Raw genomic sequence first — 112,194 nt, 5'->3', positions numbered from 1 at the left:
ATAGCTTCGATAGGCTTTTGGAAGATAGTGATTTTATCCGGCAATACCAGACCGTAATGGGTATCCCGTTCGGTCAGCGGGACGCCTTCGTATAAACCCAGCAGTTCATTGCGCTTGGAGCCGTGTCTTTGCCGGAGCGATGGATAGTCTTCCACGGCGATCTCGATGTTTTCCAGGAGATCCAGGAACTCATCCGGCAGATTATCCAGGGCGCGTGATACCAACCCGGAAAAGGTCTTTGCGTCCATGGCTAGTTATTTTTGTAGTTCTCGCCCAGCATAGTGCGGATCTCGATAATTTTGCGCTCAAGTTCCGCAATGCGTTTTTCTATATGTTGGCGTTTGTGAATCGCCTCGGTGGTGAAAACTTTACCGATGAGCTGTTTCTGAGCGATCAGCTTTTTTCGCTCCGCAAGGAATTCTGCCTCTTGTTTTCTGTACATTATCTTGTAGTCTTCAAGATCAGACATGACTTTCCTCGCTTCGGGACGGATTATACACCAACAAGGGAACCGGGATACGATGTTTTTCGGCCCATTATTTTTTCTTTTTGGGCGGCGCATGAGCGATAGCAACAGATTTCTGCGCCCACCTGGACAAGTCCTCGGAATTTTCGAAAACGTCGTCCGGAACCCTGAAATAAGGCATCGGCTTATACTGGCTGCTGCCGCGTGAGAGGTAATCTTCCCGGTTCGAATCGTCGGCTTTCAGGTACAACACATCATTGGAAATCAAGCCGAACATCTCTTCGTCATGGAACACGCCGAACCCGCCGAACATGCTCCTGCCGGTCACCGGACCCAAGGAGGTTAGTTTCTCCAGGACATGCTCAAGGAAAGCCTTTATCGCGGGCATGGCCTTACCCTTCCTTTTCTACATCAGTGGGGCAAGTTCCCGGGGTGGGGCTGACTTCAATCTCGGCAGGCCGCCGGAGGGAGGCGATGACCGCCGCCCCGAGGATCCCAGCGATAATCAGGAGAGAAGCGACAGTTGGCACTTCGAAAACGCTGGAAAGAATCATCTTGACGCCCAGGAAGACGAGTATCGCCGAAAGCCCATAATGAAGATAATGCAACTTCTTGGCAAAGCCGGAAAGGGCAAAATAGATGGACCGGAGACCCATGATGGCGAACATATTCGATGTGTAGACGATGAACGGGTCCTGGGTGATCGCCAGCACCGCAGGAATGGAATCCACGGCAAAGATGACATCCGTAAGGTTCACTACCATAAAAACCATGAACAACGGCGTCGCCAGGCGCCGCCCGTTTTCAATGGTGAAGAATTTGCTGCCGTGGTAGTTGGCGGTCATCGGCAGGAACCGCCTTACCAGTTTGAGCACCGGATTACCTTCGGGGTGGGGGTTTTCCTCTGATTGCATCCCCATCCTGATACCGGTGAAGATCAGGAAAGCGCCGAAGACGTAGATGATCCACTCGAGGGCTTGAAACAGGGCTATGCCGCCCAGGATGAAAGCCGCCCTGAGGACGATGGCGGTCAGGATGCCCCAAAAAAGGACGCGGTGCTGGTGGGCGCTGGGGACGCAGAAATAGGTGAACAGCATCAGGAAAACGAACAGATTGTCGACCGATAACGACTCTTCGACAACATAGCCGCTGAAAAAGTTTATGGCATGTGTCGAGCCCTCGAACAGCCACACGCCCAAACCGAAAATCACCGCCAGTCCGACCCACACCCCGGTCCAGACAAGAGATTCTTTCATGCCTATGGCGTGGGGTTTGCGGTGGAAGACCAGCAGGTCCAGCAGCAGCATGGCGACCAGGAATATGTTGAATACGACCCAGGGCAAAACACTCTCGACCATGCGTTTCCTTCCAGGCTGGATAGATAACTATACCTTGTTTTCCGGCAGAGTATAACCGAGCCCCTGTGCCATGTAAAACCCGGGGATTCAATATGATAAACTGAAAATCAAAGGACTACGGAGGAATTTATGGCGGAAAAGGAATCGTTGGTCGGGCGGTCCCTGGAGTTGGCAAAACTGATCGGCTATCAGGACGGAGCGGTCGTCAGCCGGACCGTGGCAGAAAGACCGGCCGGGACTATCACTGTTTTCGCCTTTGATGCCGGGCATGGCCTATCGGAGCATTCGGCGTCGTTTGATGCCTTTGTCTATGCCATCGACGGTGAAGCCGAGATAAGCATTTCGGGACAGAAGAACCGGGTGATCGAAGGTCAGATGATCATCATGCCGGCGAACGAGCCACACTCCGTTCGAGCGGTGACCCCGTTCAAGATGCTCCTGGTGATGATTCGGGCGTGACATCCAGAGCGGTAACTTCGATCGCTGGCAGGGTGATGAAGAAGGTCGAGCCAGAGCCGGGTTTGCTCTCTGCTCTGACCTCACCGCCGTGGGCCTCTACCATTTGCTTCACGATGGCCAGCCCTAATCCGGCGCCGTTACCCTCGGTTCGCGCCCTCGAATCCTCGATGCGGTAAAACCGGTCGAAGATGTGCTCGAGCTTATCCGGCTCAATGCCCTCACCGGTATCGGCCACTGAAGCTGTAACGGCGGGTCTGCCGTTAAGAACGGTTTCGGAAAGGCTGACCTTGACCTGACCACCCTCGAGCGTGTGCCGTATGGCATTCGAAAGCAGATTGGCTAGAACTTGTTCCATCCTTACCCAATCAGCCGAAACCGCGGGGAGCCCATCCCTACCTTCGAACTTGAGTTCAATCCCTTTAACTTCAGCCATAGGGCGAAATTGATCCAGTTTCCACTGGATCAGGTCAGCCCAATCTATCGTCGATTTTTCCAGCTTGAGCTTACCGGCTTCAGCCAGCGAAAGATCGCGGAGATCGCTGATCAGGCGTGTGAGCACCACTGTTTCGCTTTTTACCGTCTTCAATTGTCGCTCGTCCCTGGGCAACACCCCGTCGATCATGGCATCGATGGTGCCGTTGATGATGGTCAGCGGAGTCCGCAGTTCATGAGCGACATCGGCCAGCAACCTTTTTCGGGCTTGTTCGCTTTTTTCAAGCGACCCGGCCATTATATTGAACGATTCGGCCAGTTCCCCCGTTTCATCCCCGGATTTAACTTTTACCCTGTACCCCAGGTTGCCCGCGGCGATTGCGTTGGCGCCGGCGCTCAACGCCCTGAGCGGCCGGATAAAATTGTAGGTCAGAGCCGCCGCCAGCGCCACGGCGATTATCACGCCGATACCGCCGGAAAGCCACAACCAGCGGTTAGTTTGACTTAGAAAATTCTGCTCCGCGTCGAGCACTCCGCCCGCCTGTCCCAGGTAGAAAAACTGTCCCACCAGCTGGCCGTTGCCGCCAGGTTGTCCCGGGTTGGGAAAGCTCGGCGAGATTTCCACTTCATGGCCGCCGGTCAACTCGGCTTGGGTTACCGTCTGACCGATAGCCAGTCCCGCCGAATCACCAACAATTACGTTGTTGACATCGGCCACGATCAGGCGGTCGCCTTCAAAAGCCAGCATCTGCGGCAGGACATCCGCCAGACCCGACCAGCCGCCGCGGATATATACCAATCCTAAGATTCGAGCGACGGTGTCCTCGAAGGCCGGATTAGCCTGGATATAGGTGTGGAATTCCCGGTGGGTATTCTCATTGGTCAGGTACGCCATTATCGAAACGGCGATCAGAGCAACCAGGACCAGAGCGCCGCCGATTTTCCATACCAGGCTTTTCACCCGGGCAGCTCCAATTTGTAACCGCCGCCGTAAATCGTATGAATATAAGACGGTTTGTCCACATCGGGTTCAATCTTGCGTCTCAGGTTTTTTATATGGCTGTCGATCGTCCGTTCATATCCTTCGTAGGCATCCCCCTGCAGCCGGTCAAGGAGTTCGGCGCGGGAAAAAACCTTTCCGGGGTGTGCGGCTAGCAGTTTTAACATCTCGAACTCGGTCGTGGTCAGTTCGATCACACGGTCCCTGATGGTGACCTGCCGGCGCTCTGCGTCCACCGTGATCTCCCCGCAGCGGACCAGTGGGACTGAGGGTTTTAACCCGCTACGCCGTAGTATCGCCTTCACCCTTGCCACCAATTCCCGTCCTTCGAAGGGTTTGGTCAGGTAATCGTCCGCGCCGAGTTCCAGTCCGACGATCTTGTCAGTCAGCTCGTCCCGGGCGGTAAGCATGATGATCGGTACTTCCGATTCTTTCCTGATGATCCGGCATACGTCGTTACCTGAAAGCTTCGGCAGCATCAGGTCAAGTACGATGAGATCCGGCTTTTCCTGGCGGAAAGCCTTGATTGCTGACTCTCCGTCGTAAGCGGGAATAACCCGGAAGCCCTCACGCTCCAGGTAAGCGCAAACGATTTCGACGATTTTTTGCTCGTCATCTACTACCAGGATTTTTTTCGTCACATCCATAATATATCCCCGTTCCTTTGGCAGGCGCAATCCGGGATCCACCTCTACAATCGCCGCGGGCGGCCAGCGGGATCATGGCTCAAGTAGTTGAAAAAGGGATCTCTCGCCTTTTGCGTGTCCATCATACCAATCGAATATGGAGAGAATGTGAATACAATCTGTTGATAATAAGCAACGGCCATTCACATTGCGGCGCGCGTGACCTTGGTCACTTACACCGGCTTTTAAGAAGTATACAATGGCGGTGTTTCGGATCGATTCAACAAGGAGGATCCCGTGTATAAGATCAAGAGTTGTCCCCGCTGTCACGTCGGCGATCTCTACGGCGACAGCGACGAATACGGCGCCTATGAGCAATGTTTTCAGTGCGGTTGGGTGAACTATCCCGGCCGGCATCTGAGCCAGGCGGAGGCCATCGCCGAAAAAGAACCGGTCGTCATACCCGGCAAGATCGATCGCCGGCGCCGCGTCCTGTCCAAATAGCCCGAATTCAATCGAAGCTTCAAGCCCCCTCTACCAGGGGGCTTTGCTTTGCCTGGGATTCCATCGAGTATTGCGCGTCTCCGATAGCCCCGGCTCGATATTTCCCGGATAAACTTAAATGATGGAATTTTGAGAGGTACTGAATCTCGCGTTATACTTTAATCGAGGTGAACAAACTATGAAAGTGACCGTTTACACCACCCAGACCTGACCGCACTGTCACACCGTGAAAGGGTTCCTTTCACAGCGCGGTGTCCCATTTGAAGAGGTTGACGTCTCCCGTGATGCCGCAGCCGCCCAGGAATTGGCGCGGCGGACCGGCAGAATGGCCGTCCCGGTAACTGACATCGACGGCAATCTCGTGGTTGGTTTCGATCCCCAGCAGCTCGAATACTATCTGTCTCAGGCAAAGAGCGCACAGGCGCCATCATTCGGCGCCTCGGTGGCCGATGCTGCCAAATACAGCGCCGCTCACGGACCCGGGGTTCTTTCAGGGGCATATGTCGGCGCAGTAAAGCCCGGGATGCCGGCAGCGCAGGCGGGTCTCAAACCGGGCGATGTCATTACCCGGATCGACTCTACGACAGTGAACAACGCCTCGGACCTCGGTCTGGCTTTGTCCCGCCTGGAAAAGGGCGCCCGGATCCGTATTAGTTTCATCAGGGAAGGACAGCCGCGCCAGGCCGAAGGATTGTTATAACTTGATCTGTTTAAGGGTGCCGTTTGGCCACTGAGGTAGTGATCCGGACAGAAAGGCTCCGGCTCACCAGATTGAGCCAGGTCGATGCGATGGCCCTGTTCTCCTACCGGTCTCTCCCGGAAGTTTACGCCTGGCAGTCATTCCGTCCTTCCAGTGTCGCCGATGCCGAAACCTTCATCTCGAAAACCGCCCAAAAACCTGATCAACCGGGTACCTGGTACCAGCTTGGCATTTTCCGCAACGGCGACCCCGCCCTTATTGGCGATATTGGTATCCATTTCGGCGAAGCCAGCAGCCAGGTTGCGCTGGGCTACACGCTTGATCCGGCGTTTCAAGGCAAGGGATACGTTTTTGAGGCAGTCTCGGCGGTTATAACTTATCTTTTCCGTGACCTCGGCAAGACCCGGATCACCATTGATGTCCACCCGGGAAATTCACGCTCCCGCAAATTAGCCGCCAGGCTGGGTATGGTCCAGACCGGAAGTCGCGAAGCGCCTATCGAGGATACCGGGAGCGATGATGAAAGCGTTTTTTACGCCCTGGATGTCGAGAATTGGCCGTTTTCCAATACGCCTAAGCCATCGACGTCTAACTTCGGGAAATAGGCTTTTTGCGGCGCTTATGCAGTAAGTGGTTAATGGCTAATAGCGGGTGCCTTGAAATCATCCTCGGTCCGGCGAACCGCATCGCGTCCCGGATCCTCCGGCGCATCTCCGGCTTGTAACAGTGCACCTCGCATACTGAGCACACCGTTTTGCCTTCGCCAAAAGGGCATCTGTCAAGCCTTTCCATGGCGTACTCGGTCAATTCACGGCACCCGTCGCACAAGCCCCCGGGCCCATGGTTTTCACGGCAGTACATACTGATCATCGTGCGCACCGTCCCGGCTTCGTTCCGTAAACGGGGACGTCCCTTGAAATCGGCTTTCAACGATCACCTCGCTCCAGACATCTTACCGCAAATCCGGTTCGGGTAGGAACAAAAGAAGCCGGACCGAGTTATGTCAACCCGGTCCGGCTTCGATGTCATTTCGCGGGGAATAAACCGGTCTAGGAGATGGATTCCATGATTTTCTTGCGATATTTATCAGTCTTGTTGCCCACCAGGTCGCTGAATTTTTCAGCCCGCTCTTTTACGGCGTCGGAAAAGTCCTCAGCCCGGTCAATTATTTCTTTGCGGGTCTTTTTTCCTGATTGTGGAGCATAGAGCATCCCCACCCCGGCTCCGATCGCCGCCCCGGCGATGATCCCGATCGCTAAACCCTTGGCCAAACCTTTTTCCATTTACTCCTCCTTTTATTCCTTATAACGGATCAGGACTCTGCAGGTTACCCGTATTTCGCCATCATATCCCGGCGGTAGTCGTCTGCGCCTTCTTTGACCGCCTTACAAAAAGCTTCATCGCGCTCTTTGATGTCGGCAACAAAGCTATCAGCCTGGGCTTTCAGATCTTCTACCCGCTTCCGGACATCCTTCCTCGTTTCGCGGCCGGACTGGGGCGCCAGCAATAATGCCGCGCCGGCACCGATCGCTGCCCCGGCAAGCACGCCGGCAGCGATTCCCTTAACCGTTTTTGTCTCCATATCTCAATCTCCCTCTATTATTGGCGGCTTTTTCAGGTTTGTGCTTCGCCGTGGCCGTCTCCCCCTATGGGATGTGCCACCCCTGCCACCTTGTCCCTGATAGAATGGCTCAGGGATTCGGCCCGGACTTTCATGTCATCCGCCCGCTTGCGGAGCATTTCTCTTGTTTCAACCCCGCTCCTGGGCGCGTATAATAACCCCAGGCTGATCCCGATCGCCGCGCCCGCCAGTAACCCTGCCATTAGACCCCTGTTAGTGTTTTCTTCCATTCCGGACCTCCCCTGTCACTTATCCCCCGGGCCGCTCCGTTGGCGTCATTTTGTTATCACCATAATAAAGCTCCATAAATGATGTTGAAATCCGTAAAACTACTCAATTTTTCATACCGGAGTACCTAACTCACGGAAATTGTTGAATTTGGGGAACCGTCGTTGAATAAGTACCCGGCGGACGGATAATAAGTATGATTACGTATAGCAGATGGGAGCCTGACAAACGATAATATATGCCGTCGGGTCGTTAGCGACGTTCTGTTTGACTCCGCGACACGATGATTTTGGATCAAATTGTTGATAAGGAAGAAGGAGGAACGTTCCCTATGGATCTGTTAAGAAAAGCTGATCTGTTGACCCTGCTTCAGAAACCGGAAGGCCCGGTGGTCTCCATTTACATGCCGACCCATCGGGTTGCCGATATGGAAGGTGATCCGCTGCTCCTGCGTCACTTATTGGACGACGCCGAAACAAAATTGACTCAATTGGGATTGAAAACCGCTGAATCCCGTAACCTGCTTTCGCCCGCCAGGGAGTTGCTCCGCGATGCGTTATTCTGGCAGCACCAGGAAGAAGGACTCGCCCTTTTCATTTCCCGGGATTCGTTTTCCCATTTCAACCTGCCCTTCGAGGTCGCCGAGACCGTGGTGGCGTCCGGCGAGTATTTCATCAAACCCCTTTTGCCACTGGTAATTAACGACGGTGTCTATTACCTGCTGGCGCTGAGTTCGAACCGGGTGGTCTTTTTCAGGTGCCTCGCGGCTAACTGTCGGGAAATCATACCGGTCGGGATGCCTCGCAGCCTTGAAGAAGCAATGCGGTTAGACGAACCTGAAAAACAACTACAGCAGCACACCCTGGGGGGCGGTCCGACCATGTTTCACGGACAGGGGACCCCAAAGGATATAGAGCAGGAACGCCATTTGAGATTTTTACAGCAGGTCAGCCGCAGTCTCGAAACAGTTTTAGCCGGTGAAAAAGCGCCCATGGTGGTCGCTGGAGTCGAAAGTCTTCGTTCGATGTTTCGTGCTGTTTCCAGTTACGGAAACATCCTCGCCGAGGGAATAGAGGGTAATCCGGATAAGGTGAATCCTGATACCCTTCAAAAGAGCGCCTGGAAGGTCGTCCGCCCCTATTTTATGCAGGAACAATCCAGGAGGCTTGCCCAGTACGTCGAAGCCACCGGTCAGGGGCCTTCGATCAATGACCTGGTCCAGGTTGTACCGGCGGCTGTCGATGGGCGTGTCTATTCGTTGTTTATCGCTGAGGGCCTGGAACGCTGGGGGACCTTCGACGAAGCCGGACACTGTGTCAATCTGACGCAGGTTCCCGGTGACGGCGCTTATGACCTGGTAGAGTTCCTGGTAAAGCGAACATTGGCTACCGGCGGAAATGTCTATTCTCTCAAACCGGAAGAAGTTCCCGGCGACACCGGCATTGCCGCAGTACTCCGCTATTAGATTTTTCTCCTGTTTGTGGTATTATTGCCCCAACAACTTAATATAATTTTTACTGGGGGAGCCGAAAGGCTGAGAGTCCCTGATCTTGATCGGGACGACCCTTGGAACCTGGTCTCGGTAATGCGAGCGTAGGGAAGTAGACAGATTCCGGAAGCGCATTGCCTTCCGGAATTTTTTTAAGCGAGGAGTTTTCAAAAATGCCCGATATGGAAATGCCTGAAATCGGTAAGATTTCCCCGGAAATCTTCAGGGAGATCATCTTCCCCCGCCTTGGCGCCAAAAGTGATAAGGTCCTGGTCGGTCCGCAGCATGGCGTCGATGTCGGCATCGCCGAAATAGGCGGCCAGGCAGTGTCTTTCACCACGGATCCGGTGTTCATCGTTCCCCAATACGGTTTTGAACGGGCCGCCTGGTTCGCCATCCACATCATCGCCTCTGATTCGGTCACTTCCGGTCTCAAACCGAAATTTCTCTCGATCGACCTTAATCTGCCCATGGACATGACCAAAGAGCAGTTGTCCGCTATGTGGTCGGTCATGCATCGCGAGTGCGAGAACATGGGTATAAACGTGATCACCGGGCATACCGCCCGGTATGAGGGCTGCAGTTATCCAATGGTTGGCGGCGCGACCATGATCGGGATTGGCGGGTTGGATGAGTATGTGTCGCCGCGTTTCGCCAGGGAAGGCGACAAGATCATCATCACCAAGGGTCCCGCCATCGAAGCCTGCGGCATCTTCGCCGCGGTGTTTCCCGGTCTGATCACAAAAAAATTCGGTGATGACTTTGCGAGCCGCGCCGGAGGTCTTTTCTATCAGATGTCGGTGGTCGATGATGCGCTGGCTGCCGTTTCGATTGGTGTTAGAGATAACGGTGTCAGTTCTATGCACGATGCCACCGAGTGCGGCATCTGGGGCGGACTGTTCGAGGTCGCCCAGGCAGCCGGGCTGGGCGTGCGGATCATCAAAGATGACATCGTCGTCGCCGACGGCGTGCCTGAAATTTGCCGCCTGTTCGGTATCGACGACCCGTACGCCGCCATATCCGAAGGCACTCTGATCGTCACCTGCCGCCCTCACAGGGCTTGCGATGTTATTCAGGCTTTAAGCGCCAAAAATATCCCGTCGTCGATCGTCGGGGAATTGACCGCCCCGGAAAAAGGCATGGTTCTCGTCGATCAGGGACGGGAGTCCGCCCTGTTACATCCCGTCGTCGATCCCTTCTGGAAGGCTTTTTCAAAAGCCATGCAAGGAGAATAGGCGGGAAAACATTCGATGAGACCAACCCTGCCCCAAACCGATATTTATGCTGTTCTCTCGGATGCCTGCTCGCAAGGCCGGGGCAACGTTGAGACCGCCCGGCAGTTACTAGAGGCCGGGATCAAGATCATCCAGTACCGGGAGAAGGATTTCCCGATGCGGCGCAAATACCAGGAGTGCCTTGCCCTAAGACAGCTGTGCCGGGAATACAGGGCTTGCTTCATCGTGAACGACGATGCCGGACTGGCCGTAGCCTGCGATGCCGATGGGCTTCACCTCGGTCAGGACGATCTCCCCCCCGAAGCCGCCCGCCGGGTCATCGGCCAAGACATGATTATCGGTCTGTCAGTCACTACACCCCAAGAAATCGATAAAGCGTTGATAATCCCCGAGGTCGATTATCTGGGCGTCGGACCGGTCTTTCCGACATCCACCAAGCTCAATGCCGCCGATCCTGGCGGTATTGAGCTTGTCGAATATGCCCTTAAACGCATCGGACTTCCTGTTGTTGCCATCGGCGGCATCACCAGGGAGAATATAGGATCGTTGGCAGACCTTGGATGCAAATGTTTTGCCGTGATCTCAGACCTTGTCGGCGCGCCCCGGATTGCTCAGCGCGTACTGGAAATTAGAACTTCCTGTCATAAATATATTCCTTCAAAAACGACACGAAACGCTTGACAACTCAGCAGTACGCGCGTGCTATAATACTTTCGTAGTTTTGTCTTTCTGAGCCCTCGATGAATCGGGGCGAAGAATCTCAATGCCAAATGTTGCATGGAGAAATTCCCTTCTGCGCGAATCGTTGCAATAGGCTGCCTCGCAGATTTTCCAAATCTCAACGTAAAAAGCGATTTGTTTCCTTTGATTTATCAAAAAACGCAATTTCAAATCGGGATGCAGCCCCCCAAGCCTGATGACACCGCCGCAAGGCATCGGGTACAATTACCGTCGTGGCTGAAAACCTTACCCCCCTCCGCTCCCAGTACCTGCGCATCAAGCAGCGTTATCCTGATGTCATCGTTTTTTTTCGCCTCGGCGACTTCTACGAGACTTTCGACACCGATGCCGAAGTCACCGCCCGTGAACTGGAGATAGTCCTCACCGCGCGGGAGATGGGCAAAGGCATGAAGGTGCCCATGGCCGGCATCCCCTACCACGCCGTCGACAACTACCTCGCCCGCCTCATCAACCGCGGCCATAAAGTCGCCATCTGTGAGCAGACCACCCGTCCCGGCGACACCAAGGGACTAATGGAGCGAGAGGTGGTACGGCTGGTCACTCCCGGCACGGTCGTCGAACCCGGACTCCTCGACCTCAAAACCAATAACTACCTTGCGGCCGTATTTCCGGGTGATGGCCAATTCGGACTGGCTTACGTCGATATTTCAACCGGGCAATTCGCCGCCACCCAGATGCCCGCGGACCGGATTCAAAGCGAAATCGAACGGCTCGCCCCCGCCGAGATCATCGTTCCCAGGGGATCGGGTTTCACATCTTCATATCCTGCGCCGGTCTCCGAACTAGATGCTTACAAGTTTGAAGTCGGTGCCGCCGCAGATTTGCTCAAAGATCATTTTGGCGTCGCCACGCTTGAAGGTTATGGTATTGGGCGCTGGCCGCCGGCAATTTCAGCCGCCGGAGCCGTCGTTGCTTATTTGAAAGACACCAACAAGGATGCCTCTTCCGGATTGAGCCATCTTTCGGCTTACTCTGTAGCCGACTATATGGCGCTCGACGAAAATACCGTGAACAACCTGGAGATCTTCAAGAATGCCACCACCGGCGCCGTTGCAGGATCGCTGCTCGGGGTGCTTGACGCCACCAGAACGCCGATGGGCGCCAGGTTACTCCGCCGCTGGCTCGGCCAGCCCCTGCTGGACTCGAAACAAATCGTCCAGCGGCACCAGATCGTCGAAGCGATTCTGAGCAATAACGCCGCCCGGGAAGAAATCTCCCGGTGGTTGAAGCCGGTTGCCGACATAGAGCGGCTGGCTAACCGGATTCGCAACTTTGCCGCCTTGCCCAGGGAATTGATAGCCTTGAAACGCAGCCTGGAAGCCGTCCCTGAATTGGCTCGGGCGCTCCATGGGCATGCGCTCGAAGGTTTGAAATGCGAACTGAGGGAAAACCCCGAGATCATCGCCCTGATCGAGAAATCGATCGAACCCGAACCGGCCTCAGCCCCCGGCGAGGGAGGCGTCATCCGGGAGGGTTTTTCCGCCGATCTTGACCGGATCAAAGGCCTGACGACCAACACCAAAAGTTATATCGCTAAGCTCGAGACGGAGGAAAGAGCCGCCACCGGCATCAAGAACCTGAAAGTCGGCTACAACCAGGTTTTCGGCTACTATCTCGAAGTGTCCCAGGCAAACCTGGCACAGGTACCTGATCGCTTCATCCGCAAACAAACGCTGGCCAACGCCGAGCGGTACGTCACCCCGGAACTGAAGGAATATGAGGCGCAGATCCTGAGTTCCAAGGAGCGCCTCGCTGAAATTGAGACCAGCCTTTACCGTCAGGTTCTCGGCCAGATCGGGCAATCGGCTGAGGCCATCCTCGCCCTTGCCGATGCCGTGGCGCGGCTGGACGTATTCGCGGCATTTGCCGCATCGGCGGCCGCCAATTCATACGTCAAACCGGAGGTCAAAGACATCGGACCTCTGGTTATCGCCGCCGGCCGTCATCCGGTGGTCGAATTATGCGTCGGTCCGGGCAATTTTATAAGCAATGATCTGGCGCTCGACAGTTCGGATAGCCAGCTGATCATTCTCACCGGGCCTAACATGGCGGGCAAGTCGACCTACCTGAAGCAAACCGCGATCATCGTGCTCATGGCTCAGGTTGGCTCGTTCGTACCGGCCGCCAGGGCTGAGATCGGTATTTGCGACCGGATCTTCACCCGTATCGGCGCCCGGGAGGACCTGGCCTCAGGGCAGTCCACCTTCATGGTCGAAATGGTTGAAACGGCAGCGATCCTGTCGAGCGCAACGAGCCGGAGCCTTTTGATCCTCGACGAGATCGGGCGCGGCACCTCGACCTATGACGGACTGGCGATCGCGCGTGCCGTGGTCGAGTACATCCATGACCGTATCGGCGCCAGGACATTGTTCGCCACCCATTATCATGAACTTGTTGAATTGGCTGAAAAATTGCCGCGCGTCCGCAATTTCAATGTGGCTGTCGCCGAAGATAGAGGCAATGTCGTTTTTCTTCACCGGATTCAAACCGGCGGCGTCGATCGGAGCTACGGGATTCACGTGGCTAAGCTTGCCGGCCTTCCGAAGTCGATCATCAACAGGGCTAACCGGATCCTGCTCGAACTGGAAACGGCTGGAATAACCTCGCCGCCCGGAAAGGTTACCAGGATCGAAGAAACGCCCCAGCTCTCTTTTCTTGGCCGCCCCCCGAAAGTCGTCGATGAGATCAAAAAACTTGATCCTGACACCCTGACTCCTCGGGAAGCCCTCGACCGGCTCTATGAAATCAAGCGCCTGGCGGATCAGAGTTGATCCCTTTGAGCGTCGTCGCCTCTCGTGTGATAATAACCTGATATGTCAAACAGAAAAAAGGCTCCCTTCAGAAGAACAAAAATCGTCGCTACCATCGGCCCCGCCACGGGCACGCCGGAGGTCATCGCCGACCTGATCAAGGCTGGCATGAACATAGCCCGGTTGAATCTGTCCCATGGTACGCTCGATGACCACGCCGAGTATATCGCCAGAGTGCGTTCCGAGAGTGACAGAGCGGGCATACCGGTCGCCATCCTGATCGACATCCCGGGACCAAAATACCGTTCCGGCCCTCTCTCCAACCCGGTCGTGCAATTAAGGAAAGGCGAACCGATCACCCTGACCACCAAACAAGTTGTTGGAAATAGCTCCTTGGTCTCCGTGAACCTGCCGACCTTCCCCGATGACGTGAAACCCGGCGACATCATCCTTGTTGACGATGGTTCTCTCCAATTGAAGTGCGATACGGTCAAGGACACCGATGTCGGTTGCACCGTACTCGTTGGCGGACCGCTGACCGCGGGCCGCGGCATCGCCGTGCCCGGCAAGACATCGAGCATGCCCTTTATGACCGGCCAGCTTCAGGCTTATATCGAATTTGCCGTCAGCCAAAAACCGGATTTCATCGCCTTGTCGTTCGTCAGCAGAGCCGAAGACTTGATTCAGGTACGCGATCTTATCAAAAAGAAAAACGCCGACCTCCCGCTCGTTGCCAAGATCGAGCGGGGCACCGCCGTCAAAGTCTTCGATGCCATCCTGGCTGAATCCGATGCCGTCATGGTCGCCCGAGGCGACCTGGGGGTCGACATCCCGCTCGAGCGGCTTCCGCTCGTCCAAAAAGAGATCATTCACAAATCCAACCGCGCCGGCAAACCGGTGATAACAGCAACTCAGATGCTGGAATCGATGATCAATTCGCCCCGCCCCACCCGGGCGGAGGTCAGCGATGTCTCCAACGCCATCTTCGACGGCACCGACGCGGTCATGCTTTCGGCGGAGACCTCCATCGGCAAATACCCGGTCCAGGCGGTATCGATGATGGCGGCGGTAGCCGTCGAGACTGAAAAAGACTTACCTTATGACCAATGGATCGCTGAACGGGATTCCTGGCTTTCGAACCAGACCGAGGAACTCATCTCATACAATGCCTGCCTGACCGCCAGACGGCTGGAATCCGCCGCCATCGTCGCCTTCACCTCTTCAGGCTCTACCGCCGGCCGTGTTTCCAAGTACCGCCCCAGCACCCCGATCCTGGCCATATCCCCCAACATCGATACTTGCCGGCGGCTTATCCTCAACTGGGGGGTTCAGGCACAGCAGATTTCCACCCCGGAAACGGTTGACGATCTGTTTTCGACCGCGGTCGATATCTGCAAGAAGATCAACCTGGCTGAAACCGGGCAAAACATCATCGTCACCGGCGGCATTCCGCTCGGCAAAGCCGGGACCACCAACCTGCTCAAGGTCCAGGAGATCGATTAGACGTTTCTTATAGTATGACTGCTTTTATTGAGGTTCGAGACCTGAAAAAAGACTACCACCTCGGGGATGAATTCGTTCATGCCCTGGCGGGTGTCAGCATCGACATTCCGAAGGGTGAATTCGCCGCTTTCGTCGGGCCGTCGGGTTCAGGCAAAAGCACCCTCCTCCACCTGATAGGCGGCCTGGACACGCCGTCGGCGGGCAGCATCACCGTGGACGGGCATGATCTGAGCCGGGCCACCGATAAAGAACTTGCCGCCTACCGTAATCGAAACATCGGTTTCGTCTTCCAGGCCTTTCATCTCCATCCGACATACACCGCCCTGGAGAACGTGGCTATCCCTCTCCTGTTCGCCGGAACCGAGAAGAATGAAAGATTGTCCCGTGCCCGGAAAGCCCTGGACGCCGTGGGCATGAGCCACCGGGCGGACCACCGCCCGAACCAGCTTTCCGGCGGGGAGCGCCAGCGGGTTTCCATCGCCAGGGCGTTGGTTACCAACCCCAGCATCATTGTCGCCGACGAGCCGACCGGCAACCTTGATTCGGTCAACGGCGTCCGTATCATGGAACTCCTGGGAAATTTGAACCGGGAACAGGGCATCACCCTGATTGTAGCCACCCACGACGGCGAATTGGCAAAACGCGCCCGGAGGATCGTCACCCTCCGGGACGGCTTGATTATCGGAGACACCCGTGCGGTTTAGTGAAATCTTGTCGATGGCGTTTTCCAACCTCTGGCGGCGAAAGCTCCGGACAGTGCTGACCATTGCCGCGGTGGTTATCGGCGCCACTCTTATTGCCCTGATGGCCTCCCTCGGCGACGGCCTTAAGGGCTTTATCGTCGGCCAGTTCGGCCAAACCTTCCCCGAGGACGCAGTCATCGTTTCCTCCGGCCGGGACATTAATGTTTTCCGGGGTAACGGCGGGCCTCAGGAGATCACCAGTGTCAATACGGTGGTTCAGCCTTTCACCGCGGAGGACATCTCCAAAATAAAGTCGATCCCCGGCGTCGAACGGGTCGATTACCTGGTGAGCGTCCAGGCCCGTTACGTTCAGCCTGAAGACAGCGCCAGGATGTATACCGTCGACGTCAGCGGCGCCCCGGCCTATGAAGCCGCCATCCGGCCGCTGTTTCTCGGTTCGACGATATCGGACGGCGATACCGGGAAATGCCTCATCTCCTATGACTACCTCACGGCTTTTGGATGGAGTGTGGATCAATCGGTCATCGGCAGAAAGGTCATCGTGTCCGTCGGCAAACAACTGGCCTACAACACCGACACCCGGGATTTCACCTTCACCATCCAGGGCGTCATCGACAAAAAGGTTTCATCGGCGCAACTGCTGATAACCCAAACCGATGCCATTGAAATGGCGCGGTACTACCAGGACAACCCCCTGCGCTACTCGGAGCAGCAGCCCGGATTCACCGTCCAGGTCAAGGCTGAGAACGCCTCCCGGGTAGGCACGATAGCCGCGGCGGTGAAGTCGCTGGGCTTCAATGCCCTGACCGCCGATGACATCCTGGCCGAAATCAACCGGGTGTTCAGCGTCATTCAGGTCGGGCTGTCGGCGTTCGGGATTATCGCCCTGGTCGTCGCCGCCATCGGTATCATCAATACACTGCTCATGGCGATCCATGAACGCACCCGGGAGATCGGCGTGATGAAAGCCGTCGGCGCCACCCGCTCCAATATCCGCGCCCTGTTTACCACCGAAGGAGCCGCCCTGGGTTTCCTCGGCGGTGGCATCGGGGTTATTTTGGCCCTGGTTCTGGGACAACTTTTGAACGTCATCGGCGCCCAAACCTTTTTATCGAACTTTCCCGGGTTCAAACTATCGGTTTTCAGCTTTTGGCTCGTGCCGGGAGTCATCGCCCTCACCACCGCAATTTCCTTGCTGGCCGGCCTGTATCCCGCCAGTCGCGCCGCCCGGCTCGACCCTGTCGAAGCCCTGCGGTACGAATGATATTTCCCTGTAAAATCATCAAAAAAATGATTGCCTAGCAGCTATCGGCGTTATATAATCTGACACTACCTAGTTAGAACCGGAGGACCCCAAAATGCGTTTATCCTGCTTACAAGAGAACCTTTCCAAGGGCTTGGCGATAGTCGGACGCGCCGCGGCGTCTCGCTCGACCCTGCCGATTACCAATAACGTTCTCCTTTCCACCGATGAAGGAAGGTTGAAACTGTCGGCCACCAACCTGGAAATGGCCGTGTCCTGCTGGATCGGCGCCAAGGTAGAGGAAGAGGGCGCCACCACCGTTCCCGCCAAGCTCCTTACCGACTTCGTCGCCACCCTGCCCAATGACAAGATCGAGATCGCCCTTTCCGCCAAAAAGATAATGACCCTCAAGTGCCGCCGCTTTGAGGCGCGCATGACCGGCGTTGACGCCAAGGATTTCCCGCCGATCCCCAAGGTTGAGGGCGGGGTCTCGGTCAAAATTGATGTCAACGAGTTTAAAAAAGGCATCGCCCGCGTCGTTTTTGCCGCCGCCACTGATGAGAGCCGGCCGGTTTTAACGGGTATCAATGCCGAGTTTGACGGCGGAGTCCTGACCCTTGCCGCCGCCGATGGCTTCAGGCTGGCCGTTTACAAGATGGCCCTGGCTGAACCGGCCTCGCAGAAAGTCAAGGCGATCATCCCCTCCAAGACCCTGTCCGAGGTTTCACGGCTTATAACCGACGGCGAAGAAACCATCGGCATCACCGTTGATTCGCAGAAGAGCCAGATCCTTTTCCGACTCAAGAACATCGAGTTGGTGTCTCAACTGCTCCAGGGATCTTTCCCGCAGTACAACCAGATAATTCCCCAGTCCCACACCACCCGATCCGTTATCGAAGTCGCGCAGTTCCTGATGGCTGCCAAGACCGCCCAGATTTTCGCCCGTGATGGCGGCGGCATAGTTCGCCTGATCATGACACCGGGTGGAGGCAAGGCGCCCGGCCGGTTGTCGATCACCGCCCGTAGCGAAGAGATCGGCGATGACCAGGCGGAACTGGACGCGGCGGTTTCGGGTGAAGAATCAAAGATAGCCTTCAATGGCAAATACCTGCTGGACGTCCTGAGCGTACTCTCGGAAGACCAGGTCGCCCTCGAGGTCACCGGACCCTCATCCCCCGGTGTACTGAGGCCGGTTGGAACTGACAACTACGTCCATGTTGTGATGCCGATGTTCGTGCAATGGTGAGGGAAGACGTAGGCAATTTGCCGCGTAGTTCAACCCGATCCGGGTAAACCCAAACCTCGGTCTTTATGGCCTCGAGCGCCAAGCGTTTTTGATCAAAGGTTAAGCGTGCTAGATTGGCTGACACCAACTGGCACGCTTCTGTTATTCTGGCTTGAGAATCCAGCAGGCTCATAATCTGCAAACGCTGTTTTCTTATTTCCTCTAGGTGTCGCTGCGCTGCATCTTGACGCGTTTTTAAGGTTCTCGTTTCCTGAAGGATAAACATCTCGTTGACCTCTCCCAAGGCATATAGCCTCACCAAACGCTTCTCTTGTTCCGCTAAAGACGCTGATTCTTTTTTGAGCTTGCTCTCGGTCTCATCCAAGTGCGGAAGGGATTGGTTGTGGCTCCTACGCATCTCCGACAGTATCAGATCGGGGTTTTGTAGAATGTCGCCCACGGTTTGCCATATCCTCGCTTCAAGTTCTGGAGCCTTGACGTAACCTTGTGAACACGTGTGCCCGTAACGTTCCCAATTGTTGCGGCAGTAATAATAGGCGTATTTCTGTTTAAGAACTGATCCAGTAAGTCTGTGACCGCAAACCCCGCAATGGATATACCCTGATAGGAGATTTTTTCGGGGCTCCGAAAATACCCGTCGCTTCGTACCTCCAAGTGCAGCCTGAGCAGCCTGAAACTTGTCATCCGTGATAATGGCGGGTGTAACACCTGGCATTTCGATCCACTGACTCCGGGGCGTCTCTCTAACGTGGGATTTACCATCTTTATCAACAACGCGCTGCGTGCGGCCATAAAAAGATTGTCCAGCATAAACAGAATTAGTCACTATGCGCCTGATAGTTAATGGATGCCACCGACCCCCGGAAAAGGCCTGAATGCCGTCGCCATTCAGCTTCTTAGCCATCCCGTGAATTGAATATCCCTGTGTTGTCCAATCAAATAGCTGCCTAACCGTCGAGGCTTGCGCCTCGTTGATCCTCCGGGTTTTAGTTATGACGTCGTAGTCGTAGCCAAAAATGCCCTTCCCTGTTCCTTGCGGCATTCTGCCTTCCGAGGCGCGTGCTTTTTTGCCGCGTACCGTGCGCTCGATGATTTTCCGTCGTTCTTCACCCGCTCGCCATGAGTCGAGATACATCATCACACCGGAAAACGGGCCTTCGCGGGACGATATGGAAGCGTCTACCCATTCAACTTTAACCCCTTGATCTTGGAAACGCTGTAGTACCTCGAAAACCCGCCATTCGTCACCCGGCTGATCTGGTCGGTAAAGCCGGTCGAGGGTAAAAAAAATGATACCGGTTATCGAGCGGCTTCGCGCCAATTCTAGGGCTTTTTTCAGGCCTGGACGGTGTAAGTCCTTGCCCGAATGGTCTTCCGTGATGATGTAGCCTTCAGGCACGTTCCAGCCTAGTTCTTGAGCCTTCAACATCGCCTTTTGCACTTGAGTTCCAAGTGACGTTCCGCCAGTGGCTTGATCTTCGGTGCTTACCCTGGCGTAGATCGCTCCCGTGTTCATTTTGTGCCCCCTTACGTTGAAAATCCCATATCGAAGGGTATCACACGCTCAAAGTTGACCTCCAGCATTTACAATAGGGCATATTGTAAAGGTTCAAACGCTAGTTAGGGTTTGATATTTCATAGCTGTTTGCCTCCGATGATGATTCCCGCAGAAGTTTTACTCGTTTGGAAAATTACTCGGCGACAATCCCATGAAACGGAGAGATACCGCTTGGGATAGCTCCAAACCGGCTTCAAGAGCAATCCACCCTTGGGAATGATGGAGCGGTTGAGGAAGTGGGTTTTGTCATCGAGTAGTGTATATGGCAGGCTCGAGATTGGTAGGCATAGAATCCGGCAGGGAATGGCTGGAAATGGCGCATTCGCCACCAGGAGGGCTCTCGCCTACTATCTATTGAAGGGGGGCGTTTTGTTCCCGAACCATTTTCCGCATACAGTAGAGGTTTGACCTGAAGTTTCCACCCAGCCAACAGCCGCCCATAGGATGCCAGTGTAAGCCGGTAGGCAATGCGGTCGGTCAGCCATCCTTGGGCCTTGGCCGCCTCATCCAACTCCTGAACCATGATGATCAAGCCAATGTAAAAGGCGCACCAGTCGCCAAGACTCCGCTGTTGCTGGAAAACTATCATTTCAAATCGCCCTTTAATATATATAGGAATTTTTGCCCTCGCATAGCGAGCATCGCGCGCGCGCGACTTCCAGATAGGTGGTAATTTTATTAAGTTGATAACCTTTAACACCTGTCGCTAATGTCGCACTCAAAGCAACAAAAGCAACATGCGACATTAGCGACGGTAGACTAGGTTTAAGCGACATTAGCGACATACATTTTCAAAAGAGGTGTGTATTTTTTTATTTTGTATATATATAAAAGGCCGATTTATTGGTCGCAGGGCTTGAGGCCACATGGTGACGTTAAGGAATGTTACTGTCATATCATAAACTCATCAGTTGTTGGCGGCGGAACGGTTGGGTTGTTGTCGGTTTCGGTGAAAAGGTCGGGCACTTCTTCAGATGGCGGCATTGCCCCTTGCTCAAAGAAACTTTCAGGCAGGCCGTGGAGCCGCATGGCCTTGCTGGAGACGCGAGTATTGAGGTCTTGATAGCCGTATGACTCAAGAACCTGTACGAGCCTACTGGCAGAGATCGCGCGTTTGAGCTTGTTGGAAAGATGGGCCAGAAGCTGTGATTGGACGAAGTAGCGGTATCCATTACGAACGATATACCCATGAGCAAGGTCTTTCTTCGCCGTGGCAACCTGGGCGCGCTCAAACCATTCACGCACCCAAAAGACAATGAAATCATCTTCTGAGGTCTGCGACGGTGCCGGGATGATCTTGCATGTGGTAACCAAGCGATTGATAAGCGACTTGAAGTCTTTTGGCAAAATTGGATTAAGGTTCAGCACGTTGCGTATTTTGCGGCCAAAATCAGACTCCCGATCAAGCTCACGGGCCGTAAAGGAGACATCGGTCTTGTATCGGCCGTCCAAAGTTTCCACATGGAACCGGTAAGTCGGGTCGGCGGTGTCGATTTTGATCGGGTTGCTGAAGATGACCGAGCGGTGGCCCTTGACTAATCCGAGTCCAAGAAGCTCGGCTGAACACTCGCTGACGGCCTTCATCACTTCCTCGCCGGTTCCCATGGTCAGCACGGCGTTTGACCACTTGGCAAACAGGCTCAAGGTGACACGCCGGAGGCAGAGTTCCCGTACCAGTTTGGACGCTTCAACGGGGTCGGTGCCATTGGCATTTTTGAGAACGCCGTCGATGACCCATTGCTCCACTTTCCCGGCTACTGCCCTGGAGACGGTATCCGGGGTCACGGAGTTATTGCTGACATATAGTTCGAGTTGTGTCTCGTATAAACGTCTTAGGTCATCGTCATAGAAGTCGCCGGGCGTCAGCTCAAGTTCACGTAACCATTCAGGCTCAGTGAATATGGCGGCGATAATGGCGGCTTCGGCCTTCTCGTCATGCGTAGGCGCATGGTCGGAAAGAGGTTTGCGTGGAGCCATATTCCTGTCCTACTTCCTTAAGCCCGACAGTTACCCTCAACGTTTTCACTGTTGGGCTTAATACTAATCCACTTCTATTGTTGCTTTTCACGCCTTGTTCATGGTGCTCCACCATGGTCGTCCTTGTTCTCTTCCATACCATCATTTGGATTTGTTAATTCAAAGGGCTCTTTCGCTAGCTGTTTTTGTAATAACAACCGCCAAAGTTTCGACCAAGCCTGTTCTTGGCTTGAACAAGCTGTAGACTCCTCGATTAGGCATTTAATCGGCGGAATCACCTTGGCTACCCCGGTTATTGCCACTTCGACCATCTGCAATTAAAGGCTCGATGGTGATCACACCGTTAGTCACGACCCTTACCTTATCCCCGGCTCGAATATGGTGATACCGCAACCAATCTTTTGGGAGACAGATTATAAGACTGCCTTGACCTAGATTAATCACGGTTCGCTTTGTTTCACTAGGCATTTCAGATTTGCTCCCGTTAACGATTCCGTTATAGGATAGCAACTAGCCTACAGGGGAAAAATGGACAAATCGGCCAAACTGGGCCAAATCGGCGGTTTGTTTGTGGACGAAAACGTGTTGAGCGAAAGAACCTATGGCGTGCAAGAAGCCTCAATAATACTGGGATTCGACAGGGAAGGTCGGACTGTCAGGCGACACATCAATTCCGGTCTAATTAAAGCCACTAAGATTGGCACACACGGTAAATGGCATATTCTTGAATCCGAAATAATACGGGTCAAGGCTGGCAAACCAAACCAAAAACCTCTTGTAGTTCCTTCTGACCTTGATAACAATTCATCGCAATCTCAGGTTAAGCCCAATGGTGCATATCAAAAAGAGCATATTGCAAGCCTTCAAGAACTCGCTAGAAAAACCTGGGATAGCGCTAACCTTATCGGCGACATCGATGATCCCACGCATTTGGAAGTCAAAGAGAATGCTTACTTTAAGGCGCTTACATATCTGATCTCTGATTCAAGATGGCCAATGCTAGCTGGTCACTTAGGAGCACAAGCCAGGCGGCTTGAATTGACACGGGATAGCCTTTTTCTGCCTTCCCAAGATGGCAAAGGCTCCGCATCTCTCGAAACACGCATGGAGAGAGTGAATATGGCATATCCACTCATCGTTTCTGGAGGCTTAGAGGTTATCGCATTTTATGGTGACGAAAATGCTTGGCCTAAATTCGGTTTGAACTCAAAATGTCAATGGTGCCCTCAACAGACTATCCACCCTTCACCTTAAACCGGTTCAAATCAACCGCCATCAATCCGGCCATTCGGGACACTTTACTGTCCATGGTACACTCCATTCCTAACCATTCCATTTTAATGACGGTCGTGTCCGCATCCGCCTCAATTGCTGTCCGCAACCCGTCGACCATGTGAACAAGTACCAAGGACAGACACACACCAATTTTTACCGATTATCATCGTCTTCCTGCCATTGAGATACTATTGACAGACGGAATGAGCGGTCTTTAACATCGAAGGCAACAGATGAATGGAGGATCGACATGAAATTACCTACAATCAATATCACGGGCTGTGGCAGGAAAGCTTGTTCACAAATTGAGGCGCTTCTCGACTCGGGCTGCAGCTTAACTATGGTGAGCAAAGAGCGCGCCAGCCAAATGGGAGCCATCCTGTTGGATGAATCAACACAGATCGTAGGTGTGACAGGGCATACTTTTCCCGCCGAACTCGGAGTGGTTGCGTTAACCGTCGGCGGCCAGACCAAGCTCACGTTGGTAGGAATAGCAGATAAAAAGAATATGGCGGGGCACGAAGCCATCGTTGGAAGCGACATTATGCGGGACAATTGCTGCGTCATATCATTTTCGGATGATCTTGGTGGGGCTATTGGAGTGTCGTGCAAGTGTTGAACTGATTGGCTCAAATAGTATATTGTTGGATAGACACCTTGACATCCAACGCAGTCGGCCATATAGTTGTTGACTAACTAGCTGGTATCCGAGCCCATTGAGAGGGTTCTTGTGTAACTGGCTGAGCCCGGCGTCAATAGACTGAAGGAATTAGTTTCTATTGTTAGACCGAAACGACGTCATAGAGAGCAAACCTCTCAACCGCAGCCTTAGCGCCGCCAAGGCTGCCAAGCAGGACGAGTTCTACACTCAGTACGTCGACATCCAGAAAGAAGTTGAAGCCTACCTAGAATTCGACCCGGACACCTTCCGCGGCAAGGTTGTCTATTGCAATTGTGACGACCCCTTCGAGAGCAATTTCTTCAAGTACTTCGCCGCCAATTTCAACAAGCTCGGCCTTAAGAAACTCATCACCACCAGCTATGACGGCTCCCCCATCGCGGGGCAGGGCACGTTGTTCCCGGAATACAACGAAGGCAACGGCAAGCGCCAAAAGCCGAAGGCACTAGCATTCATTATTGAGCACGTGAAGGACGAAGACGGTGACGGCGCCGCGAATGTTACCGATGTTGAACTCTTCCTAAAACACAACAAGGCCGCCCGCAGCGCCCTCAAAGGTAACCCGGATAAATACCCCGGCGGCGACTTCCGCAGCGCCGAGTGCATCGCATTCCTCAAAGAAGCCGATATCGTCGTGACCAACCCGCCTTTCTCGCTGTTTCGCGAATACGTCACGCAACTCGTGGAACACGGTAAGAAGTTTTTAATCCTCGGCGATCAGAACGCGATCACCTACAGAGAGATTTTTCAACTCATTAAGGAGAACAAGCTGTGGCTCGGAGTTGACAACGGCGGGACGAAATGGTTTCAAGTCCCCGACGACTACGACATCCAGACCGAATCCCGCAAAAAGATTGCGAACGGAGTCAAGTACTTCAGCATGGGACGCATCATGTGGTTCACGAACCTAGACCATGGACGCCGGCACCAAGTGCTACCCCTCATGACCATGGCCGAGAATCTGAAGTTCAGTCGGAACATGAAAGACAAGGGGCGTTACGATCGCTACGACAACTTCGATGCGATCGAAGTTCCAACGTATAAGGAAATCCCCAGTGACTACGACGGCATGATGGGCGTCCCGATTACTTTCCTCGATAAGTATAACCCCGACCAATTCGAGATCATGGGGAGCTTCAACGCCGGGACGCATGGGGCTGAACTGGGCGCGACAATGACCGAGATCGTCACAAAAGGTAAGACAATGAACTGGAATGGCCCAGTCATATCGAAGACGCCGCTCTACAAGCGCATTGTCATCCGCCACCGCCGCCCAGCAAAGGGGAAGAAAGAGTGAAAACCACCCTCCGAACCAACCTAACTGTCGCCGACATCTGCGCCGGGTTCGTCTACAACCAACTCGAAGGCAAGGGCTTGTTTGGCTTGGGCGGGAAGCTCACCATTCAGCCGGAGTACCAGCGGAATTACATCTACGCCGAGGGCGGGGGAAAGAAAGAACAGGCGGTCATTGAATCACTGCTCCAGGGGTATCCGCTGGGATTGATTTATTTCAACACCGTCGCGGCGGACAAGTTCGAGGTTCTCGACGGCCAGCAACGCATTACCAGCATCGGGCGTTTCGTTACCGACAAGTTTGCAATCATGGATAACGGGAACCCTAAGAACTTTGGCGGGATGGCCCCGGAGCAACGGGAAAAAATTCTTCGCTCGATGCTGCTGATTTATGAGTGCGAGGGCTCTGAGCCCGAGATTAAGCAGTGGTTCGAGACAATCAACATCGCCGGTGTACCGCTCAACGAGCAGGAAAAGTTGAACGCCATCTTTTCCGGGCCCTTCGTTACCAAGGCCAGGGAAGAGTTCAGCAACGGCCAGAACGCGAACATCCAGAAGTGGAGCGCCTACATCAAGGGCAGCATCAATCGTCAGGATTTTCTTGAGCGAGCATTGGAGTGGGTGAGTAAGGGAGAAATCGCCGCCTACATGAGTCGGCATCGCTACGACAAGAACATCAACGGGTTGAAGACCTATTTCAACAGCGTGATCGATTGGGTTTCAACGGTTTTCACAGACGTAAAGAAAGAGATGCAGGGTTTGGAGTGGGGCAAGCTCTACGAGCAATATCACTCCCAGTCGTATGATCCGGCGCAAGTTTCCGCCGAGGTCAAGCGACTCTATGGCGACCCGTACATCAAGAACCGTCGCGGCGTCTTCGCATATATTCTCGGCGGCTCGCAAAATACGACGCTCCTGGATGTGCGAGTGTTCGATGATGCCACCAAGCAATCAGTCTATGAGAAGCAAACGAGCGCGGCACAAGCGAAGGGCGAGTCCAACTGTCCGCTCTGCGCGATGGGAAACAACGCGAACAAGATCAGAATCTATAAGCTTAACGAAATGGACGCTGACCACGTTTCCGCATGGAGTAAGGGCGGCGGCAGTTCGTCTGAGAATTGCCAGATGCTCTGCATTACCCACAATCAGGCCAAAGGTAATCGATAGCATGGGCGTACCGCTGTCCGCCAAAGACCGGCAAGATTGCCCTTAGGGTCATCAACCACTACGGGGATGAGGTGTTAAAGGTGTTTACGATTAGCTAAGTGAGTCTATCAATGAACGAATCTAATGCTGTTCGCCACTCCCGAAAAACCGCGTACGCTTATATCATGCAATTATTCAAGGTGGTCAACTGGGACAAAGATTTATCCAAAGATAACAATGTGGCTGACGTCTTGGATATTAAATTGTCCGAGTTACTTGCCTTAAAAAATGGCGAAATTGATCCAAGTGCCCGATTAGTATTGAAGGTGAAAGAGTTTTTCAATCACAAATCGGACGGAGACGACCAGATTGAGATATATCTGGTGAAGCCGTTTATCTGAGTTTGCGAGATCATCAAAAGAATGACGTATTTAGGCGATTCCTTAGAAATTATATGCCCTTTCACCCGTGAAAATGCGTCCAATGTGAGGTTGACTTATGCCAGATGTAACAACGGATTCTGCTTCATACGTTTTAACCCATGTTAAGGACTTTATAGTTCCTGTACTCAAGATATTAGACTTACTTGGAGGTGTGGCCGAATTAGGGGAAATAGAAAACAAATTCTATGAGAAATTCCATGCCAATCTCGACCCATCAAAAGAATGGTTGAAAATAACCCCTAATCATCACAAAGAGTTGTGGCGTGACTATTGTGGGACTCGGGTTGCTTATCGTTTCCTTCGTCCTTTAGGCTATATAACAACCATACCCGGGGGAATTTATGGCTCAATATATCAACTAACCCCGAAAGGACGAGAGTTGTTGAAGGAATGATGATAATCGTCAAACCATTGCTTTTCTTGAGAGTTTCATCAAATGACTAACTTCTCGCAGTGGGACCCAAGTGAAAATCGTGGGAGACGGCGAGGTTATGTACCTCGCAGGCTAACACCGGCGCAAGAGAAGGCAAACGATGAGTTTAGTACCCAGTTACTGCTTGGATGCCTTGGCCTCATCGCCGCGATTTGGGGGTTAGTGCAAATCATCACCTGGATTGCCAAAATCGAATGGCCATGGATGAGTGTATGAATTCATCGCTGCCGTCGGTTTAATAGATTTTGCTGTTCAAGTTTTCCGTTAATCAACGAGTTGCTTCGCTCTCATCCCCTTCGAGTAGCCAAGCGGCTTTAACCTTCAAAGCCTTTGCTAAAGCTAGTAACTCATAATCCGAAACTGACCTTTGCCCTCTTTCGATCTTCGAGATCATGGTTTGATTAAGGTCTAACCCTTGGATTTGAAGCCGGGCGACAAGGTCTTCCTGGGTGACAGGTGGCTTAGCAGCTAAGCGAGCCTCACGTACCCTCTTTCCCACTAGATTGCCCTCTTTCATCGTATGAAATCATAAGGCAAAGAGTCTTGACAGTTATTCGATTATCGAATATAGTCATATTCGTTTTTGGAATTTTCCCACCGGAGGATTACGTGAACAGACCCCTGAGATTGCTTTTAGCCTTGGTGTTAATCAGTCTTCTAGCTGTCGGCGTTTTCGGATGCAGCCAAAACGTTGTTCAAGACCCGGATACGCGCGTCGTGGTACTTGACCAAAACTGGGCAATCAGCAAAGTTAACGCCTACCTAAACGGATTAGCATCTAGCCCAAACGCAATCCGATACCTTGCCGACCTTAGTTCGCAAACTTGGGTGGAAGCTATATATCTTGAATCCGCTGTTGGTCAAGATGTGCTGGGACACCCGTATAGCGGCTGGCAGGTCTACTTTAGGCCCACCGGCGGCCCCCCTATTTCAAGGACATATTGGGGGAATCTCAATTGGGCTGTCGCCAGAGACGGTTTTGTAAGCGAAGGCTCCAACGACGCCCTAAGAGTCAAGGCGGATTTGTTAGAGTTGAAATAGGCGCTTGACAAATGGCACGTTTGTTCATTGTTATCAACCGATGAAACTGTTCTTGCGGTACTACTCTTTAATCAAATAACCGCCTGGAGTTCCTCAGGAAGTGGGCAACCTTCGGGCAAGTATTCCATCCTGATCCCTCGTAGAATGGATTTTTCGGTTTTGGTGAGTTGCTCCCAGATGATCCGTCTGGCATTCTCCACCCCATCAGCGTATTTTTGGGCTATATGAAACAGGGTTAGGAATTCCGATCTTGACACCGTATCTAAGTAAAGGCAGCTATAATTCCACCACTTAAGCCCTTCGGAAGCGATATTCTTGATCCTTTCGAGATCAATATCGGTGACTGCTATGCCCAAGTCTTGGCACTGGCCAAAGGCTTGTTGATGGGCTTGCAGCCTTTTATAAAACGATTCTTTGCGAAGGCGACCTCTTTCTATTCTGGATCGATTAAATTCGGTGATCCCTACGCCAAAGACAAGGCCACCTAGGCCAAAAATCGCTGCGATAATGGTATCAGACATCTAGGCAGCAACCACAGTAATGATCATGGGTTCTTGGAAAACGAATGTATAAGACTCTTTTGGATTCAAACCATAGTAATTGTCTCCGAGATCCCTTCCATCACTTTGTGCTGTATTTGTGATGTTCACCGGGACGGTTGACTCACTTGTGGCTCTGATTGTTCCATCTGAATCAAGGTCAGCATTGACAGCAAGAAAACCTTGAGCCGCGGACACGATTATCTCTGCAACCGTTGACCCATGGGGACTGTGTACCCGCCTACCATCCCGATTATCAAAACAATAAAAGCTAACCCACAGCACGGCCAGGATCGCCAATATAGCCGGTAATACAGTTAGCCTAGGGAAGGTCGTAGGGGGAGTAACCACAATACAAACCATAAACAGCGCCTCCTCAGTCGTGTAACTTATTATACACCCTGCTTTAGCCATTAAATCGGTGTTCGATGCGATTGGGAAACAACAACTCGTATTCTATGGTCATAGATTCAATCACTATTCGCGGCAAAGGGTGGCAAATTAAAGAAAGTCATCTGACAGCTTAACGACGGATTTATTTTCATTTGTTAAGTCAAACCCATTGACTCTTGTGTAACGTCGATGTTACAATCATCACGTTGATTGAAGTTACATTGTAACAGAGGCCTGAAATGGATGCGAAATTGATTGGAAGCCGATTGAAAGCTGCTAGAGAAAGCCTGGGATTCACTCAAGAACATGTGGCTAAGTTTCTTGGGATAAAAAGGGAAGTCATATCTTACATCGAAACTGGAGCGCGCCCAATTAGTACCGTTACATTAAGTAAAATTGCTGATCTATATGGCTACCGAGCGTCCCATTTCGTTCAAGAAGCTCCCCTTGCTCCAGAACCCCAAGTTTCAATGGCCTTTAGAGTCAGTGATTTGAGCGATTGTGATATTTCAATAATTGCCCAGGTCAACAAAATCGCGATGAATTTGGACAAACTATCTGCAATGTTGGAAGACAACCATTGTGTCTGAAACCTTAGCGCGACAATTAGCAATCGAAACTAGGCTGAAGCTAGGCCTGCAATCAATCGAATATCTCGACGTATTAAGATCGATTGAAGCTTTCAATATCTGCTGTATAAAACGTCCACTTGAGAGCTCTATTTCAGGGGCTACCGTAAAGACACAGAGGGTTAGGTGCATATTCGTAAATTCCTCGAAAACTCTTGGGCACCAACACTTCACCATCGCCCATGAGTTATTCCATTGCCTCTGCGATACTGAGTTAGTGAACCGCCTTTGTAAAACCGAGCAACTGTCTAATCCAGCCCAAAACGAGGAGTTGGCAGATCTCTTCGCAAAGCATCTATTAATGCCCGAAGATGGTATCCTCTATCAATTGATGCAACTTGGCATCAAGGATAAGCCGCTCACCCTATCGAATATAGTAAATCTGGAGCAATTCTTCGGAGTAAGCCGGCGCTCAATGTGTCGGCGGCTCGAAGGCATGAAGCTTATTTCTCGTGATGAGACTAACAACTTTTGTTTGGACGTCATAAGCGGTGTTCTGAGGTTAGGTAAGCCCGTTGATTTATACAAGCCTACGAATGATAAAGTTCTGATCTCGGATTATGCCGCGAAAGCCCAACAGGCATTTGACTGCAATCTGATAACAGCATCCAAATACGAGGAAATTTTAGCTGATGCAGACCTACTCGATATAATCAACCAGGAAGATACTCTTGACGTTGTTGATTGAGGCACCATTGGTGCTCGACACCGATCTACTATCGAGTTTCGCTTGGGTAAACCGGGCTGACATTTTATGTGCAATGTTCTCAAAAAATATGGTTGTTCCCGAAGAAGTTCTGGTTGAATTACAGAGGATTCAGCACATCTTCGAGAAAATTCAAAAGTGCGTGTCTGATGGTCACATGGGAACAGTTGAATTTATTACAGGTTCTCCCGAAGCAACGGAATATTTCTTGTTAGTAGATTCGGGAATTTACGGGAGTGGAGAAGCGGCCTGTATGGCTTACTTAAAGCACCATCCGGGAACCATGGGAAGTAATAATCTCGCGGACGTATTCAACTACTGTCAGCAAAATACTAGGCGACTTATCACCACCTGTGATATCCTCCTCGAAGCTTGTAGGATTTCTTTCATTACTCGAGCTACTGCCAATTCGATTTGGGAAGGAATGATAAGGAAAAGACGCAGATTGCCGTCATCCACCTTTGATGGATATCTGGCGCTAAAGGGCATCGTCCTTTGAGCGCTCAAATGTGACTTGGCGAGCTTGACTGTCTCCGGGATGGCTACTATGCTGGCCTTAGCGTTCGCTGAAATGGGATTGAATCTCCCTCGTAACTCCACGCACATCCCGATGTTCGTTCAATGGTGACTAAATCCTTAACACTTTTGGCATAGTCGGCGTACACAGGCTGGTTAACGTCAGGCATCGGGTCGCCACTTTCTAAGTCGGCGTCCGGATTTTCGAGGAAATCCGCATAATCGATTTTGGCATCGTAAAAGCACATCATCTTGAAACTGCCCGGCTGGGCGATTATTTTCACTCTCATTGCCTGAAGCCATCGGCGCCTATCCTCAATGGTGGTGGCTTCAAACAACTTTTCTAACACTAGGCTATTTTTCTGCTCTGAACTAAGTGCTATTTGAGCCGATGCGCCAATCCGTTTCCGCGTCTCAACCAAGCCTTTAAGTTGTTGTTCGTCCTCAGCTAGTCTCTCTTTAAGCTTGCTCACAGCTTCAAGAACATACTCACTAGTAACCTGTTCGTGCGTGAGCAATCCATAAAGGTTCTTTTCTTTCTGGGGATAAGCTTTGAGTTTTACCCTCAACTCTTTAATTTGTTTATCCAGAATCGGCAAAAGGTTTGTTGAATCATCTTCTGTGGTATTGATTCCGTCCATTTTCAATGGTTCGGTGGCGACACTAATCAACCTATACCAAACATTCTCCTCTATCTCATCGGCCTTGATATAACCGGCGTCGCAAATCTTTGCCCTTGTTGCTGTCGGCTTGGACCCGCGACACTGATAATAACGATATTTTCCCGATAACATAGTCCCGCCGATAGTTGAGCCACATTTCGGGCAACGCATGAAACCCGTTAGCAAATACGCGGCGTTTTGTTTAAGTGGTCTGACTTCATGCCTATTTTTGATTGCTTCCTGTGCCTTATTGAACATCTCTTGGGTGATGATGGGCGGGGTGACATCGGGGAGAAGCACCCAGTTTTCTTTGGGTTGAGCAATGACCTTATTCTTGCCAACTCGCTTTGTCTGGCCATAATAAGTTAATCCGGCATAGGTCGAATTAAGTGCAATCCTTCTAACTGTCAATGGGAACCAAAGAGAACCTGATTTAGTCGGTATCTCATCCTTGTTCAGTGATAGGGCAATACTGTTAACACTCTTTCCGGCGATAACATCGGCAAAGATTCGCAGCACCGTTTTTGCCTCATGCTCAATGATCGTCCGGCGTCCGGTGTCCTTGTTCCACTGGTAGCCATAAACGCCGATGCCCGTTCCTTGTGGTAATTTCCCGGCTTTAACGTGCGCCATCTTGCCGCGCATTGTGCGCTCTTTAATTCGCTCGGCTTCAAGGTTCGAGGCATACCCTTTGACGTAGCTAATCAGTTTTCCCAATTCGCTACTCTCAATGGTTTCGGTAACGGCCTCAAGTTTAATCCCCAGCCTGGTGAAGTCCTCACCCAGGATGACGCCGTGGGTCGGATTCCTTGTCATTCGGTCAAGGCAATAAATGACAATAACATCAAAATCGTGGGATCTTGCTTTACCTTGGAGGTCTCGAAGTTTAGGACGGTCAAGAGTTAAACCTGAGTAAGCCTCAATAAACCGATGGGTGACGTTGTAGCCTTTCCTCTGGCAATACTCCTCACAAGCCGCTTGTTGGGTCTGCAGGCTTGTTCCTTCCCTCTCTTGGTCATCGGTGCTCACCCGACAGTAAATAGCTGCCTTCAAGGTTGGGGGCATTGGCGACTCCTTCAAAATCGGATCTCGGAACTTTACATCGGTTTTAGCGATAAGACAAGAATTATTTGTTGCCAATATCTGATTTACCATCGTTCCCTCCAGCTTGATTTTCCTTTCGGACAGCCGACCGCAGGGGCGCACGCGGACAAGCAGGCGGTCAAGGCCGCGACGCGGCTGCGAAGCAGCTTACCTTGACGGGCTGCGCGCGTGTGCTAGGCTGTCCGGCCCGAAAGGAAAACAAGGTCGGACTTTCGGACTCGCATAGACGCTGGATGTCTCCCTTGAGACTACCGTCGAACCGGCGCGATCTGGCGGAGCCGGGGCGCAGGTTTTCCGAGCACCGGGAGCCACCGCGCCGGGGACGTAGAATCGAGGCGACAGGTCTGCGGGTTAAGCGGTCGAAAACCGATGCCCGTCTTATGGGCTTGTCAATAGCCGCAAATCGGAACATTACGATTGTAAAGGACGTTTTTACGTTCAAATCGAACCCAAAAAAGTCTTTTGCGCCAAAACAGGTAATAAGTTGAACCCCCGCTTACGATTGGCGTATAGTGTAATACAGGGAGGAATTTGTCATGTCAAAAGGTCGCAACACAACCCCGGTGACTGTCAGAGTACCGGATGATTTTCTGGAGAAGTTTAAGACCGAAGCAGCCCGGCGGGGTAAGCCTTATACTAGCCTTATCCGGGAACTGATGTACAAGGGGATTGGTGTCTCTTTGCCGGTAGTAAAAGTTCCGGTAGCACCTGAAAATATACTCCCCAGCCCTATTAACAGAGGGTCAAACACCTTGAAACTAAAACGCAAAAATAAAAGGCGATAATCGTAAAGAGAGGTTGCATGGACAGAGAAATTGCCGCTCTAGTATGTATTGTAGCTTTGACAATCATATCAATCGTCCTCTATCTTCTTTCGGGACTTTGGAAAAGATTCTATCAGGTGTATTCGAGAATCGAGTCAGAAAATGAAAGGAAAGAAGTAAGGAAAGTTGCTGGATCCATGTCCTTAGTGCTTCTGCTATTCGCAATTACCTTTTGGATAGCAGGGGTATATTTCCCGAACACAATACAAGAATTTATGCTTTTGATGGTGTTCATATTCATAGTCCTGGGGTCGTTATGGTCAATTGGAAAATTTACGTTTAGCAAAATTTGGAAGAAAACAAGTACATCTTCACAATTCAAAGGGAAGCTGGACGCGAAGCCTACGTTTTACTTATTAGGACTATCGCTGTTTATCTATACGATAACGTTCGGACTATTTGCGATTTTCGTGATATCGCAGACTATGTTAGACGTTCACATCTCACCGGATGTTATTAAAGACTACACTGATTATGTATCCGGTAAATTCTTGTTGTTGGGTTGTATTATATTATTCCTAAGTGGAATGCTCTCTTATGGTTATGCCTTGGTCGAAGATGAGGGGACTAAACTGAAAAACCCAATTGAACCTAAAACGGACTTGAAGTAGCGAAATGCCATATTTATTAACAGGCCTCATATATCCGGACAGTAGTAGTTTTATAGATGAGGAAGGCTGTATAAAGGACATCGCAGATATAAGACTTGAGAGTATCGGAGTAACTCTTACTAAAGTGACGTTAGAAAGCTCGAATTCTGAAACTGGAGTTCGAGGCATGAATGCGCGGTTCGTATTCTCCTCAAAGGATGGGGAAATCGATGAAACAGATGCGCAAGCGTTTGCTGATGCTCTAATGGTTACACTTGCGGTTCTTTACGATTTAACATTGGAAGAACCCCCGATACCGGTCCGGATTCATAGTGAACAAATCACATCTGATGGTATTTTACGCACACGCAACATTGATGATTATGAAACGAATAATCTCATTCGATATCATGCGGCAATCGGAATTCCCAATATTGCCCTATATAAGGCATTGCAAATAATGCCTGTTTTTTATAAAAATCAATCAATTATGAATTCGGCCAGCTTTTACAGAGAAAGTATTCACAAGATATGGCTTTGCGAAGAAGATATCGCGGAAATTATACTTGATAATGAAATACCAACTTCAATAGTGGAAAAGGCAAATATTGAAACGGCGTACCAAAACGCCTTCAAAGCTATTGAGGCGATTATTGGTGAACCTCCCTCAAATATTGATCGGTTGAGGGATAAAATGGTTGCTCAAGGCATAGATCCCGATGAAGTAATTGGGGGAAGTCACCTCGGGTCAGCCGAAGAAACGATAATCAAAAAAGTTCTTAGAATGCAAAGAACTAGAGATAAAAAAGCCGCTCATGGGAAAACCGATCACTCAAGAGATATAGATTATGTCGAATTGAATGACAAACAAAAACTCGCGAAACGTATCATTCTCCACACTGTCTCACATTTGTCCCAGTGATATTCAAATGGGCATTATCGCAACCGAATCATTTCCGTTGGGCCACTCGTACGTCCTTTCAATCTGACATCCCGATGTTTGTCCAGTGGTGATTAGCTTTAGATCAACGTAACCCTTAATATCTACTGAGTGGCTGGACGCCTTCACTTTCAAATCCAAATAAGTGAAGGCGTCCTTCTTATCCTGGGTCGAGCAGTTATCCAGGTCAGCAATAACTTTCGAGCATAATTCTTTCAGGAAGTTTTCAAGATCAACCGTCTTGGAAACGTGCTCTTTCATTTCATTAAGGCTTGAGAGCCGCTTTTCATCAGCCTCACGTTCTCGCTTCATCTGATTCATTTCATACAAAATTACGTCAGGTGAAGCATCCTCCATGCGGAGAGCATTCATCAATCGACGTTCTTGTCCCACATATCCTTTGAGCCTACGGGATATATCCCGAATGTCATTTTCGAGATCGCCCGAATCTAACGCTTTAGTATCTATTTCATTTTGTTTTCGGAGTTCAGTAGAAGTTGAGAAATGGTCTTTATTTCGTTTAGAAAAGCTAAATTGCGGAGTTTCAACCTAACATCTAATTCAATGCCTTTCCTGTTCAGCACCGCGATTTATTAACAGTATAAATCAGCATAAAGTACAATATGGATTAGTCCTTTAGTACGATGACACATTTCGATATAAAGGCATATATTTACTTAATCACCAAAATAAAGTATGGAGGAGAAAAAATGTCGCAATTCCATTCAACAGTCAGCAGAAGAGATTTTATGAAGGGGTTAGGTATAGCCGGGATAGGAGTTGGAGCGGCTGCCGCGATAAGTCCCAAATTCCACGACATTGATGAGCTTATGTCAACATCTGCCAAACACAATCTACCGTGGTATGTCAAAGAAGTCGACAACCCTACTGTTGAAATCGATTGGACGATTTTGGACTATTCAAAACCTTTTACTGCTTACAAATCTCCAACTGAAATTTCTGCTAAAATCTCGGCTTCCAGGGCACAACGAAGGAAAGATGGCATTCTTCAAAATATGGATCGCTCATCTCAACGACTGCTGGCAATCAGCGATTCATTGAGAGACCGTGATTTAGGAAGTTCGTATGATTGGCGTGGGTGGGATGTGGATAAATCAGGGCATTCCCCCACAGCAATTGGTGTGCCAAAGTTTGAGGGAACACCGGAAGAAAATTACCGTACTCTTGCTTCAGCCAGCCATTATTTTGGATCACCGCATCTGGGCGTCGTTCAAATTGATGCCAATATAAAAAAATTAATGGGTGATTCAATTAAAACCTATGCGGATATTGACCAAGCTACAAGTGACAGAACCACTCTCCCAAACAAGTGCAAATGGCTAATTACTCAAATGGTGGTCCAAAACCACCAAGCGGACAAGTTTGCCGGCGGTGTTGATGAATCCGGACCGAACAAGGGGTATCCTGGCACGGCACATCACGCAGCAGGGTTTATGGCATATTTTGACGGTGCCATCCTTCAACATCGCCTCCAAACATATATCAAAGCTCTGGGTTATCAAGCCTTAAGTGCGGGTCCGCTAAATGTTCCTGCGGGAATTTTAGCAGGGATGACAGAGGAGTCGCGAGCCACAATGGGCATATCTCCCGAGTATGGCTTAGGACTTCGCAAAATGAACACCCTTATCACTGACATGCCTTTGGCGGTCACGAAACCAATTGATGCCGGGTTAATGCGTTTCTGCCAAACATGTAAAATTTGTTCGGAAGCGTGTCCGAGTAGTGCTCAATCAATGGAAACCGAGCCTTTTTGGGAACCTGTCTGTGGTAACCGAGAGGGTTCAAAGAAATGGCATATAAATTGGAAGAATTGCATTGATTTTGGAGCCCCTCAGGATTGTGGTCTTTGTCACACGAACTGCCCAGCTAACGCCATAAATAGCGCGGCAGCTTCAATTCATAAGACCGTAGGCGCTGTCATGTCCACAACCTCTGTATTCAATGGCTTCTTCGCAAGTATGGATAGATTGTTCGGGTATGAACGACCGTTGAGTGAAGATACCTGGTGGAATCGAGATCTGACCACTTACAAACGTGATGTTATTCTTGGTGTTTCAACTCAATAATGTGCTAGTTAAATAACTCGATTCCAGCTACAATAGGGTGGCCAAAAGCCACCCTATTTTTTAGCAAATAACATTAATTGGTGATGATAATGAACTTAGTATTAGCGAGGAATTGCACAAATTCATGCGCTTATTGTTTTGAAACTGCCGAGAGACAAGGGAAATTTAGTGACTTCATCTCCATGGAAAATGTATCAAAATTCACAAATTGGGCCCGTTCATCAAATCTGGAATATTTATCTTTACTCGGTGGAGAACCATTTTTACATCCCGAACTTAACCTCATTGTAAAAACACTTAGGCAAACTTGTCCGACTACCAATTTGAGAATACTTACCGGTGGGGTCTTTAATAAGAAATTACTTGACAATTTACTGCCTGAAGATTTCGGACTTGTATTCAATGTAAACGAACCACGGGATTACAAAAATCCAAAACATTTTTCTAAAGTCATTAATAATATCCAACATGCAATAAAAATGGGGTTCCGAGTTGTTCTAGGCTTTAACGTCTGGAGGACTGATTTCGACCCCCAATTCATGCCAGAGTTAGCCAACAGTCTTGCACGAACGAATTTCCGGTGGACCGTAGCGAATCCACAAATCGATTTTCCTAGCAAAGTCGTCAACCCTTCGCAATACGCTGAATTGAGCAATGCTTGTTTTACCATGCTTCAGGAGGCGTCCCGGCTGAATCTTGATGCAATGTTAGATTGCCCGGTCCCATTATGCTTTTTCAATGAATCACAACTTGCATGGGTGAGGCAATATCATCCGGGTACATCAACACGTATTGGAACGTGTGGTCCTGTTTTGGACGTGACACCAGAATTGGAAGTCCTTAGGTGTTTTGCCTTTTCTAGGATTAAAAGAGTGAACTTGTTGAATTTTAACAATCAAGAGGGAATACTAAATTGGTATCACAAGCGTGTAGACACTCAAATGCTAAAACAGGGAACCTTTGAAAAGTGTAATAAATGCGATCATTTTAGGACAGGCCGATGCTATGGTGGTTGCCTGGCTTGGCATGATATTGCATTCAATCACGATTCTATACCTTCTGCATCAGATCTCGCCTTAAAGATGCAAAAAGCTATCGCAGACCAGGATTACACACTTGTTCTGACTCTGTATCGTGAGGCAGATATCTGGGCCAGAACGGCTGTCCCGACCTATATTGCTGCTGAAGCCGCAAACAAACTTGGTCAATGGAAAGACGCTTTTCGCTTTGCCGCCTTAGCCCAGGATATGACTGAAGATTCCAGTCCTGAACTTAAACACTTTGTGAAAGAGTTGATGCTCAATATTCCGTAGATCATCAAGAATTCTAGCGCACCTACACGAAAAAGCCGAGTGAATTTTCGGTACCCAATTCGTAGATCGGGAAAGTCTTGCCATCGTCTCTTGCCCGTTTACAGTCAAGATCTGTGTGGGACCTTGACTTTGGCTTATTATGGGGGTGTGACAGGCTGCGAGAGGCAAAGGGTCTAAATCCACTCTGGGGACCACAACCGCGGATGCAGGAACGTCAATTGTTGAGCTCTATAACAACTACTGTGCCGGGTACCCCCGGTTCTGGTAGGACCGGTACGGTCTATGCCAGAGCAAGGTTCGGCGGGGATGTAAAAACCCTTTGGGTATAACAAGAGTTGTCACCCAGAAGTATTTACACGCCTTGAATAGACGCTATACAGGCCAATATCTCTCTTTTCTTCGCTTCAGCTTCAATATAAAGGGCATCGAGTCCGTCATAAACAGCCAAAATTTCCTTCGAAAATATCGGCGAGTCTCCATCCTCGCCGTGCCCGTGATCGGAATTTTTAGGCAGTAATGTCGATTTTGCTTCCCAGAGTTTATGGGCGATATTGGTCCATAAGGTCAGAGCTTGTTGCAGGTTCTCGAGTGAATCGCTCAATAGCTTTCCCCAATCGAAATTTTTCCGCCAATTCTATCAGCCGCCGGATAAATTCTTCAATGGTAAAGCATTGACGTACCCTTGATTTCAACACGCGGACAAACACCAACATACGGATGTTGCTTCGATTAAAAATTATAGACTTGAGGCTAATCGCGTGATACTATAAAGCCCAATAAGGAGGCGCCATGAGAGAGAATATATTCAGCCGGGTGACACAGTCCATAGCATACGTGGCTGTCGGCGGGGCTCTGGTGGTTACTTCGGACCAGACCTACGGGGGCTTGGCGCTTCTCGTGGGGCTGATTTTCATTCTTATCGGGTTCCTGGTAGCCATTTCGACAGCTTTTGACTATATTCCCCGCTGGATTATCGGCGTGGAGACAGTTACGTCGGTCGCGCTTTATCTCGCGGTAGTCGCCGCACTGATCAAAGTCGGCATCGTCGAAACTGTGAGCGACAACAAGGCTCTCATTGTCGTCATGTTCGTCTTCATCATCATGATCCCCGCCATCCAGGCCATCCGCATTTTACGAAACCCCAGATAGGAATCAAATACATTAACCCACAAACTGGCGGGCACTCCCCGCCAGTTTTTTGTTTTTTACCCGCACGGCATTCATTTGGTGCTCGCCCGGATTCGTTGTATAACTGAAATGCGTATCCAAAGTGGGAGGAGTGAGCGATGGAAAAGAACGAAGTCAAGGGCAAGATGATGCAGGCAAAAGGTAAAGTCCATGAAACCGCAGGTAAAGTCATCGGAAGCAAACCGCTGGAATTTGAGGGCAAGGGCGAACAGGTAGTCGGCAAAGCCCAGGAGACGATGGGAAAAATCCAGGGTTCGATGGCCAAAGCCGAAAAAAAGGCGGGAAAAACCGTCGCTAAGGCGCAGAAGACCGTCGCCACAACCCAGAAGAAGCTGGGAGCGGCCGCCAAGAAGATGACTTAGACTGCGGCAGGCAGCCCCTACGATCTCCTTCGGAGAGGGTCATTGTTGACACGGGCAAAGCCGCGTCGTAGGATTTTGGCGTTTATATCCTGCCGGGACGAGCCTGAATCAAACCTCTCAGCGGAGGAATCGTTGAACGAACCCGTAAACAAAGCGGTCATCGTTGCCGCGGGCTATGGCACCAGGTTTCTGCCCATCACTAAGAGCGTCCCCAAGGAGATGCTGCCCCTGCTCTCCAGGCCGCTCATCCAATATATCGTTGATGAAGCAGTTGCCTCAGGTATCAGCGATGTCGTTTTCGTGATTTCTCAAGGCAAGGAAACCGTCGTTGACTACTTTCGCCCCTCGCCGAAACTTGAAAGTTTTCTGGTAAAGAAAGGCGATGCCGCCGGACTTCACGAGTTGCGTTCCATTCCTTCCATGGCAAGATTCAGCCATGTTTATCAATCCGAGCCGTTGGGTTTAGGCCACGCTATCGCATCTGCCAGTGAGGCGATCTGTAATGAACCGTTCGCTGCCATCCTGCCCGACGACATTATTGATTCCGACGTCCCGGTCCTCCGCCAGATGCTCGATGTTTATCAACAATACCCGGGAAACCTGCTCCTGGTCGAGGAGTGCCGGCCGGAAGAAACGAACCGTTATGGTATCATCGACGCGGAGATCGTTGACGAGGGCGTCTATCGGGTTAGAAACCTGGTCGAAAAACCAAGCCCTGAAGAAGCCCCCTCCAATTTAGCTATCATCGGCAGATACATCCTGATGCCGGAGATCTTCAAGGCTATCTCGATGACCAAACCCGGTAAAGGCGGGGAGATCCAGCTAACCGATGCCATTCGGCGCCTTGCCGCTAGTCAGCCGGTTTATGCCTGTAAATTTCGAGGCACCAGATTCGATGCCGGGACTCCCGAAGGCTGGTTGAAGGCCAACATAGCCTGGGCTGAAAAGGAGAACGCCGGCAACTGATTGATTTGCCGGCGAATTCCTCAGACACAAGTCCAGGTCACCTACTCTAAAGCGCCGCCCCTCGAAACTAACTGTGCGACTTGCCGGGATCGGTTTCAACTCTACCGATTAAAACAGAGAAATGACTGCCAGGGTCATTGCCGTTAAACCCAGCAGCAGGTGAACCCAAAACAATTTAGCAGTGATGAAGCCCTTAAGAGGGTTGTGAGCCGTTTTCAGAGTAAAACCGCAGATACCCGCCGCCAGGATGAAAATAAAAGCCCAGGTCGCCATGTCAATTCCCTCCTGAAAAATTTGTTCAATTTTGCCATTGCGATGAGAAGATGTCTGTAAAATACTTTACACTCAGCGTTTGTCGGCTTGTTGTAAGATAATGTCGGTACTGATGGGAGGTAAACATGGCATACCTGAATTGTATGGCTGATATGTGGCTTTTCAATTCTCTGAATGAAGCGGAAAAAGATGATATCCGGAAACTCTTCCGGCGTCCGGAATACCTCAAGGACGAATGCCTGTTTAACGAGGGCGAACCGGCCAACTCGGTATTCATCGTTGCCAAGGGCCGGATCAAGTTGTTCAAGACTTCCGAGTTTGGCAAGGAGATTGTCCTCGGATACCTGACGGCCAACCAGTTGTTCGGAGAGGAAGTTCTTTTTGATGATTCCCTGAGGAGTTTTGCCGCCGTTGCTGCTGAGGATACCCGGTTGTGTGCCTGCTACAAAAGCGACTTCGAGGGATTGCTGGCGACGAACAGCCAGTTATCCCTGAAGGTGATTAAAACGATGGGCGACAAACTCAGGCGGATAACCGAGCAGCTGGCTGATGTCGCTATTTACGATACCCGGATCAGCCTGAGCCGGACGCTAGCCAGGCTGGCGACCGAACATGGACAGGAAACGCTGGACGGAATGAAACTGAATTTCAGGTTAACCCATGATGATCTTGGCGCCCTGGTTGGAGCTTCCCGGGTCATGATTACCAATGTCATGAGATCGCTCAAGCTCGCCGGCATCGTTAAAGACGATATCGATCACAGGCTGGTTATAAGCAAGTGGTTCTTGAAAGAGCCGTTGGCTGAGGATCCATTTTCACCGGTCGGCAGCCCGGCGAACTGTGAATGCTTCCAACGGTGAATGCGACCAGGCTTCAATCGGAAGTTTGATAGAACAGGCGACATCCCGGGTATCGTTTGTTTGGTGGAGCGAAGGTATCAAAAGGTAGAACGTTTATTGCTACCTTCGCATTATCCTAACGTCATTGGGCTACGTTCAAATACTCAATAAATCCGAGCGGTAACCCCCGTCCCTACCCGCCGTTGTCTCCTTCAAGGAGCCACGAGGTCTTTACCTTTAATGCTTTTGAAAACGCAACCACTTCGAAATCAGAAACCGGCCGTTGACCACTTTCGATTCTGGAGATCATCGCCTGGTCTATGTTAAGCCCTTGAGTCTGTAAACGGGCAACTAAATCCTCTTGGGTTACGGGAGGTCGGGCTGACAGCCGGGCTTGCCGTATCCTGGCACCGATCAAGTTTCTATTTTCCACGGCAAATATCTTAGGGCAAAGAGCTTGACAAATTATGTGTGGTACACATAAGATATGTGCCAACAACATACTACCCATACTAGAGAACCACGAGAACCTCGAAAAGAAGTGGCACCAGATGAACCTAGACGTCCGCCTGCAAGAATTGAATAAACGCTTCACCAAACTTTCGGCTGGTGAAACTTTGCTCGTTCGCCTAACAGCTAGAGCCGTAGTGAACGGAACTGCCAAATGTACCCCTGTTCTACCACCGGCTGAGGAGCTGAAAGGCTTACTGCCTTTGATGACCGGCGCTGAAAAGGAACTCTATCGTGCAGTTCTGGATGTGCTCCAAACATCCCTTACCAGCGACACCTCGGTCCCGCGCAGGAAATCTGGATATTCCCTTCGCAGTCGAAGTATTCATCCGCCGGTTAAGGATGAGCAAGGCAGTGTCCTGGCCAATAACCCATCTGAATTCGCACGAAAGCATGGCTTAAAGTACAGCGGGATGCTGAATGGGATAGATGCCTTAACCGCGGCAAGGGACTTGTCCGGGGATGATCTCCCCTACCATTTCGAGGTTATCAAATACGACAAAGACGGCATCATCATCAGAAAGACCGCCGGTCACGGCTACCGTACTTACTCCGATGAGGTCGATGAGTGGCGTAGGATAGAAGGATTGCCGCCGATAAAGCGACCGAAACAAAAGATTCAAAGTGTGTTTGAGTAACTGGCAAAGGAGGTGTATCAGAGCAGATTACGAATCGCGTCTCCCCTTTAGTCAGCAACAGTAGAAGAGTTATCGAATATGAGATAAGGAGTTTTCAAATGGACATTGAGCATAATTTGCATCTAGCTAAAATGATTGAATACCTCCATCACAACACCTCACCACAGGATAGGGTGATACTTAGAAACATGAGCGCCGTCATCGATGGCCGGATCACCCGCACGGCTCAACTAGAAGGAAAGACATTAATTCCATCCAGCTCATCCCGCCAACACCCGCCTCCGGTAGATATGTTTGGTGTTGTCCTCGGCGCCTCGATAGAAGAGTTCTGCTGGAACCATAACCCGGAGATCCGTTACACCGGCAGGCGGACAGCTATTGATGCTTTAACCAGTTGTGTTGCACCAAACGGCGAAGAGTATTCCTTTCACTATGAAGTGGACCGGTACACAAAGCACGGAGTGTACGTTAGAAGGGTTGCCGGGGTTGGCTTCAAGACCTCCGCCCAAGAAACCGACGAACTCCGCCGGTGCGCTGGCTTCCCACCCTTCAAACGGCGCATCCGTAAGGCGAAGTGATCTCTGCGTCTTAGGGAGGAGGAAATGACCTCTTCCTATTTAATAAAACACGAGGAGGAAATATGGCTCGTATTAAACGGTGGCTTTACCCGGTGCTTTCAATAGTTCTCATTCTTGCGGTGGCGTCCTGTAGTGCTCAGGTCACGCCGCCGATTACTACGACCGATCCACCGGAACCAATCCCGGCGGCGCCATCCAATCTGGTGGTGAAGATTATCGACGAAAACAAGATCAATATCCGTTGGTCTGATAACTCGGTAAATGAGCAGGGTTTCCGGTTGGAACGATCCACCGATCTCAATTTCACCAAGGACGTGACCGTAACAAATCTGACCTCCAATTTCACAGACCTGACCGAACCGGCATTTAACTTAGTAGCCGCCGACCTAGATCATCCAGTTACTACCTATTACTATCGAGTTTACGCTGTAGGAAAGAGCGGAGAATCACTGCCTTCAAACATCGCCACCGACTGGCAGATTTTTTATTCTTTTAAGGGGACGCAGTTCATATACGCCCGGCTTGTTTCGCTGGCTACCTCCCCATCCGCCATGAACTACGTTTCCACCTATTGGAATGGCCTCAACTGGTACGACATTTCCGGCAACTCTCAGCAAGGCAGGGTGAATATTGGGTGGCAATACAGGTTCGTGTGCGTCCCCTGGCAGGAAGCTGACTGGACGGTTTACCCTGACGGCCGCTTGCTTCCCGGCGCCAATGGGCTTCGTCTAGAAGCGGAAATCGCCAAACTGAACCGGGGTGAAACCCTGCCTTACCAGTGGCAAGGCGCCAAGTAGGGATAGCTCTTGGGACTGTCGTTATTTCAATCAAAAATTGACGGATTAGCGACTCTGTGTATGAAATAGCTTGTGTCCGATTCTTATCAGCGAGGTGGGAAGTCCTTGAAGAAAATCCTTTTTGTCTGCTACGCCAATATGTGCCGCAGCCCAATGGCCGAGGCGCTGTACAAAGCCAACATGGGCAGCCGGCAGGACGAAGTACAGTCGTGCGGTACCGGTGCCGAGGACGGCTGCCCAGCCAGCCCCGGGTCGGTCAAGGCGATCGCTAGATACAAGAGCAATTCTGGCCGTCCGCTTAGTCTGAGAAATCACAAGTCTCAAGCTTTAAATCACCGGTTGCTGGAATGGGCTGACCTAGTGCTTACGACAGATATCGGCAGGTCTCATACTATAAAACGCTCTGCCCCAGAGGAGGCCTATAAGGTGTTCACCATCGGCGAATTCGTCGGTTCCGGCGACCAGGTGCCGGATCCGATTGGCGGCACCGATGCAGATTACCAGCGGTGCGCCAAGCAATTGGATGATATGACTAAACTGATTGCCAGTCGGTTGAATGACATCGAAAAGGGGCGGCTCACCACGGAGGTGGCTAGTGTTTGAGTGTATTCCTAAAGTTGAACTAGCAGACTCTGTCCTCACAATGCTCGAACTCGACCGTGCCACCCTCGATTTTGAATTTACGCGGCTTAACCAATCAAACGAAGTGCTGGCAAACACTATCCTGGCGTTTGAAGATAATGTCTTTCAAGCAGCGGCTCCCGATCTGGAATCGGAGTTTCCGGAGTTTCACCAAAAACTGTCCCGAGAGTTGCACTTCAGCTTTTTGGCGCTCCTGTCAATGATCGACCGCTCTTTGAAACAGCAATCGGAGGAATCGATCTGATATGGATAATAATGATGAGGCCAAACTGAGTTGTGGTGAATTCGTAAGCGAATGGGGAGACCGGTGGTTCCAGCTCGGGGACCTATTATTCGACGTTCTGCGTAGGGACAAAAGCCCCTCCGAGAATAAGATACCTTTTTCAGCGAGTAACGCCGCCACTTACGAACTCCTCCGTGAATGGCTCACTAGTCACGAAGAGCGATTTCTTGATCTTTGGCAATGGTTTTACAAAGAGAAGCTTACGGCCCTCGAGCCAGACAGCGATTACCTCAGAGAATATTGGCAGAATCCGTTTGCGATGTTCTATCGGCCCTCCGCCCTCCCTGAATTACTCACCGCGTTCGACCTCCAGACTTCAGTGGATGATTGGACCCCGGATGAGAATAAATGCTGGGAAGTGGCGATGGTGGTTTTACAGCTAGCCCCAATTGTCGCGTCGTTCTACAAGTGGGCTGACGAAGAAATCGCCGCCTTATTACGCAGCGAACTAACATAGAGAGGATACCCCTTGGACCATTTTAAACCCAACCGTCCCAGTGGCTTGGATGAAGCTACGGAGGCAGCCAAACATCTTGGTGAAGGGCTTAAGATTCTGGCGAGGATGATCGCGCGGGAAATTGCCATTGAATTAAAGACGACCTGCTACTCTGTCCCCAACCAAGATCAAAACACTCCGAGCCAGTCAACACCGGAGAAATTGACGCTTTCAGTGCCTGAAGTAGCCGAGCGTTTAGGAATTAGCAAAGGAAAAGCTTACGAACTGGTCTATACCAAACAAATCCCGAGTATAAGATTTGGTCGGAGATGGTTGATCCCCAGAATCAGATTTGAAGCTATGCTTGGGGGGGAAACTTCTTTCCTAAACAAATCAGCCACGCCCTAAAAAAGGCGGGCGCCGTCTTCAGCCCGAAATCGTTTCAGACCGAGCCCTTAGGTATTGCAGGACCTCGCTAGCAATCTTCTCATGCCATTCTTCCTCAGCGGCAATCTGCCTGAATTTTGGTTTCAGTCCCTCCGGCAAGAGTTTGACGCATTCCATATGCAACCGATGCGCGAGTTTTTCTTTATCGACCTGTTCCTCGAACATCCTCACCAAATTCCCATCGTCAGGGAAGGGTTCGAAGTTCCATTCAGCTTTACCACCCAGGGATTCGATAGCTTCAGAGACAACCCCGGCATGTTTCACTGAAGCAGAGGATAAATACAACGCCTTATCCCTGATGTCTCGGTCCTTGAACACCCCCGAAATCCGGGGGAAGTGAATAATGATGGAGTACTCAAGGGTAAGGACCTGGTTGAGAAGGTCGATTACCGGAGAATAATCGGTTTTGGCAGGTTGTTTATTCACGTTTTATTGTCCTTCTGAATTCTCGGTTGGGAGGAATCAACGCAAATCTAATTGAACTTAAACCCTTTCTCAACAACAAGCTTGAGACACGTATCAACGACCTCTGAGTCGAAGAAGGTTCCTTTCTTCTGCAGAAGTTCATTTAATGCCGCGCTTACACCTAAGCCTGGCCTGTAAGGTCGATGAGATGACATGGCTTCAAAAACATCGGCGACGGCCAGGATTTTGGCTTCCATGAGCATGGATTCACCGGGTATCTTGTCAGGATAACCAGAGTTGTTCAATCGTTCGTGATGTTGCCGAACGATTTGGGCGATTGGCCAGGGGAAATCGACTTCCTTGAGAATGTCATAACCGGTTTCCGAATGGGTTCGAACGAGACCCATCTCAAACTCATTCAGACGCCCAGGCTTGCTGAGGATGCTCGCCGGCACCGCCACTTTACCAATGTCATGGACTAACCCGGCTACCTCGATACCCTCTACCCGGTCGGGATCTAAGCCCATCTCCTGGGCAATAGCCCGCGCCATTTGGGCGACGCGTTTTTGATGCCCGGCGGTGTACTGATCGATCTCCTCGCTGATCTTCGAAATAGTGAGGATTGTTTGCTTGAACGTTCTCTGCAACCTGCCGATGCTGGCTTTTAACTCCATCTCCGCCTGCCTGCGGACCAACACCCCTGATAACACATTAGCTGCGGTAATCAGGAACTTCTTCCCCTCAGAATCTCTTCGTCGCCCTTTTTTAAGATAGGTATTGATCACACCCAATGTCCGGCCGCCAGAGACAAGCGGCAGGCAGGTGTGACCGTGATCACTAATTCCGGGGTAGGTAATACTGTGGCGCTCATCGAGCGTAGTCGAATACTGAATCGATTGAGTTAGGGCTGCCTGCCCACATAAGCAAGTGCCAAAACCCACCCTGGCGCACGACTGTTTTACAGGTTCCTCTAACCCGACTTGAACCTTCATCACCAGCGTTTCACGGTCGTCCTCCACCAGGAAGATACACCCTTTCTTTTCCAATCCGATCTGAGGGGCGGCTAGAATAATGTTGAGAGCTTTCTTAAGAATGTCGTCCAAGGAGATGTCCTTTAGAGACAACCGCAGGATTTCGGAAATCGCGTGTTGCAGCTTTTGTTCCTTGGTGAGGCGTTTGGCGGTGAGTTTTTGGGCAGTGATGTCTTCCGCTGTGTGTAGAAAGATTGGATGTCCGTCTTCGGTAAATTGGCCAGTCGGATAGACCGCTGTTTTTATCCAGTGCCTTCTTGCTGGGTCGAAGAGCTCGCGTTCGACTGACTCAAGTCCTCCCATCGCAACCGCCTCTTCAAGGGGGCAGCCATGAAATGGATGGTTGAGCCCGTGAACCAGCTTGGGACAATAAGCCCCGATAACGTCAGGCAGGTCAAGATTCATGGCTTGATAAAATGCCTTGTTGGCGCCGACGATGTGGTGGGTGCTGTCTATCAAAAGGGCATAAGCAGGCATGGCATCAAGAATCGCTTGGGCGTCCATTTTTGTCGTTCGGTTTGAGCATCGATCGCCAGAAAGAAGGCACCCGGAACAACCTCGCTTGGCGCTATTTTCAACGACATTTTCGGAGGACATCCGCTTAGAAAGGGATTCAACGGTCTCGGTTGGAATAACAACTGAATTCACTTTGACCTGTCCTCTATCATAATTTCTCGAACTTCGATCCTGGATGCATGAGCATGGATAGTTTTCAGATCGTTCTCGGTGAAAAGCCTCCAGCCCCGATTATCCTTGTACGCACGTGATAGAACCGGCTGCCGAAGCCATCTGAAAAGAGTCGTTCGGCTGATTCCGGTTTGGGCGCAGACTTCTTCCGTTCGATAATATTTTTGACCGTTGATCTCAACCGGCATCCTAGTAGTCTCCTGCTTCTGTATAGTCCTGATTGACATCGAATGGAACTGATTGATTCTATTATGGTCTTGAGAGGTATTCGGAACAATCACCCATTCAGGCTATGCGGGGAATAACCATAGTACTTTAAATAAGCAATAGTACTATGTGAAGAGCAATGAGATTGATGTTTGGATTAAAAGTTACTCAGGTCCGACAACCCATCAGGTCGGATTGGCATTGTAGATCATTGCTTAAGAGCAAAGGGGCCATCGGCCCGTTTGCGGATTTTAGGCTAGTTGTTTCCTATCGATCCATCTAAAGATGCGCAATATGATCGAGGGTTTGCCGTTTCTTGTCCTCAGCTTCTTTATATAAGGCATCCAATCCATCGTAAACTGCCAACATCTCTGGTGTGAAAAACGAAACCCCAGGCGGAATATCCTGCGCGTTCTCATGAGTTTTTGGTAACAACTGATTCTTCGCTTCCCAGAGTTTGTGCGCGATGTTTGACCACAAGAGAAGTTCATGCTGAAGATCGTCTAAAGATTGAACCGTACCAGTACTCCTCTGTGTGTGACCTTAGAATAAGCCGAAACGTTGGCTGCGTAATCTGGCTATCTAAGAGCACACATAATTCGCGATCCAGAGTCCCAACGAACAATTCCTCGATCTATTGACAAGATTATTAGACTAGGTTAAGGTACTAGGACTATTATACTAGTACTTAGTACCATTTGTCTCGTGAGGACAGATATGATCGATAAACCAATTCAAATTCTTCTCGGTGAAGAGGATGCCACATCGACCATCAGGACACTGGGGTCTGTCGGCCTGAAAACGTTCCATGAATCGATCAAGAATCCCCAGCAATTCCACCGAGCTTTATCTGAAAACCATTGGGATGTGATTATCGTTGACCATCCATTCCCCGGAATGTCTGCAAGCGATATCGTGGCGATCCGTAATAGGCTCTCGCCTGCAACTCCCCTGATATTTATCCTCGAGAGCTCAAGTGTGGAAAAGGTGCCACCGTCGATAATGGCGAACGGAGATGATTATTTCACCAAGGATAACCTAGCCAGGCTGCCGGGAGCAGTACAGAGGGCCATTGCGGATTCGGTGATCAGGCGCAAACATTGGGAGACCGACGGTAAGTTCAACGATCAGCTCCGGCTTAACCAGGTTATACTGGATGCTTTCCCCCACCCGATCATGCTTATCAAGCCGAATACTTTTGAAATTGTCGCAGCGAATGAGGCTGCTTCAAAGAATGGAGCCGCGCCTGGGACTCACTGCTATCGCGTCTGGGAGGGTCAGCAAACACCCTGTTCTTGGTGTATGTCCCAGCGCCTTTGGGAGACCGGCCAACCACAACACTGCGAAGTTGAATGGAATGGCCGCTGGTGGGAAGCACATTGGATCCTTGCCGACCACAGCCACTACATGCATTTCATCTATGACATCACAGAACGCAAGCGGAGCGAGTTGCAGATAAATCATCTCAATTCAATGCTTGAACTCGGACGAGATGCCAATGAAATTATCGTTACCGAAACCGATGAAAAAATGCTTCTCGCTAAGATCTGTAAACGTATCGGAGCGAGTAATCAAAATCTCATGGCATGGATAGGCCGTATCGATGAAAATGGTAAAGCCGAACCTGTGGCCTGGTCAGGCGAGAATCTGGATTTCAACAAATGTATCGGCGGAAAATGCGCTCTTAAGGATTCAACTCCCGAACATCATTGCGCTTTCGATCTGTTTGCGTCATCGATATCTTTGCCACTAAAGATCGAAGACACCGTTATCGGTGTGCTCAATATCTGTGCAAAGGCGAAAGATGGGTTTCAGGGAGATGACCGGCGATTAATGCAGGAACTCGCCTTCGATCTGTCTCTGGGCATGGAAAAGATCCGAAAACGCGAAGAACTCCGGAAACAGAAAGAGTATGTCGAAACGCTGGTTGACAACCTGCCGATTGGTTTGGCTATTAATACCATCAGTGATGGCAAGACTTTGTTTATGAATGACAAGTTCGAGAGTATCTACGGCTGGAGTCGTTTAGATCTAACCGATGTCGAAACCTTCTTTGACAAAGTGTACCCCAACCCTACGTATCGGACTGAAATTAAACAACGAGTACTTGCCGACATTGCAACCGGCGATGCCCAGCGAATGCATTGGGAAGACCTCGGAATTGTCACGAGTTCCGGCGAACGGCGCTTTATTTCTGCTGCAAACATTCCTTTATTCGATCAAAACTTGATGATCTCAACGGTCCAGGACACTACTGCTCGTAAAAAAGCCGAAGAGGAGACTTGGTTACGGGCTCACGTGCTAGATACCGTATCTGACTCAGTTTTTCTTTCGGAACCGGGAGGAACGATCCTGTTTCTTAATGAAAAAGCCTGGGAGACGCGTGGATACTCCCGAGACGAACTTCTGGGTAAGAACATCAAAATCCTTCGCCCCCCCGAAGATGCCGGCGACTGGGATCGAAGGCGTGCCGAGGTGATCGAACATGGGGAACAAACTTACGAGTCGATACATCAGCGTAAGGATGGTTCTGTTTTTCCAATAGAAGTCCATGCCCGTTCACTCAATTATGATGGGAAGACACTCATTCTTTCGGTTGTCAGGGATACGACAAATCGTAAGCAGCAGGAAATCGAAAAACAACAGTTGAGCGATAAAGCCGAGATGTCGAGCCGCCTTGCAGCCGTGGGTGAAATGGCTGCCGGGATCGCACATGAAATCAACAACCCTCTGACAGGAGTCATCGGATTCTCCGAGCTTCTTCTCGGAGAGAAAAACCTCCCCGATAATATTCGGGAAAACATTGCGATCATCAATGAGGGCAGTCAGCGAGTAAAAGATATCGTGAGCCGGATGCTCACCTTTGCTCGACAGGCAAAGCCCCAAAAAAGCGCGGTTGATATTACAGAGCTTATACAGAATACGCTCGAACTTCGAAGTTACGTCCTTCGAACAGCCAATATAGAGGTCATCAAAGAATATGAACCCGATTTGCCGTGGGTCGTGGTCGATCCTGGCCAGCTTCAGCAAGTGTTTTTAAACCTCATCGTGAATGCTGAATATGCCATGAAAAAAGCCCATGATCGCGGCCGACTGGTAATTAAAACTGAAAACCACTCGAATCACATCCGCATATCATTCCGCGATGATGGACCAGGCATGTCACAAGAGGTTATGGCCAAGCTTTTCCAACCCTTCTTTACGACCAAAGAAACAGGCGAAGGTACAGGGCTTGGGTTATCCTTATCGTTTGGCATCATTAAAGAGCACGGAGGACAGATAACAGCCGAGAGTATTCCCGGTCACGGCGCAACATTCAATATCGAGCTTCCTTTAAGCCAGCTTATTTCCGAGCCCGTCTTTGAGCCAACGACTCAAAATATTATTCTAACAATGAAGAAGACGATTAGGGTACTGGTCGTTGATGATGAGCCATATGTCAGGACATTGATTAAGTCAATCCTTAAAAGTGATGTTTTCTTGGTTGATGAATGTGATCGGCCAAACAAGGTACTCGAAGCACTTGAAAATAACGAGTACGATGTCATCATGCTTGATATCCGGATGCCTGAGATGAGCGGAATAGAACTGTTAGAGAGGATTTCTCTAAAATGGCCAGATCGAGCGAATCATGTGATCGTCATTACGGGCGATGCTTCGGATTTGATCACGAAGAATTTCCTGGAATCAAGAGAAATCCCATATGTCACCAAGCCCTTTACTCGAAAAACCATCGAAGAGGCGGTTGAAATAGCAATATCCCGAAATACCGGTGCCAAATTCTCCGAGGTTGTTTGAAAATGGCAGAAACGATCAATAAGACCAAGATCCTCGTAGTAGAAGACGAATTTAATATTTCTGATGTTTGTAAAAACTCCCTGATAAAGGAGGGTTACGATGTCACGGTGTCGGCTGATGGGCTTTCAGCGAAACGATTGATCTCGGCAACGGAATATGATCTTATTGTCCTTGATCTGAACATACCGAAAATTTCGGGCATCGAACTATATCATTGGCTTGAGGGCGAGCATCCGGAATTAACGAGGCGAGTGTTATTTATGACGGGTCTTATCCCAGTCGGTGGGGTCGCTGCTTTCCTGGCTCATACTGGACGGTTGTGCTTGCAAAAACCCTTTACGCCCAAAGAGTTGAGAGATAAAGTGAAACAGGTGTTGGAGCCTCTCGGGAAACTTTGATTCTTTCTGCAAAACCGATCGCGAGATTTGCCAAGCCAAGGGACGGATTATTTTTCCTGGCCAAGTCACAAATTAACAGAAGGTGTGAGTTAAGCCCATCACAAACTGACTCACTTATATTCATTCAAGGTCATCTAGCTCAACTATTGTAACCTGTAGGGGTTGTGTTGTTCGGGGAGAGCGAATTACCCCCCTACAAGCTGGGGAGCATCGGGAGGAAATGAACAAGCCACCCACCTTTGCGAACCATACCGCCAGCTTGCTGGCGGTATTCTCAATTTTCACTACATCCAAAGCAGACAATTGGCCTATCCATTCATCCATCTATCTATCTATTCAAACTGTTCAATTTTATCTATGAGCACATTGCCGATGACGGTAAATCCCGGACACCTTGCTCTGTCGGATTGAAAGATGACATGAAACTCGGCTAAACTGACCCTAACTCGGCACCGGTGTCCTCAATAGATCGCGTCCCGGGGGGTGACGGTGGTTAATTTGGACCGAAATGGTGACCGATTTCACCAAAGTCCGCACAATCTCTAAAGTACCATGGACATTATAATTTCCAATCAGATTGACAACCTAATAGGGAGAGGAGTATCTCTGCTCAATGGGTTCGAGGCAGAACTACGAGGACTCAACGCACCTGGCGCGACTGTCGCGAGGGACCTCATCGGTGAAGCGGCTGGCCAAATTGCTGCGGAACTCTTCGGGACTCGCAAAGCTAAAAGTTATGGCAAAAAGGCTACCAGAACTTGGCTAGAGGGGAAGAAGAGAGGATGCGATAAAAGCTGTGACGGCCAATTATTATCAGCAATATATTCCTTGGTTTCAGGATACTTGCCGCCTAGTATCAGGCATTTCAATTAGCGCATCCAATCTTGTTTTTCCTGGGCGCTATGCGCCATTACTTCGCAGGGTGAAGAGAGCAGAGGCATTCAAGAAGCTGGATACTCGAATCCGCCATGTGATCACCGTACTCGAAGAGCTTCGCACTCATGATCTGGTACTTAATGCTTCGTTACCGAAGCAAATTGCGTCTCCTAAAGAGACCAAGTTTGATCCTGCGCAAGCCCTGCATAAGCTGGAAGATATCCTAAGGAAATTCATTGAGCGTGAGTTGTCCAAGACTGGAGCTGATTGGTGGATGGCGAAAATCCCTTCCGAGATCCGGTCGAGGGCGGAATCACGCAGACAAAAGCAAGAAGCAGTATGGCCTTGGCATCCCGTTTCCTCCACTAATGTGATGGACTACTTGGACTTTTCAGACTATCGTAAAATCATTCTGGAACCGACCAATTGGACGCAGGTCTTTGCAGGCTTCTTCCGGGCTCCGTCCTTCATAGACTCACGCTTGGGGGAATTGGAGCCAATCAGAAATGACGTAGCGCACTCAAGGCCTTCGTCCCCCATGGCCTGCGATAAGATTCGACTTTACGGTGAGGAGTTAGAAAGGTGCACTAACCGTACAGGATAGGGAGTCCGATATGGCATACAACATCACAAGGACAAAGCTTCGTGAATATACGGACAGCACGGAATTCGAGCATCTGTGCTGCGCATTGCTTGTCGCTGACTACAAGCGAATTATTCCGCTGGGAGGTTCAGGTGATCAGGGGCGTGATGCCGTGATGCCACAGGCTTTCCCAAGCATATACCAAAGTACCGAGACGGGAACAATCTTCCAGTTCTCGCTTCAGAAAAGCTGGCGGAAGAAACTCGATTCAGAACTAAAAAAAGTCTTTGAGAATGGTTTCAAACCCTTGGCATTCGTGTTCGTCACAAATCAAGAAATTAGCACGGGCGCGAAAACAAAATGCCAGGAAGATATTGCGGCAACTTTCGGCGTGAAGCCGGAAATACTTGATCTATCCTGGCTACAGGCACGTTTAGAGAACCCCGAGTACTTACATGTGAGAAGACAATATCTCTCCTTAGATGATAGTACGCTGCCTGCATTTATCACGCTCGCAGATTACGCCGCTCGACGCATTGATCGCCTACGGGCGCCCGACCTGCCTGTTTTCCTCGGAAGGGACGTTGAAAACAGCCGTTTCAAAGAGTTCACCGAATCCAAAAAAAGAGTTCTGGTTTTGAGTGCTCCGCCTGGAGTCGGGAAGACAAAATTCATGCTCGAAGGTGCAAAGTCGATACAGTTTGAAGGAGATGTCAAGTTTCTCAGGCAGGAAGTCGATTCAATAGAGAAGCACCTAAATGAGCTCGACCCGTCGAGACCCTTGCTCCTCTTCATTGACGACGCGCAGGAGCTGAAGGACTTGCGGCAGCTTCTTGCGTTGATTCTTTCTCCGGAACTCGGAGAAAAGCTGCATGTGGTTATGGCCACCCATCCATGTGTAAAAGGCCGTATTGTTGGTGAATTCGATAGCCGGGCGATAGAGTATAGCGAAATCGAACTGACCCCATTGCCAAATCCAGCCATTGACCAGTTGATTCAACTACCGCAGATGGGAATCAAGGACGAAGGGCAGAGGGGAGCGATCATCAAGATCGCCGAAGGCAATCCGTTGGTTGCTTGTGTGGCGGCATCGTTACTTAGGGAAACCGGCACTTTGGCCGGGCTAACCAGGGATCAAGTCATAATGGCACATTTCATGAGATCGCTGCAGAGTTCGCTTCCAGCCAAGTCTACGGATGACAAAGCCAGACTGATTCTGGCTATTATCAGCGCCACAAAAGGTATCGAGTATGGTAACTTTAGAGAACTTCTTGCCGGTATTGTTTGCGTTACCGCTGAAGCACTTGACGTTCTCATAGACCAATTAGTGGCCGGCGGACTGCTTATGCGCGGCTGGCGAGGACTTAGGGTTACTCCTGAACTGCTGGCTGAGACTCTGGTTTTAGACTCGTTCTTTGCGGCTAATCACTCGTTTGATTTCAGGGAAAAGGTGTTGGCTCCTTTCTTTGCGCAGAAGGGCAGCAAGATATTCAGGAGTCTAGCTGAAGCCGAAATGTCCGGCTCTTCGGACGCAACAAATATCATTGATGGCTTTATGGCTGACGCACGGGAGTTTGTCAAGACTGCAAACAATGCTTCGAGGCAAGCCATACTAGACTGGCTGAAGGGCTTCGCCTTCTTCCGTCCCGAGGACGCGCTCTTGGTTCTTCGTGCGATGTTGGAGGCTCCTGTTCCGGATCCTGCGGTTATCAAGTCTCCTCTATGGGGAACCATGACAATCACCCATGTCGATGTTTGGCGCTCGGCATGTAGCATACTCGCGGACACAGGATGGCATTGTGAAGCCTGCCTTCGTGAGACAATGACGCTGTTATACTTGATCGGTGCCCAGCAAGACCATTCGCGAAGCAACAGTTTTCCTTTGGAAGATGCCATTCGTGTTTTGAACGAACAAGTAATACCTTTTGAACCTGGCAAGCCGCTTCGCATTCAAGAGATTGCACAACAGGAAATAGAAAGCTGGCTATCAGGCGCGACGAGTGAAAAGCAACTTGAGGTCATAATCTCGGCGCTACTAACGCTGCTTTCCCTAGCATGGACATCCACTAACGCGTCACCTACCGACTCAAGGTCGTTCACTGTACGGAACGGGTTCATAAAACTGACGGACCCAATCCAAAAGATACGGGAAGGCGCTTTAAATTGCGTCGTAGCTACTTATGAAAGGTGCGGACCAGCCCAGAGGATAAGCCTAATCCAAGGGCTTTCTGATCACTTAATGCCTCGCGTTCCCTCGGGAATACCGGACGAACTACGCTCTTCAATCGCCGACGATTTATTCAATATCATTTCTGCTCTTAAATGTCGCTCGCAAGCCGACTCCGCTGCCGAAAAATATGCGTTGTGGAAAGCCCTGGAATTTACTGGGCGACTTAAGGATGAGCGGCTTGAGAAACTGCAAAGAGAACTCTTCAGTGACGAGGTGGATGAGTATGCTCATCTTGTTGAATGGCCGGGACATATCAGAGGCGATGACAACGATTGGAAAACGGCTGGAGCCAGGCATGGCGCTTACTGGGAGGCCCGCGCAAGGGCTATTACTGTTGAGAATTTGGACGCTGAGTTAGTTCGGTACGACAGACATATTCGGGAGGCTGGCCTTTGTGGTGACCAGGTATCTTCTGCTATACAAACGAATATTGGAATACTGGCAAGATCTGTAGCCATCGAAAGCCGCGATATTTTGCTCGCCTTAATCAAGGAGATTTCGGGGAAATATCCCAATCTACAACGCTTTGCAGGTGCATTCTTAGGGGAACTCCTAGCAGTGGACCAAGCAAATGCCAAGATGATCATGAAAGAATGGATCAAGTGTGGGAATATAGCCTTACGTGCCGAAGCTTGCAGGGCGATGCTTTGGATTCAGCCAGGTCAGTTTACCGCCGCTGAAATTGAACTCCTTACATACTTGACATCCCTCAATGACCCAACGGTAGATCGTTTGGTCGTCGGTTGGTTTGGGAGCATCCTAAAAAAAGTAGACGATTGTGATCCGAAGGCGGCAGTTGAAATCGTACGCCTTGTGTCTACACGAAAAGACAAATATGCATTAAATATGATTGCCGAGTCACTGCGACCAGGTGGCTCAATTAGTCAGATTACAGCGAAGGACCTATTGGATATCGCTTTAAGCTATGTAGAACACGATAGCCATGAGTTGGATTTTGATATAGAACATGTGCTGATGCGCCTCTTCCTCCTAAACCCGGACGCTTGGTTGGCTTTTTGGGAGGCACGCATTAAAAGGCAACTTACGAGAAAAGAGGGAGATAGTTACTTGGCTGTTCCATTCCACTTGTCGGCCGAGGCGGACTACGTTGTGTCAAGCCCACACAAACTCCGAGTACTGGGTACTCTTCTTGAATGGTCATCACGAAATGATTTTGCCTATCAGCATACAGGAACAACTCTGCTGAAGCTTTACTCAGACAAGAACCCAAATGTCGTCCAAGACATCTTGGAAGAATGGATTGCATCGGGGGAACAAGGCAAGCTGCATGCAGTAGCGAGGGCACTTAGAGAGATGGGGTATAGTGACTTCTTTCTAATGATGGCCAACAAACTGCTCAACGTGACAGATGATAAAGCGATAGAGGCCTGCCTAGTCAGTACGGTCGCTTCCTTTGAAGTAGTTTGTGGTTCATTTGTGCCGCTTTATGAGAAACGTAAAGCTGATTTCGCAGCTTGGTTGGCAAACCCTCAGGCATCCCTGCAAGCTAAGGCATTCGCCAGGAAACAAATCTCATACTTGTCAAGGCAGATTGAGTTACACGCTAAGGAAGATGCCTGGGACGACTAATAAACGCTAACGACCTGTTTCCGTGTATCGAGGGCGCAAACGCTGTAAGCTGCGCTGAACCCGCACTCTATTCCTCATGTGTTCTTGAATACTCGACCATTCGCTTGTAAATCCCCGCGAATGTATTTTCGCCGGAACTTACGTTTGTTCTTTTAACATCGGGGAGTGGTGGCTTAAAATCCTGCGGCGCAGTAGAACACCAAATATACGAGAGAACAGTCAGATCATAGTTTTTCAGAAGTTTACCTTTTTGTCGGTCTGGATCAGGCAGCCGGCTTACAATATCAAACAGAAAACCAGCCCAAGTACCTTTAATATCAATTTTCGTTTCAACTACCTTAGACGGAACCATGTATTCCCAGAAGCCTTGCACCAATGATTCATCTATCTTCCAGCTCCTGGGATTAGAAGTATTCCATGGTAATAGATCTCTCCAGTCTGGTGGAGGACCGCCGCTTACGACCAAAGGTAGACCACCTGCCATAGCGGCATCTTGAAGAAATGCCTGAAGCTCCGCGAGGACTCCCATCAGGATTGATTTAGCACGTTTATGGTAAGTCCTTCTAAGTTCTTTGGAAATGTAGGGATGCAATTCTTCAACAAGGGATGCCAACTCAATCAAGCAATTAGAGCCAATGTCCTTACCTATTATTGGGAACCCCGCTAATAATGCTCTCCAACTGGGTGGAATAGTGTCCCATTTTTGCCCGATTTCAACATATCGGTTAAGAAAAAGAGAGAGCCGTGGGTTCCCTCGCTGTATTGCTAAATCTTGTGCACCGAGGATAATGTGGACTCTCTCCGCGACAAAACCTGCTTTTACCAATTCTGCAGCATTGACTCTTTTGACATCCGAAACCTTATCACGCGCTTGTTGAATTCTGGGTGAAGCCGGAAATCCAGGATAGCCCTCCTTCTTCCAATGTCTCTGTGTTCTTTCAGATACACCTGTTTTCTCGGTTATCTGTTCCTGGGTGAAACCTTGCTTCATCAATTTGATAACTTCTTCAACTGTCTCAAGCTTGATTGTCATCTGCTTTCCTTATTTTGCCATTATTTGCCGGAATATTTGCCGGTTATGCCTGGCGATATGACCTTCAATAGTGTATCATAATCGTGCAATGATTAACCAATGCGGCAATAGTTCCAAATAACTTGTGGCAATAACATCAAGGAGGATGGTTAACTTGAATCCGACAGGAGCGATAAGTCTAGTACTCACATTGATCATCTTGTCCCTACCATTGATTGAGACTGAAGAGCAAATAAGCGACATCAAACTGCAGCCCTATCAATATGAGCAGACCATGATTCGTGAAGCCCAGATCCGGAAATTCGTATTCCCATGGTTTACGGAAGTCACCCAAAGCCAATACCTTGTCAGGAACGCCGATCTCGAAAAAGGAACGTTCGTGCTGAACTTCAATTTTGATAACGGGAGCGAGGCGAGAACCATCACAAAGAGGGAGGATATACTCGCTGGCGAAAGCAGGGTTGTGACAGTCGACTCTCCGTTGCGCGGGAATTCGACAGTAACGCTCCGAGTCATCCCACCAAATATGGCGATTCCAGAAACAGTGATACTGAAGAAACAGATAAGTGCCTGGCAGTTTTTAGGTCGGTCTGCATGGGACCTTATATTTAGTAGAAGATAATAGGCCAAGTGCTTCGGGCAATCCCACATAGCCGGATATGGGAGTGACTCAAGTTTTTCAGGCTAGATACAATGCAGCCCTTCACATTAGTCAGGATTGTCGAATGGTCGAAACCCAATTGGTCAGGCGATTTCTCCAGTGCTATACTGGGCAAAATTCCGGCATCACTCTAGGCCAAAAGACAATAGATCATTCGAGAACCTTGAAGGTGAACCATGCCAGCGTCTGAGATGGTTAACTCCCACTTAATCACCTTCGCGGCAGGTGTTCGCGAGAAGTTCGCTTCACCGCTAGGTGGTCAGCCTGAAGATCAGCTCAAGAATCCCGTCGAGAATCTAATCAGGTCCCTCGCGTTTGTTTTGGGTCATGAGCTGAACGTCGTTACTGAGGCAACTGCTGTAGACATCGGGCGACCGGATATGGCCGTTGCCGTGGGTGGAGCCCTGACTGGTCATATCGAACTTAAAAAGCCTGGAACCGGTGTTGACCCCACGCGTTTTACCGGTCATAACGCGCAGCAATGGGGCAAGTTCAAAGAACTACCTAACCTTATCTACACTGATGGAAATGCCTGGGCGCTCTATCGGAACGGACAACGAATTGGGGAAATGGTTGATATCGGTGATATTGACCAACGGGGATCTCGTGGCTTACGCCTTGAAACAACTCCAGCATTTTTTACCGTCATACGAGAATTCTTAAGCTGGGAGCCAATTACTCCAGCGTCACCGTGTGCCTTGGCCGAACAACTTGCACCACTTTGTCGTCTTTTGCGTGATGACGTTCTTCAAGCGGTTACAAATACTGAATCAGCCTTGGCCCAACTCGCTTATGAATGGCGTACTACTCTGTTCCCAGATGCCACAGATGAAGCCTTCGCCGATGCTTACGCCCAAACACTGACATACGCGCTGCTTCTTGCGCGTTTCGACGGTGCGAGTGACCTACGGCCGGCAAGGGCAGCGGAGACTTTGAGTCATAAACACAAGCTGCTTGGACATGTTCTCACCTTGTTAGCAGACCCACAAACAAGACTTGAAATAGGTACGGGTGTCGATATTCTGGTAAGAGTCATTGAAGCCGTGGATCCAACTAGGCTAATAGCGCGTGACCCTGACCCATGGCTGTATTTTTATGAGGACTTTCTAGCGGCCTACGATCCCAAAATGCGAGAGGAGCGCGGTGTCTATTATACCCCGGTGCAAGTCGTACACTGCCAAGTGCGGCTGGTCGAGCAGTTGTTGATCCAACGTTTTGGCAAGCCAATGACATATGCCGATGATGATGTCGTCTTGCTTGACCCTGCTGCTGGTACAGGAACTTACCCTCTAGCGGCTATCACCGAAGCGTTAGAACGAGTGCTAAACCGGTATGGTGTCGGAGCAGTACCCCCACGGGCCACCAAGCTGGCGAAAAACGTACATGCTTTTGAGTTGTTGGTCGGACCATACGCCGTCGCCCATCTCCGTGTGACGCAGAAGCTGCAGGAAGCCGGTGCCACGCTTCCCGCAGACGGAGTCCACGTGTACCTTACAGATACCCTGGAATCGCCCGATGTGGCTCCCCCGGGACGTTTGCCACTGGCCCTGCGCCCTCTTGTAGACGAACACCGGCGAGCAGCGAAAGTAAAAAAAGAGACACGCGTGCTCGTTTGTATAGGCAATCCTCCCTATGAACGCCAGGCTTTCGATGCCAGCGAAGGTACAGATGACCCATTGGCAAGACGAGAACGTTTATTGGGAGATTTCATTAATCTGGCTGTGGGTCGAACGAGGTTCAGTCATATCGCGAGCCTATACAATACCTACGTTTATTTTTGGCGTTGGGCACTTTGGAAAGTCTTTGAATCTCCAGAATGCCCCGGCAATGGTATTGTGTCGTATATCACCGCATCTAGTTATCTAAACGGTCCCGGATTCATAGGAATGAGAGAGGTTATGCGCCGAGTTTTCGATGAACTCTGGATTATCGATCTTGAAGGTGGAAGCCTGGGAGCGCGCAGAACTGAAAACGTCTTTGCCATCCAAACGCCGGTAGCCATCGCCATAGGTGTGCGGTACGGCATCCCCAATCCTGAGACACCTGCGGCTGTGCACTATGCGAAAATCACGGGCAGCCGGGACGAGAAGCTTGCCGAACTTGATTCAATATCTTCTTTCAACGACCTTAACTGGCAGGAGTGTTCCAATGAATGGACAGCTCCACTTATTCCAACAGGGCGAAGCCCCTTTTCTACCTGGCCATTACTGATCGACCTTTTCCCATGGCAACAACCGGGCGTCAAAGTGGGGCGGACATGGCCTATTGCAGTTACGCGCGATGTAGCCGAAGAGCGGTGGCATAGCTTAGCATCTAGTCCCCCGTCCGCCCGTGGAGAATTATTTGCCGATAGAAGATTTGGAAGGGGTACTACAACCAGACCGTCATCAGGTATGTATCCTCCCCCAGCCTCTCCTCAGCCCATCTTGGAAGTTACAACGCGCAGCCCAATGCCTCCAATCGTGCGCTATGCCCATCGGTCTTTCGAGAGGAAATGGCTCCTCGCCGATGGCAGATTGTTTCGGACGCCTAGCCAGCCCCTTTGGGTTTCCCATTCTGAAAAGCAAATATACCTAGTCAGCTTACTGACTGGGGTACTGGGTACCGGGCCTGCAACGGTAGTTGCCGCCCAAGTACCTGACCTGCACCATTTCCGTGGGTCATTTGGAGGCAAAGATGTTATCCCTCTTTGGCGCGATTCAGCAGGCACAGAGGCTAACGTAACTAACGGACTACTTGCGCATCTCGCGCAGGTGTACGGAGCACCTGTATCCCCTGAAGAACTCTTTGCTTATTGTCATGCCACTTTGGCAGGGCCGAGTTACACGGGCAGCTTTGCTGAAGAACTTGCAACTTCATCACCAAGGATACCGATAACTGCGGACGCCAATCTATTCCGCCGGGGTGTAGAACTCGGAGGTCGGTTAATTTGGCTACAGACGTACGGAGAGCGTTTCGTGCCTACCGGTCAGCGATCTAGCACCATACCAGCAGGACGGGCACGTGCGGTGCACCCGGTACCTGTGATCGCCGAAGGTTATCCTCGTGATTTCCATTGGGATGAAGTCGGCGAAACACTCCATGTTGGGGAAGGCTCCTTCACACCGGTTTCAAAAAAGGTCTGGGAATTTGAAGTGTCCGGTTTGCGTCCGGTTAAGTCTTGGCTTGGTTATCGTATGTTCGAGCCTGCTGGTAGAACATCATCGCCACTGGATAAGATACGTCCTTGTGAATGGCCAGCAGAGTTTACTGAGGAACTGTTGGAACTGCTCTGGGTGTTAGAGCATACGGTCAATATGTCGTCGGACTTGGCTGAATTTTTAGAAGCTGTGATTCAAGGTGGCGTCTTTTTGGCCGCGGATCTGCCGCAACCAAATGCATCCCAACGTGAAGCACCAGAAATACCAAACACCAGAGTCCAAGTGCGTAGCACACAAATGCCGCTTGTTGAGGGTTAGACCTGACCAAACAACAAAACGTCATTTTGTGCCAATCGCAGTAGAGGACACGGGGTGAATTCAAGCGAACTGCAAGTATCGACATCACAATAATTCCGCCTTCGGCAAGTTTAATCTACACAATTCATTTTTTCTTGACCGCGCCGGTGACCGCCGGCATCAGGATGATCATCGCCAGGATGAACCCACACCGCCCCGCCGATACTGGCAACGGCGCTGAAATCGCCGCTTATGGTGGCGATGAGGAACATTCCCACTGCCAGCAGCGACAGGCCGGTGTAGATGATCACGGCGACGGTCGCGGTGTTCTTCATGCCGCACCTCGATTCGAGGGTGAGGTTCGTCGTATCGCCGGCGTAAAGCCCCGCATTCTCAGCGTGTTCAGCGTCACCGACAGCGAGCTGGTGGCCATTAGGAGCGCCGCCAGTTCCGGCGACACCATCTGGTGGGTGAAAGGATACAGGATGCCCATGCCCAGCGGTATGGCAAGGGTGTTGTACCCGAAGGCCCAAAACAGGTTCTGCTTTATCAACCCGAGCGTCGCTCTCCCCACCTGGACCGCGGCGACGACGTCGAGCGGGTCATCCTTGACCAAAATGACGCTTCCCGTCTCCTTGGCGACATCGGTACCGGATCCTATGGCGATGCCGACGTCGGCCTGGGCCAGGGCGGGTGCGTCGTTGATGCCGTCGCCGACCATGGCCACCTTGAGGCCCTGCGACTGCAGCTTCTTGACTTCAAATGCCTTGTCCTGCGGCAGCACCTCGGCCAGGACTCTGTCGATGCCTGCCTGCCTGGCGATGGCTTCCGCGGTGCGGCGGTTATCGCCGGTGATCATCAGCACCTGGAGTCCCATCCGCTTGAGTTCTGCGACGGCCTGTGCCGATGTCTCCTTCATCGTATCGGCCACGGCGATGATGCCGGTCAGTTTGCCATCGACCGCGACGAATACCGCGGTTTTGCCTTCGTTTTCGAGTCTTTCGGCCTCTTTGGCGAGGCTTTCGACGGCGATGTTGTTTTCGATCATGAGTTTGCGATTGCCCAGGAGGATGCTTCGATCGCCAAACCGAGCCGAAATGCCGTGTCCCGGCACCGAGTCGAACTCTTCGGCGTCTTCGGGTTCATTACCCGTGGCTCTGTATGCCCTGACGATGGCTTCGCCCAGCGGGTATCGAGCATCTTGACCGTGGCATGGGGGTAATGACGAAAATCCGTTCAGGTAGTCGCATGGTTTCAGCTTGGATCGAACCTTACGTTACTAACCAAGTTAGAGTTACTTTCGACGAATCTCAGATGGCGCCGGCGCCGGGACAGGCGGCGGTATTTTATAAAGGTGATGTCGTGCCCCTGAATGAAACCTAACGGCGCGGGTGCCTCGCCTAGGGACTGCTTGCCATCTTCCTACCATCGGGGTTTTCGGTGAGATAGTCGAGGCAGATGGCCGGCAGTCTGCATGGCCGCGGCTTTGCTCATAGCAGGCTGTGACTTTACATTTGGCTGGATCGGGGCCTTGGTCGTCTGGGCGTCTTCGTTTCAATCCGGAAAATCTAAAACCCAGTTCATCGAAATGGTCGCTGCACTGCCATTCCCAGACTTTCTCATACGTTATATCGAAAACCCAACGATCGCCTCCAGGTACCGCCCGCTGGTAGTCGTGTTGCCGAGCCATCCATCGCGGCTCCTCGCCGGGATCAACGATATGCTCGTGCCGATCGAACTTCCAAACAACGTTGCCTTCCCAGAAGTGGACGGCGGCACTACCATTATTCTCTGCCACCGGAACGTCAACAATCCGTCCATTTCCAGCAAACAGTTGTTAGATGACGTGATTATCGAAGTGAACTGGAAAGGTGACCGAGAGCGTTGTTCGCGGTCGCGCCATGTAGATACGGATCAGCGCATCCTGAAGTTTCATTCGTGTAGGTCGAAAACTTCCAGGCGGATACCCAGACTTTCGGCCACCTTCCGGGCATCATTCTCTACCCGGATGCGGATGAGTGCCTAACTGTAAAGTAATTCCATCTGCCGCCTCTCGATCACACAATCACCACGTTCAAAGACGGATTGTGCAATGCCTCCTCCCAATGAGACGAACTACCAGCCGGAAAGAGTGGATTGCTGAGCAATAGAGAGCTTCCTTATTGTTCAACTGGGCTTACTCCAAAGCTAAAGCGGTATGTCCATCATTTCATCGTGGGCGGGGAAAGCGTCGTAAATATAGGTTCATTTTGTAGCTGAACAAACGCAAAGATTGTTACATGATAGGTGCTGGTTTTGTACCGCCAGCACCTTACCAACTGAATAGGCGATAATCCTTGACCTGAACGCTTGCCCCTCTTTGAAAGGGGGGTCAAGTATTGAGAACGACCCTATCTTATCCTGACGATCAAAACAATCCGCCAACGTCCTATGACCGGCTAACCGGCGATTGGCTTCTATACTACGCAGTTGCCAAGCGGTTCATGTGGAAAATACCGACGCAAGATAGGCCGGACGTAAGGCACAGCATAATGATGGAACTGGCCGACGCTCAAAACCGCAAGGGCGGTTTGCCCTTGCCCGAAGCGGCCATGTACCGGATTGCTTCTTTCGAGGTGGCCGACTACTGGCGCAAAAAGAAGCGTAGCCCTAACCTGCTAAGTCTCGACGGCGATGAGGACGCCGACAATGATACCGGCTTGTCGTCCGTTTTGCCCGACGACTCGGCGCTCGACCTCGATGCCTGGATAGACGCCCGTACTTTCCTGCTAAGTTGTCCTAAGCGGCTAATCCAGATTGCCTTCAAGCGGGTGAACGGCGTAACTTTGGACGGCGCGGAACGCAAGTATCTTTGCCACTTCCGTAAGCGTGAACAAGTTTCCTTCTGTGGGTAACGTTTTGACCCCTTCTAGCGGTTGTATAAGTGGGAGCATTCATTAGGCCAGCGAACGGCGGCTAATGGGTGTCTTACTACTATGCGAAGCCGGTGGAATTGCCCAATCACTGGATAGCTAAAAGGGGGGAAAGACATTGGGATTGTGGAGGCTGAACGGGCTAAGTCTATAAGTTGATACCTATCTAATGTGTCCAACAAAAAGGCGGCGAAGCATCCGGGGAATCCGGGAGCTCGCCGCCTTTTTTGTTTGGATGATAGCCTAAGAAGGTCAATAATACTGGCTCTTGATTTGCGAAAGCTCGGTTTTGAGCCTGATATTTTCGTTCTTCAATCCTTGATTTTCTGATTCTTTTTCGGCCAGTTGGCGGCGCAGATCATCGATTTCATTGAGCAGTTGGGAATAGGTCTTGCCTCGTGAACGCCTTAATGACTCCAGCCTTTCGTATGCCCTTGAAGTAAGGCAGTAACCTTCTTTGCTTGCCCACATTTTTTCGATAAGGCGCTGATGTTCGAGGCGGCATAACCTAACAGCGGCAGCTCCCGCTGTATATCCAAACTGGTTCACAAGGTCGCCGAGCGTGGCGGTTTCTTTGCTCGCGATGAACTCTAGTATCTCAAGTTTGGAGGCGACGGTTGGGTAACGGCCCATTTCGTTCTCCAATAATGATTACATCCAGATGTAACTCCATGTGTACCATCCGGGAATCTCGTTTGGCAATAGTATGTCGAATTGCCTCTCGTAAACGTCATGGCTGGTTACCTAGTGAACATTCGCAGAGAATGTTGGATTGATCGTGCGGGAGCAGCTTAACCAGTGATCTTGCCCCAGCGCATTCACTTTGCTCGGTCCTGAATAACCAGTGCATCATGGGATTTAACATCGACGACTCTAAACGACCTTGACCTCCGATTTGTTTATTGGTAATATAAGTATGTTGATTCAAATCATCAACTATTAAAGTTGGGAGATAAAAATGAAACTTAGCACTCGAGCCCGTTACGGTACCCGCGCCATGCTCGACCTAGCACAGCATTACGGCGACGAGGTCGTGCCTATAAAAGACATCGCCCGGCGGCAGCAGATTTCTCTACCATACTTAGAGCACTTGGTAGGTCCACTTGTTGATGCCCATCTCGTTCAATCCGTCCGCGGTTCCCGTGGCGGGCTTAAACTAGCCAAATCGCCAGACAACATCCGGTTAAACGAAGTCGTTTGCCTGCTGGAAGGTCCTATTGAGCCGGTGGATTGCATCCAGAGCCCTGATAACCGTTCCCAATTCTGTGCCACTAGGGATATCTGGGGCGATATGGGGCGAGCTATGACGTCGGTGTTGGAGAAAACCACCTTGGCCGATCTTGTGAGCCGTCAACAGGCCAAAGTGTCTCCTGATTCCGATATGTACTATATCTAGTCGGAGCCAAAAAGAATTAGACGAGAAGGAGACACTAATTTGAGCGCTCACAAATTGGAAACTATAGTTGTCCATGCCGGCCAGGAGACGCCGGATCCAGCCACCGGCGCCCGGGCTGTACCCATTTATCAGACCACATCGTATGTCTTCAAGGATTCCGACCACGCCGCAAACCTCTTTGCACTGAAAGAGTTTGGCAACATCTATACGCGAATCATGAACCCCACCACCGACGTCTTCGAACGACGTATCGCCGCTATCGAAGGGGGCGTCGGGGCATTGGCGGTAGCTTCCGGCCAAGCGGCGGAGACGCTAGCACTCCTAAACATCACCCGCCCCGGCAATGAGATCGTGTCGTTAAACAATCTATACGGCGGCACCTACGAACTGTTCCATTACACCTTCCCCAAGCTGGGGCGAGAGGTCAAATTCGTGCCATCCGGCAACCTCGACGCCTTGAAAAGTGCAATCACCACTAAAACCCGCGCCATTTACGCGGAAACCATTGGCAACCCCAAACTGGATGTCCCGGATTTCCAGGCCATAGCCAAAATCGCCCATGAAGCGGGCGTTCCATTCGTCGTCGATAATACCGTAGGGGTCGGCATCGTCCGCCCGATTGACTTCGGTGCCGATATCGTTGTTGCCTCGGCTACCAAATATATCGGCGGCCACGGCACCAGTATCGGCGGCGTTATTGTCGATGCCGGTAAGTTCACCTGGGGCAATGGTAAATTCCCAGAGTTCACCGAGCCCGATCCTACTTACCACGGTCTCAAGTTCTGGGACGTTTTCGGCAACTTCCCAGGTATGGGTAACGTGGCCTTCATCATCAAAGCCCGTGTTCAGCTACTTCGCGATCTCGGCGCTTCACTTTCACCTTTCAACGCCTTCCAATTGTTGCAGGGACTTGAAACCCTGGCCCTACGACAGGAACGTCATTCCGAGAACGCCCTCAAAGTCGCCCAACACCTGGCGAGACACCCGGCAGTGGCTTGGGTAAACTACCCCGGCCTCCCCGATAATCCGAATTACCCAACCGCTCACAAATATCTCGGGAATAAATTTGGTGGGCTAGTAGGTTTCGGCATTAAGGGCGGGCTTGAGGCTGGTCGGAAATTCATCAATTCAGTGAAACTCTTTTCCCACCTGGCCAATATCGGAGACTCCAAGAGCTTGGTCATACATCCGGCATCAACCACTCACGCGCAACTGACATCCCAAGAACAAGCCGCGACCGGAGTCTCCCCAGACTACATTCGTCTTTCAATTGGCATCGAACATATCGATGATATTCTCGAAGATATCGACCAAGCCCTCCGGCAAGCAACGGCTTAACGAGATACCAATGACTGATTCGACAACCTCGGAACTCGGTCTCGTCCGAACTGAATACTTCACCATCGACCGACTCGTGCTTGAGTCGGGTGAGGTGATCGCACCGGTGATGCTGGCATATGAAACCTATGGCCGCCTCAATGCTGAGCGATCCAACGCAGTGTTAATCTGCCATGCCTTAACCGGCGACGCCCATGTAGCCGGGATAAACGCTGCCACCGGGAAAGACGGTTGGTGGGACAGCATGGTCGGGCCGGGTAAAGCCTTCGATACCGACGAGCTTTTTGTCGTCTGCTCCAACGTCCTGGGCGGCTGCCAGGGCTCAACAGGCCCATTATCCCCCAACCCGGCTACTGGTGAACCCTATGGCTTGGATTTCCCTATCATCACCATCGGCGACATGGTCTCCGCCCAGGCCAGACTCATCGAGTATCTGGGTATCGAAAAATTGCTCGGTGTGGCCGGCGGTAGCATGGGCGGCATGCAAGCCCTGGCCTGGGCGGCGAAATTTCCGCACAAGATCAACTCAATCATCGCCATCGCCACGACGGCCAAACACTCGCCACAACAACAGCGATACGAAAGCCAGAACTTCATCAAGCCCGCCCAGCCTCCGTTATCGAAAACCAGAATGTTGCCCTCGCCGGGCAATCCGCGGGGGATCATGTGAGCAAGGTGCGGCCCGATGATTTGACCTACTGAATGACTAATGCGGTTTCTTTAAGCACCACAGGGCTTTGTATTTGGATTGCCGCGGCCTTACCGGCCGGTGTTTTTGGAGACTAAGCCTTTTGTGGGTTAGCCCAGGCGCTGTCGCCGGCGCCGCGCCCGGCCTTGGTCAGGCGGTAGAACCGCCGCGGCTGCCCGGGCGGGAAGTTGTCTTGGAAAGCCGATGGTTCGGTTTGACCGGTGAGCTCGACCCAGCCGAGCCTTGTCAGCATCGAAAAGTAAACAATTTTCGACTTTACGCTCAGTTTCTGCCTTACCGATCAGAGCGCCGATACCAGAAGCTGGCTGACAGGGTGGCCGGGCATCGCGCTGATTGTCTTTATATTCTGGTTTTTCATCGACGTTACCTATTGCGAGCAGACAATGCCTGATCGAAATTAAAGGGGGTTGAATAAACGGCAGGGCAGGGGTTACGGGCCGCTTCTATAAAGTGCGCCAGCATCAAGAGCGATTGGCTTTACCCTGCCAATCAATCACGTGAGATAAGAAGACAGGGAATATCAACAAACGAATGGTAGCGGCAGGCGATGGTTTTATAAGGAAGGTGTAAGTAGTATTCCTCGAAAAGCGCTTCGATCTTGTCTGGCGAGATGGGCTTGCCTTCTTTCCGGGCGATTTTCTCTGCCTGCCGTGTTGCCCGGTCCATGGCAATCTCTGAGATGAGGGCGAGTTTGTACTCCTGGAAGAGCTCCGATTGCGGCGCACCGACATCGGGATCGATCGCCGGTGAGCCATAAGGCGCTCGACCAGCCAAATATTCCCGAATGAACCAACCGCAACCGAACGGCCGGAGGAAGCCGCCCTTCTTAGGCTTTAATGGAATGCCCATCGCCCTTCCACAAATCATCGTACCAGCGGCGGTGTTCTTCACCGGCGACTTTGCGGTATTTGGCGGTGGTGTTGAAGCTCTGATGACCAAGGTGTTCCTGGAGCATTCTTAGGCCATCGCCGGAGTCGTTGTGTCTCATCGCGCGAATGGCGAAGGCATCCCTCAGTTTATGGGGCGACACGTAATGCACCTTGCCAGATTCATTATTTATGATCCGCGGCAACCCGGCTTTTTCTCCAAGTGTTTTAATGATCTGCCAGGCTCGATGCCTGTTGATTCCAAAAAGGAGTCGCTTGCCGTTACGGTTAATCGGACCTCCACGCGAGATGAATTCCTTTAGGAGGGCGATCAGATCATCATCCAATGGGAGAATTCGCTGCTTCCGATGTTCCTTGAGTTCCTTCACTGCGGCCTCGACCTTATCGCCGCATTTAGGGCAGAAGACCGAGGTCAAACCAAGAGAAGTACCGCACTTGGGGCATTTGAGCTTGACGCGGGATTTCAGATGTTTGATGGTGACGGTGCCAGCATCGAGATCAATGTCGCCGACCGCGATCCCCAATGCCTCAGAAACACGGCAACCGAGGTGGAACAACATCGTCACCAGAAGCATGTCGCGGAGGTTATCAGCGGTCGCGGCCAGGCGGTCGATCTCTTCTAACTCAAGGTAGGCTTTCATATTCTTTACTTTGCTCGCCATTTAGGGCAGGTGCATTCAGATTAAGATTTGCTTCCCTCAATGCTTTTTGCTGTTTCCGGTGGGCATCGGCGATAATCGAAGCAAGTATCCGCAGACCTGACAACAGCAAGTCTTCCTCGACCTGGTCTTCCGGATCTATTAGCTTGCGCTTTCGCATGTAACGAGAGTACCATACCTTTCGTCCCCCGTCACCGCAGAATGTTAAGTATGCGTAAATATTGACAGCCGCACTAAACAGCAATAAAATACATGTATGACGTTTGCAATATAATCATCAATCGTAGAAAAGGGGAATATTTTTCCATGCCGAAGAAATATAGCGCGGAAGACAGGGCGAGGTGGCTCAAACTAATTGAAGAGGGGAAAACTGAATCCAAAATCGTAAATGATACCAAGGCTGATCCTCGCACGGTCAGGGACGGTATCATCCAAGCGCGACGGGAACGGGACTTGCGAGAGGCAAATGTGAGCCTGATCCGAGATGCCCTTAAAAGGCATCAGGAACAACTACTTGCTGAACTCACTGAAACTGCCCGTTCCGTTGAGGTCCCGGCGGTTGAACTGGCGGTTGTCTCCTGGTACGAGCGCGAGCCACTGTCGGTCTTCCTCGATGAAGAGCGCCTGAAAGAAAAGTTCCTCGCCGGGAGATTTCCAAAAGCCGCCCTCAACAAGCCGTCTCCGATCAAGCAGCACCTGGGCCAAATCAAGCTTACGCGCTTTCTTTCCAAGTGGCAGAAAGAGTATCAAGCCCATTTGTTGGCTCGAATCGACCTCCAACTGAAGACGCTTGAACTCATCAGGAATAAGACGGGTTTACCGGTGGTCTCGGAAACTAAAGGTATTCATCCGCCGTTCGTTTTCAGTCACACCGCCTGCGCTGAACTCTATAAGTACGCGCTTCGACGACGTTTCTCAGGGGAACCTGGGAAAACGGATGCTGAGTTGAAAAATGGGATGGTTGTCGATCGGGAGCGGCACCTGGTCACCCTGTTTGGCAAACAACTGGCTGAGGTAGATGCCGAAGGCGAGGATAAGTGCAGGTCCGGTCTTCTTGCAGCATACGAAGAACTCACCAAAACGGTTGAACTTAAAGAAGTAGAAACAACGTATAAGAGCCTTGGGGAATGGGTAACGCCAATCAGAGAATTAATCAGCGAATATTCAGCAATAGGCATGCTACCGGGGACTTGCTCAATTTGTGAGCGGATCGGGACATAGGCGAAAGGTTAGGGAGGACAAAAGATATGAAGGCGGTACTTTATTGTCGGGTTTCGTCCGAAGCACAGGACACCGTGCTTTCCTTATCAGCGCAGCTTCGGGCTTTGAGAGAGTATGCCGAGAAAAACGGCCATGTGGTAGTTCGTGAATTCATTGATGAGGCCGAAAGCGGACGCTCAACCGACCGCCCGGCCTTTATGGAAATGATCTCGCTATCAAGGCTTAAACCGCCCCCGTTTCAAGCGATTTTAGTATGGAAGCTCAATCGCTTCGCCCGAAGCCGCAGCGATTCGGTGACCTTCAAGATGCTCCTGAAGAAGCAAGGCATCTCGGTGATATCAATCAGCGAGCCGGTGGATGATTCACCGACCGGACACCTCTTGGAGGGTGTCATCGAATCTATCGACGAATTCTACAGCCTGAACATGGGGCAGGACATCAAGCGTGGCCAGATGGAAAATGCCAAGCGCGGCTTCTTCAACGGCTCCCGGCCTCCTTATGGTTACAAGGTCATCAAGGTGAAGGACGGCGAAAAGCTCAGGAACAAACTCGAACCCATGCCGGATGATTCGGTTCCGATCCAGGTTGTTAAGCTCCAATTTGAAATGGCGTTGAAAGACCAGTGTTGCAAGGCCATTGCCTGTAAACTTAATGCGGACGGTCTTCGTACTCTTAAAGGTGAGTACTGGGGCCGGTCTACAGTCTACCAGGTGCTCACTAACGAAGCCTATGCCGGAGTTCTTGTGTGGGGCTCGGTCCGGCTGAAAAACGCTTGGCCTGCTGTCATTCCGCATGAGGATTTCTACCTTGTGCAGAAGAAGGTGGGGAATAAAAGCCCGGCCGTCGCGCACCCTCGGACGGTTACAAGCCAGTACCTCCTCTCCAGCTTTCTATTCTGTTCTTGCGGGCACTCGATGACTGGCCACAGCGCCAAATCCGGGGAATATGCTTACTATCAATGTATGCGGAACTACAAGCAAGGCAAGGAAGCGTGCTGCGCTCGTAGCCTTCCCAAGGAAAAACTTGAGAGGCTTGTGACTCAAAACCTAAAATCCACGATCCTGAACGAACAGAACTTGGAAGAACTCGTAAAGCTGGTGAATGAAGATCTGCGATCAGGTCATACCGCTTTATACGAGCGGCTATCCAACATCGATTCGGAACTGGAGGAAGTGAATACCAGGCTGCTCAAATTGTACGAGGCTCTTGAAACCGGGCTGTTAACGCTTCATGATCTAGCGCCCCGAATCAGGGAGTTACGGAACAAGCAAGATGAACTCAGTAAAGTGAAGGTACAGCTTGATGCAGACGCGGTCGTCGACAAGATGGATCAACTCAACCTTGAGGCAATCAAAACTCATGCAAGGGATTTGAGGGCTTTGCTTGAAGATGCCGATGTGGTAAGGCGGAAGGCGTTCATTAAGACATTCGTGAAAAGGGTCACTGTTGAGGGCAACACCGTGAAGGTGGAATATAGGCTGCCCATTCCGGGCGGTGATGGTGAAACAGTTCTACCTATTGATAGTTTTGGTGGAGCTGAGGGGATTCGAACCCCTGACCCTTGCGATGCGAACGCAATGCTCTCCCAGCTGAGCTACAGCCCCATGCAGCCGCCCATTATAACACACCACGGCGCGGCGTATTAACTGGACTATGTTAACGGGCAATTAAAAGGGCGACCCGGCACCGGGTCGCCCTGGATCTTCCCCAAAACCGATTATAGCTTGGGTTCTTTACCGGGATGAAGGGTGCGCCATTTCGCCAGCAGGGCTTCGCGTGATTCCACGTGGGCCTCGTCGGGTACGCAGCAGTCTACGGGGCAAATTTCAGCGCATTGCTTGGTGGCAAAGGAACCGACGCACTCGGTGCACTTGGTGGGATCGATGACATAGATGTTTTCGCCCTCGGTGATGGCGGCGTTAGGGCATTCGGGCTCGCAGGCGCCGCAGCTGATGCATTCGTCGGTGATCTTAAAAGCCATGTAACGTCTGTCCTCTCAAAATGGTTTCCTTATTATACCTGATAATGCCTGATACGGTAAACCTGATCCACCGCTAAACCTTGGCCAGAACCGCCCTGGCGACGAACGGGGGAACCAGGTCGGAAAAGTCCCCGCCCAGCCGCGCCACTTCCTTCAGCATGCTCGACGACAGGAACTGGTATTCCGGGCTGGCCAGCAGGCACACCAGCTCGATCTCCGGCGCCAGCTTCCGGTTGATCATCGCCATATCGAATTCGAACTCGAAATCGTTGTTGACCCTGAGGCCCCTGACGACGGTGGTGACACCCTCTTTACGGGCAAACTCCACCATGAGCCCGGAAAAAGCCTTGACCTCGACATCGGGCAAATCCCTGACCGCCTCCCGGCCCAGTTCCACCCTTTCGCCGGTGGTGAACATCAGCTTCTTCTCGGGCGTGTCGTAGACGCCGACGATGACCTTATCGAACAGTTTCGACGTTCGCCGGATGATATCTATATGGCCGTAGGTGAACGGATCGAACGAGCCGGGGTATAAAGCTACCTTCATACTGAAATCTCCTTGCGATAGATGGTTATGATGCTGTCGCCGTGGCGCCGTTCCTTTATCATTTTCAATTGGCCGTAGCTTTCGTCGAGGGGCACCCGCGGCGAATGGGTGATGACCAGCCATGTTTCCGGTCCGACGAGGGCTGTCGAAGCTAGTTTGCCCAGAAATTCCCCGATATCCTCCCGGCGGTACGGCGGGTCCATGAGGATGATGTCGTACTCTTTGTCCAACATCGAAAGCGACCGTTCGACGGGCAAGCAGTTCACCCGGGCCCGGCCGGACAGGCCGCATTTTTCCAGGTTGTCCCTGATGATGTCGCAGCAGACCCGTTCCTGTTCGACGAAGTCGGCATGCCCGGCCCCCCTGGAAAGCGCCTCGATGCCCAGCGACCCTGACCCGGAAAACAAATCGAGGACCTCGTCCCAGTTTTCGGTGAGCGAGGCCAGTATCGAGAAAATGGCGCCGCGCACCAGTTCCGTAGCCGGACGTGTGGCTTTGCGGTCCGGGACTTTTATCGGCCGGCCCTTGCATTCCCCGGCGATGACCCTCAAATAACCCATGCCGACATTCTGAATGAAGAAGCGTACGGCGTCAAACTCCAATCGTGAAATCACGTTGACGCAGGCGACTTAAGGCCACTAAAATAGCGTGATGAAAAGCGCGACCGATACCTATCTTCTGCTCTGGGGCGGGCCGCTTTCGCCCTCTCCGGCGAAACGGGTGCTCTACTGGGCCCTGAACGTCGACGGCACCCTCTGCGGGGTGATCGTGCCGCAAGCCGTTTGGTCGCAGGTCGAGAAAGCGCTCGAGATGCCGGGGGGCCTTTCCGCGTCCTACCTTTCGGTCGCGGTAACCGGCCTGTCCACGCCCCGGCCGGAGCTTCGCCTGGTCACCCTCGACGGCGACACCCTTTACGATTTCTGTTACCTTAAAAACGCCGTTTACCGGCTGAAACGTTCGCCGCAGAAGCTCAAGGTTGACCCGGGTTCTTTGATAAACCACATCGGCCTGGCGGACACCCCGCCCCTGGCCGTCCTCCGCCGGTTCGGCCCCCAGCTGGACAAGGGCGCCTTCCACACCTTCCTGCCGGATAAGTCCCGGGTAGAGCTGTATTACCTTATCGAAGAAGATGAAACTCCCCCCGCCAAGCTCGGCGTCCAGGTCATGTGGGGCATCAAAGGCTTCGGCCTGCCGGTTATCGCCAAAGGCTCCGCTCACCGCCCCGGCGACGCCGAAAAAGCCATCCTCGACCGCACCGCGGTGAGACCCCTGCCCTTCTGGCTGCGACAGTTCGGCTGGCTGTTCAAGCGCGGCCGCCGCCGCTCCCGCTGACCTCCTCCGGCCTCCCCGCAAATTCGTTGAACGTGGGTTCAATCCCCGTTTGCCCGCACTTGACAAAAGTGATATATTATCGCGGTTTTGTTAGCAAGAGGAAATAAGAAGGAGGAGTAATGCCTGGTATCTTCTGGATCGTACCCGTCATCGCCCTGGTAACCGTGCTGTTCATTGTCTACCTGGCCCGCTATGTCCTGGCCAAGGACACCGGAACCCCCAAGATGAGAGAAGTTGGGGACATGATTTTCGAGGGCGCGTGGGCGTTCCTCAACCGCCAGTACCGCACCATCGGTATCCTGTCGGTCTTCGTCGCCATCTTCGTCGGCATCGTCGTCGGCCTGCTCTCCGGCGACACCACCCCCGGTGATGTCGGCCAGGCCGGCATCATGTGGCGCACCGGCCTCGCCTTCCTGGTCGGCGCCCTGTGCTCCGGCGTTTCCGGATTTGCCGGCATGTACATCGCCGTCAAATCCAACGTCCGCTGCGCCGCGGCCGCCCAGCGTTCCTGGCGTGAAGCCATCGACGTCGCCATGCGCGGCGGCGCCGTGTCCGGCTTCCTGATCACCACCCTGTCCCTCATCGGCGTTACCGCCATGTTCTTCGCCTTCGGCGGCAATGACCGCCCTGAAATCGCCCCCCATTTGATTGTCGGCTTCGGCTTCGGCGCCTCTTTTGTCGCCCTGTTCGCCCAGCTCGGCGGCGGTATCTACACCAAAGCCGCTGACATGGGCGCCGACCTCGTCGGCAAGGTTGAAGCCGGCATTCCCGAAGATGACGCCCGCAACGCCGCCGTCATCGCCGACCTCGTCGGCGACAACGTCGGTGACTGCGCCGGCCGCGGCGCCGACCTCTTTGAGTCCACCGCCGCCGAAAACATCGGCGCCATGATCCTGGGCGCCACCGTCTACGCCGTGACCCACGACGTCGTCTGGATCGTCTTCCCGCTGGTCGTCCGCGCCTTCGGCCTGGTCGCCAGCATGATCGGCCTGCTCATCGTCAAAGCCAAGGAAGAAGAAGACCCCATGGCCGCCCTCAACCGCGGCTACTGGATGTCCATCATCCTGTCCGCCGTCGGCATGATCGTCACCGTGTCGGTCATGCTGGGTAACGCCTGGCTGGCTGCCGCCGGCCTCGTCGGCATCGCCGCCTCGGTCGCCATCCTCTACATCACCCAGTACTACACCGATACCAAGTACAAGCCGGTTAAAGACCTGGCCCAGGCCTCCCGCACCGGTTCCGCCACCAACATCGTCGGCGGCATCGGCATCGGCTTCGAGACCGCCTTCCCCACCACCATCGTCATCGCCGTCTCGCTCCTGGTCGCCTACGCCTTCGGCAAGGCCTCCGGAGTTGAGGGCGCAGGCGCCTTCGGCACCGCCGTGGCCACCATGGGCATGCTGATGACCTGCCCCTACGTCCTGGCCATGGACACCTTCGGCCCCATCACCGATAACGCCAACGGCATCAACGAGATGGCCGGCGCCGGACCCCAGGTCCGCAAGATCACCGACCGCCTTGACGCCGTCGGCAACACCACCAAAGCCCTGACCAAGGGTTACGCCCTGGTCTCCGCCGGCCTCGCCGCCTTCCTCCTGTTCCAGGCTTACATGGACCAGGTCGCCTTCCTGCGCGGCGAACCCTTCACCGCCATCAACATCGCCCGCCCCGAGGTCTTCATCGGCGCCATGCTCGCCGTCATGCTGGTCTTCCTCTTCAGCGCCTGGGCTATCCAAGCGGTAGGATCCACCGCGCAGAAGATCATCGAGGAAGTCCGCCGCCAGTTCCGCGAGAATCCCAAGATCATGACCTGGGAAGCCAAGCCGGATTACGCCCGCGCCGTCGATATCACCGCCCGCGCCGGCCTCCGCGAAATGATCAAGCCCGGCCTACTCCCCGTCCTCGCCCCCCTGGCCCTGGGTGTCGGCTTCAGACTGATCCCCACCTATGACGCCGCCCAGGCCATCGGCGCTATGCTGATGGTCGGCACCATCGGCGGCATCATGATGGCCGCCTTCATGAACAACGCCGGCGGCGCCTGGGACAACGCCAAGAAATACATCGAAGACGGGCAGCTCAAGGATGACAAGGGGGTCGTCCAGGGCAAGCGCACCTTCGCCCACGCCGCCGCTGTTGTCGGCGATACCGTCGGCGATCCCCTGAAGGACACCGCCGGACCTTCCCTGCACGTCCTGATCAAGCTCCTGTCCACCATCACCCTGGTCCTCGTCCCCCTGTTCATCTAACCCTCTCACGAGGATTTCGAAAGCGAGCGGCTCCAAAGAGCCGCTCGCTTTTTTGTCCGTACACGATTTTCAATAGTTACCGAAACAACACGATTGAAATTGGCGAAACTCACGATTGAGTTGTTTGGCGCGGACAATTCGATCAATTCATTCAAATCAAACAATACCTAGTTCACAGTTAACAGTTTACAGTCGACAGTTTACAGTTGTCAGTTATCAGTACGCCCGGAGGTGACTTGGAAACCGCGGCGAGCCTGGCGGCAAGTTCTTTGGTCAGCGGCAGGTCTACGGCGACCCGCCTGGTGGCGTTCTCCAGAGCTTCCAGATCATCCAGATGGATGCCGTACTTGATCCGCACCAGCCGTGCCAAGCGCGCCTGGAGGCGGAGGGCAACGTGGGTGGTGGCGCCGGTGGAGTTGACCATCACGGTCTGAAAAACAGCCAGCAGTATCTCCCGGTCAAGGCGGCCGTAATCCGTCTCTTCCTTTAATATCCTGCGCTGGGCTTCGATGATGCGGGGCGAACGGAGGCCATGGTGGCGGGCGTTCAGGTTGCCTTTCGGCGCGCCACGGCCACGTTTCGCGACCTCACCCCGACCCTCTCCGTAAACGGAGAGGGAGTGATAAGGAAGAGCGGTTTCTGGCGTTTCGGGTTGCGGGCTGGGAATACCTTCTAAACCATTTGTTTGTACATTTGTTCTATTTTCAGTCATGCCGGTATTATAGCACGGCTGTTCACAGGGATGTCAAGCGTTTGGTGTCGTTTTTGGTGGGAATTACGAAATATATTTACGGCAATCATTCATCGAGTTAAGCGCAGACGTCCAGATTCCACGCCATCCACCGCCCACAGACCGATAGCGGATGCTTTAATTGCAAATACCCAATGATCATTGATTGATCCTGGTATACTATTATTGGTAGTGGTCGCCAGATACAAGATGAACAGTACCACTGGAACTTATCGATTGAATGGTACAAAGGAATTATGAAGAGAGAATATTATTCCGACTCCATTTCGAACTTTCGGATGTCATCTCCTGAAACGATTTTGGGAATATTAACTAAAAATAGTCAATACGATGTTGGTTTGCAACAACGTGATTCTTGGCTTGAAGAAGTTTGCATATTGCAAACGATACTAGGGCATATTGATGGAGAAATATTGTTTGAATATTCCATTCCCCGTATGGGAAAGCGGATAGATGTCGTAATTCTAATTAAACATGTAATTTTTGTTCTGGAATTCAAAGTTGGTGAGATAGAATTCAAATCAAAAGACATAGATCAGGTTTATGATTACGCTCTTGATTTAAAAAACTTCCACGAGCCGAGCCACGATCAATTTATTGTTCCAATCCTGATAGCAACTAAAGCCAAAGTTTCGTCTCCGTGTAGTCCAATACCCCCAGCGTATGACAAAATTTTTTCCCCGATTAACAGCGATCTAAAGTCACTCGAAGGGATCATGAAACAGATACTTGATCTGAGCACGGGGAAATTGATCGATCCTAAAGTTTGGAAAGAAGGAAGATACTGTCCCACACCGACAATTATCGAGGCTGCTTTAGCTCTGTATAACGGGCATTCAGTGGAAGATATTTCTCGAAGTGATGCGAATGCAATTAACCTTTCAACAACCTCCGATAAAATAACAAAAATAATTCAAATATCCAAGGAAAAACATCAAAAGTCGATATGCTTTGTTACTGGTGTGCCGGGAGCAGGCAAAACATTGGTTGGCCTGAACATTGCCAATAAACATTCCGACGAATCCAATGATCTTTACAGCGTTTTCCTTTCTGGAAATGGACCACTCGTTCAGGTTTTACGAGAAGCTATAACCAGAGATAAAGTCAGGCAGGAGAAGGAACGTGGACTGAAAATCACCAAAGGCGCTGTAATGCGAACGGTTAAAGTGAGAATCCAGAACGTTCATAATTTCCGAGACGACTGTCTACTCAGACCTGGGCCTCCGGTTGAACATGTAGCAATATTCGATGAAGCCCAACGAGCCTGGGACTTAGATCAAACTCAAAAATTTATGAAACAAAAAAAGGGCCACCCTAATTTTAAGAAATCCGAACCTGAATTCCTGATTTCCTGTCTTGATCGTCACAGTGATTGGGCTGTTGTCATTTGCCTTGTGGGCGGTGGGCAAGAAATCAATACTGGAGAAGCTGGGATCGGTGAGTGGGTTGACTCATTGGATAGATCATTTCCGGATTGGAAGATTTATATTTCCTCCAAACTAACAGATAGCGAATATTGCACCGAAAGGGAGTTGTCCAAAATCAAATTCCGTGACAATGTTCAGTACGATGATGATTTACATCTTTCAGTATCAATGCGTTCATTCAGAGCAGAAAATGTTTCTTTCTTGATTAAAAAATTGTTGGACCTTAAACCGGATGAAAGTCGGGAAGCATTGGCCAAAGTCATTAAGAATTACCCTATCGTAATAACTCGGGACCTTTCGATCGCCAAGAATTGGCTACGTACCCATGCCAGGGGATCGGAACGTTACGGGATTGTAGTGTCTTCCCAGGCTGAAAGACTCAAACCGTACGCAATAGATATCAAATCGCCGATGGATCCAGTTCATTGGTTTCTTGAAGGGAAAGAGGACGTTCGTTCATCGTATTACCTCGAAGATGTTGCAACTGAATTTCACGTTCAAGGGTTGGAACTTGATTGGGTCTGCGTAACTTGGGATGCTGATTTTAGGTATTCAAAGACTTGTTGGGAACACCGATCATTTATTGGTTCTCGTTGGTATCACATAAAGATGTCAAAACGTATGAATTACCTCAAAAACGCATATCGAGTCCTATTAACCCGCGCTCGTCAGGGTATGGTCGTGGTCGTGCCCAAAGGAGAAATCGCAGACCCCACACGCCAGCCTGATTTTTATGATCCGACATACCAATATTTGAAAGACATTGGGTTCCAGACGATTTAAGATTCCAATGGGCAATTCTCGCTGCCTACTTATCACAATAAATAGACTCCACATATCACGAGCCGATTGACTCTCCCTGGGATTTTGGTACACATTCCTTGACTTAATAGATACTATCTATTACACTTAGTATCTAAGTGACTGTCGGATGTATACCAAATATGAGTAACATTATTGGCGAATTGAAATCGCAGCCAAAGGGCTTCAAGGTTTTTATCCCCCACCCCTTCCCCCCTCTGAGCGGTTTTGATCTTGGCCCCCTGGTGGCGCGAAAGAACGAAGAGGCTAGCCGCCTCATTGGCAAGCTGGATTATGCCACCAAATCCCTGCCGGATATGGATTACTTCCTATTGATGTACCTGCGCAAGGACGCCGCCTCATCATCGCAGATCGAGGGAACGCAGGCCACCATGGAAGACGCCATCGAGGCTGAGGTCCAGATGAGTTCCAAAATCCCGCCTGATGTCGACGACATCCAGCACTATATTAAAGCGCTGCATTACGGCATCAAGCGCGTTGCCGAAGACAAGTTCCCGCTTGCGCTCCGGTTCATTAGCGAACTGCACCGCGAGCTTGTTCACCAGGCGCGGGTTTCCGGGTACGTCATTCCGGGCGAGTTCAGAACCGAACAGGTCTGGCTCGGCAGCAGACATATCGAGGAAGCCCGTTTTGTACCGCCGCCGGTAGCCGATATGCAACGCGCCCTCGGCGATCTCGAGGGTTTCATCAATGCTGATGATGCTATCCCTGTTTTGATAAAGGCAGGCATCATCCATTCCCAGTTCGAGACCATCCATCCGTTCAAGGACGGCAATGGCAGAACCGGAAGAATGCTGATCAACTTCTACCTGCTGGAAAAAGGCTACCTGGACAGGCCGGTGTTATTCCTTTCATCCTTTTTCAAAAGGCACCGCGCGCTTTACTACGATAAACTCGAGGCCTACCATAACGGCCGGATTGACGAATGGATCGGCTTCTTCCTGGATGGGGTCATCGATATCGCCGGGGAATCCATAGAAACCATCACCAGGATCTCCGCGCTTAGCAACCACGATATGGGGCTGATCCTGGCCGGGGACAAGCGGGCTATCGAGAGTTCGAAGAAGGTACTGGTGAACCTTTACGCCCAGCCGATCGTCAATGTGACCAAGGTTCAAGAATGGGCAGGTTTTTTTACACGGAGGGGGGCGTCCCGTCTCATCGAGCGCTTTATCGAAATGGGCATCCTGCAACCCAAAGCGGGTTCAGAGAAATACGGGCGCTTGTACGAGTACAAAGCCTACATGGATATATTCAATCCCAGGGAATAACGACCCGCCGTTCCGGCGAGTGCCCCATCCGTAATTGATCACTAACGATGCCCGCCCAAAGGTCCCAAGCCCAGATTTTGCCGGGACCATCTCAAACGAACAGCAATATCCCGTTCATCCTTCGACAAGCTCAGGACGAACGGGATACGAGAAAAAGGCGCATACCCTCGGTTCGCGGCGGTTTCTTTATGTTAAGCTATGTGGTAAATATATTTTTTGAAAATGGTACCAAAAACGACACGAGACGCTTGACAGCTTAGGAGTACTCCTGTGCTATAATTCTCGGTATGAATCAGAACACAGGTACTACTAAAGCCTCCCCACAACAGAATACGGCCCAGCCCGAAATCCGAAATGCCGAAATTCGAAACGAGAAACCCGAAACTCCCGCGGCCGGGCGACACGAAGGCAGCCAGCCGGGAAACCAGAAAGCCCGCATCCACGGGTTCTACTCCAAGTATGCCGCCACTCCCCGGCAGGAGGTGATGGAAGAGGCGGCACAGCTCGAAGGTCTTGACGCCGAGATCGTTCTTTTGCGTTCCAAGATCGAGCTATTGGAAGAACTCGATCCCGAAAACATCAAGCTATTCTCGGAAGTAATCGGCAAATTGTCCCTCATAATGGTCCGCCGCAAATACACAGGACAAAACGCTGTCTTTGAAAAGGCTAAAAAGATCATCAGCATCCTTGGCGGGGCGGCTGGGGTTGCCGGCGGCGTGGCGGAGATCATTAAGGAATGACGGCGACGTCCGTCCATGGATTTCCTTCGTCAAGCTCAGGACAGGCTTAGCTCACCACGAACGGACATCACTAGGATTTAGAAATTAGATATTAGGATTTGGTCTTTATGTCTTTTGCACCCGATACCATCGCCTCCCTCCGCCCCTACCAGCATGAAATCTACCGCGCCGTCACCGATTCCATCGTGAACGATCGCGGCCTCACCTTTTCCGTCGAGATCGCCCGCCAGGGCGGCAAGAATGAGCTTTCGGCCTGGATCGAGACCTGGGCGCTGGTGCATAACGTCGAACAGCCGCTCAATATCGTGAAGTGCGCCCCCACCTTCGAGCCGCAGGCAATGATCTCCCTCCGGCGGTTATGCGCCAGCTTGGACTCCATCGGCTTCGGAGGCGATTACGTCATCGAGGCCGGTCACATCGTCCGGCTCGGCCAGGCGCGGGTGATCTTCCTGTCCGGGAGCGAGAACGCCAACGTGGTGGGAAATACCGCACACCTTCTTCTCGAAATCGATGAAGCCCAGGACGTATCGATAGAGAAGTTCGACCGCGATTTTCGCCCGATGGCCGCCACCCGTAACGCCACGACAGTGCTCTACGGGACTCCATGGCGCGAAGGCAATCTGCTCGACACGGTCAAATCACACAACCTGGAATTGGAGAAAGCCGACGGCATCAAAAGACATTTTCACTTCGATTGGCAGGAGGTCGCTCTCTATAACGATGATTACCGACTTTATGTCGAGGGCGAACGCGCCCGCCTGGGCGAGAACCACCCCACCTTCAGGACTCAGTATCAATTGCTCGAGGTCGGCAAAAGCGGCGGCTTCTTCTCCGACGATCACCTCATGAAAATGACCGGCGATTTTCCGCGTGAGCGGACCGCCCAGCCGCGAGCGGTTTATGTGGCGGGGCTGGATTTCGGCGGCGAAGGCAACACCGCCAGCGACTCGACAGTGCTGACTATTGGCGAGATCGTTGAGGGCGGGTCTGAGACCCGCCCCTACACTAACTCAGGACTAATCCGCGTCGTCCGGCACTACTCCTGGACCGGCCTCCCATTCACCATTCTCCTGCCAAAGATCGTCGACATCGCCAGGGCCTGGGGATTACGCCGTATCGCCGCCGATGCCACCGGCCTGGGCGCGCCCCTGTGCGCCACGCTGAAAACATCTTTGGGCCACCGAGTCGTTCCAGTCGTTTTTACCACCCACTCCAAGAGCGAGCTTGGCTATGAACTATTGGCTGCCGCGGGCACCGGGCGCCTGCAACTCTACTCCCGCGACGCCTCTCCCGAATGCGAGGAATGTTGGAAGGAACTTGAAACCGCATCCGCTGACTACAAAACAAACCAAAGCCTGAACTTCTACTGCAACCCCTCCCTCTCCCACGACGACTATTTGATGTCGCTGGCGCTGGTGATCAAAGCCGCCTCCAAATACGAACCCCGGACGGCGGTGGGACGGGTTGGGTAAAAATCGGTGTACTATCCGATGAAGATTGCCACGGGCCCTGATGAATCGCGGGCCCTCGCAAAGACAAAAGAATTCAGGGCTGTAATCGGGGATTTTAAGGAACTATTTCCCCAACAAACAGTAGCATTACGGATATGCCAGGACCGGGCTTTCGTTTATTCTTATATCATCCGGGCGATGGAGGTTGAATATGTGGATGGTGTTGTTGGCGTGCGCGGTCAGCGCCGTCGCCTGGACCGCGTCTCTGAAAACCGAGCGCCTCATCCGGGTCAGGGAAGAGCAATATCAGCCCTCCGACCTGGAACAATTCGACCGGCTGTCCTAGCCCTTAACGACCGAGATCGTCTTGAGCGGCGCCCCGTTCGGATCCCTGATGGTCAGGGTGCAGGCGTTGCCGTCGATAGATACGTCGGCAAAGCCGTACGATCCGTTTTCATACCATACGCTCGCCGGCGAGGTGTAGCTCCTCGGCTCATCCGGCGCCCCGCCGAAGGCGCCGCAGACGGCGTAGGTCACCCCGGCATGCCGCAGCAATTCAAGCTGGTGGGCGTGCCCGGAAAACACCAGGTCGACGTTGAACTCCTCAAACAACGGCCCGAGCCTCGATATCGTTTCCTGGTTGTCGTACCACGGCCAGCCTTCGGAGACAGAACCGGAGGCGTAGAAGAAGCCGTGGCACAACACGATCTTCCAGTCGCCGGCCGGGATGCTCTCAAGCTGGGCTCTCAGCCAGGCTTCCTGGGCGACGGTGATGCTCTCGGCGCTCCACTCGATGTCAAGACACAGGAAATGGACATTGCCCGCGTCAACGCGGTACCACAGCGGTGACCCGGACTGCAGATCCATCCCCGGCGGGTAACAGTAGTCCTGGAAATTACCAAACCCAGCGAACAGGGTGTCATGGTTGCCGGGGAGGTAGCGGGTGGGGATAGTGGCGCTCGCCGAGGCCATCGAATCGAAAGCCTCCTGCCACTGGCCGCGGGTAAAGCCGTATTCGACGAGGTCCCCCAGGGCAAAGAACATGCCGTAGCCGTTGGCCGGGTCGGCGATCTGGGCGAGCATGGCGTCGCTGGCCTGCCGCGAGGCGTCGGCAGCCCCGAAATGGGCATCGCTGCCCACGGCGAAACGGATTTTACCGCCGGCCGGCAGGCTGTTGAAATAAGCCGGGGCGCCGCCGTTAACCCGGTACTCATAGCGGCTGTCCGGAACGAGGTCCCGCAGCATGAAGACGTGGCTGGTCGAAGCGGCGGATTCTTGCGATCGCGCCAGCGCACCGCCGGCAAGGCCCCATTCGAGGGTATTTTTGGTGGGGGACCTGGTGTTGAAACATACCGCCAGGTTGGGGATGCCGGAGGAACCCGAACCGTCGGCGATAAGCAGTTGGGGCGGGGTGTCCCCGATGCCGGCGGCAAAGACATCGCCCGTGTAAACGAACGCCGCGGAAGGCACGACCATGGAGAAGAGCGAAAGAATCGAGACGAAGACCGTCAGCAGGGTAGGAAAGCGGGGGTTATGCCTCGACCTTTTCCACAAGTACAAACCGGAGAGCACCAGCATAACCAGCCCGAGCACGCCTGCTCCGATAAAATACTGGTGGAATTCCCCATTAACGCGGAACAGCCCGAGGGTGCCATGCTGGCTGAAAGCCCAGGCCAGAAATACGAATACGGCTATTGCGCCGGCCAGGGGCGCGATAAAGAATTTAGATTTTCTCATCGACCCATTTTAAAGACAACCACCGTTTATAGCAACGGGGCAAGCGCCTTTTTAGACGGGCAAGGAGAAGGAAAACGTGCTGCCTTTGCCAAGCGCGCTTTCGACCCTTACCCTGCCGCCGTGCGCTTCCACCAGCTGCTTGACGATGGCCAACCCAAGGCCGGAACCGCCGGTGGCGCGGGCGCGGGAGCGATCAACGCGGTAGAAACGGTCGAAAATATGCGGCAAGTCTTCCGCCGATATGCCGATGCCCGTGTCGGCCACCGAAATAACGGCACCGCTGTCGTTCCTCTCGACTTTGACCACAACCCTGCCGCCTGAGGATGAGTAGTGGAGCGCGTTGGCCAGGAGGTTCCTGAGCACCTGCTCGATGCGGTCGGAATCGACGTCAGCCTCAACCGGTCTCAGGGCCTCAACAGCCAGTTCGATGCTTTTCGAATCAAACTGGGTCCTCATCGCCTCAACAACCCTCGCAGCCAGCGCCGAAACATCGGTCTCCTGACGGTGGATCTTGAGCTGGCCGCTTTCAGCCAGGGTGATGGTCCGCAGGTCTTCGACCAGCCGCCCCAGGTTTACCGTTTCCTGGTGGAGGGATTCGAGGTTGGCGGGGCTGGTCTCCAGGACGCCGTCCTGCATCGCCTCGATGTTGGCGCGCAGCACCGAAAGGGGCGTCCGCAGCTCATGGGCTACGTCGGCCACCATGTTCTGCCGCAACTCCTGGTCCCGGCGAAGGGTATGGGTCATGGAGTTAAATGATTCGCCGAGTTCGACCAGCTCACTCGAGCCCTTGAGCCGGACTTTCTGCGACAGGTCGCCGCCGGCGACTTTCTTGGCGGCCGCGGCTACCTTGCCCACCGGGGCGACGATATTGCGGGTAAACAAGCCGCCGAGGACAATGGCCAGGAGAACACCCAGCAGGCCGGCCATCCACAGTGTCCGGCCAAAATCCGAAAGGAAATTCACGGTGATCTGCTGGCCCCAAAGATTGCCGTTGCCCATCATGCCGCCGGGGCCGCCGGGACCGTTGCCCATCATACCCTGCATGGTGATAACAAAGTCGTGGAAACTGCCGGAGGTGGCGTTATAGGCCAGTATAGCGACCAGTCCCATGCCGAGGACCGACGAAAGTAGAAAGCCAAGGATCAATCTCACCGAAAGCCGGTTGAAAAATCTATTGATTGCCATGATCGGGCTCCTGAAATTTGTAGCCTACTCCGTGAACGGTGGTGATGGAGCATGGGCTCTCGATATTCGCTTCGCCGAGTTTGCGGCGCAGGTTCTTGACGTGAACGTCGATGGTGCGCTCGTAGCCCTCGTAATTTTCACCCAGCAGGTCGAGCAGCTTGCTTCGTGAAAGGACCAGCCCGGCGTTCCGGACCAGCGCCGTCAGGATCTTGAACTCGGTGGCGGTGAGGGGGATGGGCTGGCCGTGACAGGTAGCCTCGAATCTATCCTCATCGACGACAATGCCCCCAGCTTCGATCCGGGCTGAGGCCGCGGCGGAGGGGCTGGGTTTCGCCCGGCGCAGGATGACCTTTACCCGGGCGACGAGCTCCCGGGGGCTGAAGGGCTTGGTGACGTAATCGTCGGCACCGATCTCCAGGCCGATGAGCTTGTCCGCGTCTTCCTGCCGGGCGGTAAGCATGATGATGGGCACGTCGGAAGCGCGGCGGATGGTCCGGCAGACTTCGAGGCCGTCAATCTCCGGCAGCATCAGGTCGAGGATGATAAGGTCGGGCTTATCCCGTTTGAAAACTTCCACGGACGTTTTGCCATCGCCGGCGGTAACCACCTCGTAGCCGTCGCGTTCAAGGTATGCCCGGACGGTGCTGACAATCTTGGGTTCATCGTCGACGACAAGAATCTTGGCTTTGGACATGGCGTCACCTCGCCTACCACTATATGACTAATTTAGCTTTGGATGCAAAACGGGCGATGGTGGCCCATCGCCCGTTCGCCCTGGGATAGATTTGATGAGACTAGCGGCAGCCGAAGCCTCCGCCCATCATGCCCCAGCCGAAGCCGGGAGCTGCCGGGGCACCGGGCGTTACCGTGGTGTCGCCGGTGTAACCCCAGCCGCCCATCATGCCGGGACCGAACGGTCCGGGGCCGGCGCTGGTGTTCAGGTAGTCACCGCAGAACCCTGCCCAGCCGTTGTATCCGACGGCTGAAGTGACGTTCAGGGTCAGCAGGTTCTGGGCAGCCTGGCGAGCGGCATCAAGCGCGGTCTGCGCCTGGGCCTGGGTCAGGTAACCATTCTGGACCTGCAGGTTGACCCTTGCCTGGAAGGGAGCGATGATCGCGTCGACGACAACCGAGGCGGCGACGTTCTTTTCGGTGGCGATGGCCCCTAGCGTCTTGCCTGACTGTAATTGGGTGGCAAGGTCGGTGGGGGTCAGCCCCAGCACGGTGGCGACCCTGGCCAGGGCGCCGGAATCGACACAGCCGAGCCCGTAGGCGTTTGTTACCCCCGGCGCGGCGGGGTTATTGGCCGCCGAGGCGAGAACCGGTATTCCTATTGCGAAAACACCGGCCAGGAGAACCGCTAGAACTACCAACCATTTTCTTGAGAAGCCTTTCATGGATTTCCTCCTTTGTTTGATAGTTCAAGAATACCAGAGCCATGTGAAGAATCGATGAAGATGGCGGCAAGGTATTGTGAAGATGGGGAGAATGCTTTTATCGGGTTTGAGGGGGGAACTGGTCTTTCGACAGGATCAACAAAAAGGCGGAAACGAAACCTAAAAGGACCGGGCAGGCGCAAATAGCCCCGGCAAAAGCCCATCGCCACCGCCGCCTCCGCAAAGCAAAGACGCCGCCTATCACCGAAACCACCGGCGGGATCATAAACACCACGAAAAATAGCCACAACCGCAAGAGTCCCCAGCCTTCAAGGGGCGAACCGAAACTGACCGACAGACCGAGGGTTAAAAGCAGGATAAAAATTACCGTTCCCGCCCAGAGAACGGCCGAGATGAAATTGAGCACGCCCGCCAGGACCGGTTTCCAGGCAGGCGACTGAACTGATGTAGCTTTTATGGTGTGGGCCTCGATGATCACAGGAATGTTGGACTAAGCTTACATGGTCGACCACCAGGCGAGCAATCCCAATTCAACGGTAAGGGCGATGAATGAGAGTCCCAGGCTAAATCCGAGCCCTTTCACGATTTCCCATTGCCGGCGGAGGGCAAAGATAATGAGCGCCGTGAAGGCGACGGGCATCAAAAACAATCCGACGGTGAAAAAGTCGTTAGCGACATCGGATACCTCACCGGATGAGATTTCCATGAGCTGGGCGATAAGAGCGGCGATAACCAAAATAATGGCCGGAACAGCCACGGCAAATATCGCGTAATATCGTGATTTTTCCATACCGCGGCTGGGTTTGAGTTGCCAAACCGCGGAGATGGCGATCAAGACAAGAGGTATCAGCAGCAACATTATTCTACTTACCGATGACCGGCTGAATCAGGTCAATATTCTCCCTTGATCACGAAAAATGAACCTCGGATTGTACCCGCCAGCTTTGACTTCTGCCTGGCGAATTTGAACTTGCCAAGTTCCGCGGGCACTTCCATGCCCTCCGAAAGCTTGAAGCCGACGGCGCGGTGCCCCGGGTCATCGACGGCGTACATGACGTTGACCGCCAGGCCGTCCTCGTAGAAAACATAGGCCATCTTGAGATTTGCGACCTGGAAACGGGAGGTCTCGAGGGGCTTGGCGGCGAACTCAATGCCCCGCTCATGCTTCAATATCCGGTTGACGTATTCCAGCGTGTCCCCGCTCTCAGCCGCGGGCACAGTCGTAAAATGATGCCCGTATTTGTTCATGTAGTACCGGGCTTCGTTGGCTCTGAGCCCGGCCAGGGCTTGCGCCACCGGCGAAGACTCCAACCCTACGGTAGAAACATTGGTGAAATCGACGACATAAGCCATGTTCATCCTCACTATAAATTGCTTTCAATCATCATAATAAAACAGATTTTTCCGAATCTGATAATCGGATCACCCACATCAGAACCGGCATCCCGGACAACTTTCAGCCCGAGGCGATCGCCGTAGTTCGATTCAGCTTTGTGGATGCCGGTTGAGGCTAAACTGACACCCCCGGAAAGATGTAAATCACATTCGGGAACCCCCTATGCGCGTTCATGTTTATTTTGATTTTAATAACCACTCCGAAAACGGCCTCAAGCTGAACCGGTACCAGCATTTATGATATATTATCAACTTGAACAACCATTCAAGGAGATAGCCGCATGATCAGCAAGATTCTCATAGCCAACCGCGGCGAAATAGCGATTCGGGTAATGCGCGCCTGCCGCGAACTGGGCATCAATACCGTAGCTGTCTATTCCGAGGCGGATAAAGAGGCTTTCTTCACCAAGTACGCCGATGAAGCCTATCTCCTTGGGCCTGCCCCGGCATCGTTGTCTTACCTGAACATGGAGAAGATCATCGAGATCGCCAAGCATTGCGGCGCTGAGGCGATCCATCCCGGTTACGGGTTTCTGTCCGAGAACGCCGCGTTCGCCCGGGCCTGCGAGAAAGCAAAGATCATCTTCATTGGACCACCCGCCAATGTGCTGGAAGTGACCGGCAACAAGATCGCCGCCCGTGAGGAAGCGGTTAAAGCGGGCGTCCCGGTTGTTCCCGGTACCGGCGAATGCCCCGCCGATTTCTGTCAGCTCCAGGACGATTTGGGTGAGATAGGTTATCCCCTTATCGTCAAACCGGCGGGGGGCGGCGGCGGTATCGGTATGGTCATCGCCAGGAGCGACGCCGACCTGCAGCGGGCGCTGACACTGTCACCCCAGATGGCCAAGAAGAGCTTCGGCGTTGCCAGCGTCTATATCGAAAAGTATATCGAACGGCCGCGGCACATCGAATTCCAAATTCTCGCCGACACCCAGGGCAACGTGGTGCACCTTGGCGAGCGCGAGTGCTCCATCCAGCGCTTCCATTCGAAGGTCATCGAAGAATCGCCGTCGACCGCCCTAACCCCGGAACTACGCGCCGAGATGGGCAACCAGGCGGTCAGGCTGGCACGGGCCATCAAGTACGTCGGGGCCGGCACTGTCGAGTTTATCTATTCTGAAGGTTCCTATTATTTTCTGGAGGTCAACGCCCGCATCCAGGTGGAACACCCGGTGACCGAGATGGTGACCGGCATCGACCTGGTCAAGGAGCAGATCAATATCGCCGCCGGGCTGACCCTGTCGGTCAAACAGGAAGATATCAAGCCCAACGGCTGGGCAATAGAGTGCCGGATTAACGCCGAGAACCCGCTGAGAAATTTCATGCCGTCGCCGGGCACCTTGACCGGCTACCGCTCACCGGGCGGCGTGGGCATCCGTGTCGATTCCGGAGTTTATAACGGGTACACCATCCCCGACTGCTACCACCCGATGATCTCGAAGCTGGTGGCCTGGGGACGGGACCGCAACGAGTGCATCCTGCGCATGCGCCGCGCGCTTTACGAGTACATCATCCTGGGCGTCGATACCAACCTCGTGCTGCATAAGGCCATCATGGAAAACCCTCGCTTCGTTTCCGGGTCGCTCGATACTGATTTCATAGCCCGGGAAGTCGGCCTGCTGGCGGACATGCAGAGGATCAAAGAACGGGACAAGTCCCTGGCCGAAAGGCTGTCGACGATTTTCTACCGGCCCAAGCCGCAGTAAGACGACAAAAATCAAAGATCGTCCCTTACGCAGGTCGAACCGGAACAAACCGGATTGGCCGCCCGGGGATTTTCGTCTCCGGCCTCCGCATGCGGTAAAATTAAGCCATGATGACTAACGACCGCGCGCTGCTTTTCGTTGGCGCCCATCCTGACGACGAGAGTTTCGGACCCGGCGGAACCCTGGCCCGTTACGCTCAGCAAGGCGTCAAAGTCTATGTCGCCTGCGCCACCCGGGGCGAAGCAGGGACCATCGACCCGCAATTCTTCATGTCCGGCCTGGTCACCACCGGAGATGTCCGCTGGGCCGAGATGCAATGCGCCGCCAAAGCCCTGGGACTCTCGGGCATCTTCCATCTGGGCTACCGGGACTCCGGCATGGCCGGGAGCCCGGACAACAAACATCCCGAGGCATTGTGCAACGCATCCACCTCGGCGGTCGCCGAAAGGATCGTCAGGATCATCCGCGAAATCAAACCTCAGGTAGTTTTAACCCACGACCCCCATGGCGATTACGGCCACCCCGACCATATCGCCACCCATAAAGCAACGGTGATGGCTTTCTATGCCGCCGGAGAAACAAAAACCTATCCAACTGCCGGCAACCCCTTCCAGCCGTCGAAACTCTATTTCAACGTATTTCCCCGCCGATTCCTCAAATTCGCTGTCAGGGTTCTTCCGCTGATCGGACAAGACCCGAAGAAGTTCGGCCGCAACAAAGATATCGATCTGACCGCCCTGGTTGGCGAGGAAATGCCGGTAAACGCGATCATCAAACTCGATCCGGCAGCCTTGAAAGCCAAAAAAGCGGCATCGGCCTGCCATCGGAGCCAACTGGCGGGAGGACCACCCAGGGGAGGAATGTTGACGGTCTTCCAAAGACTCTTCGGGCGGCGGGATACTTTTACCCTTGCCTTCCCAACCGGTGACAATAAGCGGGAAAACGATCTTTTCGAAGGGATTCCCTGAAAAATACCCCTTGTATTAAGCCTCCTTGTGCCATAAACTGGATTTGAGCCTGAACCAAGTCTTTTCCGGAGTGGCAAAGGAGAGACATGAAAACTCTGAAATGGCTTTTAGCTTTATGCGCTGCAGCGGTCTTTTTAGCCGGTTGTACTTCAAACTCCCGCTATCAGGTGGCAGTCGACAAAAACACGGCGCTCTCGCAACAGGTCACCGATCTGAGTTCCCAGCTCGGCACACTCCAGGGCAAATACGACCAGATAGCAAAGGTTTACCCTCCAAGAGAGTTTGCCAGCTTGAACGACCTGACCGCATGGCTGGCCATTGACAAGACCAGCGACCTCCCGCCGTCCGGCACCATGGAGGCGCTATATTCAAAGGCGCTGGGCCAGCAGGCGGCGGCGCTCAAAGACGGCTATGTCATCTCGGTCGACCAGGAAGTCATCTCCGACCAGTTTTATTTCGTCTTTTGCACCACGGTGATCGGCGGTCAGGTTTGGGTCTGGGACATAGAGACAGACGAACCTTACCAACCTATTGGTTTCGGGACGGTGAGTACCGGACTTTCCAAGCAATGATTCTTGCCTACGCCCAGCGGTCACCCTGAATCAAGCGATGCCGAAGTACTTCGCCGCTTCCTGAACGGCGCAGTCGGCGCCGCAGGAGACACACAGATGCCCACCGTGGCCGTTGCCTTTGGTAGCGGCGATGAGCCTATCCGGGGAAAGGGCAACCTTGATCTGGCGGTCGATATCCCCGGCTACCCGGGCGCGGGCCATCTCTTCTTCGCGGGCGATGGCGCCTTTATGACCGCGGGCGACATCGGCGATGTGAGCCGCCATCTTGGTGGTGACCACGCCGATGCGGACATCCTCTTCCAGCGGCAGCCCGAGGTGCTCGGCGGGCGTCAGGTAGCACAGGAAGTCAGCGCCGCAGGAACCGGCGAAGGCTCCGCCGATGGCCCCGGTGATGTTATCGTAGCCGGGGGCGACATCGGTGGCCAGCGTGCCCAGGATGAAGTACGGCGCGTTGTTGCACAGCCGCTTCTCCAGGCGCATGGTGGTTTCGACGTGGTTCAGGGGTACGTGTCCCGGGCCTTCGATCATCACCTGCACTCCGGCGGCCTGGGCTTTTTTCGCCAGATCGCCCTGGACCAGCAAACCCTGGATCTGAGCGCCGTCCATGGAATCGGCGGTCGCGCCGGGGCGGATGGCGTCACCGACCGAAAGGGTGACATCATGGGCTTTCATGATCTCCAGGATACGGTCGAAATGCTCGTACAGCGGGTTTTCTTTCTGATTGTGGAGCATCCAGCCGGTGATGAAAGCGCCGCCGCGAGACACCACCCAGGTGACCCGGCCGGTGGTCTGCATCGTTTTAAGGACGACGTTGTTAAAGGCGCAGTGCACGGCCATGAAGTCCATGCCCTCGGCCGCCTGCTTTTCGATGATATCGAGGATCTCATTAGGCCTCATTTCGACCACCGAGCCGTATTTGTCGATGGCTTCCTGCCCGGCCTGGTAGATGGTAGTGCAGCCGACGGCGACATCGGCCAGGTCCAGCGTCTGCCGCCGCATGGCATCGATACTGGAACCGGTGGACAGGTCCATGAAGGAGTCGCAGCCGGCGTCCTGCGCGGCTTTGAGCTTCCGGGCTTCCAGCGCCATGTCGTCGCGGTTTGAGGAGGTGCCGATTAGGGCGTTGACCTTGACCCGCATGCCTTCGCCGATGCCGCAATAGCGGAACGGTTTCCGGTTCTTGTTACGCGGGATGACGATACGGCCATCGGCTACCCGTTCCCGGATGAATTCCGGTTCATACCCCTCGGCGCGGGCGACGGCTTCCATTTCCTCAGTTATTTTGCCGGCGCGGGCTTTAAGTACCTGTGTCATTCAATTTCCTCGCAGTAATCCTTTTTTCACCTGGCGGCGACCGGTCGGTCGCCCCTACTTTCACCTGGTGGGCGAGCGCCGCTCGCCCCTACACCCCTCACCATCACCCCACCCCTTCACCCTCTCCTTTATCCTCTCCCATCAAGGGAGAGGAAAAGCGTATCTAACAACTGTGGCGCTTGAAATGCATGTGATCGGCGATGATCTTCATGGCACAGAATTTGCCGCACATAGCGCAGGTCTCGATATCGCCGTCGTTCCGGGTCAGGCGGATGTGCTGGGCGTGCTGAGGGTCGATGGAGAGCCTGATCTGTTCCTTCCACTTCAGGTCGCGGCGGGCGTTGGACATGTCCAGGTCCCATTGGACGGCTTCCGGCAGGCCGCGGGCCAGGTCGCCGGCATGGGCGGCAACGCGGGCGGCAATGACGCCCTGGCGCACCTGCGAAGCGTCCGGGTTGCCGATGTGCTCCGCCGGGGTGACGTAGCACAGAAAATCCGCCCCGTGCCAGGAGGACAGCGCCCCGCCGATAGCGGCGTTGATGTGGTCGTAGCCGACGCCGAGGTCGGTCAGCAGCGGCCCGAAGACGAAGTACGGCGCGCCTTTGCACAGGCTCTTCTGCAGGGTGATGGTGTCCTTGACGTGATTAAGCGGCATGTGGCCGGGGCCCTTGATCATGATCTGGACTCCGGCATTCCTCGCCCTCGCCACCAGCTCGCCCAGGATGACGAGTTCCTGCACCTGGGCGCCGCCAAGTGAATCGGCCAGGCAGCCGGGGCGCATGCCGTCGGCGAGGCTTAAAGTTACACCGTATTTTTTAGCGATTTCCAGGATGCGGTCGTAATTCTCGTACAGGGGATTCTCTTTCTTGTGGTGAATCATCCAGCCGACGAGATGGGAACCGCCGTAGCTTACCAGCGGGTCGATGCGGCCCTCGGCCTTGGCGCGCTCCACGGTAGCCATGGTGGTAGCGCAGTGCAGGGCCAGGAAATCAACGCCGTCGGCGGCTTGCCGCTCGATGATCTCGAGCATCTGCTCCGGGGTCATGGCCAGTGAAGAGCCATGCTTCTGGGCTGCCTCGGCGATGGTCTGGTACATCGGCAGGGTGCCTACCGGAACCGGCGAGGCCTCAAGGATGGCGCGGCGGGCGCCGTCCATGTCCCCGGCGATGGACAGGTCCATAATAGCGTGGGTGCCGGCGTCCAGGGCGACGCGCAGCTTCTCAAGCTCGCCGGCTACCGTCCCGTCCCAGGAATCGATGCCGATAGAGGCCGACACCTTGGTCCGCAGTCCCTTGCCGATAGCTACCGGCTTCAGGCCGCGGTGCGCCGGATTGCAGGGGACGACGATGGTGCCGTCTTCTACCTCTTTCCGGATTGTCTCCGGCGATACGCCTTCGGTCTCCGCGGCGGCTTCGATCTGCTCCGGGGTCAGGCCTTTGGTCAATTCTTCAACGGTCAACATGTTTCCCTCCTGAACTCTTTTCTATGAACCACAACCGCAACCAATTGCGGGATCGGTTATCCTGTAGCGTTCGCCCTTCGGAAAGGTGACGAAAATAGCTTCTATTTTGGAATTGGTCCCGGCAACGATATTGTCGGCAGCCGGTTCGTCGATGCGCTCTCCCGCCTCGAGCCGGGCCAAGGTGTTCTCGAAACGCTCGACGAGCAGCTTAGTGATCACTTGATACAACTCGGCGGCATTGGACGGTTCGTTGAGCTGCCCCTGCCATACCCGGTTCATGGCGATAAATAAATGGTTGGTCATGCGGCCGATGATTTCTGCCAGCCGCGCCACCGCCGCGTTGGAATAGGCGGCCCGCCCCTCATAGGTGGTGTCCCGGAGAATGAGCCGTCCTTCCTGCTGCATCGTCCGGTAGGCCGACGTCCCTTGCAGGATGATTTGCGGGTGGTAGAGCACATTGGCCGTGGTGAAGATGTTTTTCAGCAGGTCATTCCGTTTTAAAAACTCGAAATTGGTACGGACATCGGCCAGGCTGGAGTCCGGCTCGAACATGATGAAGCCGACGCTGGGTTCGATGCCGTTAGCTCGTAAAACCCTGAGGGCTTCCTCGTTCTGGGCGACGGTGGTCATCTTGTTCAGGCGTGTTAAAGACTCGTCGCGGCCGCTTTCCAAACCGATAAGCATCTCGGTAAAACCGGCATCGACCAGGGCGGAAATAACCTCCGGCCGTATATCATTGACCCGGCCTTCGATGCCGAACTTGATGTTTCGTTCTTTGAGCATCGCGGCCAGCTTCAGTGCCCGCTCCCGCCCGATGTTGCCAGGGCCGAAGAAATTGGGGTCGGTGAAATAGAATTTCCGGGGTCCGTATTCGGCGATGATCCGGTCGATCTCCGCTATCACCCGCTCCGGGCTTTTAGGCCGCCAGCAGGAGTTCTCGCCATAATACGGGTTGATATAACAGAAAGTGCATTTGCCGTAGCAGCCACGGCTGCCCTCGATGTTGACCTCAGCCATCCGCATCATGGCGGGGGTGCGGACAGGATCCGGCAGGGAATCGAGGTCCTTATTGAGGTCACGCCTCCGGATTTGTATCGTGGCGTTTCCATCCAACCAGGCCATGCCGGGTACCGGCTTTCCGGCGGCCAACCACTCGGCGACCGATAACTCGGGTTCGCCGACGAACAACCCATCGAACTCGGGGCAGGCTTTAAGTATTTCCTCGTAGGCGAAGGTGGGATAGTAGCCGTAGCCGACGATCTTTCCAACCAGGCCTTCGGTTTTGAGACGCCGCAGGAAGGCGAACAGTTCTTCGTTGTTGCCCCAGACATATACCAGGTGAACTCCCAAGATTTCGGGCTTGAATTCAGCCACCCGGCGATGAATTTCGTCGTAGGTCAGCTGGTCGAGAAACCCCTCGGCGATCTCGACACGGTGGCCGAGGCTCTGGACCATTCCGGCAATGCAGCCGGTGACCAGGCTGGATGACAGCGGCGCGTTGGCGATGTCGTTGCAGCGCTCCGGGGCGATGCGTCGGGGGTGTTCCAACAGAAATACTTTCATCTCCGCTCCCCGATCTGTTGCCACATGAATACATTTTTAGTGGTGTTATGAATCTCCAGCCGGTACCTCATCGTCTGGTTTTTTGAGGGATTGTAATAGACGGGGTACAGCAGGTCGGTGCTGTCATCGATCTCACCCTCGGCGCGGGCGATGGCCTCGATGGGCGTACCGGGCATAATGCGGATGTTGTTGAGGACGACGGCGCCCAGGTTCCGCTTGGGCCCGTGTATTTTGTATAGCCGATCGATCATCGATTTCGCCTGAGAGATGCTCTCACACGTCTCGCCGGGCACGTTGGTCATGAAGTGATAAACGGAAAGCACGTCGGTCCCGGAGGTCAACTCCGCCGCCTTGACGACATCGGCGACATCGAGCTTCTTTTGCAATACATCGAGCGAGTTCTGGGTGAACCCATCCGGCGAGAACAGGAAACAGCTGCAGCCCGACTTCTCATAGAGCCGGACCTTTTCTTTCGTCAGCACGTCTTCCCGGAAGAAACCGGTCCAGGTCACTTTCAGACCCCGGCGCAGAATCTCCTCGCATATTTCCTCGAGGTGGCCGACGGGCATATTGATGACCGGGTCGTTGAAGTGGAAGTCCGTCAACCCGTACTTGCGATTAAGCATCGCGATCTCATCGACGACTTCAGCGGGCTTGCGGCAGCGCATTACTTTGCCCTGCAGTTGAGGATAGACGCAGTAAGCGCACTGCAGCGGGCAGCCGCGCTTGGTCTCGATGCCGAAAGCCGGGGCATAGCTGTTGATACCTTTGTAGATATCCGGCGGCAACAGGTCCCGGTCCGGCACAAGGTAGTCGTCAAAAGAATAGAGGGAAGCCGCCGGGTTGACGATGACGTCCTCGTTCAGGCGGCGGCATAGTCCGGAAATCTCCCCGGGAGGGCTGCCGGCCAGCAGCGCCGGAAGGCCCAGTTCGGCCTCTCCCTTGATACCCCAGCCGATCTCCGGAAGTTCCCGCATGATCCGCTCCGGGAACAGGGTGAAGCCGGTACCCCCGGCGATGATCGGGACACCGGGCAAAAGCGCCCGGATCATCCGCACGGTGACGACGAAGGGCGGGATAAGGGAGCTGGTTTTGTTAGCCAGCGGGTCGATGTTGCGAAGCGCGAGACCGATGGCATCGGGCCGCTCGGAGAGCAGTTTAGCGTTGAGCGAGCCGAATTGATCGGATTGGAGGTTCATGTCGAACAGCGAGACGTCGTGCCCGGCGCGTTTCAAATGGGTGGCCACACTGACCAGCCCGATCGGGTAAACCCTTTCGTTGGTCGCGCTTTCCACCGACGGCGCCTGTATCAGCAGAACCTTCAACTTATCACTCCAAAAGCAGCACGGCGAAATATTTCACGTAGTCATCAGCTTCCGGCAGCGTTTTTACAGCGAGGCCGGCGTTCCGTACGGTGGTGAAGACATCGATACCTGAAGCTTCCATTGACGGCCGCGCGTTTTCACGATTGGTACAGGCCTCGGTGCCCGGGCAGTCAGCGCAGATGCTGCAGGGTCCGGCCCACAGGGAGAAGGCCTTGTGAAACCCCGCTTTGAAGGCCGAGTGTTCAGCTTTCAAAACCCTGGCCTGGAACTGGCGGGTCGGCGGGACTCCCTGGAGCAGCAGGCATTTTGAAAAGTTCTTGAGCATCAGGCGCGTTTTTTCGGGCTTGATGCAGTTTGGCGGGCAATGTGCTTCGCCGAAACTCTCGCAGCCAAACTCGCACTTCAAACCCACCCACTCCGGAACCGAGATCAAATCAGGGGTGATTTCTTTGACTTCCTCGAAACCGAACGATCTGATCCTGGCTGCCAGTTGGGAAATTCGGCCGATCTGAAGTTTGCCCAGATTTTCCGGTTTCCGCGCCGCCGCCAGGACAGCGGTATCCGACTCAAGCGGGATCAATTCCGTTAAGGCAAGCCCGGCTTGTTGCAACTGTTGCCGCGCCCAGGCTGCCGGGTACACCTTGCCGTTGTAGGTGTTGACCAGCATGTTCAGGTCGGACAGGGCGCCCTTCTCAGGGGAATGCTCAAGAAAGAAATCATGAATGAGGATCAGCCCATCGTCAGCCAGGTGGGCGGCCGCCTGGGACAGCACGTGCCCGGCCTCGACCTCAGCGAAAGCATGGAGGATATTGGACAGGATGATCAGGTTATATTTGTGGGGCAAGTTCCAAGGGTCAAGCACATTGGCAGGCCGGTATTCGATGCGGCCTTCAAGGTTAGTGCCGGCATGACATCCGGCCGCAGACTCCAGCACCTGGGGCATATCCAATAGTGTTGCCCGGGTGTCTGGGAAGGTTTTAAGGAAGCCGGCTGAGAAAGCCCCCGGCCCGGAGCCGACGTCGAGGATTTCCCCCTCAAGATTGAGTCCGGCGAAAATGGGCAATATCTCTTCGATCTTGGTCTTAGCTACGGAGTCCATAGCCAAACAATATTTTCGGAAGCGCTCTTTGGTGGCGGCTTCCGGTTCGTCCGCCGGCTGGAAAAGGACCCGGGTCCCCTGTTCCAGGCACCGGTCGAGAGTCTTCCAATTTTCTGTAAGGTATTTGCGCCACAGGATGGAATCGCCCTGATATTCAGGCGCGCCCCTGACCAGGTACTTGCGGGCTAATTTGGTGTTGCCGCAGAATCCGTCAGCCTCATAGACCAGGCCTATCGCGGATAACGCGTGTACGAACCGCTTGAAAGCCGCGGGCTGGTAACCCAATTCAGCGGCAAGCTCTACTACAACCTTGCCGTCAGGCTCGAGCAGGCTAAAGACGCCTTTTTCGACAGCGGTGAACAGTACCTCTGACTGCCAGTAACCCGTCGCCAGGTCCTCCAGGTACTGCGGACTCAAATCCTGGGGATCACGCATGCGCGGAGTCCTCCTTGCCCGGACCGGTGACCCCGGCATCGGTGAAGGTCAGCATCTTGAAAATAACCCGGGAGGCGGCCTCGACGATGGGGAAAGCCAGGGCTGCCCCGGTGCCCTCGCCCAGCCGCAGGTTCAGGTTCAATATCGGCCGCAGGCTGAGTTCTTCCAGCATCAGACGGTGGCCGAACTCCAATGACTGGTGAGCGGCGATCATGTAGTCAACCGAAGCCGGCGCCAATTTCTTGGCAACCAGGGCTCCGGCCGATGAGATGAAACCGTCGACGACTACCGGCACCCGGTGATAGGCCGCGCCCAGGATAAGGCCGGCGATACCGCCGATCTCGAACCCTCCGACCCTAGCAAGTACGTCGATGGCGTCTCTTGGATTGGGTTGGTTACAGGCGATGGCCTGCTCGATAACTCGGATCTTGTTTTCAAGCGCCGCGTCGCCGATGCCGGTGCCCCTGCCGGTGACCTGCCGGGGCGTTTTGCCTGAAAATACCGACAGGAGGGCGGCGGAGGGCGTCGTATTGCCGATGCCCATGTCGCCGGTGCCGAGCAATTCAACGCCATCGCCGATTAGCCTCGTGGCGATCTCGATGCCTGCTTCGACCGCCTTGATTGCCTGCTCCCGGGTCATCGCCGGGCCGACGGCCATGTTGCCGGTGCCGGAAGCGACTTTATAACCCAGGATCTTTTTCTGGGCGGCCAGGTCGCTCAGGTCCGCGGCTACGCCCATATCCACCACGGTTACGCCGGCGCCGGCCGCTTCAGCCAGGACGTTGATGGCCGCGCCTCCGGCTACAAAGTTGCGGACCATCTGGGGAGTGACTTCCTGGGGGAAGGCGCTCACGCCCTCGGCGCAGACCCCGTGATCTCCGGCCATGGTCACGATCATTTTTCTCTTGACTGAAGGCGTCATCGATTCCTGAATCGCCGCGAGTTGCTCAGCCAAATCGAGTAGATTGCCGAGGCTGTTCAAGGGGATCGCCAAATCGTTGAGCCTGGCCCTGGCCTTCGACCGCCAGACAGTGTCTACCGGCCTGATGCCTAGGATCACTTCATCTAAGTTCGTATTCATCACAAGCCACCCCCAATGTTGTGGGCTATAAACACAATCGCCAGCATCGCCAGCACTTCGACCGCTTCATTGGCAGCGCCAAGGGTATCGCCCGTGATGCCGCCGAGTTTGCCCTTTATAAATTTGAAAAATAAGATCGTCCCGAAAAAGGCGACACCGAGAGCGATCAAACCGCTCAGTTGCAGCAAGGCAACCGCAACGCCAACGGTGACGACAGAGTTGAGCCCGAGTTCCCGCCAGCCGACGTGGTCGGTGAAGACACCGATGCCGGTGGACCTGATATAGGTATAACGGGCGGCGCCGTAGACCTGCGCCCAGCGGCCGAGCACCGGCGCCGCCACCAGGGCGATCATCGCCGTTCTGAGGTCCATGACGCTCAGTAGCGCGAGCTTAGCCGCGACAACTATGACGCCGGCCATGACGCCGTGGGAGCCGACGCGGGAGTCCTTCATGATCTCCAGCATTTGTTCTCGCGGTTTGCCGCTGAAGATGCCGTCGGCGGTGTCCATGACGCCATCACCGTGGAGGTTGCCGGTGACCAAAACGGCGAAGATCATAGCGCCTAAGGCGGCGACCAGTGGAGGGAATATCTGATAAAGCCCCCAGTAAAGGGCGGCGGATGCGCCGCCTATGAGCAGGCCGATTAAGGAGAAGAAGGACATCGACCGGGCCATGGTGCGGTTTTCGACCGTTTGCGCCTGGGCGAACGGCATCTTGGTCAAGAACTGGAGCGCCAGCATGAATTGCGTCTTCATAGATTTTCAGCCAAATAAAAAATCCCCAAACTCAAGCTAAGTTCAGGGATTTCCGCCGGAAAAAGAAAAATCCCTAAACCGTTAGCATCGGCTCAGGGATTTACCATTTCCCATGAAGCCCTTTTCCTCGAGGGTTTTTGATTGCCGGCAGGTCTTCTGGCTCCCGGATCGTCCTACTCCTTGAGGCCTTCCCCTCCTGTTTCAACAGGAAAGTGGCATATCCCAAGTTTCGTCCCCGGTCACAGCGGCGGGACCGCACCTGATTTTCGCAGGGTTTCCCAATTAAGTCCCGATACTATCGGGACGCCGACACCACTCACGCGATATTCAATTGTTCAGAATTATAACAATGCAGTTGTTTTATGTCAATGATTAATTTTCTGACATGCGGGTGATTCAATTGGCTTTTTCATCAAAGCCGATAGGAAAAACTGGCGGGATTCTCCCTCGCCGAGTGGTATCTCCTTGATCCGGAGAATCTCGAATGAAGAGTGGAACAATTTGCGTATGTCACCCGGAGAAAAACCGTATGGCGGGCCGCCCCAATTATGCCCCCGTTTACTAAAGGAATTGGCATCGTTCCATGTTAGTTGAGTGCTTTACCGCGAAGGTGTATCCTCTTGCCAATAGTAGCAAGAGGAGATTAGTAGCATGGCTGACCAAAAAGAACCTCAGTATTATTTGGACAGGCAAATACAACGAATCGAACGGGAATGGGATAAATGGGAAAATCTCGTTCAAATTCTATTTGTTATCGCGGGTATTATATTTCCGTTTATTATTCCCTTTGCCCTTACAACGGAGGGCCCATTGAAAGACATTTTAGGTTTAATTTCATCGGTAGCTTTGTGGACAATAATAGCCTGTGCTTTTTTACTATATAGAAATTCAGGCAAGATAACGAAATTAAAACTTGATGAAATAAATAAAAAACTAGATGACAATAATTCTAATATCACAAAATTAGTAGAGTCCATCGATAAGTTAGTCGAGAAAATGGATGAAAAAATGAAATGAATAACGGAATCACCTGTAAATACTGCCAATCTGAACATGTTTCAAAATTCGGTAAATACAAAGAGACACAGCTTTACTGGTGTCCATCTTGCAAGCGGAAATTCAAAGCTGATTCAGCTTTGTTCAATATGCAGAAGCCGCCGAATTATGTTACTAGCGCATTGAACATGTTTTACACCGGAATGAGCTACGGCGACATTAGCAAATTCCTTGAACAAGAATACCAGTACAAAGCCTCAAAGCATGTTCTTTATAACTGGGTGAACAAATACACAGACCAAGCTGTTGAACATTACCGGAATGAACACCCTAAAGTTGGGGACACTTGGATCGCCGATGAAACGTTTATGGATGTTGATGGGCGCAAGATATTTTTCTGGGACATCATTGATTCAGACACCCGCTATTTAATCGCAACCAGGGCGTCATTCACTCGCGGAACTAAAGACGCGCAGATGCTGATGGAAGCCGCCGCTAAACGTGCAGGCAAACAACCTAAAGTTGTATTGACCGATAAATATCGGGCTTACGTGGATGGAATCGAATTAGCTTTCGGGGCTGACACCGAACATCGGCAGAGCCGCCCGTTTGTGGCAGAGGATAGCACGAATAAAATAGAACGTTTCCATAACACCCTGAAAGACCGCACAAAGGTTATGCGTGGCTTTCGGGATATTGAGACTCTAATATCATTCACCGATGGCTTTGCCGTCTATTACAACCACTTCAGACCGCATGAGGCACTCCATAACAAGACACCTGCTGAAATGGCTGGGCTTGATATCTCAATCAAGAATTGGGGCGATGTCTGCCGGATGCCCATATCCAAAGAGGAACATCTTAAAGACCGCGCAGAACCTGACATTCCGCGCAGACGATACAAGCTTGATGAATCATTCAAGAAAACTCGAAAGCCACCAAAGACAAGCCGCCTAACCCAAGCTGGCATTTCGATTGTTGAAGTAAAAGCAAAGCTACCGAGATTAACGCCTAGAATCCCTCGTGAAGTGAGACGACAAATAGGCATGGGGAGGTAATTTATGGCAATTGAACTCCTTTGGCTGACAACAGGATTGGTATTTGTGGTGCTTGGCTACTATGAATGGAATAAGTCTAGTAAAAAGATTGAACATTTTCGGCAGACGCCTCGCCCCCAACGCGAAGATATGCATTTTGAAGTTCGAATTATGGGGCAAGATATTGACCAACCTATCACAGATTTTGTTGAAGATTTCAATGGTTATCTCGACACGTTGAACGAAGCTAATAGAAATGAGAGAAGAATAGCATCGGTTGGATTTTATCTAGCCGCCTTTACATCCTTTTTATCCCTAGTCATAGGGAAATTGTCCATATGAGGAACAACCTAAATGGAACGATGCCAAGGAATTAAGCTGGTAAAGGCCTCCCGGTTTCAATACCCGGTAAACCTCGTTTATGAAGGCTGAACGCTGCCCCGGAGCGAAGTTGTGGAAACAACCACGGTCAAAAACAAGGTTGAAGAAGTTTCCGGGGAAAGCCAGATCGAGGATATCCCCTACATTGAAATCGCAGGCAACGCCCGCTTTAGCCGCTTTTTCCCCGGCAATGGATATAGCCGTCGGATAGATGTCCACCGCGTGACACTCGTAGCCCCGCTGTGCCAGATAGATAGCGTTGATTCCGGAGCCGGTGCAGATATCGAGAACCGGACCGGGTGGTACCTGCCCCGATTCGATCAGTTCGATGAGGTTGTCCGACGGCGCCCCTTCTTCCCACGGCAAACCGGCAACCGGATTTGTCTTGTAAGTTCGCTCCCAGCGGGCGGCGGTTGTTTTTGAAGTTTTGATTTTCTCATTCATCAGCGCGCTCCATATCCAACAAAGATTGTAGCCTGCAGAATCATTTCGGACAAAAATCATAATGTTGTCTCATCTTCATAATCCCGATTCCGTTCATGGTTCGACAAGCTCACCAAGAACGGATAACAGGAAACGCAAACAATGATCAAATTCCTTGGGTCGGATTTGACAACCCGGCCTGGAATGAGCTACTTTAGAAGGTAATTTAACAACTTAAAAGCGTTGATCCAGACGAGTAAACGTCAGGCGGGCTTCAGAGAGCCGGGTTAGGTGTGAGCCGGCAGTTGCGCGGGGGTTGAATGGACTGGGGAGCTGCGGACCGAAAGAGATTCGAGTAGGCTTCGCCGGGAAGGGCGCCGTTAAACGGCCCAGGGTATCGTCTTAGACCGTACCCGACAAGAGATTGATTCTTTAGCCCTAAGGCTTTTGAATCGAACCAGGGTGGCACCGCGAGGTATTTGAGCCTTCGCCCCTAGTGGCGAGGGCTTTTTTATTTGGTCGCGGAGGCAGAGATGTATAGGCCAACCCTGGAAGACGTTAGGAAAACGGCCGGTTCCGGTAACCTGGTGGCCATCAGCCGGGAGATCATGGCTGACCTGGAGACCCCGGTATCCGCCTTCCTCAAGATATCCCGCGGCGGTCCGTCTTTCCTCCTTGAAAGTGTTGAAGGCGGTCAGAAAATTGCCCGTTATTCCTTTATCGGCACCGAACCGCGCGCGCTCCTGGCGGCGGAGAGCGGTTCCGGCGACGATCCGCTGAAACGTCTCGAGAAGGAACTCGCCGGACGCCGGCTGGTACCCAACCCCGCCCTGCCCCGTTTCTGCGGGGGGGCGGTGGGTTATTGCGCCTACGAAACCGCCGGCAAGTTCGAAAAACTGCCTTCGCCGCAAAACGATTCACTCGGCCTTCCGGAGGCGGTATTCATGCTGGTGGACACTTTCCTGGTCTTCGACCATCTTGCCCACCGTATCAGCGTCGTTTCGCTGGCATCGCTGGAAGGTAATCCGGACACCGCTTACTCTGAAGCTACCCGCCGGATCGATGAACTCTGCCGGCGCCTGGCCGCCCCGCTGGAAATCCCGGTTCCACCCGGCCGCGTTCACACAGCCGGCGCCGAGTTCACTTCCCTGATCACCAAAGAGGCCTTCGAAAACAGCGTCATCAAAATCAAAGAAGCCATCACCGCCGGCGAAGCCATCCAGGTTGTCCTTTCACAAAGATTATCGCGCGCCACCAGCGCCAAGCCTTTCGATATTTATCGCGCCCTGCGCAGCATCAACCCGTCCCCCTACATGTTCTATCTCGACTATGGCGATTTTCAGATCATCGGCGCCTCGCCGGAAATCCTGGTTCGTGTGGAGAACGGAGAGGTGGCAACCCGGCCCCTGGCCGGAACCCGGCGGCGCGGGGCGACACCGGCGGAAGACCTGGCCCTCGAGGCCGAACTCCAGGCTGACCCGAAGGAACGGGCGGAGCACATCATGCTGGTCGACCTCGGCCGTAACGACATCGGCCGGGTGGCCAAACCGGGCACGGTCGAGGTGTCCGACCTGATGAACGTCGAACGGTATTCCCATGTGATGCACCTGGTAAGCCACGTCAGGGGGAAACTGCGGGACGAGCTGACTTGTTTCGACGCCCTCCGGGCGGCGTTCCCGGCGGGCACCGTCTCCGGCGCGCCAAAAGTCCGGGCGATGCAGCTTATTGCCGAACACGAGCCGGAGAAACGCGGTCCCTACGCCGGGGCGGCGGGTTACTTCAGCTATACCGGCGACATGGACATGGCTATCTCCATCCGTACGATGATCGCCAAAGAAGGCAAGGCGTATGTCCAGGCCGGCGCCGGCATAACTTATGACAGCCAACCCGAGTCCGAATATTTCGAGACGCTCAACAAAGCGCAGGCATTGTTCAAGGCGGTCAACCAGGCTGAAACCTCAGGAATGGAGGAGGCGAGATGATTCTGCTGATCGACAATTACGACTCATTCACGTACAACCTGTATCAAGTGTTATGTCAACTTGGCGCCGAGGTAGCGGTCAAACGCAATGACGAGATCGACATCGCGGGCATAGAAGCGTTGTCGCCGAAAAAAATCGTCATTTCGCCGGGACCTTCATCCCCTGCCCGGGCGGGTATCTCCAACGAGGTCATCAGGCACTTCAGCCCTAAAACGCCGGTGCTGGGAGTGTGCCTCGGCCACCAGTGCCTGGGTTACGTTTACGGCGGGGAGATCATACCGGCCAAATCGGTCATGCACGGCAAGGCTTCGGTTATCGAACACACCGGAAAAGGGGTATTTAAGGGATTACCAAAGAAGTTCCCGGCGATCCGGTACCATTCCCTGGCCGTCCGCCGCGACACTCTGCCGGATTGCCTGGAAGTAACCGCCTGGACGAACGACGGAGAGATCATGGGACTGAAACATCGGGAGTACCCGGCGCAGGGCGTCCAGTTCCACCCTGAATCGTTCATGTCGGAACACGGTTCCGATATTCTGCGCAACTTCCTTGAAGGAGACTCAAGATGATCAAAGAAGCCATCGAAACCCTGGTGACCGGAAAGTCCCTTTCAGCCGACGAGGCTTCCGCCGTCATGGCGGAGATCATGGACGGGCAGGCGACTCCAGCCCAATTCGGCGCTTTTGTCACCGCCTTGCGGTGCAAGGGAGAAACCATCGATGAGATGGTCGGCCTGGCCCGGACAATGCGGGCTAAAGCCCTGCCCGTTGCTTCAGGCGGTCCGGTTGTCGATACCTGCGGTACCGGCGGGGATGGGGCGGGCACCCTCAATATATCGACAGCCGCGGCTATCGTTTCAGCCTCCTGCGGCGCAAGGGTGGCCAAGCACGGCAACAGAGCCATGTCCTCCAAATGCGGCAGCGCCGATGTCCTGGAAGCGCTCGGCGTCAGGATCAACCTGTTGCCGGACGAAGTAACCGAGTGCCTGGATAAGGTTGGCGTAGCCTTCATGTTTGCCCCGGTGTTCCACCCGGCGATGAAACACGCCGGGCCGCCGCGCAAGGAAATCGGCATCAGGACCGTATTCAACCTGCTGGGGCCGCTGTGCAATCCCGCCGGCGCGTCCTCCCAGGTGATAGGCGTACCCAATAAAGACCTGATGCTCAAAATCGCGGCGACATTGCGGGCGCTGGGCGGAACCCACGCTCTTGTCGTTCACGGCGAGGGATTGGATGAGCTCACCGTTACGGGGCAAACCCACATCTGTGAATTGATCAACGACGAACTGCACCGTTACACCGTATCGCCCGAGGACCTTGGACTGCCGCGTTACTCCGTGGAGGCCGTCAAAGGCGGCGATGCCCGGTGGAACGCCGCGGCGATGCTGCGGATGTTCCAGGGCGAGACCGGGGCTTTTCGAGACGCCGCCGGGTTGAATGCCGCCGCGGCGCTGCTGGCGGCTAATTTGGTCAAGACGCTGGGCGAGGGAGTGAATCTGGCATTGGATGCCATCGACAGCGGCAAGGCGCTGGCTAAACTGGAAAAATTCATCGAAGTAACCCAGATGCTGGAGATGCGCCGTGCTGCTTGATGAGATTGTGGCGGCGACAAAAACCGCTCTCACCGAACGAAAACGCCGCATCCCGTTGACTGAAATCGTCCGGCAGGCCGAGAGTTGCCCCCCGCCGCTGGATTTCGCCGGAGCGTTATCAGGGAACACCGTGAAAATCATCGCCGAGGTAAAAAAAGCGTCGCCATCCAGAGGCGTGATCAAGGCTGATTTTGAACCGTTGAAGATCGCCCGCCAGTACGCCGGAGCGGGCGCCGCGGCTGTTTCGGTATTGACTGAAGAGAAGTATTTCGAGGGCAGCCCCGATTACCTGAAAACAATCGCCAACGAATTGGGTGGCAACCGGCCGCCGTTACTGCGCAAGGACTTTATCATCGATCCCTACCAGGTATATGAATCCCGGGTTTTGGGGGCGGATGCTATTCTTCTCATCGTGGCAATCCTGTCGCCGTCGGCACTCACCTCATTACTCGATCTGGCTCGTTCGCTTGGAATGGAAGCCCTCGTCGAGAGCCACAATGAACCCGAAATACAAACCGCTCTCGAAAGCGGCGCCGGGATCATAGGCATCAATAACCGGGACTTGAAAACATTCAAAGTGGACCTGAAAACAGCCGCCAGATTGCGCCCCTTTATTCCAAACGACAGGCTGGTGGTCAGCGAAAGCGGCATTTCGAGCGGCAAGGACATCCAATACCTCAACCGGCTTGGCGTGAACGCGGCGCTTGTCGGCGAAGCGCTGATGACCGCGCCGGATATCAGCCTTAAGCTCAAGGAATTGGCGCGATGACCCGTATCAAGATCTGCGGCATAACCGACGTGGAGACCGCGTCCCTCTGCATGCGGTTGGGTGTGGATTTTATTGGTCTGGTTTTTGCCGACAGCCGAAGGCGGATAACTCCGGAACAGGCCGTTGAGCTTACGCGCACTATACTAACCCAGGCAAAACGCCCGAAGATCGCCGGGGTCTTCGTGAACGAGACCGCCGGTAAAGTCAACCATACCGCTGAAGCTTGTCACCTGGACGTCATCCAGCTTTCCGGCGATGAGGACGGAGATTATTGCGGGCGAATCACGCGGCCGATCATCCGGGCAACCCGTATCGATCAAACCAGCGCCGCCGAGGAGATCCAATGCCGCATCGCCGCGACCGGCGCGCGCGACATCCACCTGATCGACCGCCATTCCCCGGGATCATTCGGCGGGTCGGGACAAAAATTCGATTGGGCTATTCTTGAAAACTTGAGCCCGGCGCTCAAAATCATGGTCGCCGGAGGTCTGACCCCGGAAAATGTCGAAGAACTGATTTTACGTTATCACCCCTGGGGCGTGGACGTTTCCAGCGGCGTGGAAAGCCACGGCCGGAAAGACCCGGCTAAAATCATGGCCTTTATCCGCGCCGTACGCCAGGCGGACGCGAAACTGAAAGGAGTCACAAATGCTGCCCGATAAACGAGGCTATTTTGGAGATTACGGCGGGCGCTATGTGCCGGAGACCCTGGTACCGGCGCTGGCCGGTCTCACCGCGGGCTACGAGCAGGTGAAAAGCGACCCGTCATTTCGAAGCGAACTCGATGCCTTGCTTGCCGATTACGCCGGACGGAAGACGCCGCTGTATTACGCCAAAAACCTGTCACGACGCCTCGGTGGAGCAAAGATCTATCTCAAGCGTGAAGATCTGGCGCATACCGGATCGCATAAGATCAACAACGCATTAGGCCAGGGGCTTTTGGCAAAACGGCTGAATAAAAAGCGGATCATCGCCGAGACCGGCGCCGGGCAGCACGGTGTCGCCACGGCGGCGGTGTGCGCCATGCTGGGCTTGCGATGTGTCGTCTACATGGGAGAAGACGACGTCAAACGCCAGGCGCTGAACGTTTTCCGGATGAGGCTCATGGGCGCCGAGGTCCGGCCGGTGGCTTCGGGGTCGCGGACGCTCAAGGACGCGATCAACGAAGCGATGCGTGATTGGGTGAGCCACCCCGAGGACAGCTATTACCTTATCGGTTCCGTCGTGGGTCCCCACCCCTACCCGATGGTGGTCAGGGACTTCCAGTCGGTAATAGGGAGAGAGTCCCGGGACCAGATGGTATCGCAAACCAGCAGGCTGCCGGACCGCGTTATCGCCTGCGTCGGCGGCGGCAGCAACGCTATGGGCATGTTTTATCCCTTCATCGGCGATGCTTCCGTCAATCTCATCGGCGTCGAGGCCGGGGGATCGGGGTTGGCCAGCGGCAGGCACGCCGCCACCCTTTCCGCCGGGCGGCCGGGCGTGCTCCACGGGGCCAAATCGTACCTGATGCAAGACGAAAACGGCCAGGTTGCCGAAACCCACAGCATTTCCGCCGGACTCGATTATCCGGGCGTAGGGCCGGAACACAGCTTTTTGAAAGACAGCCTCAGGGCAGAGTATGTTTCCGTCGATGACGCGGAAGCCCTGGCCGCGTTCCGGCTACTGTCGGAGACCGAGGGCATCCTGCCGGCCATGGAGTCCTCCCATGCCATCGCCCAGGCGGTGAAGCTTGCCCCGGCGATGGATGACAGGCAAACCATCCTCGTCTGCCTGTCAGGCAGAGGCGATAAAGACATGGACATAGTGATAAACGCGTTAGGAGCGCTGGAATGAGCCATCTTGCTTCCAAGTTCAGCCGTAGGCGAAAAACGCTTATCGGCTACCTGACGGTGGGTTATCCCGACCCCGAGACGACCCTCCGCGCCGCCAGGGTCCTGGGAAACGCCGGCTGCGACATCATCGAACTCGGCATTCCCTTCT

The 112,194-nt window shown here is 52.8% G+C and carries 119 protein-coding genes, 1 tRNA gene, 3 pseudogenes, 2 riboswitches and 1 other annotated feature (2 of these 126 only partly in view); of the genes and pseudogenes, 71 read left to right on the top strand and 52 right to left on the bottom strand.

Annotated elements, in window-relative coordinates; translation table 11 throughout:
• The 4 genes from Dform_RS02745 to Dform_RS02730 all read right to left on the bottom strand — a co-directional run.
• Window positions 1-248: the 5' portion of a metallopeptidase family protein gene (locus Dform_RS02745; RefSeq protein WP_076003656.1), read on the bottom strand. 127 nt of this gene lie to the left of the window's left edge; the window shows 248 of its 375 coding nt (coding positions 1-248); the start codon lies at window positions 246-248; its stop codon lies off the left edge, out of view.
• Window positions 249-250: 2 nt separating this feature from the next.
• Window positions 251-469, bottom strand: coding sequence for a hypothetical protein (locus Dform_RS02740; protein ID WP_076003655.1), 219 nt, complete (start codon window positions 467-469; stop codon window positions 251-253).
• A 67-nt stretch (window positions 470-536) separates the two neighbouring features.
• Window positions 537-854: a TfoX/Sxy family protein gene (locus Dform_RS02735; protein WP_076003654.1), complete on the bottom strand. Its 318-nt coding sequence runs from the start codon at window positions 852-854 to the stop codon at window positions 537-539.
• Window positions 855-858: 4 nt separating this feature from the next.
• The gene (locus tag Dform_RS02730) at window positions 859-1,824 is read right to left on the bottom strand and encodes a TerC family protein (RefSeq protein ID WP_076003653.1); all 966 of its coding nucleotides are present in this window, start codon (window positions 1,822-1,824) and stop codon (window positions 859-861) included.
• A gap of 129 nt (window positions 1,825-1,953) precedes the next feature.
• Between Dform_RS02730 and Dform_RS02725 the strand changes: the two genes are divergently transcribed.
• Window positions 1,954-2,283, top strand: a complete 330-nt coding sequence (locus tag Dform_RS02725; RefSeq protein WP_076003652.1) for a cupin domain-containing protein — start codon at window positions 1,954-1,956, stop codon at window positions 2,281-2,283.
• On the opposite strand, the gene Dform_RS02720 is transcribed toward Dform_RS02725, so the two are convergent.
• Both Dform_RS02720 and Dform_RS02715 read right to left on the bottom strand, forming a co-directional pair.
• Window positions 2,252-3,676, bottom strand: coding sequence for a HAMP domain-containing sensor histidine kinase (locus Dform_RS02720; protein WP_076003651.1), 1,425 nt, complete (start codon window positions 3,674-3,676; stop codon window positions 2,252-2,254). The genes Dform_RS02725 and Dform_RS02720 overlap by 32 nt on opposite strands.
• Window positions 3,673-4,356 carry a response regulator transcription factor gene (locus tag Dform_RS02715; protein ID WP_076005039.1) on the bottom strand — a complete coding sequence of 228 codons (684 nt, stop codon included), beginning with the start codon at window positions 4,354-4,356 and terminating at the stop codon, window positions 3,673-3,675. Before Dform_RS02715 ends, Dform_RS02720 begins: the two co-directional genes overlap by 4 nt.
• A 282-nt stretch (window positions 4,357-4,638) precedes the next feature.
• Between Dform_RS02715 and Dform_RS02710 the strand changes: the two genes are divergently transcribed.
• From Dform_RS02710 to Dform_RS02700, 4 genes and pseudogenes are all read left to right on the top strand, one after another.
• Entirely contained in the window at window positions 4,639-4,845 is a 207-nt protein-coding gene (locus Dform_RS02710; protein WP_076003650.1) for a hypothetical protein, read from the top strand.
• Between the two features lie 223 nt (window positions 4,846-5,068).
• Window positions 5,069-5,197 (top strand): annotated as a pseudogene (locus tag Dform_RS11725) (glutaredoxin family protein); the annotation flags it as partial.
• Complete coding sequence (locus tag Dform_RS11525) at window positions 5,171-5,545, top strand: PDZ domain-containing protein (RefSeq protein WP_335583016.1); 375 nt, start codon at window positions 5,171-5,173, stop codon at window positions 5,543-5,545. The pseudogene Dform_RS11725 and the gene Dform_RS11525, both read left to right, overlap by 27 nt.
• 23 nt (window positions 5,546-5,568) lie before the next feature.
• Window positions 5,569-6,150: a GNAT family N-acetyltransferase gene (locus tag Dform_RS02700; protein WP_076003648.1), complete on the top strand. Its 582-nt coding sequence runs from the start codon at window positions 5,569-5,571 to the stop codon at window positions 6,148-6,150.
• Here the strand turns inward: Dform_RS02700 and Dform_RS02695 are convergent.
• The 4 genes from Dform_RS02695 to Dform_RS02680 all read right to left on the bottom strand — a co-directional run bounded on the left by Dform_RS02695 (window position 6,134) and on the right by Dform_RS02680 (window position 7,396).
• Window positions 6,134-6,475 carry a nitrous oxide-stimulated promoter family protein gene (locus tag Dform_RS02695; protein WP_225973718.1) on the bottom strand — a complete coding sequence of 114 codons (342 nt, stop codon included), beginning with the start codon at window positions 6,473-6,475 and terminating at the stop codon, window positions 6,134-6,136. The genes Dform_RS02700 and Dform_RS02695 overlap by 17 nt on opposite strands.
• A 119-nt stretch (window positions 6,476-6,594) precedes the next feature.
• Window positions 6,595-6,828, bottom strand: a complete 234-nt coding sequence (locus Dform_RS02690) for a YtxH domain-containing protein (protein ID WP_076003647.1) — start codon at window positions 6,826-6,828, stop codon at window positions 6,595-6,597.
• Between the two features lie 44 nt (window positions 6,829-6,872).
• Window positions 6,873-7,127, bottom strand: coding sequence for a YtxH domain-containing protein (locus tag Dform_RS02685; protein WP_076003646.1), 255 nt, complete (start codon window positions 7,125-7,127; stop codon window positions 6,873-6,875).
• Between the two features lie 32 nt (window positions 7,128-7,159).
• On the bottom strand, window positions 7,160-7,396 hold the full coding sequence (locus tag Dform_RS02680; RefSeq protein WP_076003645.1) for a YtxH domain-containing protein: 237 nt from the start codon (window positions 7,394-7,396) through the stop codon (window positions 7,160-7,162).
• Window positions 7,397-7,725: 329 nt separating this feature from the next.
• Here Dform_RS02680 and Dform_RS02675 point away from each other — a divergent pair, with 329 nt between their 5' ends.
• The 8 genes from Dform_RS02675 to dnaN all read left to right on the top strand — a co-directional run bounded on the left by Dform_RS02675 (window position 7,726) and on the right by dnaN (window position 18,305).
• A complete protein-coding gene (locus Dform_RS02675) occupies window positions 7,726-8,859 on the top strand; it encodes a baeRF3 domain-containing protein (protein ID WP_076003644.1) in 1,134 nt (377 codons plus the stop codon).
• A 44-nt stretch (window positions 8,860-8,903) separates the two neighbouring features.
• Window positions 8,904-9,011, top strand: a riboswitch (TPP riboswitch).
• A 45-nt stretch (window positions 9,012-9,056) separates the two neighbouring features.
• The gene (locus Dform_RS02670; protein WP_083635472.1) at window positions 9,057-10,118 is read left to right on the top strand and encodes an AIR synthase family protein; all 1,062 of its coding nucleotides are present in this window, start codon (window positions 9,057-9,059) and stop codon (window positions 10,116-10,118) included.
• Window positions 10,119-10,133: 15 nt separating this feature from the next.
• The gene (gene thiE, locus Dform_RS02665) at window positions 10,134-10,799 is read left to right on the top strand and encodes a thiamine phosphate synthase (RefSeq protein ID WP_076003643.1); all 666 of its coding nucleotides are present in this window, start codon (window positions 10,134-10,136) and stop codon (window positions 10,797-10,799) included.
• A gap of 272 nt (window positions 10,800-11,071) precedes the next feature.
• On the top strand, window positions 11,072-13,630 hold the full coding sequence (mutS, locus tag Dform_RS02655) for a DNA mismatch repair protein MutS (protein WP_076003641.1): 2,559 nt from the start codon (window positions 11,072-11,074) through the stop codon (window positions 13,628-13,630).
• Window positions 13,631-13,672: 42 nt separating this feature from the next.
• Window positions 13,673-15,112, top strand: coding sequence for a pyruvate kinase (pyk, locus tag Dform_RS02650; protein WP_076003640.1), 1,440 nt, complete (start codon window positions 13,673-13,675; stop codon window positions 15,110-15,112).
• A gap of 14 nt (window positions 15,113-15,126) precedes the next feature.
• Window positions 15,127-15,816, top strand: a complete 690-nt coding sequence (locus Dform_RS02645) for an ABC transporter ATP-binding protein (RefSeq protein ID WP_076003639.1) — start codon at window positions 15,127-15,129, stop codon at window positions 15,814-15,816.
• Complete coding sequence (locus tag Dform_RS02640; protein ID WP_145925519.1) at window positions 15,806-17,080, top strand: ABC transporter permease; 1,275 nt, start codon at window positions 15,806-15,808, stop codon at window positions 17,078-17,080. The genes Dform_RS02645 and Dform_RS02640 overlap by 11 nt, the downstream gene beginning before the upstream one ends.
• A 94-nt stretch (window positions 17,081-17,174) precedes the next feature.
• Window positions 17,175-18,305: a DNA polymerase III subunit beta gene (gene dnaN / locus Dform_RS02635; RefSeq protein WP_076003637.1), complete on the top strand. Its 1,131-nt coding sequence runs from the start codon at window positions 17,175-17,177 to the stop codon at window positions 18,303-18,305.
• Here dnaN and Dform_RS02630 read toward each other — a convergent pair.
• The 4 genes from Dform_RS02630 to Dform_RS11780 form a co-directional block, all read right to left on the bottom strand.
• Entirely contained in the window at window positions 18,217-19,821 is a 1,605-nt protein-coding gene (locus tag Dform_RS02630; RefSeq protein ID WP_076003636.1) for a recombinase family protein, read from the bottom strand. The two genes, dnaN and Dform_RS02630, sit on opposite strands and share 89 nt — an antisense overlap.
• 933 nt (window positions 19,822-20,754) lie before the next feature.
• Entirely contained in the window at window positions 20,755-21,840 is a 1,086-nt protein-coding gene (locus tag Dform_RS02625) for a DnaB-like helicase N-terminal domain-containing protein (protein ID WP_076003635.1), read from the bottom strand.
• Between the two features lie 98 nt (window positions 21,841-21,938).
• Entirely contained in the window at window positions 21,939-22,157 is a 219-nt protein-coding gene (locus Dform_RS11190; protein ID WP_158513455.1) for a hypothetical protein, read from the bottom strand.
• Complete coding sequence (locus tag Dform_RS11780) at window positions 22,102-22,308, bottom strand: AbrB/MazE/SpoVT family DNA-binding domain-containing protein (protein ID WP_425481068.1); 207 nt, start codon at window positions 22,306-22,308, stop codon at window positions 22,102-22,104. The genes Dform_RS11190 and Dform_RS11780 overlap by 56 nt, the downstream gene beginning before the upstream one ends.
• 60 nt (window positions 22,309-22,368) lie before the next feature.
• Here Dform_RS11780 and Dform_RS02620 point away from each other — a divergent pair, with 60 nt between their 5' ends.
• From Dform_RS02620 to Dform_RS11185, 6 genes are all read left to right on the top strand, one after another.
• Complete coding sequence (locus Dform_RS02620) at window positions 22,369-23,094, top strand: helix-turn-helix domain-containing protein (protein WP_076003634.1); 726 nt, start codon at window positions 22,369-22,371, stop codon at window positions 23,092-23,094.
• Window positions 23,095-23,365: 271 nt separating this feature from the next.
• Window positions 23,366-23,734, top strand: coding sequence for a pepsin/retropepsin-like aspartic protease family protein (locus Dform_RS02610; protein ID WP_076003632.1), 369 nt, complete (start codon window positions 23,366-23,368; stop codon window positions 23,732-23,734).
• 160 nt (window positions 23,735-23,894) lie between these two features.
• Window positions 23,895-25,091 carry an adenine-specific methyltransferase EcoRI family protein gene (locus Dform_RS02605; protein ID WP_083635321.1) on the top strand — a complete coding sequence of 399 codons (1,197 nt, stop codon included), beginning with the start codon at window positions 23,895-23,897 and terminating at the stop codon, window positions 25,089-25,091.
• On the top strand, window positions 25,088-26,254 hold the full coding sequence (locus Dform_RS02600; RefSeq protein WP_076003631.1) for an HNH endonuclease family protein: 1,167 nt from the start codon (window positions 25,088-25,090) through the stop codon (window positions 26,252-26,254). Before Dform_RS02605 ends, Dform_RS02600 begins: the two co-directional genes overlap by 4 nt.
• 110 nt (window positions 26,255-26,364) lie before the next feature.
• Window positions 26,365-26,634: a hypothetical protein gene (locus Dform_RS02595; RefSeq protein WP_076003630.1), complete on the top strand. Its 270-nt coding sequence runs from the start codon at window positions 26,365-26,367 to the stop codon at window positions 26,632-26,634.
• Window positions 26,635-26,731: 97 nt separating this feature from the next.
• The gene (locus Dform_RS11185) at window positions 26,732-27,070 is read left to right on the top strand and encodes a hypothetical protein (RefSeq protein WP_145925517.1); all 339 of its coding nucleotides are present in this window, start codon (window positions 26,732-26,734) and stop codon (window positions 27,068-27,070) included.
• Between the two features lie 307 nt (window positions 27,071-27,377).
• On the opposite strand, the gene Dform_RS02590 is transcribed toward Dform_RS11185, so the two are convergent.
• Together Dform_RS02590 and Dform_RS02580 are read right to left on the bottom strand one after the other, a co-directional pair.
• Entirely contained in the window at window positions 27,378-27,626 is a 249-nt protein-coding gene (locus Dform_RS02590) for a helix-turn-helix domain-containing protein (RefSeq protein WP_076003629.1), read from the bottom strand.
• Between the two features lie 595 nt (window positions 27,627-28,221).
• Window positions 28,222-28,671, bottom strand: a complete 450-nt coding sequence (locus Dform_RS02580) for a hypothetical protein (protein ID WP_076003627.1) — start codon at window positions 28,669-28,671, stop codon at window positions 28,222-28,224.
• A 650-nt stretch (window positions 28,672-29,321) separates the two neighbouring features.
• Here Dform_RS02580 and Dform_RS02570 point away from each other — a divergent pair.
• Genes Dform_RS02570 through Dform_RS02560 form a run of 3 tightly spaced genes read left to right on the top strand, consistent with a single transcriptional unit; the run spans window position 29,322 to window position 30,916 of the window.
• Entirely contained in the window at window positions 29,322-29,672 is a 351-nt protein-coding gene (locus tag Dform_RS02570; RefSeq protein ID WP_076003625.1) for a helix-turn-helix domain-containing protein, read from the top strand.
• Window positions 29,665-30,399 carry an ImmA/IrrE family metallo-endopeptidase gene (locus tag Dform_RS02565; RefSeq protein WP_076003624.1) on the top strand — a complete coding sequence of 245 codons (735 nt, stop codon included), beginning with the start codon at window positions 29,665-29,667 and terminating at the stop codon, window positions 30,397-30,399. Before Dform_RS02570 ends, Dform_RS02565 begins: the two co-directional genes overlap by 8 nt.
• A complete protein-coding gene (locus tag Dform_RS02560) occupies window positions 30,389-30,916 on the top strand; it encodes a hypothetical protein (protein ID WP_145925516.1) in 528 nt (175 codons plus the stop codon). Before Dform_RS02565 ends, Dform_RS02560 begins: the two co-directional genes overlap by 11 nt.
• Before the next feature lie 46 nt (window positions 30,917-30,962).
• Here the strand turns inward: Dform_RS02560 and Dform_RS02555 are convergent, their stop codons facing one another.
• Entirely contained in the window at window positions 30,963-32,750 is a 1,788-nt protein-coding gene (locus Dform_RS02555; RefSeq protein WP_076003623.1) for a recombinase family protein, read from the bottom strand.
• Between the two features lie 751 nt (window positions 32,751-33,501).
• On the opposite strand from Dform_RS02555, the gene Dform_RS02545 reads away from it, so the two are divergent.
• A complete protein-coding gene (locus Dform_RS02545; RefSeq protein WP_076003621.1) occupies window positions 33,502-34,134 on the top strand; it encodes a hypothetical protein in 633 nt (210 codons plus the stop codon).
• A gap of 4 nt (window positions 34,135-34,138) precedes the next feature.
• Entirely contained in the window at window positions 34,139-35,035 is an 897-nt protein-coding gene (locus Dform_RS02540) for a hypothetical protein (protein ID WP_145925515.1), read from the top strand.
• Window positions 35,036-35,038: 3 nt separating this feature from the next.
• Here Dform_RS02540 and Dform_RS11520 read toward each other — a convergent pair whose 3' ends face one another.
• Window positions 35,039-35,446: a hypothetical protein gene (locus tag Dform_RS11520; RefSeq protein ID WP_225973717.1), complete on the bottom strand. Its 408-nt coding sequence runs from the start codon at window positions 35,444-35,446 to the stop codon at window positions 35,039-35,041.
• Window positions 35,447-35,763: 317 nt separating this feature from the next.
• Between Dform_RS11520 and Dform_RS02530 the strand changes: the two genes are divergently transcribed.
• Window positions 35,764-37,140, top strand: a complete 1,377-nt coding sequence (locus tag Dform_RS02530; protein WP_158513509.1) for a reductive dehalogenase — start codon at window positions 35,764-35,766, stop codon at window positions 37,138-37,140.
• An 89-nt stretch (window positions 37,141-37,229) separates the two neighbouring features.
• Window positions 37,230-38,453: a radical SAM protein gene (locus Dform_RS02525; protein ID WP_076003617.1), complete on the top strand. Its 1,224-nt coding sequence runs from the start codon at window positions 37,230-37,232 to the stop codon at window positions 38,451-38,453.
• 352 nt (window positions 38,454-38,805) lie between these two features.
• On the opposite strand, the gene Dform_RS02520 is transcribed toward Dform_RS02525, so the two are convergent.
• Complete coding sequence (locus tag Dform_RS02520) at window positions 38,806-39,054, bottom strand: hypothetical protein (RefSeq protein WP_076003616.1); 249 nt, start codon at window positions 39,052-39,054, stop codon at window positions 38,806-38,808.
• A 188-nt stretch (window positions 39,055-39,242) separates the two neighbouring features.
• On the opposite strand from Dform_RS02520, the gene Dform_RS02515 reads away from it, so the two are divergent.
• From Dform_RS02515 to galU, 3 genes are all read left to right on the top strand, one after another.
• The gene (locus Dform_RS02515; protein ID WP_076003615.1) at window positions 39,243-39,602 is read left to right on the top strand and encodes a hypothetical protein; all 360 of its coding nucleotides are present in this window, start codon (window positions 39,243-39,245) and stop codon (window positions 39,600-39,602) included.
• 137 nt (window positions 39,603-39,739) lie between these two features.
• On the top strand, window positions 39,740-40,003 hold the full coding sequence (locus Dform_RS02510) for a CsbD family protein (protein ID WP_076003614.1): 264 nt from the start codon (window positions 39,740-39,742) through the stop codon (window positions 40,001-40,003).
• Window positions 40,004-40,135: 132 nt separating this feature from the next.
• A complete protein-coding gene (gene galU / locus Dform_RS02505) occupies window positions 40,136-40,969 on the top strand; it encodes a UTP--glucose-1-phosphate uridylyltransferase GalU (protein WP_076003613.1) in 834 nt (277 codons plus the stop codon).
• Between the two features lie 108 nt (window positions 40,970-41,077).
• Here galU and Dform_RS11440 read toward each other — a convergent pair whose 3' ends face one another.
• A complete protein-coding gene (locus Dform_RS11440; protein ID WP_192846596.1) occupies window positions 41,078-41,242 on the bottom strand; it encodes a hypothetical protein in 165 nt (54 codons plus the stop codon).
• 125 nt (window positions 41,243-41,367) lie between these two features.
• Between Dform_RS11440 and Dform_RS02500 the strand changes: the two genes are divergently transcribed.
• On the top strand, window positions 41,368-42,102 hold the full coding sequence (locus tag Dform_RS02500) for a Crp/Fnr family transcriptional regulator (protein ID WP_076003612.1): 735 nt from the start codon (window positions 41,368-41,370) through the stop codon (window positions 42,100-42,102).
• Window positions 42,103-42,274: 172 nt separating this feature from the next.
• Here Dform_RS02500 and Dform_RS11700 read toward each other — a convergent pair whose 3' ends face one another.
• Window positions 42,275-42,583, bottom strand: a complete 309-nt coding sequence (locus tag Dform_RS11700) for a helix-turn-helix domain-containing protein (protein WP_076005034.1) — start codon at window positions 42,581-42,583, stop codon at window positions 42,275-42,277.
• Window positions 42,584-42,632: 49 nt separating this feature from the next.
• On the opposite strand from Dform_RS11700, the gene Dform_RS02490 reads away from it, so the two are divergent.
• From Dform_RS02490 to Dform_RS11720, 7 genes are all read left to right on the top strand, one after another.
• Window positions 42,633-43,229 (top strand): hypothetical protein, encoded by a 597-nt coding sequence (locus Dform_RS02490; RefSeq protein WP_076003611.1) that lies wholly within the window; start codon window positions 42,633-42,635, stop codon window positions 43,227-43,229.
• Between the two features lie 98 nt (window positions 43,230-43,327).
• Entirely contained in the window at window positions 43,328-43,807 is a 480-nt protein-coding gene (locus Dform_RS02485) for a hypothetical protein (RefSeq protein WP_058437938.1), read from the top strand.
• A gap of 62 nt (window positions 43,808-43,869) precedes the next feature.
• Window positions 43,870-44,604 carry a fibronectin type III domain-containing protein gene (locus tag Dform_RS02480; RefSeq protein ID WP_058437936.1) on the top strand — a complete coding sequence of 245 codons (735 nt, stop codon included), beginning with the start codon at window positions 43,870-43,872 and terminating at the stop codon, window positions 44,602-44,604.
• Between the two features lie 105 nt (window positions 44,605-44,709).
• A complete protein-coding gene (locus Dform_RS02475) occupies window positions 44,710-45,207 on the top strand; it encodes an arsenate reductase/protein-tyrosine-phosphatase family protein (protein ID WP_058437934.1) in 498 nt (165 codons plus the stop codon).
• Complete coding sequence (locus Dform_RS02470) at window positions 45,200-45,490, top strand: hypothetical protein (protein WP_058437933.1); 291 nt, start codon at window positions 45,200-45,202, stop codon at window positions 45,488-45,490. The genes Dform_RS02475 and Dform_RS02470 overlap by 8 nt, the downstream gene beginning before the upstream one ends.
• 1 nt (window position 45,491) lies before the next feature.
• Window positions 45,492-45,986, top strand: coding sequence for a hypothetical protein (locus tag Dform_RS02465; protein WP_058437930.1), 495 nt, complete (start codon window positions 45,492-45,494; stop codon window positions 45,984-45,986).
• Between the two features lie 12 nt (window positions 45,987-45,998).
• Window positions 45,999-46,373 carry a helix-turn-helix domain-containing protein gene (locus tag Dform_RS11720; RefSeq protein WP_335583011.1) on the top strand — a complete coding sequence of 125 codons (375 nt, stop codon included), beginning with the start codon at window positions 45,999-46,001 and terminating at the stop codon, window positions 46,371-46,373.
• An 18-nt stretch (window positions 46,374-46,391) separates the two neighbouring features.
• On the opposite strand, the gene Dform_RS02455 is transcribed toward Dform_RS11720, so the two are convergent.
• From Dform_RS02455 to Dform_RS02440, 4 genes are all read right to left on the bottom strand, one after another.
• Window positions 46,392-46,838, bottom strand: a complete 447-nt coding sequence (locus tag Dform_RS02455; RefSeq protein ID WP_058437928.1) for a ferritin-like domain-containing protein — start codon at window positions 46,836-46,838, stop codon at window positions 46,392-46,394.
• A gap of 47 nt (window positions 46,839-46,885) precedes the next feature.
• On the bottom strand, window positions 46,886-48,352 hold the full coding sequence (locus Dform_RS02450; RefSeq protein WP_076003610.1) for an HD domain-containing phosphohydrolase: 1,467 nt from the start codon (window positions 48,350-48,352) through the stop codon (window positions 46,886-46,888).
• A gap of 140 nt (window positions 48,353-48,492) precedes the next feature.
• The gene (locus Dform_RS11775) at window positions 48,493-48,723 is read right to left on the bottom strand and encodes a MerR family transcriptional regulator (protein ID WP_058437924.1); all 231 of its coding nucleotides are present in this window, start codon (window positions 48,721-48,723) and stop codon (window positions 48,493-48,495) included.
• Between the two features lie 298 nt (window positions 48,724-49,021).
• Complete coding sequence (locus tag Dform_RS02440; RefSeq protein ID WP_058437922.1) at window positions 49,022-49,222, bottom strand: hypothetical protein; 201 nt, start codon at window positions 49,220-49,222, stop codon at window positions 49,022-49,024.
• A gap of 237 nt (window positions 49,223-49,459) precedes the next feature.
• Between Dform_RS02440 and Dform_RS02435 the strand changes: the two genes are divergently transcribed.
• From Dform_RS02435 to Dform_RS02415, 4 genes are all read left to right on the top strand, one after another.
• The gene (locus tag Dform_RS02435; RefSeq protein WP_058437920.1) at window positions 49,460-52,540 is read left to right on the top strand and encodes a PAS domain S-box protein; all 3,081 of its coding nucleotides are present in this window, start codon (window positions 49,460-49,462) and stop codon (window positions 52,538-52,540) included.
• Between the two features lie 2 nt (window positions 52,541-52,542).
• Window positions 52,543-52,938 (top strand): response regulator, encoded by a 396-nt coding sequence (locus tag Dform_RS02430; protein WP_058437918.1) that lies wholly within the window; start codon window positions 52,543-52,545, stop codon window positions 52,936-52,938.
• A gap of 796 nt (window positions 52,939-53,734) precedes the next feature.
• On the top strand, window positions 53,735-54,418 hold the full coding sequence (locus Dform_RS02420) for a Swt1 family HEPN domain-containing protein (RefSeq protein ID WP_144437052.1): 684 nt from the start codon (window positions 53,735-53,737) through the stop codon (window positions 54,416-54,418).
• Window positions 54,419-54,428: 10 nt separating this feature from the next.
• Window positions 54,429-58,217: a P-loop NTPase family protein gene (locus Dform_RS02415; RefSeq protein ID WP_058437914.1), complete on the top strand. Its 3,789-nt coding sequence runs from the start codon at window positions 54,429-54,431 to the stop codon at window positions 58,215-58,217.
• Window positions 58,218-58,284: 67 nt separating this feature from the next.
• Here Dform_RS02415 and Dform_RS02410 read toward each other — a convergent pair whose 3' ends face one another.
• Window positions 58,285-59,250 carry a helix-turn-helix domain-containing protein gene (locus Dform_RS02410; protein WP_058437911.1) on the bottom strand — a complete coding sequence of 322 codons (966 nt, stop codon included), beginning with the start codon at window positions 59,248-59,250 and terminating at the stop codon, window positions 58,285-58,287.
• 145 nt (window positions 59,251-59,395) lie between these two features.
• On the opposite strand from Dform_RS02410, the gene Dform_RS02405 reads away from it, so the two are divergent.
• Together Dform_RS02405 and Dform_RS02400 are read left to right on the top strand one after the other, a co-directional pair.
• The gene (locus Dform_RS02405; RefSeq protein ID WP_058437909.1) at window positions 59,396-59,872 is read left to right on the top strand and encodes a hypothetical protein; all 477 of its coding nucleotides are present in this window, start codon (window positions 59,396-59,398) and stop codon (window positions 59,870-59,872) included.
• A gap of 215 nt (window positions 59,873-60,087) precedes the next feature.
• Window positions 60,088-63,369: a type ISP restriction/modification enzyme gene (locus Dform_RS02400; protein ID WP_058437907.1), complete on the top strand. Its 3,282-nt coding sequence runs from the start codon at window positions 60,088-60,090 to the stop codon at window positions 63,367-63,369.
• A gap of 110 nt (window positions 63,370-63,479) precedes the next feature.
• Here the strand turns inward: Dform_RS02400 and Dform_RS02395 are convergent, their stop codons facing one another.
• Complete coding sequence (locus Dform_RS02395; RefSeq protein WP_076003608.1) at window positions 63,480-63,683, bottom strand: hypothetical protein; 204 nt, start codon at window positions 63,681-63,683, stop codon at window positions 63,480-63,482.
• Window positions 63,680-64,534, bottom strand: coding sequence for an HAD-IC family P-type ATPase (locus Dform_RS02390; protein ID WP_335583015.1), 855 nt, complete (start codon window positions 64,532-64,534; stop codon window positions 63,680-63,682). Before Dform_RS02390 ends, Dform_RS02395 begins: the two co-directional genes overlap by 4 nt.
• A gap of 26 nt (window positions 64,535-64,560) precedes the next feature.
• Here Dform_RS02390 and Dform_RS11180 point away from each other — a divergent pair, with 26 nt between their 5' ends.
• From Dform_RS11180 to Dform_RS02375, 3 genes are all read left to right on the top strand, one after another.
• A complete protein-coding gene (locus Dform_RS11180) occupies window positions 64,561-64,731 on the top strand; it encodes an aminomethyltransferase beta-barrel domain-containing protein (RefSeq protein WP_145925511.1) in 171 nt (56 codons plus the stop codon).
• A 148-nt stretch (window positions 64,732-64,879) separates the two neighbouring features.
• Window positions 64,880-65,374 (top strand): hypothetical protein, encoded by a 495-nt coding sequence (locus tag Dform_RS11770; RefSeq protein ID WP_145925510.1) that lies wholly within the window; start codon window positions 64,880-64,882, stop codon window positions 65,372-65,374.
• Between the two features lie 352 nt (window positions 65,375-65,726).
• Window positions 65,727-66,242 (top strand): hypothetical protein, encoded by a 516-nt coding sequence (locus Dform_RS02375; protein WP_058437841.1) that lies wholly within the window; start codon window positions 65,727-65,729, stop codon window positions 66,240-66,242.
• 270 nt (window positions 66,243-66,512) lie between these two features.
• Here Dform_RS02375 and Dform_RS02370 read toward each other — a convergent pair whose 3' ends face one another.
• Complete coding sequence (locus Dform_RS02370; RefSeq protein ID WP_058437847.1) at window positions 66,513-66,893, bottom strand: hypothetical protein; 381 nt, start codon at window positions 66,891-66,893, stop codon at window positions 66,513-66,515.
• A 325-nt stretch (window positions 66,894-67,218) separates the two neighbouring features.
• Here Dform_RS02370 and Dform_RS02365 point away from each other — a divergent pair, with 325 nt between their 5' ends.
• From Dform_RS02365 to Dform_RS02355, 3 genes and pseudogenes are all read left to right on the top strand, one after another.
• Window positions 67,219-67,656, top strand: coding sequence for an RrF2 family transcriptional regulator (locus tag Dform_RS02365; protein WP_076003605.1), 438 nt, complete (start codon window positions 67,219-67,221; stop codon window positions 67,654-67,656).
• A gap of 39 nt (window positions 67,657-67,695) precedes the next feature.
• A complete protein-coding gene (locus tag Dform_RS02360) occupies window positions 67,696-68,994 on the top strand; it encodes an O-acetylhomoserine aminocarboxypropyltransferase/cysteine synthase family protein (protein ID WP_058437851.1) in 1,299 nt (432 codons plus the stop codon).
• Window positions 68,995-69,004: 10 nt separating this feature from the next.
• Window positions 69,005-69,562, top strand: a pseudogene (locus Dform_RS02355) (homoserine O-acetyltransferase family protein); the annotation flags it as partial.
• Between the two features lie 214 nt (window positions 69,563-69,776).
• Here the strand turns inward: Dform_RS02355 and Dform_RS11340 are convergent.
• From Dform_RS11340 to Dform_RS02345, 3 genes are all read right to left on the bottom strand, one after another.
• Window positions 69,777-69,935 carry a hypothetical protein gene (locus Dform_RS11340; protein ID WP_158513453.1) on the bottom strand — a complete coding sequence of 53 codons (159 nt, stop codon included), beginning with the start codon at window positions 69,933-69,935 and terminating at the stop codon, window positions 69,777-69,779.
• Window positions 69,936-70,192: 257 nt separating this feature from the next.
• A complete protein-coding gene (locus Dform_RS02350; protein ID WP_076003604.1) occupies window positions 70,193-70,552 on the bottom strand; it encodes a hypothetical protein in 360 nt (119 codons plus the stop codon).
• Window positions 70,530-71,252, bottom strand: coding sequence for a tyrosine-type recombinase/integrase (locus tag Dform_RS02345; protein ID WP_225973716.1), 723 nt, complete (start codon window positions 71,250-71,252; stop codon window positions 70,530-70,532). The genes Dform_RS02350 and Dform_RS02345 overlap by 23 nt, the downstream gene beginning before the upstream one ends.
• Before the next feature lie 303 nt (window positions 71,253-71,555).
• Here Dform_RS02345 and Dform_RS02335 point away from each other — a divergent pair, with 303 nt between their 5' ends.
• Together Dform_RS02335 and Dform_RS11765 are read left to right on the top strand one after the other, a co-directional pair.
• Window positions 71,556-72,470, top strand: coding sequence for a hypothetical protein (locus Dform_RS02335; RefSeq protein ID WP_076003603.1), 915 nt, complete (start codon window positions 71,556-71,558; stop codon window positions 72,468-72,470).
• A gap of 26 nt (window positions 72,471-72,496) precedes the next feature.
• A pseudogene (locus tag Dform_RS11765) lies at window positions 72,497-73,507 on the top strand (recombinase family protein); the annotation flags it as partial.
• Between the two features lie 491 nt (window positions 73,508-73,998).
• On the opposite strand, the gene Dform_RS02315 reads toward Dform_RS11765, so the two are convergent.
• The 4 genes from Dform_RS02315 to rsmD all read right to left on the bottom strand — a co-directional run bounded on the left by Dform_RS02315 (window position 73,999) and on the right by rsmD (window position 75,600).
• Window positions 73,999-74,074 (bottom strand) — tRNA-Ala (locus Dform_RS02315).
• Between the two features lie 113 nt (window positions 74,075-74,187).
• Window positions 74,188-74,451, bottom strand: coding sequence for a YfhL family 4Fe-4S dicluster ferredoxin (locus Dform_RS02310; RefSeq protein ID WP_076003602.1), 264 nt, complete (start codon window positions 74,449-74,451; stop codon window positions 74,188-74,190).
• A gap of 73 nt (window positions 74,452-74,524) precedes the next feature.
• Window positions 74,525-74,998, bottom strand: coding sequence for a pantetheine-phosphate adenylyltransferase (gene coaD / locus Dform_RS02305; protein WP_076003601.1), 474 nt, complete (start codon window positions 74,996-74,998; stop codon window positions 74,525-74,527).
• A complete protein-coding gene (rsmD, locus tag Dform_RS02300; RefSeq protein ID WP_225973715.1) occupies window positions 74,995-75,600 on the bottom strand; it encodes a 16S rRNA (guanine(966)-N(2))-methyltransferase RsmD in 606 nt (201 codons plus the stop codon). Before rsmD ends, coaD begins: the two co-directional genes overlap by 4 nt.
• A gap of 49 nt (window positions 75,601-75,649) precedes the next feature.
• Here rsmD and Dform_RS02295 point away from each other — a divergent pair, with 49 nt between their 5' ends.
• Both Dform_RS02295 and Dform_RS02290 read left to right on the top strand, forming a co-directional pair.
• The gene (locus Dform_RS02295) at window positions 75,650-76,330 is read left to right on the top strand and encodes a hypothetical protein (protein ID WP_076003600.1); all 681 of its coding nucleotides are present in this window, start codon (window positions 75,650-75,652) and stop codon (window positions 76,328-76,330) included.
• 119 nt (window positions 76,331-76,449) lie between these two features.
• The gene (locus tag Dform_RS02290; protein ID WP_076003599.1) at window positions 76,450-78,576 is read left to right on the top strand and encodes a sodium-translocating pyrophosphatase; all 2,127 of its coding nucleotides are present in this window, start codon (window positions 76,450-76,452) and stop codon (window positions 78,574-78,576) included.
• A 178-nt stretch (window positions 78,577-78,754) separates the two neighbouring features.
• Here the strand turns inward: Dform_RS02290 and Dform_RS02285 are convergent, their stop codons facing one another.
• Window positions 78,755-79,288, bottom strand: a complete 534-nt coding sequence (locus Dform_RS02285) for a hypothetical protein (RefSeq protein WP_076003598.1) — start codon at window positions 79,286-79,288, stop codon at window positions 78,755-78,757.
• A gap of 275 nt (window positions 79,289-79,563) precedes the next feature.
• Here Dform_RS02285 and Dform_RS02280 point away from each other — a divergent pair, with 275 nt between their 5' ends.
• The 5 genes from Dform_RS02280 to Dform_RS11695 all read left to right on the top strand — a co-directional run bounded on the left by Dform_RS02280 (window position 79,564) and on the right by Dform_RS11695 (window position 85,384).
• The gene (locus Dform_RS02280; RefSeq protein WP_076003597.1) at window positions 79,564-81,537 is read left to right on the top strand and encodes a DUF2075 domain-containing protein; all 1,974 of its coding nucleotides are present in this window, start codon (window positions 79,564-79,566) and stop codon (window positions 81,535-81,537) included.
• Window positions 81,538-81,698: 161 nt separating this feature from the next.
• A complete protein-coding gene (locus Dform_RS02275; protein WP_076003596.1) occupies window positions 81,699-82,847 on the top strand; it encodes a Fic family protein in 1,149 nt (382 codons plus the stop codon).
• A gap of 287 nt (window positions 82,848-83,134) precedes the next feature.
• Window positions 83,135-83,587 carry a hypothetical protein gene (locus Dform_RS02270; protein ID WP_076003595.1) on the top strand — a complete coding sequence of 151 codons (453 nt, stop codon included), beginning with the start codon at window positions 83,135-83,137 and terminating at the stop codon, window positions 83,585-83,587.
• A 107-nt stretch (window positions 83,588-83,694) separates the two neighbouring features.
• Window positions 83,695-85,059: a hypothetical protein gene (locus Dform_RS02265; protein WP_076003594.1), complete on the top strand. Its 1,365-nt coding sequence runs from the start codon at window positions 83,695-83,697 to the stop codon at window positions 85,057-85,059.
• 190 nt (window positions 85,060-85,249) lie between these two features.
• On the top strand, window positions 85,250-85,384 hold the full coding sequence (locus tag Dform_RS11695) for a hypothetical protein (RefSeq protein WP_257787724.1): 135 nt from the start codon (window positions 85,250-85,252) through the stop codon (window positions 85,382-85,384).
• On the opposite strand, the gene Dform_RS02260 is transcribed toward Dform_RS11695, so the two are convergent.
• The 7 genes from Dform_RS02260 to Dform_RS02230 form a co-directional block, all read right to left on the bottom strand.
• Window positions 85,381-86,775: a purple acid phosphatase family protein gene (locus Dform_RS02260; protein ID WP_076003593.1), complete on the bottom strand. Its 1,395-nt coding sequence runs from the start codon at window positions 86,773-86,775 to the stop codon at window positions 85,381-85,383. The two genes, Dform_RS11695 and Dform_RS02260, sit on opposite strands and share 4 nt — an antisense overlap.
• Before the next feature lie 51 nt (window positions 86,776-86,826).
• Complete coding sequence (locus Dform_RS02255) at window positions 86,827-87,960, bottom strand: sensor histidine kinase (protein WP_076003592.1); 1,134 nt, start codon at window positions 87,958-87,960, stop codon at window positions 86,827-86,829.
• Entirely contained in the window at window positions 87,947-88,654 is a 708-nt protein-coding gene (locus tag Dform_RS02250; RefSeq protein WP_076003591.1) for a response regulator transcription factor, read from the bottom strand. Before Dform_RS02250 ends, Dform_RS02255 begins: the two co-directional genes overlap by 14 nt.
• A 100-nt stretch (window positions 88,655-88,754) precedes the next feature.
• On the bottom strand, window positions 88,755-89,357 hold the full coding sequence (locus Dform_RS02245) for a hypothetical protein (RefSeq protein ID WP_076003590.1): 603 nt from the start codon (window positions 89,355-89,357) through the stop codon (window positions 88,755-88,757).
• Window positions 89,358-89,454: 97 nt separating this feature from the next.
• The gene (locus Dform_RS02240) at window positions 89,455-89,835 is read right to left on the bottom strand and encodes a hypothetical protein (protein WP_076003589.1); all 381 of its coding nucleotides are present in this window, start codon (window positions 89,833-89,835) and stop codon (window positions 89,455-89,457) included.
• Between the two features lie 18 nt (window positions 89,836-89,853).
• On the bottom strand, window positions 89,854-90,216 hold the full coding sequence (locus Dform_RS02235) for a hypothetical protein (RefSeq protein WP_076003588.1): 363 nt from the start codon (window positions 90,214-90,216) through the stop codon (window positions 89,854-89,856).
• A 32-nt stretch (window positions 90,217-90,248) separates the two neighbouring features.
• On the bottom strand, window positions 90,249-90,710 hold the full coding sequence (locus tag Dform_RS02230) for a phage tail protein (RefSeq protein WP_076003587.1): 462 nt from the start codon (window positions 90,708-90,710) through the stop codon (window positions 90,249-90,251).
• 323 nt (window positions 90,711-91,033) lie between these two features.
• Between Dform_RS02230 and Dform_RS02225 the strand changes: the two genes are divergently transcribed.
• The 3 genes from Dform_RS02225 (at window position 91,034) to Dform_RS02215 (ending at window position 93,998) form a co-directional block, all read left to right on the top strand.
• Window positions 91,034-92,458, top strand: coding sequence for an acetyl-CoA carboxylase biotin carboxylase subunit (locus tag Dform_RS02225; RefSeq protein ID WP_076003586.1), 1,425 nt, complete (start codon window positions 91,034-91,036; stop codon window positions 92,456-92,458).
• 107 nt (window positions 92,459-92,565) lie between these two features.
• Window positions 92,566-93,426 carry a PIG-L deacetylase family protein gene (locus Dform_RS02220; protein WP_076003585.1) on the top strand — a complete coding sequence of 287 codons (861 nt, stop codon included), beginning with the start codon at window positions 92,566-92,568 and terminating at the stop codon, window positions 93,424-93,426.
• 86 nt (window positions 93,427-93,512) lie between these two features.
• A complete protein-coding gene (locus Dform_RS02215) occupies window positions 93,513-93,998 on the top strand; it encodes a hypothetical protein (RefSeq protein ID WP_076003584.1) in 486 nt (161 codons plus the stop codon).
• A 30-nt stretch (window positions 93,999-94,028) separates the two neighbouring features.
• Here the strand turns inward: Dform_RS02215 and bzaB are convergent, their stop codons facing one another.
• From bzaB to cobS, 7 genes are all read right to left on the bottom strand, one after another.
• Entirely contained in the window at window positions 94,029-95,312 is a 1,284-nt protein-coding gene (gene bzaB / locus Dform_RS02210; RefSeq protein WP_076003583.1) for a B12 lower ligand biosynthesis ThiC-like protein BzaB, read from the bottom strand.
• Between the two features lie 163 nt (window positions 95,313-95,475).
• Window positions 95,476-96,774: a phosphomethylpyrimidine synthase ThiC gene (gene thiC / locus Dform_RS02205; protein ID WP_076003582.1), complete on the bottom strand. Its 1,299-nt coding sequence runs from the start codon at window positions 96,772-96,774 to the stop codon at window positions 95,476-95,478.
• 21 nt (window positions 96,775-96,795) lie between these two features.
• Entirely contained in the window at window positions 96,796-98,337 is a 1,542-nt protein-coding gene (locus Dform_RS02200) for a B12-binding domain-containing radical SAM protein (protein ID WP_076003581.1), read from the bottom strand.
• Window positions 98,334-99,662 (bottom strand): B12 lower ligand biosynthesis radical SAM protein BzaD, encoded by a 1,329-nt coding sequence (bzaD, locus tag Dform_RS02195; protein WP_076003580.1) that lies wholly within the window; start codon window positions 99,660-99,662, stop codon window positions 98,334-98,336. The genes Dform_RS02200 and bzaD overlap by 4 nt, the downstream gene beginning before the upstream one ends.
• 4 nt (window positions 99,663-99,666) lie before the next feature.
• A complete protein-coding gene (locus Dform_RS02190) occupies window positions 99,667-101,196 on the bottom strand; it encodes a DUF2284 domain-containing protein (protein WP_076003579.1) in 1,530 nt (509 codons plus the stop codon).
• The gene (gene cobT / locus Dform_RS02185; protein ID WP_076003578.1) at window positions 101,189-102,277 is read right to left on the bottom strand and encodes a nicotinate-nucleotide--dimethylbenzimidazole phosphoribosyltransferase; all 1,089 of its coding nucleotides are present in this window, start codon (window positions 102,275-102,277) and stop codon (window positions 101,189-101,191) included. The genes Dform_RS02190 and cobT overlap by 8 nt, the downstream gene beginning before the upstream one ends.
• Window positions 102,277-103,032: an adenosylcobinamide-GDP ribazoletransferase gene (gene cobS, locus Dform_RS02180; RefSeq protein WP_076003577.1), complete on the bottom strand. Its 756-nt coding sequence runs from the start codon at window positions 103,030-103,032 to the stop codon at window positions 102,277-102,279. Before cobS ends, cobT begins: the two co-directional genes overlap by 1 nt.
• A 129-nt stretch (window positions 103,033-103,161) precedes the next feature.
• A riboswitch (cobalamin riboswitch) is annotated at window positions 103,162-103,358 on the bottom strand.
• Between the two features lie 325 nt (window positions 103,359-103,683).
• Between cobS and Dform_RS02175 the strand changes: the two genes are divergently transcribed.
• The 3 genes from Dform_RS02175 to Dform_RS11175 are packed head-to-tail and all read left to right on the top strand — an operon-like array spanning window position 103,684 to window position 105,407.
• The gene (locus Dform_RS02175; RefSeq protein ID WP_076003576.1) at window positions 103,684-104,049 is read left to right on the top strand and encodes a hypothetical protein; all 366 of its coding nucleotides are present in this window, start codon (window positions 103,684-103,686) and stop codon (window positions 104,047-104,049) included.
• Window positions 104,046-105,086, top strand: coding sequence for a DDE-type integrase/transposase/recombinase (locus Dform_RS02170; RefSeq protein ID WP_076003575.1), 1,041 nt, complete (start codon window positions 104,046-104,048; stop codon window positions 105,084-105,086). The genes Dform_RS02175 and Dform_RS02170 overlap by 4 nt, the downstream gene beginning before the upstream one ends.
• A gap of 3 nt (window positions 105,087-105,089) precedes the next feature.
• Window positions 105,090-105,407, top strand: coding sequence for a hypothetical protein (locus tag Dform_RS11175; protein WP_145925509.1), 318 nt, complete (start codon window positions 105,090-105,092; stop codon window positions 105,405-105,407).
• On the opposite strand, the gene Dform_RS02165 is transcribed toward Dform_RS11175, so the two are convergent.
• Window positions 105,381-105,890: a class I SAM-dependent methyltransferase gene (locus tag Dform_RS02165; RefSeq protein WP_076003574.1), complete on the bottom strand. Its 510-nt coding sequence runs from the start codon at window positions 105,888-105,890 to the stop codon at window positions 105,381-105,383. The genes Dform_RS11175 and Dform_RS02165 overlap by 27 nt on opposite strands.
• 213 nt (window positions 105,891-106,103) lie before the next feature.
• Window positions 106,104-106,367: a binding site (T-box leader), on the top strand.
• Between the two features lie 35 nt (window positions 106,368-106,402).
• On the opposite strand from Dform_RS02165, the gene trpE reads away from it, so the two are divergent.
• The 7 genes in view from trpE to trpA are tightly spaced (each overlapping or abutting the next) and all read left to right on the top strand, a layout consistent with a single transcriptional unit that may run on beyond the window.
• Window positions 106,403-107,851, top strand: coding sequence for an anthranilate synthase component I (gene trpE / locus Dform_RS02160; RefSeq protein WP_076003573.1), 1,449 nt, complete (start codon window positions 106,403-106,405; stop codon window positions 107,849-107,851).
• Complete coding sequence (locus Dform_RS02155; RefSeq protein ID WP_076003572.1) at window positions 107,848-108,420, top strand: anthranilate synthase component II; 573 nt, start codon at window positions 107,848-107,850, stop codon at window positions 108,418-108,420. Before trpE ends, Dform_RS02155 begins: the two co-directional genes overlap by 4 nt.
• Window positions 108,417-109,442, top strand: coding sequence for an anthranilate phosphoribosyltransferase (gene trpD / locus Dform_RS02150; RefSeq protein WP_076003571.1), 1,026 nt, complete (start codon window positions 108,417-108,419; stop codon window positions 109,440-109,442). The genes Dform_RS02155 and trpD overlap by 4 nt, the downstream gene beginning before the upstream one ends.
• On the top strand, window positions 109,432-110,211 hold the full coding sequence (trpC, locus tag Dform_RS02145) for an indole-3-glycerol phosphate synthase TrpC (protein ID WP_076003570.1): 780 nt from the start codon (window positions 109,432-109,434) through the stop codon (window positions 110,209-110,211). Before trpD ends, trpC begins: the two co-directional genes overlap by 11 nt.
• Window positions 110,208-110,873 carry a phosphoribosylanthranilate isomerase gene (locus Dform_RS02140; protein ID WP_076003569.1) on the top strand — a complete coding sequence of 222 codons (666 nt, stop codon included), beginning with the start codon at window positions 110,208-110,210 and terminating at the stop codon, window positions 110,871-110,873. The genes trpC and Dform_RS02140 overlap by 4 nt, the downstream gene beginning before the upstream one ends.
• Window positions 110,860-112,047 carry a tryptophan synthase subunit beta gene (gene trpB, locus Dform_RS02135; protein ID WP_076003568.1) on the top strand — a complete coding sequence of 396 codons (1,188 nt, stop codon included), beginning with the start codon at window positions 110,860-110,862 and terminating at the stop codon, window positions 112,045-112,047. The genes Dform_RS02140 and trpB overlap by 14 nt, the downstream gene beginning before the upstream one ends.
• Window positions 112,044-112,194, top strand: partial view of a tryptophan synthase subunit alpha gene (gene trpA, locus Dform_RS02130; RefSeq protein WP_076003567.1) — the start only. 623 nt of this gene lie beyond the right edge of the window; only the first 151 of its 774 coding nucleotides appear in the window; its start codon is at window positions 112,044-112,046; the stop codon falls past the right edge of the window. The genes trpB and trpA overlap by 4 nt, the downstream gene beginning before the upstream one ends.

Source organism: Dehalogenimonas formicexedens (assembly GCF_001953175.1).
GTDB lineage: Bacteria > Chloroflexota > Dehalococcoidia > Dehalococcoidales > Dehalococcoidaceae > Dehalogenimonas > Dehalogenimonas formicexedens.
This window is presented reverse-complemented; position numbering and strand designations above follow the sequence as displayed.

What these genes read in the sequence shown, in the direction of transcription:
- Dform_RS02740 (WP_076003655.1), bottom strand. Translation starts at nt 469, where the DNA reads ATGTCTGATCTTGAAGACTACAAGATAATGTACAGAAAACAAGAGGCA.
- Dform_RS02735 (WP_076003654.1), bottom strand. Translation starts at nt 854, where the DNA reads ATGCCCGCGATAAAGGCTTTCCTTGAGCATGTCCTGGAGAAACTAACC.
- Dform_RS02730 (WP_076003653.1), bottom strand. Translation starts at nt 1,824, where the DNA reads ATGGTCGAGAGTGTTTTGCCCTGGGTCGTATTCAACATATTCCTGGTC.
- Dform_RS02725 (WP_076003652.1), top strand. Translation starts at nt 1,954, where the DNA reads ATGGCGGAAAAGGAATCGTTGGTCGGGCGGTCCCTGGAGTTGGCAAAA.
- Dform_RS11525 (WP_335583016.1), top strand. Translation starts at nt 5,171, where the DNA reads ATGGCCGTCCCGGTAACTGACATCGACGGCAATCTCGTGGTTGGTTTC.
- Dform_RS02690 (WP_076003647.1), bottom strand. Translation starts at nt 6,828, where the DNA reads ATGGAAAAAGGTTTGGCCAAGGGTTTAGCGATCGGGATCATCGCCGGG.
- Dform_RS02685 (WP_076003646.1), bottom strand. Translation starts at nt 7,127, where the DNA reads ATGGAGACAAAAACGGTTAAGGGAATCGCTGCCGGCGTGCTTGCCGGG.
- Dform_RS02680 (WP_076003645.1), bottom strand. Translation starts at nt 7,396, where the DNA reads ATGGAAGAAAACACTAACAGGGGTCTAATGGCAGGGTTACTGGCGGGC.
- Dform_RS02675 (WP_076003644.1), top strand. Translation starts at nt 7,726, where the DNA reads ATGGATCTGTTAAGAAAAGCTGATCTGTTGACCCTGCTTCAGAAACCG.
- Dform_RS02670 (WP_083635472.1), top strand. Translation starts at nt 9,057, where the DNA reads ATGCCCGATATGGAAATGCCTGAAATCGGTAAGATTTCCCCGGAAATC.
- thiE (WP_076003643.1), top strand. Translation starts at nt 10,134, where the DNA reads ATGAGACCAACCCTGCCCCAAACCGATATTTATGCTGTTCTCTCGGAT.
- pyk (WP_076003640.1), top strand. Translation starts at nt 13,673, where the DNA reads ATGTCAAACAGAAAAAAGGCTCCCTTCAGAAGAACAAAAATCGTCGCT.
- Dform_RS02645 (WP_076003639.1), top strand. Translation starts at nt 15,127, where the DNA reads ATGACTGCTTTTATTGAGGTTCGAGACCTGAAAAAAGACTACCACCTC.
- dnaN (WP_076003637.1), top strand. Translation starts at nt 17,175, where the DNA reads ATGCGTTTATCCTGCTTACAAGAGAACCTTTCCAAGGGCTTGGCGATA.
- Dform_RS02630 (WP_076003636.1), bottom strand. Translation starts at nt 19,821, where the DNA reads ATGAACACGGGAGCGATCTACGCCAGGGTAAGCACCGAAGATCAAGCC.
- Dform_RS02625 (WP_076003635.1), bottom strand. Translation starts at nt 21,840, where the DNA reads ATGGCTCCACGCAAACCTCTTTCCGACCATGCGCCTACGCATGACGAG.
- Dform_RS11780 (WP_425481068.1), bottom strand. Translation starts at nt 22,308, where the DNA reads ATGCCTAGTGAAACAAAGCGAACCGTGATTAATCTAGGTCAAGGCAGT.
- Dform_RS02620 (WP_076003634.1), top strand. Translation starts at nt 22,369, where the DNA reads ATGGACAAATCGGCCAAACTGGGCCAAATCGGCGGTTTGTTTGTGGAC.
- Dform_RS02610 (WP_076003632.1), top strand. Translation starts at nt 23,366, where the DNA reads ATGAAATTACCTACAATCAATATCACGGGCTGTGGCAGGAAAGCTTGT.
- Dform_RS02595 (WP_076003630.1), top strand. Translation starts at nt 26,365, where the DNA reads ATGAACGAATCTAATGCTGTTCGCCACTCCCGAAAAACCGCGTACGCT.
- Dform_RS11185 (WP_145925517.1), top strand. Translation starts at nt 26,732, where the DNA reads ATGCCAGATGTAACAACGGATTCTGCTTCATACGTTTTAACCCATGTT.
- Dform_RS02590 (WP_076003629.1), bottom strand. Translation starts at nt 27,626, where the DNA reads ATGAAAGAGGGCAATCTAGTGGGAAAGAGGGTACGTGAGGCTCGCTTA.
- Dform_RS02580 (WP_076003627.1), bottom strand. Translation starts at nt 28,671, where the DNA reads ATGTCTGATACCATTATCGCAGCGATTTTTGGCCTAGGTGGCCTTGTC.
- Dform_RS02570 (WP_076003625.1), top strand. Translation starts at nt 29,322, where the DNA reads ATGGATGCGAAATTGATTGGAAGCCGATTGAAAGCTGCTAGAGAAAGC.
- Dform_RS02555 (WP_076003623.1), bottom strand. Translation starts at nt 32,750, where the DNA reads ATGGTAAATCAGATATTGGCAACAAATAATTCTTGTCTTATCGCTAAA.
- Dform_RS02545 (WP_076003621.1), top strand. Translation starts at nt 33,502, where the DNA reads ATGGACAGAGAAATTGCCGCTCTAGTATGTATTGTAGCTTTGACAATC.
- Dform_RS02540 (WP_145925515.1), top strand. Translation starts at nt 34,139, where the DNA reads ATGCCATATTTATTAACAGGCCTCATATATCCGGACAGTAGTAGTTTT.
- Dform_RS02530 (WP_158513509.1), top strand. Translation starts at nt 35,764, where the DNA reads ATGTCGCAATTCCATTCAACAGTCAGCAGAAGAGATTTTATGAAGGGG.
- Dform_RS02525 (WP_076003617.1), top strand. Translation starts at nt 37,230, where the DNA reads ATGAACTTAGTATTAGCGAGGAATTGCACAAATTCATGCGCTTATTGT.
- Dform_RS02515 (WP_076003615.1), top strand. Translation starts at nt 39,243, where the DNA reads ATGAGAGAGAATATATTCAGCCGGGTGACACAGTCCATAGCATACGTG.
- Dform_RS02510 (WP_076003614.1), top strand. Translation starts at nt 39,740, where the DNA reads ATGGAAAAGAACGAAGTCAAGGGCAAGATGATGCAGGCAAAAGGTAAA.
- Dform_RS11440 (WP_192846596.1), bottom strand. Translation starts at nt 41,242, where the DNA reads ATGGCGACCTGGGCTTTTATTTTCATCCTGGCGGCGGGTATCTGCGGT.
- Dform_RS02500 (WP_076003612.1), top strand. Translation starts at nt 41,368, where the DNA reads ATGGCATACCTGAATTGTATGGCTGATATGTGGCTTTTCAATTCTCTG.
- Dform_RS11700 (WP_076005034.1), bottom strand. Translation starts at nt 42,583, where the DNA reads ATGTTGTTGGCACATATCTTATGTGTACCACACATAATTTGTCAAGCT.
- Dform_RS02490 (WP_076003611.1), top strand. Translation starts at nt 42,633, where the DNA reads ATGAACCTAGACGTCCGCCTGCAAGAATTGAATAAACGCTTCACCAAA.
- Dform_RS02485 (WP_058437938.1), top strand. Translation starts at nt 43,328, where the DNA reads ATGGACATTGAGCATAATTTGCATCTAGCTAAAATGATTGAATACCTC.
- Dform_RS02480 (WP_058437936.1), top strand. Translation starts at nt 43,870, where the DNA reads ATGGCTCGTATTAAACGGTGGCTTTACCCGGTGCTTTCAATAGTTCTC.
- Dform_RS02465 (WP_058437930.1), top strand. Translation starts at nt 45,492, where the DNA reads ATGGATAATAATGATGAGGCCAAACTGAGTTGTGGTGAATTCGTAAGC.
- Dform_RS02450 (WP_076003610.1), bottom strand. Translation starts at nt 48,352, where the DNA reads ATGGACGCCCAAGCGATTCTTGATGCCATGCCTGCTTATGCCCTTTTG.
- Dform_RS11775 (WP_058437924.1), bottom strand. Translation starts at nt 48,723, where the DNA reads ATGCCGGTTGAGATCAACGGTCAAAAATATTATCGAACGGAAGAAGTC.
- Dform_RS02435 (WP_058437920.1), top strand. Translation starts at nt 49,460, where the DNA reads ATGATCGATAAACCAATTCAAATTCTTCTCGGTGAAGAGGATGCCACA.
- Dform_RS02430 (WP_058437918.1), top strand. Translation starts at nt 52,543, where the DNA reads ATGGCAGAAACGATCAATAAGACCAAGATCCTCGTAGTAGAAGACGAA.
- Dform_RS02415 (WP_058437914.1), top strand. Translation starts at nt 54,429, where the DNA reads ATGGCATACAACATCACAAGGACAAAGCTTCGTGAATATACGGACAGC.
- Dform_RS02410 (WP_058437911.1), bottom strand. Translation starts at nt 59,250, where the DNA reads ATGACAATCAAGCTTGAGACAGTTGAAGAAGTTATCAAATTGATGAAG.
- Dform_RS02405 (WP_058437909.1), top strand. Translation starts at nt 59,396, where the DNA reads ATGGTTAACTTGAATCCGACAGGAGCGATAAGTCTAGTACTCACATTG.
- Dform_RS02400 (WP_058437907.1), top strand. Translation starts at nt 60,088, where the DNA reads ATGCCAGCGTCTGAGATGGTTAACTCCCACTTAATCACCTTCGCGGCA.
- Dform_RS02395 (WP_076003608.1), bottom strand. Translation starts at nt 63,683, where the DNA reads ATGAAGAACACCGCGACCGTCGCCGTGATCATCTACACCGGCCTGTCG.
- Dform_RS11180 (WP_145925511.1), top strand. Translation starts at nt 64,561, where the DNA reads ATGGGGGTAATGACGAAAATCCGTTCAGGTAGTCGCATGGTTTCAGCT.
- Dform_RS02370 (WP_058437847.1), bottom strand. Translation starts at nt 66,893, where the DNA reads ATGGGCCGTTACCCAACCGTCGCCTCCAAACTTGAGATACTAGAGTTC.
- Dform_RS02365 (WP_076003605.1), top strand. Translation starts at nt 67,219, where the DNA reads ATGAAACTTAGCACTCGAGCCCGTTACGGTACCCGCGCCATGCTCGAC.
- Dform_RS11340 (WP_158513453.1), bottom strand. Translation starts at nt 69,935, where the DNA reads ATGCTGACAAGGCTCGGCTGGGTCGAGCTCACCGGTCAAACCGAACCA.
- Dform_RS02350 (WP_076003604.1), bottom strand. Translation starts at nt 70,552, where the DNA reads ATGGGCATTCCATTAAAGCCTAAGAAGGGCGGCTTCCTCCGGCCGTTC.
- Dform_RS02345 (WP_225973716.1), bottom strand. Translation starts at nt 71,252, where the DNA reads ATGGCGAGCAAAGTAAAGAATATGAAAGCCTACCTTGAGTTAGAAGAG.
- Dform_RS02335 (WP_076003603.1), top strand. Translation starts at nt 71,556, where the DNA reads ATGCCGAAGAAATATAGCGCGGAAGACAGGGCGAGGTGGCTCAAACTA.
- Dform_RS02310 (WP_076003602.1), bottom strand. Translation starts at nt 74,451, where the DNA reads ATGGCTTTTAAGATCACCGACGAATGCATCAGCTGCGGCGCCTGCGAG.
- coaD (WP_076003601.1), bottom strand. Translation starts at nt 74,998, where the DNA reads ATGAAGGTAGCTTTATACCCCGGCTCGTTCGATCCGTTCACCTACGGC.
- Dform_RS02295 (WP_076003600.1), top strand. Translation starts at nt 75,650, where the DNA reads ATGAAAAGCGCGACCGATACCTATCTTCTGCTCTGGGGCGGGCCGCTT.
- Dform_RS02290 (WP_076003599.1), top strand. Translation starts at nt 76,450, where the DNA reads ATGCCTGGTATCTTCTGGATCGTACCCGTCATCGCCCTGGTAACCGTG.
- Dform_RS02285 (WP_076003598.1), bottom strand. Translation starts at nt 79,288, where the DNA reads ATGACTGAAAATAGAACAAATGTACAAACAAATGGTTTAGAAGGTATT.
- Dform_RS02280 (WP_076003597.1), top strand. Translation starts at nt 79,564, where the DNA reads ATGAAGAGAGAATATTATTCCGACTCCATTTCGAACTTTCGGATGTCA.
- Dform_RS02275 (WP_076003596.1), top strand. Translation starts at nt 81,699, where the DNA reads ATGAGTAACATTATTGGCGAATTGAAATCGCAGCCAAAGGGCTTCAAG.
- Dform_RS02270 (WP_076003595.1), top strand. Translation starts at nt 83,135, where the DNA reads ATGAATCAGAACACAGGTACTACTAAAGCCTCCCCACAACAGAATACG.
- Dform_RS02265 (WP_076003594.1), top strand. Translation starts at nt 83,695, where the DNA reads ATGTCTTTTGCACCCGATACCATCGCCTCCCTCCGCCCCTACCAGCAT.
- Dform_RS11695 (WP_257787724.1), top strand. Translation starts at nt 85,250, where the DNA reads ATGTGGATGGTGTTGTTGGCGTGCGCGGTCAGCGCCGTCGCCTGGACC.
- Dform_RS02260 (WP_076003593.1), bottom strand. Translation starts at nt 86,775, where the DNA reads ATGAGAAAATCTAAATTCTTTATCGCGCCCCTGGCCGGCGCAATAGCC.
- Dform_RS02255 (WP_076003592.1), bottom strand. Translation starts at nt 87,960, where the DNA reads ATGGCAATCAATAGATTTTTCAACCGGCTTTCGGTGAGATTGATCCTT.
- Dform_RS02250 (WP_076003591.1), bottom strand. Translation starts at nt 88,654, where the DNA reads ATGTCCAAAGCCAAGATTCTTGTCGTCGACGATGAACCCAAGATTGTC.
- Dform_RS02245 (WP_076003590.1), bottom strand. Translation starts at nt 89,357, where the DNA reads ATGAAAGGCTTCTCAAGAAAATGGTTGGTAGTTCTAGCGGTTCTCCTG.
- Dform_RS02235 (WP_076003588.1), bottom strand. Translation starts at nt 90,216, where the DNA reads ATGTTGCTGCTGATACCTCTTGTCTTGATCGCCATCTCCGCGGTTTGG.
- Dform_RS02230 (WP_076003587.1), bottom strand. Translation starts at nt 90,710, where the DNA reads ATGGCTTATGTCGTCGATTTCACCAATGTTTCTACCGTAGGGTTGGAG.
- Dform_RS02225 (WP_076003586.1), top strand. Translation starts at nt 91,034, where the DNA reads ATGATCAGCAAGATTCTCATAGCCAACCGCGGCGAAATAGCGATTCGG.
- Dform_RS02220 (WP_076003585.1), top strand. Translation starts at nt 92,566, where the DNA reads ATGATGACTAACGACCGCGCGCTGCTTTTCGTTGGCGCCCATCCTGAC.
- Dform_RS02215 (WP_076003584.1), top strand. Translation starts at nt 93,513, where the DNA reads ATGAAAACTCTGAAATGGCTTTTAGCTTTATGCGCTGCAGCGGTCTTT.
- bzaB (WP_076003583.1), bottom strand. Translation starts at nt 95,312, where the DNA reads ATGACACAGGTACTTAAAGCCCGCGCCGGCAAAATAACTGAGGAAATG.
- thiC (WP_076003582.1), bottom strand. Translation starts at nt 96,774, where the DNA reads ATGTTGACCGTTGAAGAATTGACCAAAGGCCTGACCCCGGAGCAGATC.
- Dform_RS02200 (WP_076003581.1), bottom strand. Translation starts at nt 98,337, where the DNA reads ATGAAAGTATTTCTGTTGGAACACCCCCGACGCATCGCCCCGGAGCGC.
- Dform_RS02190 (WP_076003579.1), bottom strand. Translation starts at nt 101,196, where the DNA reads ATGCGTGATCCCCAGGATTTGAGTCCGCAGTACCTGGAGGACCTGGCG.
- cobT (WP_076003578.1), bottom strand. Translation starts at nt 102,277, where the DNA reads ATGAATACGAACTTAGATGAAGTGATCCTAGGCATCAGGCCGGTAGAC.
- cobS (WP_076003577.1), bottom strand. Translation starts at nt 103,032, where the DNA reads ATGAAGACGCAATTCATGCTGGCGCTCCAGTTCTTGACCAAGATGCCG.
- Dform_RS02175 (WP_076003576.1), top strand. Translation starts at nt 103,684, where the DNA reads ATGGCTGACCAAAAAGAACCTCAGTATTATTTGGACAGGCAAATACAA.
- Dform_RS02170 (WP_076003575.1), top strand. Translation starts at nt 104,046, where the DNA reads ATGAATAACGGAATCACCTGTAAATACTGCCAATCTGAACATGTTTCA.
- Dform_RS11175 (WP_145925509.1), top strand. Translation starts at nt 105,090, where the DNA reads ATGGCAATTGAACTCCTTTGGCTGACAACAGGATTGGTATTTGTGGTG.
- Dform_RS02165 (WP_076003574.1), bottom strand. Translation starts at nt 105,890, where the DNA reads ATGAATGAGAAAATCAAAACTTCAAAAACAACCGCCGCCCGCTGGGAG.
- trpE (WP_076003573.1), top strand. Translation starts at nt 106,403, where the DNA reads ATGTATAGGCCAACCCTGGAAGACGTTAGGAAAACGGCCGGTTCCGGT.
- Dform_RS02155 (WP_076003572.1), top strand. Translation starts at nt 107,848, where the DNA reads ATGATTCTGCTGATCGACAATTACGACTCATTCACGTACAACCTGTAT.
- trpD (WP_076003571.1), top strand. Translation starts at nt 108,417, where the DNA reads ATGATCAAAGAAGCCATCGAAACCCTGGTGACCGGAAAGTCCCTTTCA.
- Dform_RS02140 (WP_076003569.1), top strand. Translation starts at nt 110,208, where the DNA reads ATGACCCGTATCAAGATCTGCGGCATAACCGACGTGGAGACCGCGTCC.
- trpB (WP_076003568.1), top strand. Translation starts at nt 110,860, where the DNA reads ATGCTGCCCGATAAACGAGGCTATTTTGGAGATTACGGCGGGCGCTAT.